General features: G+C 72.9%; 94 protein-coding genes (2 of these 94 only partly in view). 29 read left to right on the forward strand and 65 right to left on the reverse strand.

What is annotated here, in order from left to right; genetic code table 11:
• From glnA to ANAE109_RS22600, 4 genes are all read left to right on the forward strand, one after another.
• Positions 1–13: the 3' portion of a type I glutamate--ammonia ligase gene (gene glnA, locus ANAE109_RS22585; protein WP_012099228.1), read on the forward strand. 1,412 nt of this gene lie to the left of the window's left edge; the window shows 13 of its 1,425 coding nt (coding positions 1,413–1,425); its start codon lies off the left edge, out of view; it ends in the stop codon at positions 11–13.
• A 151-nt stretch (positions 14–164) separates the two neighbouring features.
• The gene (locus ANAE109_RS22590; protein WP_012099229.1) at positions 165–1,415 is read left to right on the forward strand and encodes an MFS transporter; all 1,251 of its coding nucleotides are present in this window, start codon (positions 165–167) and stop codon (positions 1,413–1,415) included.
• A gap of 90 nt (positions 1,416–1,505) precedes the next feature.
• Complete coding sequence (locus ANAE109_RS22595; RefSeq protein WP_012099230.1) at positions 1,506–2,624, forward strand: DUF2332 family protein; 1,119 nt, start codon at positions 1,506–1,508, stop codon at positions 2,622–2,624.
• 315 nt (positions 2,625–2,939) lie between these two features.
• A complete protein-coding gene (locus ANAE109_RS22600; RefSeq protein ID WP_012099231.1) occupies positions 2,940–3,836 on the forward strand; it encodes a sulfate adenylyltransferase in 897 nt (298 codons plus the stop codon).
• 54 nt (positions 3,837–3,890) lie between these two features.
• Here the strand turns inward: ANAE109_RS22600 and ANAE109_RS22605 are convergent, their stop codons facing one another.
• Complete coding sequence (locus tag ANAE109_RS22605) at positions 3,891–4,637, reverse strand: SDR family oxidoreductase (RefSeq protein ID WP_012099232.1); 747 nt, start codon at positions 4,635–4,637, stop codon at positions 3,891–3,893.
• A gap of 41 nt (positions 4,638–4,678) precedes the next feature.
• On the opposite strand from ANAE109_RS22605, the gene ANAE109_RS25445 reads away from it, so the two are divergent.
• Together ANAE109_RS25445 and ANAE109_RS22615 are read left to right on the forward strand one after the other, a co-directional pair.
• On the forward strand, positions 4,679–4,867 hold the full coding sequence (locus ANAE109_RS25445; RefSeq protein WP_041448640.1) for a hypothetical protein: 189 nt from the start codon (positions 4,679–4,681) through the stop codon (positions 4,865–4,867).
• Positions 4,868–4,953: 86 nt separating this feature from the next.
• Positions 4,954–6,249 (forward strand): MFS transporter, encoded by a 1,296-nt coding sequence (locus ANAE109_RS22615; RefSeq protein WP_012099233.1) that lies wholly within the window; start codon positions 4,954–4,956, stop codon positions 6,247–6,249.
• Between the two features lie 131 nt (positions 6,250–6,380).
• On the opposite strand, the gene ANAE109_RS25130 is transcribed toward ANAE109_RS22615, so the two are convergent.
• The gene (locus ANAE109_RS25130; RefSeq protein ID WP_143828046.1) at positions 6,381–6,734 is read right to left on the reverse strand and encodes a hypothetical protein; all 354 of its coding nucleotides are present in this window, start codon (positions 6,732–6,734) and stop codon (positions 6,381–6,383) included.
• 732 nt (positions 6,735–7,466) lie between these two features.
• On the reverse strand, positions 7,467–7,832 hold the full coding sequence (locus tag ANAE109_RS22620; RefSeq protein WP_012099235.1) for a nuclear transport factor 2 family protein: 366 nt from the start codon (positions 7,830–7,832) through the stop codon (positions 7,467–7,469).
• 375 nt (positions 7,833–8,207) lie between these two features.
• On the opposite strand from ANAE109_RS22620, the gene ANAE109_RS22625 reads away from it, so the two are divergent.
• On the forward strand, positions 8,208–8,915 hold the full coding sequence (locus tag ANAE109_RS22625; protein WP_012099236.1) for a sigma factor-like helix-turn-helix DNA-binding protein: 708 nt from the start codon (positions 8,208–8,210) through the stop codon (positions 8,913–8,915).
• A gap of 178 nt (positions 8,916–9,093) precedes the next feature.
• On the opposite strand, the gene ANAE109_RS22630 is transcribed toward ANAE109_RS22625, so the two are convergent.
• Complete coding sequence (locus tag ANAE109_RS22630; RefSeq protein WP_041448641.1) at positions 9,094–10,371, reverse strand: hypothetical protein; 1,278 nt, start codon at positions 10,369–10,371, stop codon at positions 9,094–9,096.
• A 212-nt stretch (positions 10,372–10,583) separates the two neighbouring features.
• Here ANAE109_RS22630 and ANAE109_RS22635 point away from each other — a divergent pair, with 212 nt between their 5' ends.
• On the forward strand, positions 10,584–11,612 hold the full coding sequence (locus tag ANAE109_RS22635; protein ID WP_012099238.1) for a sulfate ABC transporter substrate-binding protein: 1,029 nt from the start codon (positions 10,584–10,586) through the stop codon (positions 11,610–11,612).
• A 27-nt stretch (positions 11,613–11,639) separates the two neighbouring features.
• Positions 11,640–12,797, forward strand: a complete 1,158-nt coding sequence (locus ANAE109_RS22640; protein WP_012099239.1) for a porin — start codon at positions 11,640–11,642, stop codon at positions 12,795–12,797.
• 47 nt (positions 12,798–12,844) lie between these two features.
• Here ANAE109_RS22640 and ANAE109_RS22645 read toward each other — a convergent pair whose 3' ends face one another.
• From ANAE109_RS22645 to ANAE109_RS22665, 5 genes are read right to left on the reverse strand one after another with little or no spacing between them, the layout of a single operon-like run.
• On the reverse strand, positions 12,845–13,561 hold the full coding sequence (locus ANAE109_RS22645) for an ABC transporter ATP-binding protein (RefSeq protein WP_012099240.1): 717 nt from the start codon (positions 13,559–13,561) through the stop codon (positions 12,845–12,847).
• On the reverse strand, positions 13,558–14,334 hold the full coding sequence (locus tag ANAE109_RS22650; RefSeq protein ID WP_083777038.1) for an ABC transporter ATP-binding protein: 777 nt from the start codon (positions 14,332–14,334) through the stop codon (positions 13,558–13,560). Before ANAE109_RS22650 ends, ANAE109_RS22645 begins: the two co-directional genes overlap by 4 nt.
• A gap of 35 nt (positions 14,335–14,369) precedes the next feature.
• Complete coding sequence (locus tag ANAE109_RS22655; protein ID WP_012099242.1) at positions 14,370–15,449, reverse strand: branched-chain amino acid ABC transporter permease; 1,080 nt, start codon at positions 15,447–15,449, stop codon at positions 14,370–14,372.
• Complete coding sequence (locus tag ANAE109_RS22660; protein WP_012099243.1) at positions 15,449–16,378, reverse strand: branched-chain amino acid ABC transporter permease; 930 nt, start codon at positions 16,376–16,378, stop codon at positions 15,449–15,451. Before ANAE109_RS22660 ends, ANAE109_RS22655 begins: the two co-directional genes overlap by 1 nt.
• A gap of 17 nt (positions 16,379–16,395) precedes the next feature.
• On the reverse strand, positions 16,396–17,604 hold the full coding sequence (locus ANAE109_RS22665; protein ID WP_012099244.1) for an ABC transporter substrate-binding protein: 1,209 nt from the start codon (positions 17,602–17,604) through the stop codon (positions 16,396–16,398).
• Positions 17,605–17,722: 118 nt separating this feature from the next.
• Between ANAE109_RS22665 and ANAE109_RS22670 the strand changes: the two genes are divergently transcribed.
• Positions 17,723–19,051: a response regulator gene (locus tag ANAE109_RS22670; protein WP_012099245.1), complete on the forward strand. Its 1,329-nt coding sequence runs from the start codon at positions 17,723–17,725 to the stop codon at positions 19,049–19,051.
• Positions 19,052–19,187: 136 nt separating this feature from the next.
• Entirely contained in the window at positions 19,188–20,294 is a 1,107-nt protein-coding gene (locus ANAE109_RS22675) for an alpha/beta hydrolase family protein (RefSeq protein ID WP_012099246.1), read from the forward strand.
• 59 nt (positions 20,295–20,353) lie between these two features.
• Here ANAE109_RS22675 and nagZ read toward each other — a convergent pair whose 3' ends face one another.
• From nagZ to ANAE109_RS22705, 6 genes are all read right to left on the reverse strand, one after another.
• On the reverse strand, positions 20,354–21,451 hold the full coding sequence (gene nagZ / locus ANAE109_RS22680) for a beta-N-acetylhexosaminidase (protein ID WP_012099247.1): 1,098 nt from the start codon (positions 21,449–21,451) through the stop codon (positions 20,354–20,356).
• A 55-nt stretch (positions 21,452–21,506) separates the two neighbouring features.
• A complete protein-coding gene (locus tag ANAE109_RS22685; protein ID WP_012099248.1) occupies positions 21,507–23,669 on the reverse strand; it encodes a BatA domain-containing protein in 2,163 nt (720 codons plus the stop codon).
• On the reverse strand, positions 23,666–24,571 hold the full coding sequence (locus ANAE109_RS22690) for a DUF58 domain-containing protein (protein ID WP_041448642.1): 906 nt from the start codon (positions 24,569–24,571) through the stop codon (positions 23,666–23,668). Before ANAE109_RS22690 ends, ANAE109_RS22685 begins: the two co-directional genes overlap by 4 nt.
• Positions 24,572–24,733: 162 nt before the next feature.
• Complete coding sequence (locus ANAE109_RS22695; protein WP_012099250.1) at positions 24,734–25,750, reverse strand: MoxR family ATPase; 1,017 nt, start codon at positions 25,748–25,750, stop codon at positions 24,734–24,736.
• 109 nt (positions 25,751–25,859) lie between these two features.
• The gene (locus ANAE109_RS22700) at positions 25,860–27,521 is read right to left on the reverse strand and encodes a tetratricopeptide repeat protein (RefSeq protein ID WP_012099251.1); all 1,662 of its coding nucleotides are present in this window, start codon (positions 27,519–27,521) and stop codon (positions 25,860–25,862) included.
• On the reverse strand, positions 27,518–30,805 hold the full coding sequence (locus tag ANAE109_RS22705; protein WP_012099252.1) for a DUF4175 family protein: 3,288 nt from the start codon (positions 30,803–30,805) through the stop codon (positions 27,518–27,520). The genes ANAE109_RS22700 and ANAE109_RS22705 overlap by 4 nt, the downstream gene beginning before the upstream one ends.
• Positions 30,806–30,994: 189 nt before the next feature.
• On the opposite strand from ANAE109_RS22705, the gene ANAE109_RS22710 reads away from it, so the two are divergent.
• The 3 genes from ANAE109_RS22710 to ANAE109_RS22720 are packed head-to-tail and all read left to right on the forward strand — an operon-like array spanning position 30,995 to position 32,534.
• Positions 30,995–31,612, forward strand: coding sequence for a sigma-70 family RNA polymerase sigma factor (locus ANAE109_RS22710; protein WP_012099253.1), 618 nt, complete (start codon positions 30,995–30,997; stop codon positions 31,610–31,612).
• Positions 31,609–32,073 carry a zf-HC2 domain-containing protein gene (locus tag ANAE109_RS22715; RefSeq protein WP_012099254.1) on the forward strand — a complete coding sequence of 155 codons (465 nt, stop codon included), beginning with the start codon at positions 31,609–31,611 and terminating at the stop codon, positions 32,071–32,073. Before ANAE109_RS22710 ends, ANAE109_RS22715 begins: the two co-directional genes overlap by 4 nt.
• On the forward strand, positions 32,070–32,534 hold the full coding sequence (locus tag ANAE109_RS22720) for a hypothetical protein (RefSeq protein ID WP_012099255.1): 465 nt from the start codon (positions 32,070–32,072) through the stop codon (positions 32,532–32,534). The genes ANAE109_RS22715 and ANAE109_RS22720 overlap by 4 nt, the downstream gene beginning before the upstream one ends.
• A 13-nt stretch (positions 32,535–32,547) precedes the next feature.
• Here ANAE109_RS22720 and ANAE109_RS22725 read toward each other — a convergent pair whose 3' ends face one another.
• From ANAE109_RS22725 to ANAE109_RS22755, 7 genes are all read right to left on the reverse strand, one after another.
• Positions 32,548–34,797: a polysaccharide biosynthesis tyrosine autokinase gene (locus ANAE109_RS22725; protein WP_012099256.1), complete on the reverse strand. Its 2,250-nt coding sequence runs from the start codon at positions 34,795–34,797 to the stop codon at positions 32,548–32,550.
• 4 nt (positions 34,798–34,801) lie between these two features.
• Positions 34,802–35,926, reverse strand: coding sequence for a polysaccharide export protein (locus ANAE109_RS22730; RefSeq protein WP_012099257.1), 1,125 nt, complete (start codon positions 35,924–35,926; stop codon positions 34,802–34,804).
• Positions 35,923–36,369 (reverse strand): low molecular weight protein-tyrosine-phosphatase, encoded by a 447-nt coding sequence (locus ANAE109_RS22735; protein ID WP_012099258.1) that lies wholly within the window; start codon positions 36,367–36,369, stop codon positions 35,923–35,925. Before ANAE109_RS22735 ends, ANAE109_RS22730 begins: the two co-directional genes overlap by 4 nt.
• A 175-nt stretch (positions 36,370–36,544) precedes the next feature.
• Complete coding sequence (locus ANAE109_RS22740) at positions 36,545–38,290, reverse strand: ABC transporter ATP-binding protein (RefSeq protein ID WP_012099259.1); 1,746 nt, start codon at positions 38,288–38,290, stop codon at positions 36,545–36,547.
• Positions 38,291–38,419: 129 nt separating this feature from the next.
• Complete coding sequence (locus ANAE109_RS22745; protein ID WP_012099260.1) at positions 38,420–40,243, reverse strand: nitrite/sulfite reductase; 1,824 nt, start codon at positions 40,241–40,243, stop codon at positions 38,420–38,422.
• 168 nt (positions 40,244–40,411) lie between these two features.
• Positions 40,412–41,902, reverse strand: a complete 1,491-nt coding sequence (locus ANAE109_RS22750) for a glycosyltransferase family 4 protein (RefSeq protein ID WP_012099261.1) — start codon at positions 41,900–41,902, stop codon at positions 40,412–40,414.
• Positions 41,903–42,235: 333 nt separating this feature from the next.
• On the reverse strand, positions 42,236–43,486 hold the full coding sequence (locus ANAE109_RS22755) for a glycosyltransferase family 4 protein (RefSeq protein ID WP_041448644.1): 1,251 nt from the start codon (positions 43,484–43,486) through the stop codon (positions 42,236–42,238).
• A 111-nt stretch (positions 43,487–43,597) separates the two neighbouring features.
• Between ANAE109_RS22755 and ANAE109_RS22760 the strand changes: the two genes are divergently transcribed.
• Positions 43,598–44,800: a glycosyltransferase family 4 protein gene (locus tag ANAE109_RS22760; RefSeq protein WP_012099263.1), complete on the forward strand. Its 1,203-nt coding sequence runs from the start codon at positions 43,598–43,600 to the stop codon at positions 44,798–44,800.
• A 6-nt stretch (positions 44,801–44,806) separates the two neighbouring features.
• Here ANAE109_RS22760 and ANAE109_RS22765 read toward each other — a convergent pair whose 3' ends face one another.
• The 3 genes from ANAE109_RS22765 to ANAE109_RS24510 form a co-directional block, all read right to left on the reverse strand.
• The gene (locus ANAE109_RS22765; RefSeq protein ID WP_158305928.1) at positions 44,807–45,886 is read right to left on the reverse strand and encodes a glycosyltransferase family 4 protein; all 1,080 of its coding nucleotides are present in this window, start codon (positions 45,884–45,886) and stop codon (positions 44,807–44,809) included.
• 50 nt (positions 45,887–45,936) lie between these two features.
• Positions 45,937–47,097 (reverse strand): O-antigen ligase family protein, encoded by a 1,161-nt coding sequence (locus ANAE109_RS26245; protein WP_369730622.1) that lies wholly within the window; start codon positions 47,095–47,097, stop codon positions 45,937–45,939.
• A 139-nt stretch (positions 47,098–47,236) separates the two neighbouring features.
• Complete coding sequence (locus ANAE109_RS24510) at positions 47,237–48,598, reverse strand: lipopolysaccharide biosynthesis protein (RefSeq protein WP_012099266.1); 1,362 nt, start codon at positions 48,596–48,598, stop codon at positions 47,237–47,239.
• A gap of 1,178 nt (positions 48,599–49,776) precedes the next feature.
• On the opposite strand from ANAE109_RS24510, the gene ANAE109_RS22775 reads away from it, so the two are divergent.
• The 3 genes from ANAE109_RS22775 to ANAE109_RS22785 all read left to right on the forward strand — a co-directional run bounded on the left by ANAE109_RS22775 (position 49,777) and on the right by ANAE109_RS22785 (position 53,534).
• Complete coding sequence (locus tag ANAE109_RS22775; RefSeq protein ID WP_012099268.1) at positions 49,777–50,721, forward strand: GDP-L-fucose synthase; 945 nt, start codon at positions 49,777–49,779, stop codon at positions 50,719–50,721.
• Positions 50,718–51,740: a GDP-mannose 4,6-dehydratase gene (gene gmd / locus ANAE109_RS22780; RefSeq protein ID WP_012099269.1), complete on the forward strand. Its 1,023-nt coding sequence runs from the start codon at positions 50,718–50,720 to the stop codon at positions 51,738–51,740. The genes ANAE109_RS22775 and gmd overlap by 4 nt, the downstream gene beginning before the upstream one ends.
• Positions 51,741–51,830: 90 nt before the next feature.
• Positions 51,831–53,534, forward strand: coding sequence for an HNH endonuclease (locus ANAE109_RS22785; protein ID WP_012099270.1), 1,704 nt, complete (start codon positions 51,831–51,833; stop codon positions 53,532–53,534).
• A 71-nt stretch (positions 53,535–53,605) separates the two neighbouring features.
• Here ANAE109_RS22785 and rfbB read toward each other — a convergent pair whose 3' ends face one another.
• On the reverse strand, positions 53,606–54,616 hold the full coding sequence (rfbB, locus tag ANAE109_RS22790; RefSeq protein WP_012099271.1) for a dTDP-glucose 4,6-dehydratase: 1,011 nt from the start codon (positions 54,614–54,616) through the stop codon (positions 53,606–53,608).
• A 176-nt stretch (positions 54,617–54,792) separates the two neighbouring features.
• Between rfbB and ANAE109_RS22795 the strand changes: the two genes are divergently transcribed.
• Entirely contained in the window at positions 54,793–56,352 is a 1,560-nt protein-coding gene (locus ANAE109_RS22795; protein WP_012099272.1) for a glycosyltransferase, read from the forward strand.
• Positions 56,353–56,438: 86 nt separating this feature from the next.
• Here the strand turns inward: ANAE109_RS22795 and ANAE109_RS22800 are convergent, their stop codons facing one another.
• Positions 56,439–57,695, reverse strand: a complete 1,257-nt coding sequence (locus tag ANAE109_RS22800) for a hypothetical protein (protein ID WP_012099273.1) — start codon at positions 57,693–57,695, stop codon at positions 56,439–56,441.
• Between the two features lie 100 nt (positions 57,696–57,795).
• Between ANAE109_RS22800 and ANAE109_RS22805 the strand changes: the two genes are divergently transcribed.
• Together ANAE109_RS22805 and ANAE109_RS22810 are read left to right on the forward strand one after the other, a co-directional pair.
• Complete coding sequence (locus tag ANAE109_RS22805) at positions 57,796–58,719, forward strand: nucleotidyltransferase family protein (protein WP_041448647.1); 924 nt, start codon at positions 57,796–57,798, stop codon at positions 58,717–58,719.
• Positions 58,720–58,816: 97 nt separating this feature from the next.
• Positions 58,817–60,133 (forward strand): UDP-glucose/GDP-mannose dehydrogenase family protein, encoded by a 1,317-nt coding sequence (locus ANAE109_RS22810; RefSeq protein WP_012099275.1) that lies wholly within the window; start codon positions 58,817–58,819, stop codon positions 60,131–60,133.
• Between the two features lie 6 nt (positions 60,134–60,139).
• Here ANAE109_RS22810 and ANAE109_RS22815 read toward each other — a convergent pair whose 3' ends face one another.
• Both ANAE109_RS22815 and ANAE109_RS22820 read right to left on the reverse strand, forming a co-directional pair.
• Positions 60,140–61,120, reverse strand: a complete 981-nt coding sequence (locus ANAE109_RS22815; protein WP_041448648.1) for a glycosyltransferase — start codon at positions 61,118–61,120, stop codon at positions 60,140–60,142.
• Between the two features lie 26 nt (positions 61,121–61,146).
• The gene (locus ANAE109_RS22820; RefSeq protein WP_158305930.1) at positions 61,147–61,800 is read right to left on the reverse strand and encodes a class I SAM-dependent methyltransferase; all 654 of its coding nucleotides are present in this window, start codon (positions 61,798–61,800) and stop codon (positions 61,147–61,149) included.
• A 402-nt stretch (positions 61,801–62,202) separates the two neighbouring features.
• On the opposite strand from ANAE109_RS22820, the gene ANAE109_RS22825 reads away from it, so the two are divergent.
• Positions 62,203–63,642: a glucosyltransferase domain-containing protein gene (locus ANAE109_RS22825; protein ID WP_012099278.1), complete on the forward strand. Its 1,440-nt coding sequence runs from the start codon at positions 62,203–62,205 to the stop codon at positions 63,640–63,642.
• Positions 63,643–63,670: 28 nt separating this feature from the next.
• Here ANAE109_RS22825 and ANAE109_RS22830 read toward each other — a convergent pair whose 3' ends face one another.
• The 5 genes from ANAE109_RS22830 to ANAE109_RS22850 all read right to left on the reverse strand — a co-directional run bounded on the left by ANAE109_RS22830 (position 63,671) and on the right by ANAE109_RS22850 (position 68,896).
• A complete protein-coding gene (locus ANAE109_RS22830; RefSeq protein ID WP_012099279.1) occupies positions 63,671–64,366 on the reverse strand; it encodes an LON peptidase substrate-binding domain-containing protein in 696 nt (231 codons plus the stop codon).
• Positions 64,367–64,385: 19 nt separating this feature from the next.
• Positions 64,386–66,836, reverse strand: a complete 2,451-nt coding sequence (locus ANAE109_RS22835) for a sodium-translocating pyrophosphatase (protein WP_012099280.1) — start codon at positions 66,834–66,836, stop codon at positions 64,386–64,388.
• A 251-nt stretch (positions 66,837–67,087) separates the two neighbouring features.
• Positions 67,088–67,672 carry a biopolymer transporter ExbD gene (locus ANAE109_RS22840; RefSeq protein ID WP_012099281.1) on the reverse strand — a complete coding sequence of 195 codons (585 nt, stop codon included), beginning with the start codon at positions 67,670–67,672 and terminating at the stop codon, positions 67,088–67,090.
• Between the two features lie 6 nt (positions 67,673–67,678).
• Positions 67,679–68,173 carry a biopolymer transporter ExbD gene (locus tag ANAE109_RS22845; RefSeq protein ID WP_012099282.1) on the reverse strand — a complete coding sequence of 165 codons (495 nt, stop codon included), beginning with the start codon at positions 68,171–68,173 and terminating at the stop codon, positions 67,679–67,681.
• Between the two features lie 42 nt (positions 68,174–68,215).
• Positions 68,216–68,896 (reverse strand): MotA/TolQ/ExbB proton channel family protein, encoded by a 681-nt coding sequence (locus ANAE109_RS22850; RefSeq protein ID WP_012099283.1) that lies wholly within the window; start codon positions 68,894–68,896, stop codon positions 68,216–68,218.
• Positions 68,897–69,221: 325 nt separating this feature from the next.
• Between ANAE109_RS22850 and ANAE109_RS22855 the strand changes: the two genes are divergently transcribed.
• A complete protein-coding gene (locus tag ANAE109_RS22855) occupies positions 69,222–70,883 on the forward strand; it encodes a hypothetical protein (RefSeq protein WP_041448649.1) in 1,662 nt (553 codons plus the stop codon).
• A gap of 4 nt (positions 70,884–70,887) precedes the next feature.
• On the opposite strand, the gene ANAE109_RS22860 is transcribed toward ANAE109_RS22855, so the two are convergent.
• The 21 genes from ANAE109_RS22860 to ANAE109_RS22960 all read right to left on the reverse strand — a co-directional run bounded on the left by ANAE109_RS22860 (position 70,888) and on the right by ANAE109_RS22960 (position 96,367).
• The gene (locus tag ANAE109_RS22860) at positions 70,888–72,750 is read right to left on the reverse strand and encodes an ATP-binding protein (RefSeq protein ID WP_041448650.1); all 1,863 of its coding nucleotides are present in this window, start codon (positions 72,748–72,750) and stop codon (positions 70,888–70,890) included.
• A 184-nt stretch (positions 72,751–72,934) separates the two neighbouring features.
• The gene (larC, locus tag ANAE109_RS22865) at positions 72,935–74,155 is read right to left on the reverse strand and encodes a nickel pincer cofactor biosynthesis protein LarC (protein ID WP_012099286.1); all 1,221 of its coding nucleotides are present in this window, start codon (positions 74,153–74,155) and stop codon (positions 72,935–72,937) included.
• Between the two features lie 12 nt (positions 74,156–74,167).
• The gene (larB, locus tag ANAE109_RS22870) at positions 74,168–74,911 is read right to left on the reverse strand and encodes a nickel pincer cofactor biosynthesis protein LarB (RefSeq protein ID WP_012099287.1); all 744 of its coding nucleotides are present in this window, start codon (positions 74,909–74,911) and stop codon (positions 74,168–74,170) included.
• Positions 74,912–74,920: 9 nt separating this feature from the next.
• On the reverse strand, positions 74,921–75,544 hold the full coding sequence (locus tag ANAE109_RS22875; protein ID WP_012099288.1) for a chemotaxis protein CheC: 624 nt from the start codon (positions 75,542–75,544) through the stop codon (positions 74,921–74,923).
• Entirely contained in the window at positions 75,541–77,529 is a 1,989-nt protein-coding gene (locus ANAE109_RS22880; RefSeq protein ID WP_012099289.1) for a chemotaxis protein CheA, read from the reverse strand. The genes ANAE109_RS22875 and ANAE109_RS22880 overlap by 4 nt, the downstream gene beginning before the upstream one ends.
• Positions 77,530–77,552: 23 nt before the next feature.
• Positions 77,553–77,921 (reverse strand): response regulator, encoded by a 369-nt coding sequence (locus tag ANAE109_RS22885; protein ID WP_012099290.1) that lies wholly within the window; start codon positions 77,919–77,921, stop codon positions 77,553–77,555.
• Between the two features lie 42 nt (positions 77,922–77,963).
• Entirely contained in the window at positions 77,964–78,377 is a 414-nt protein-coding gene (locus ANAE109_RS22890) for a chemotaxis protein CheW (RefSeq protein WP_012099291.1), read from the reverse strand.
• 8 nt (positions 78,378–78,385) lie between these two features.
• Positions 78,386–79,774, reverse strand: a complete 1,389-nt coding sequence (locus tag ANAE109_RS22895; protein WP_012099292.1) for a methyl-accepting chemotaxis protein — start codon at positions 79,772–79,774, stop codon at positions 78,386–78,388.
• Between the two features lie 72 nt (positions 79,775–79,846).
• Positions 79,847–80,824, reverse strand: a complete 978-nt coding sequence (gene thiL / locus ANAE109_RS22900; RefSeq protein WP_012099293.1) for a thiamine-phosphate kinase — start codon at positions 80,822–80,824, stop codon at positions 79,847–79,849.
• A gap of 5 nt (positions 80,825–80,829) precedes the next feature.
• Complete coding sequence (locus ANAE109_RS22905) at positions 80,830–82,224, reverse strand: cell wall metabolism sensor histidine kinase WalK (protein WP_012099294.1); 1,395 nt, start codon at positions 82,222–82,224, stop codon at positions 80,830–80,832.
• Complete coding sequence (locus ANAE109_RS22910; RefSeq protein WP_041448651.1) at positions 82,221–82,910, reverse strand: ATP/GTP-binding protein; 690 nt, start codon at positions 82,908–82,910, stop codon at positions 82,221–82,223. The genes ANAE109_RS22905 and ANAE109_RS22910 overlap by 4 nt, the downstream gene beginning before the upstream one ends.
• Positions 82,911–83,049: 139 nt before the next feature.
• Positions 83,050–84,981 carry an ATP-dependent DNA helicase gene (locus tag ANAE109_RS22915; protein WP_049768675.1) on the reverse strand — a complete coding sequence of 644 codons (1,932 nt, stop codon included), beginning with the start codon at positions 84,979–84,981 and terminating at the stop codon, positions 83,050–83,052.
• 101 nt (positions 84,982–85,082) lie between these two features.
• Complete coding sequence (locus ANAE109_RS22920) at positions 85,083–85,478, reverse strand: hypothetical protein (protein WP_012099297.1); 396 nt, start codon at positions 85,476–85,478, stop codon at positions 85,083–85,085.
• A 128-nt stretch (positions 85,479–85,606) separates the two neighbouring features.
• The gene (locus ANAE109_RS22925; RefSeq protein ID WP_012099298.1) at positions 85,607–86,575 is read right to left on the reverse strand and encodes a site-2 protease family protein; all 969 of its coding nucleotides are present in this window, start codon (positions 86,573–86,575) and stop codon (positions 85,607–85,609) included.
• Positions 86,576–86,663: 88 nt separating this feature from the next.
• Positions 86,664–88,460 carry a tetratricopeptide repeat protein gene (locus tag ANAE109_RS22930; protein WP_012099299.1) on the reverse strand — a complete coding sequence of 599 codons (1,797 nt, stop codon included), beginning with the start codon at positions 88,458–88,460 and terminating at the stop codon, positions 86,664–86,666.
• Between the two features lies 1 nt (position 88,461).
• Positions 88,462–90,528 (reverse strand): penicillin-binding protein activator, encoded by a 2,067-nt coding sequence (locus ANAE109_RS22935; protein ID WP_012099300.1) that lies wholly within the window; start codon positions 90,526–90,528, stop codon positions 88,462–88,464.
• Positions 90,529–90,662: 134 nt separating this feature from the next.
• On the reverse strand, positions 90,663–91,793 hold the full coding sequence (gene dnaJ / locus ANAE109_RS22940) for a molecular chaperone DnaJ (RefSeq protein WP_012099301.1): 1,131 nt from the start codon (positions 91,791–91,793) through the stop codon (positions 90,663–90,665).
• 126 nt (positions 91,794–91,919) lie between these two features.
• On the reverse strand, positions 91,920–93,746 hold the full coding sequence (dnaK, locus tag ANAE109_RS22945; RefSeq protein WP_012099302.1) for a molecular chaperone DnaK: 1,827 nt from the start codon (positions 93,744–93,746) through the stop codon (positions 91,920–91,922).
• A 3-nt stretch (positions 93,747–93,749) separates the two neighbouring features.
• Entirely contained in the window at positions 93,750–94,424 is a 675-nt protein-coding gene (locus tag ANAE109_RS22950) for a nucleotide exchange factor GrpE (RefSeq protein WP_012099303.1), read from the reverse strand.
• A gap of 159 nt (positions 94,425–94,583) precedes the next feature.
• A complete protein-coding gene (hrcA, locus tag ANAE109_RS22955; protein ID WP_012099304.1) occupies positions 94,584–95,648 on the reverse strand; it encodes a heat-inducible transcriptional repressor HrcA in 1,065 nt (354 codons plus the stop codon).
• Between the two features lie 8 nt (positions 95,649–95,656).
• The gene (locus ANAE109_RS22960) at positions 95,657–96,367 is read right to left on the reverse strand and encodes a tetratricopeptide repeat protein (protein WP_012099305.1); all 711 of its coding nucleotides are present in this window, start codon (positions 96,365–96,367) and stop codon (positions 95,657–95,659) included.
• 332 nt (positions 96,368–96,699) lie between these two features.
• On the opposite strand from ANAE109_RS22960, the gene mfd reads away from it, so the two are divergent.
• The 6 genes from mfd (at position 96,700) to ANAE109_RS22990 (ending at position 105,501) form a co-directional block, all read left to right on the forward strand.
• The gene (mfd, locus tag ANAE109_RS22965; protein ID WP_012099306.1) at positions 96,700–100,389 is read left to right on the forward strand and encodes a transcription-repair coupling factor; all 3,690 of its coding nucleotides are present in this window, start codon (positions 96,700–96,702) and stop codon (positions 100,387–100,389) included.
• A gap of 178 nt (positions 100,390–100,567) precedes the next feature.
• The gene (locus ANAE109_RS22970) at positions 100,568–101,587 is read left to right on the forward strand and encodes a peptidyl-prolyl cis-trans isomerase (RefSeq protein WP_012099307.1); all 1,020 of its coding nucleotides are present in this window, start codon (positions 100,568–100,570) and stop codon (positions 101,585–101,587) included.
• A 2-nt stretch (positions 101,588–101,589) separates the two neighbouring features.
• On the forward strand, positions 101,590–102,543 hold the full coding sequence (locus ANAE109_RS22975; RefSeq protein ID WP_012099308.1) for a peptidyl-prolyl cis-trans isomerase: 954 nt from the start codon (positions 101,590–101,592) through the stop codon (positions 102,541–102,543).
• Positions 102,540–103,511 carry a peptidylprolyl isomerase gene (locus tag ANAE109_RS22980; protein ID WP_012099309.1) on the forward strand — a complete coding sequence of 324 codons (972 nt, stop codon included), beginning with the start codon at positions 102,540–102,542 and terminating at the stop codon, positions 103,509–103,511. Before ANAE109_RS22975 ends, ANAE109_RS22980 begins: the two co-directional genes overlap by 4 nt.
• Positions 103,508–104,626: a 4-hydroxythreonine-4-phosphate dehydrogenase PdxA gene (gene pdxA / locus ANAE109_RS22985; RefSeq protein WP_012099310.1), complete on the forward strand. Its 1,119-nt coding sequence runs from the start codon at positions 103,508–103,510 to the stop codon at positions 104,624–104,626. The genes ANAE109_RS22980 and pdxA overlap by 4 nt, the downstream gene beginning before the upstream one ends.
• Positions 104,627–104,730: 104 nt before the next feature.
• On the forward strand, positions 104,731–105,501 hold the full coding sequence (locus ANAE109_RS22990) for a phosphatase PAP2 family protein (RefSeq protein ID WP_012099311.1): 771 nt from the start codon (positions 104,731–104,733) through the stop codon (positions 105,499–105,501).
• A 6-nt stretch (positions 105,502–105,507) separates the two neighbouring features.
• Here ANAE109_RS22990 and ychF read toward each other — a convergent pair whose 3' ends face one another.
• The 10 genes from ychF to gyrA form a co-directional block, all read right to left on the reverse strand.
• The gene (gene ychF / locus ANAE109_RS22995) at positions 105,508–106,620 is read right to left on the reverse strand and encodes a redox-regulated ATPase YchF (protein WP_012099312.1); all 1,113 of its coding nucleotides are present in this window, start codon (positions 106,618–106,620) and stop codon (positions 105,508–105,510) included.
• An 84-nt stretch (positions 106,621–106,704) separates the two neighbouring features.
• Complete coding sequence (atpF, locus tag ANAE109_RS23000; protein ID WP_012099313.1) at positions 106,705–107,232, reverse strand: F0F1 ATP synthase subunit B; 528 nt, start codon at positions 107,230–107,232, stop codon at positions 106,705–106,707.
• 45 nt (positions 107,233–107,277) lie between these two features.
• Positions 107,278–107,508: an ATP synthase F0 subunit C gene (atpE, locus tag ANAE109_RS23005; protein WP_041449597.1), complete on the reverse strand. Its 231-nt coding sequence runs from the start codon at positions 107,506–107,508 to the stop codon at positions 107,278–107,280.
• A gap of 81 nt (positions 107,509–107,589) precedes the next feature.
• Positions 107,590–108,810, reverse strand: a complete 1,221-nt coding sequence (locus ANAE109_RS23010) for a F0F1 ATP synthase subunit A (protein WP_012099315.1) — start codon at positions 108,808–108,810, stop codon at positions 107,590–107,592.
• Positions 108,807–109,175 (reverse strand): hypothetical protein, encoded by a 369-nt coding sequence (locus tag ANAE109_RS23015; protein ID WP_012099316.1) that lies wholly within the window; start codon positions 109,173–109,175, stop codon positions 108,807–108,809. The genes ANAE109_RS23010 and ANAE109_RS23015 overlap by 4 nt, the downstream gene beginning before the upstream one ends.
• The gene (locus tag ANAE109_RS23020; protein WP_041448652.1) at positions 109,172–109,444 is read right to left on the reverse strand and encodes an AtpZ/AtpI family protein; all 273 of its coding nucleotides are present in this window, start codon (positions 109,442–109,444) and stop codon (positions 109,172–109,174) included. The genes ANAE109_RS23015 and ANAE109_RS23020 overlap by 4 nt, the downstream gene beginning before the upstream one ends.
• 111 nt (positions 109,445–109,555) lie before the next feature.
• Positions 109,556–110,725, reverse strand: coding sequence for an aminotransferase class V-fold PLP-dependent enzyme (locus tag ANAE109_RS23025; protein ID WP_012099318.1), 1,170 nt, complete (start codon positions 110,723–110,725; stop codon positions 109,556–109,558).
• A 3-nt stretch (positions 110,726–110,728) separates the two neighbouring features.
• Positions 110,729–112,018 (reverse strand): glutamate-1-semialdehyde 2,1-aminomutase, encoded by a 1,290-nt coding sequence (gene hemL, locus ANAE109_RS23030; protein WP_012099319.1) that lies wholly within the window; start codon positions 112,016–112,018, stop codon positions 110,729–110,731.
• Positions 112,019–112,037: 19 nt separating this feature from the next.
• Positions 112,038–112,877 (reverse strand): lipopolysaccharide assembly protein LapB, encoded by an 840-nt coding sequence (locus ANAE109_RS23035; protein WP_012099320.1) that lies wholly within the window; start codon positions 112,875–112,877, stop codon positions 112,038–112,040.
• Positions 112,874–115,343: the 3' portion of a DNA gyrase subunit A gene (gene gyrA / locus ANAE109_RS23040; protein WP_012099321.1), read on the reverse strand. Its footprint extends 206 nt past the window's final position; 2,470 of the gene's 2,676 nt are visible here — the last part of the coding sequence; its start codon lies beyond the right edge, outside the window; it ends in the stop codon at positions 112,874–112,876. The genes ANAE109_RS23035 and gyrA overlap by 4 nt, the downstream gene beginning before the upstream one ends.

Genomic DNA, 115,343 nt, shown 5'->3' on the forward strand with positions numbered 1-115,343 from the left:
CTTCGACATTTAGTCGCGAGCGCAGCAGCGCTGAACCGAGAGACGGCCGCCCGCGAGGGCGGCCGTTCTCGTCTGGAGGGCCCGCGGCACCGATCGATCCGCTCGCCCTGAGCCCGTCGAAGGGCGAGCGGGCCGTGGGCGACCTCTGGTAAAGCTCGCCCGGCTTGCGCCCGCTCCGCGAGACGTTCTCCGCCGCCGTCGGCGGCCTCCCCCCGACGTTCTGGACGCTGTTCGCCGGGATGCTCGTGAACCGGCTCGCGACCTTCGTCCCCATCTTCCTCGGCCTCTACCTCGTCGGCGAGCGCGGGCTCGCGCCGGACGCGGCGGGGCGGATCGTGTCGCTCTTCGGGGTGGGCGTCCTCGTCGCCGGTCCCCTCGGCGGCACCCTCGCCGACGCCATCGGCCGGCGGGCCACGATGCTCCTCTCGCTCGGGCTGGGGGCGGTCGTGGTCGGCACGATCGCGTTCCTGCGCGCGCCGTGGCTCCTCGGCCTGTTCGCGTTCCTCGCCGCGCTCACGAGCGAGCTCTACCGGCCGGCCATGAACGCGGCGATCGCGGACCTCGTGCCCCCCGCCGACCGCGTGCGCGCCTACGGCCTCGTGTACTGGGCGGTGAACCTCGGGTGGAGCATCAGCCTCTCGGTGGCGGGGCTCGTCGCCGAGCGGGGCTTCGCGCTGCTGTTCCTGGCCGACGCCGCGACCTGCGCGATCTTCGCGCTCATCGTCTTCCTGCGCGTGCCGGAGACCAGGCCCCCCGGGACCCAGGCCCACTCGCCGCTCGCGGGGATGTCCCTCGCCCTCCGCGACGGCCCGCTCGTCGTGTTCCTGCTCTTGCACCTCGCCGGCCTCGTGGTGTTCCTCCAGTTCCAGCTCGCCGCGCCGCTCGACATGGGCGCCCACGGGCTCGGCCCCAGGGTCTTCTCGACGCTGATGGCGCTGAACGGGCTCGGCGTGGTCGTGCTCCAGCCGCTCCTCGGCCCCGCGCTGCAGCGGCGCGACGGCGCGCACCTGCTCGCGCTCTGCGCGCTCCTGTTCGGGCTCGGCTTCGGCGTGAACGCGGCGGTGGACGCGCCGCTCGGCGCCGCGCTCGGCCCGCTCACCGTGTACGCGGCGGGCATGCTGCTCTGGACCGTCGGCGAGGTGGTCGGCTTCCCCGCGGCGAACGCGGTCGTGGCCAACCTCGCGCCGGTGGCGCTGCGCGGGCGGTACCAGGGGGCGTTCTCCATGGCGTGGGGCCTCGCCTTCGCGACGGCGCCGCTCCTCGGCGGCGAGGTGCTCACCCGGCTCGGCGCGCGGTCCCTGTGGCTGCTCTGCCTCGCGCTCGGGAGCGCGGTGGCGCTCGGCCACCTCGCCGTCGCCCCCGCGCGCCGCCGCCGCCTCGCGACCGTCCAGGCGCCCGCCCCACCACCGCCCTGACGAACCCTCGGGACCTCTCCCGCGCGCTGCCCTCCTCCGGGGAGGCGGCAGGCGACGACCGTCCGCAGCATGGGTGTCGGGGAGGCGCGGATGACCGAGCCACGGAGCGGGGTCGACGGGCTGTTCGAGGAGCTCGCGCTGCAGCGCGCGCGGCTCGCCACCCGCTCACCGCCGTACGAGCGCGCTCTGGCGCTCCTCCCGCAGGTGCTCCGCGGGGCGCCCGGGCGCTTCCTCGACGCGGCGTGGGCGCGGCGCATCTTCCACGCGCCGTGGGACCGGCCGCTGCTGCTGCTCGCCGCGCTCCGCTACGAGGCGATGCGCGAGGGCGAGGCGCACCCGCTGTTCCACGGCTTCGCCGCCCGCCCGCCGCGCGCCGAGGCGGTCACCGCCGGCGCCCTGCGCGCCGCGCTCGACGGCAAGCGCGAGGCGCTCTTCGACGCGCTCGCGCAGCGGAGCCTGCAGACCAACGACACGTCGCGCGCGGTCGCCTGGCTGTGGCCCGCGGCGCTCGCCGGCCTCTCCCACGGCGCTCGCCCGGTCGCGCTCGTCGACGTCGGCGCGAGCGCGGGGCTGAACCTGATCGCGGACCTCCTGCCCGCCACCTGGACCGACGAGCGGGGCGAGCCCCTCGAGGTGGCGAGGGGGATCGGAGCCGTGACTCGGCTCGGGCTCGATCCCGCGCCCCTCGACGCGTCCGAGCAGGAGGACGCGGACTGGATCCGCGCGTGCGTATGGCCGGAGGACGTCGAGCGGCTGGAGCGACTCGAGCTGGCCCTCGCGACCTACCGGCAGGCGCAGACGCGCCCGGACGCGCCGGTGCTCTCCCCGGTGGCCGCGGCCGCGGTGCCGGCGCGCCTGGACGTGCTCTCCGCCGCCGAGCGCGGCGCGGTGGTGCTCGTCTACCAGACGGTGGTGCGCGACTACCTGCCGCCCGTCGAGCGGACGGAGTACGAGGCCGGGATGCGCAACTGGCTCGCGACGCAGCCGCCGGGGCAGGCGCTCTGGGTGGAGCTGGAGTCGGCCGGCGAGGAGGCGCGGCTCGAGGACGGCGCCGCCATCGTCGCGCACGCGCGCGCGCCGGGCGGCGCCGTGAGGGACCTCGAGCTGGCGCGCTGCGGCTTCCACCCGACCCGGATCGCGCGGCGGCCGGAGGCGGTCGCCGCGCTCGCGTCGCTGATGGCGCGCGAGCGCACCGCGGCGCACCCGTGACCGACCGCCGCCTGGTCGCCGGCCCACCGCGGTGGTGAGCGGCTCCGTCCCGGGGGACCATTGACGCGTGCAGGGCGGCGTGCCTAGCATCGGCGTCGATGTCACGACCCGACAGCTCGCAGACCCTCGGCGCGGCGGAGTACGCGCCCTGCATGTGTCGCCTGCCGGGCGCGTTCGCCCGCGGCTAGCTGCGCCCGGCCACGCGGGGAGGCTCTCCTCTCCGCTGCTCCTCCCCCGAAACCCTACGACCCGGCGGACGGCCTGCGCCGTCCCGGTGCCGTGCCGCGGCGGCGCTCTCAGCATTGGAGCTGCGCGATGACCCGCCTTCCCGAACCTCATGCAGGTGTGCTGGTCGATCTTCACGTCCACGCCGATCGCGCCGCGGAGCTGCGCGATCGAGCCGCTCGCCTCCCGCGGATCTCGCTGGACGCGCGCGAAGCCGCGGACCTCGACCTCCTCGCCTCCGGCGCCGCGAGCCCGCTGTCCGGGTTCATGGGGGTGCACGACTACCGGAGCGTCCTCGACCGGCTTCGGCTGGCGAACGGCACGCCGTGGCCCATCCCGGTCACGCTCGCCGTGACCATCGAGCAGATGGCGGGGGCCCTGCGCCACGGGGCTGCGGCGCTGGGGGATGCGCGCGGCCGGCTGCGCGCCGTGCTCGACGTCACGGACGCGTTCGTGCGCGATCCGCGCGAGGAGGCGCGCGCGCTGTACGGCACGGACGATCCCGACCACGTGGGCGTCGCGAAGCTGCTGTCGCGGCCCACCGGGACCCTCGGCGGAAGGATCACCGCCCTCCGCCCGAGCGCGCCGCTCGGAGGCGCCGCGCTCGGGCCGCGCGACGTGCGGTCGCTCGCACGCCGGGAGCGGTGGACGGCGATCGCCGCGCTGGCGACCGTGGACGGGGCGTCGTGCCTCGAACCGAGCGGCGGCGCGGCTCCGGCGCTGCTGCCCATCCTCCCCGTGGCCGTCCGGCACGCGGCCGGGCGCGACGCGTTCCTGCTGGCGATCGTGCTGAAGAACTACGGCGCGCGGGAGGTCCTGTTCGAGCACGACCGAGCGGACTGGCTCGAGGTCTCTCCGGAGCTCTTGCCCCAGGATCTCGGGATCACTCCGACCTGGGTGCGCTGCCCTGCTCCTCGAGCGGTGCAGCACCGGCGCACGACGGCGTCGCGGCGGGACTCGGCGGAGCCCCATCCTCCCGAGGCGTGACGTGCGCGTACGGGGTGGGGCGGCCCCGCCCGCGCGGGAGGGAGCCCCATCGCCTCACATCGAGAGGCCCCCGTCCACGTCCACGCAGCGCCCGTCGAAGTAGTCGCACTCGACGATGAAGCGGAGCGCCCTCCACACGTCCTCCGGCACGCCGATGCGGCCGACCGGGATCATCGCCACGAGCGCGTCGCGCGCCTTCTGGTTCATGCCCTGCGTCATGGGCGTCTCGATCATGCCTGGGGCGATGGCGGCCACGCGGATCCCGAAGGGCGCGAGCTCGCGCGCCCAGGTGACCGTGTTCGCCGCGAGCGCCGCCTTGGCGGCGACGTAGTTCGACTGGCCGCGGTTCCCGTGGCGCGCGATGGAGGACATGTTGACGATGACGCCCGGCCTCGTGCCGGCGCGGGCCATCGCCGCCGCCACCTCGCGCACCATGAGCGTCGCGCCGGTGAGGTTCACTCCGATGACCGCGTCCCAGTCGGCGCGCGGCAGCGTGCTGATCTCGCCGGTGGCGCGGTCGCGCCTCACGAGCAGGCCGTCGCGGATGATGCCGGCGTTGTTCACGAGCCCGTTGAGCCCGCCCATCGCCTGCGCCGCCCAGGCGACGAACGCCTGCACGTCGCGCTCGTCGGAGACGTCGAGGCGGCGACGGTGGACGCCCGCCGGCAGCTCCGCGAGCCCCGGCTCGTCCACGTCGCCCGCCGCCACCGCGGCGCCCGTCTCGGCGAGCCGGCGCGCGAAGTGGGCGCCCATCCCGCGGGCGGCGCCGGTGACGATCACCTTCAGGTCACTGAGTTCCATGGATCCTCCTTCATCGCTGACGACGATGACGTCGTGGTCGAGTGGCGGTCGAGGTCGAGGTCGAGGTCGGGGTCGGGGTCGAGGTCGGGGTCGAGGTCGGGGTCGAGGTCGGGGTCGAGGTCGGGGTCGGGGTCGGGGTCGAGGGCGAGGTCGGGGTCGAGGTCGGGGTCGGGGTCGGGGTCGTAGTCGCCGTCGCGGTCGCCCGTCCGCGTGCCGCTGCCCTCGTTTGACGCCGCCCCGCCCGGCCGGTTATGCGCGTGCCCGACATGGACCCGACGACAGGCTGTCAGCGCGCCGCCGCCGGAGGCCAGGGCACATGAGGGTCCCTCCGGACCGCGTCGCCTGGTGGCGCGAGCCGACGCGGCCGCAGTGGAACTCGTTCCTCGCCGCCTGGCTCGGCTGGGTGCTCGACGGCTTCGACTTCACCATCTTCCTGCTCGCGATGCGCGACATCGCGAAGGAGTTCGGCGTCACCTACGTCGCGACCGCGGGGAGCATCACCCTCACGCTCCTCACGCGCCTCGCGGGCGGCCTCGCCGCCGGCGCGCTCGCCGATCGCGTGGGGCGCAAGCTCCCGCTCATGATCTCCATCGTCTGGTTCGCCGCCTGCGACGGCGCGGTGGCGTTCGCGCCGTCGTTCGGGTGGGTGCTCGTGCTGCGCACGCTGTTCGGCTTCGGCATGGGCGCGGAGTGGACCGCCGGCGCGACGCTCGCGATGGAGAGCTGGCCCGCGCGCAGCCGCGGCATCGCCTCCGGCGTGCTCCAGGGGAGCTGGGGGCTCGGCTACATCCTCGCCGGCGTCGCGTACGCGTGGGTGGTGCCCGCGTTCGGCTGGCGGCCGCTGTTCCTCCTCGCGGCGCTCCCCGCGCTGCTCGTCATTCCCATTCGCCTGTTCGTCCCGGAGAGCGCCGAGTGGCGCGCCGCGCGGGAGCGCCCACGTCCGACCCTCGCGGAGCTCCGGCGCGAGAGGGTGCTCGCGCGGATCGGCTGGGCGAGCGCGCTGTGGGGGATGACCTTCTCGATCTACTACGGCCTGACGGGCCTCTGGCCTTCGCTGCTCCAGGGGGAGCTGGGACGCACGCCCGGCGAGGTGGCCGGGCTCGTCACGCTCTTCAACGTGGGGATGATGGCCGGCGCGATCGCCTGCGGGTGGCTCGCGGGCCGCGCCGGCGTGGTGCCCGCCCTCGCCGTGCCGAGCGTGCTGCTCCTGCCGATCTTGCCGCTCTACGTGGGCGCGGCGCCGCCGCTGCTGTGGGCCGGCGCCCTCCTCGCCGGCGTGCTCGGCGCGGGCACCTCCGGCGTCACCCCGATGCTCTTCACGCTGCTCTTCCCCGCCCACGTGCGCGGCCGCGCGATGGGGGTCGTCTACCACGTGGGCGCGCTCATCGCCGCTGCCACCCCGACGCTCGTGGCGGCGCTGCACGAGCATGCGGGCCTGCCGCTCTCGCGCGCCATTGCCGGCGTCGTCGCCACCGCCGTCGCGCTCACGCTCGCGGTGCTCTTCCTGCGGCCGCGCGGGGTGCTGCCCGACGCCGCGCGGCTCCGGTCCGGCGCGAAGCCGAGCTCAGCGCTCGGGTCGGACGGGCTCGGAGACGGCGGCGGTCGGAAGTGAGCGGATCTCGCGAGCGCCTCTGGACCGTCACCTCCTGTGATGTGGGACCCGCGCAGGCGTCGACAGGTCTCCGGTTTCACCTCGCGAGGGCCGCGACGCGTTCGAGCATGGGTCGTGCCTCCGGATTCGTGTCAATGCGCTCGGGCGGAACTCGATTCAGTAGCTCGCGGATGATGCATGAGCCCTGGCACGGACGCACCTACCGCGCCGACGGCGAAGTCCAGTCCGGCTCGCGACCACGAGAACGATTCGCCTTTGGCATTCGAGGCAACCGCTCCAATAACCGCACTCGTAAGACCGCCAACGATCATCGCTGCGGGAATCACCAACGGCGCGGCAGCTCCGGCGACCGGGATAAGCATCGCCACCACTACATCCAGACCCACACTTACCGCGAACTGTGCGGCCCCCTCGGCGAGTGAGATCTTCGTGATCGGATCTTCCAGCAGGGACGAAATACCAAACTGCCCGACTCCCGGCAGCATCCCGATTCCTATGTCGGTCAGAACACTTCCAAGTCCCCGCGCTAACAATCCCACACAAGTGGACTCGGCAAGCCGAGGTGTGATCTACGGCTTGGATGAGCAAGCGTCCGTCGAGGCGCCGGGTCGTGTTCCCCGGCGAGGCGGACCGAGCTGGGCTCGGGAACGTGGCGAGAAGAGCAAGGGCTTCTTCGCGCATGTGACGCTCGCGGTATCCGCGGACGGCAAGCGGATGCCACTCGGAGTGCTTGGGTGTGAGCTGTGGACGCGCAAGGGCGAGAGGAGCGCGACGGGGCGCGAGTCACTTCGCTGGGGCCGCGGGGTCGAAGCGGCGAGCGTCCAGGTTGGCGGGCCGGGCAAGCTCATCCACGTCGCCGACCGCGAGGCGGATGTCTACGCACTCCTCGATCGGATGAGCCCATCGACACCGGAGCGGAGATCGCGCGAATCATCGAGGGCTATCGGTCATGACGAACAGGAAGCTACCCCCGAGGGCGACCGCGCGAGACGTGCTCGACGCGATCGCCACCCTCGGCGTCCATCTCAAGAGTAACAGTGACCCCGGCTGGAGAGGCCTCAGCCGAGGCTGGAAGCGGCTCCTGGACTTCGAAGCCGCTTACCAGGCCATGAAGGGAGCCGGACTTGTGATCAATCGTTAGGGGCGAGCGCGGGGGAGAGGGAGGACCGGGCGTGGCCGGCCGCCCTCGCCCCGCTGAACGCCAGGGGAGGGAAAGCTCACCGCTTCGCGGGTGCGAAGGGGCGCGGATCGAAGTAAACCTGCATCTCGGCGATGAGCCCGTCCCGGAACGTGATGAGCGCCGCGGCGTGCTGCACGCCGATGGGCTCCGGGGCCTCGACGTCGTACGCCAGCATCACCTGCTCTCCGGCCGCGAATTTCGCGCGAACGGTGAGGCCGTTCAGCGTGGCCGAGAAGCGGCTCGCCGCCTCGGCGAGCGCCGCCTTGCCGGTCATCTGCGCGACCGGCGTGCTGTAGCGCACCTCCGGGTGGAGGTAACGCGCGATTTCGTCCGGATCTTTCCGGTCGTAGCCGCGGAGGTACGCGACCGCAGCGGCCAGGTTCTGCTCGGGTGTGGTGATCATCTCTCTCTCCTGAGGGTTGTGGGCCGCCGCTGGGGGGGAGTCACATTCCCCGTCGCGTCGGCGCCTCTGTCCGTCTCCGGCATGACGGAGCTCGATGCGGAGACGTGACCGGCGGGCGCGTCAGGCCTCCGGACGGGCTATCCTCGTCACATCGAGTCGCGCTCGTCCGTCACCCAGCCACAAGAGGAGCGATGATGGACGCGAGCGACGCGCTGGCCGGACGGTTCGAGGAGAGCCGCAGCCGCCTGCGGGCGGTGGCTTACAGGATGCTCGGTTCGCTGAGCGAGGCGGACGACGCCGTGCAGGAGGCCTGGGTCCGACTCAAGCCGCTCCGGCCCGGGAGGGATCGACAACCTCGAGGGATGGCTCACCACCGTGGTGGCGCGCGTCTGCCTGGACATGCTGCGCTCGCGGGCGTCACGGCGGGAGGAGCCGGTGGGCGTGCGCGTGCCCGAGCCGATCGTGAGCGGCGAAGGTGGTCTCGACCCGGAGCAGGAAGCTCTCCTGGCCGGCTCGGTCGGGCTCGCCTTGCTCGTGGTGCTGGATACGCTGGCCCCCGCCGAGCGGCTCGCGTTCGTGCTGCACGACATGTTCGCCATGCCTTTCGAGGAGATCGCTCCGATCGTGGGGCGCTCGCCGGCCGCCGCGAGGCAGCTCGCGAGCCGCGCCCGCCGCCGGGTCCAGGGCGCACCGACAGCTCCGGACACGGACCTCTCCCGACAGCGGGAGTTGGTCGATGCCTTCTTGTCCGCCGCCCGCGGAGGCGACTTCGAGGCGCTCCTGGCGGTGCTCGATCCCGATGTAGTCCTCCGGGTCGAGCTCGGAGCCGCAGGTGCCGGTGGGTCGAGGGAGTTCCGCGGCCCGAGGGCCGCGGCCACGGAGGCTATACAGGGCGCGGCGAGGGCCGCGCGCATCCAGCGCGCACTCGTCAACGGCGCGGCTGGGCTCGTCTCCTTCGACGCGGCCGGCCGGCCCTTCGCCGTGCTGGGCTTCACCATCGCCCGCGGCCGGATCGTCGAGATCGACGTGCTCGCGGACCCGGTGCGGGTGGCGAGGATCGATCTCGGAGCGTTCCGCGACTGATCACGGAGACGTCGGCGGCGGTCCCTCGGTTCGTCCGACGCGATGAACGCCAACGGGGGGAGAGAGGGCGTCGGCTCCCGCCGAACGTCTGCTGAAGACGACGCTACTTATGGCCCTCCCTGCGGCCCCGCGTCCGGACCTCGCCCGGACTCGGTACCAGCCGCCCTAACGCGGCCCTTCAGCGCAGCGCCCCCGGCCACCACCGCCACGTGCACGCGCCGGGCTCTCCGGCCGCCTCGTGCACGATGGTGCCGTCCGGACCGATCCAGGGCGAGCGTGGCGCGCGCCAGGGGAAGGGCGTGCACACCGCGGCGCCGGGGAGCTGGATGGTCCCGCAGGCGCTGCCGTCCGCCGCGACGAGCTCGAGCGATTGGGAGCAGGTGCCGTCGGCGGCGGGCTCGCTGCGGGCGAGCGCGTAGGCGCGGCCGCCGAGCACGCGGTGGAGCGCGGCCCCGTCGCGCGCCGCGAGCCACGCCGGGACCGGACCGCCGGCGAGCGCGCCCGCCTCGAAGCGGCGCACCCACGCGCCCGCGCCGTCCTGAAGGGCGAGGCTCCCGTCGAGGAGCGGGACGAGCGTGCCGGGCTCGGCGACGCCGGCGTCGAACGGCGGCCCCAGGGGCGCCCCGTCGGCGTCGAACCAGCGCGCGGCCACCGCGCCGGGCGCGCACGGCGTCACGCCCGACCAGAGCACGAGGACGCGACCCGCGCCGTCGGCGCCGATGGCGAGGCCGGCGGAGGAGCGGAGCACCGCCGCGTCCGCCTCGCGACGGGAGGACTCCACCGTCCAGAAGGCGCGCAGCGCACCGCTCGCGTCGAAGCGCGCCGCCCAGATCCCGCTCTCGCCCGCGGCGTCCCCGGGGCCGGACGAGACCACCAGCGCGCCGCCGCCGCCGTCGGGCGCGACCGCGTACGGCCCCTGGTAGCCGGCGCGCTGCTGGAGGAGCGCGAACCCGTCGGGCCAGGGATCGGCGGAGACCGGGGTCGTGCGGCCGTCGGCCGTGAACGTCGCGGCGCCGGAGGCGTGGCGATAGGCGAGGAACCCTGCCGACCCGCCGACCACTGCGCCCCCGCCGTAGAGCTTCGCCGGCTCCGCCGCGTACCAGGCCTGCGTGCCGTCCGCGTTCCAGACCGCGAAGGAGCCGGTGGCGTAGCTCGGTCCGTAGAGGAGCCCGGCCGCGACCGCGCCCGTGCCGTCCGCCGCGGCGACGGTGCAGGCTGCCCCCGCGCCGAACGCAGGCAGGCTGGCGGTGACCGCGGGCGGGAGCGCCGGGAGCGCGAGGTCCGCGCACGAGCCGCTCGCCGGAGACGGCGGTGGGAGCTCGGGACGCGTGGCGCAGGAGAGCCGCGTCACGTCCGTCTCCGCGACCTCGCCGAAGTCGCCGCCCGGGGCGTCCTTCGCGCCCGGGTTCCCGCACGCCATGAGCGCGGCCCCGACCACCAGCACGAGCACCCTCATCCGTCCTCCGGCGCGTAACCTACGTGCGGTGGGTCGGCCAGGCGACGCCCGTCCGGCGCCTCCCTCGGGAGGCTGGACGCCCCGCGCGGCACCCACCCGCGCGCCCGTCTCGCTCCCGAACCGCCGTCCGCTTGACCGGACGATCCGCCGTTATCTAGGATGTCCGTTATAACGGATGCTCGGCCGCTTGGGCCGGCAGGAGAGGACACGTCATGAAGGCAAGCCGGTGGAAGGTCCTTGGGCTCGCGGCGCTGGTGGCCGTCGCATTCGCGGGCGGCGGCGAGACGGCGCGGGCGGTGGAGGGAGGCGAGGCGAAGCTGCTCAACGTGTCGTACGACCCCACGCGCGAGCTCTACGACGACGTCAACCAGGCGTTCGCGGCGCGCTGGAAGGCGAAGACCGGTCAGGCCGTCACCGTGCGGCAGTCCCACGGGGGCTCCGGCAAGCAGGCGCGGGCGGTGATCGACGGGCTCGAGGCGGACGTGGTCACGCTCGCCCTCGCCTACGACGTGGACGCGATCGCCGCGCGCGGGCTGCTCCCCGCCGACTGGCAGAAGCGGCTGCCGGAGCGCGCGGCGCCGTACACCTCGACCATCGTGTTCCTCGTGCGCAAGGGGAACCCCAAGGGCCTGCGCGACTGGGACGACCTCGTGAAACCCGGGGTCCAGGTCATCACCCCCAACCCGAAGACGTCCGGCGGCGCGCGCTGGAACTACCTCGCGGCCTGGGCGCACGCCCTCGAGAAGGGCGGCGGCGACGAGGCCAAGGCGCGCGAGTTCGTGACGGCCCTGTTCCGGAACGTCCCGGTGCTCGACTCCGGCGCTCGGGGCTCCACGACCACCTTCGTCGAGCGCGGCCTCGGCGACGTCCTGCTCGCCTGGGAGAACGAGGCGTTCCTGGCGATCGAGCAGCTCGGCAAGGGTCGGTTCGAGATCGTCGCGCCGCGCACCAGCATCCTCGCGGAGCCGCCCGTGGCGGTGGTCGAGAAGAACGCGGACCGGCACGGCACGCGCGCCCTCGCCCAGGCGTACCTCGAGTTCCTCTACACGCCGGAGGGCCAGGAGCTCGTCGCGAAGCACTTCTACCGCCCGCGCGACCGCGCCGTCGCGGCCCGCCACGCCGGCCGCTTCCCCGCCATGCGCCTCGTGACGATCGACGCGTTCGGCGGCTGGCAGAAGGCGCAGGCCGCCCACTTCGCGGACGGCGGCGTCTTCGACCAGATCTACGCGCCCGGCCGCTGAGCGCGCTCGCTTCTCCAGGAGACGATCATGACCCTTCGCCCCTCGATCGCCGTTCTCGCCGCCCTGCTCGCCGCCGCCCCCGCGGCGGCCCAGGATCGCCCGACCGTCGCGGTTCCCCAGGATCCCCCCGCACCGTCGGTGGTCCAGGCTCCAACCGGCGCCGCCGCGGCGCAGGACCGCCACCTCCCCACGTTCTACGGGGTCCTCAACGTCCAGGCCTCCCGCCTCGACGCCCCGGCCGCCGGCGCGAACACCTCCACCGTCGAGCTCCGGCGCGCCCGCTTCGGCGTGCGCGGAGAGGTGACCTCGCACGTCGGCTACTCGCTGCTCTTCGAGGCCGCCGACGTGGCCGTGAAGGACGCTTACGTCGCGCTGAAGAAGCTCCCTTGGCTCCCCGGCGTCGAGCTGCGCGCCGGGCAGTGGAAGACGCCCTTCGGCTACGAGCAGCCGGAGAGCGACACGAAGCTGCTGTGGGTGACGAGCTCGTACGTCGTCGCCTCGCTGGCGCGCTCGACCACCACCTCGAGCCTCACCGCCAGCGGCGACGCGCGAGACCTCGGGCTCGGCGTCAACGGTAAGTGGAGGGTCGCTGGCGGGGTCGGCGCGGAGCTCGCCGCGACCGTGGCGAACGGCGCGGGGCCGAGCCGGCGCGACGACCTCGACCAGAAGAACCTCTGGGCGCGCTCCGGCCTGTCGCTCGAGCTCGGCCGGACGACCGCGCGGGCCGGCGGCTCGTACGGCTACGGGCGCCAGCTCGCGGGCCTCGGCGCGAACGGGCGGTTCGACGGCCAGGACTCCGTCGACGACACCTCGTTCCGCTTCACGACGTACGGCGGCGACGTCACGCTCGACACCCCCTTCTTCTTCGCGGCGGCGGAGCTCATCCAGTCGGAGCGCGACGTCTTCGACGCCGCCACGGGCGCGCGCTCGGACGTGCTCGCGCGCGGCTGGTACGCCGGCCTGTACGGCAAGACGCCCTGGAACGTCGGCCCGGTGCTGCGCGCCGAGCGGTTCGATCGCAACCGCGCCACCGCGGGCGACGGGAACGAGCGCTACACGGTCGGCGCGTACGTGGACGTCCTGCCCATCAACGCCCGACTCATCGCGAACTTCGAGCGGGACGCGTCACAGGCGAACGTGCGGACCGGCGATCGGGCGATCCTCTTCGGCCAGGTGATCTTCTGATCGTGGGGCGGGGGTGGACCCGGGCCCCGGCGCGCTCGCGCCGGGGCCTACTCGCCCAGGTACGCCCGCCGCACCTCGGGCGAGGCGAGCAGCTCCTTGCCGGTGCCGGTCATGGCGATCGCGCCGGTCTCGAGGACGTAGGCGCGGTGGGCGAGCTGGAGCGCCTTGTGGGCGTTCTGCTCGACGAGCAGGAGCGCCACGCCGCTCTCGTTCACCTCGCGCAGCACGGCGAAGATCTTCTCCACCACCTGCGGGGCGAGGCCGAGGGACGGCTCGTCGAGGAGCAGGAGCTTCGGGCGGCTCATGATCGCGCGGGCCACGGCCAGCATCTGCTGCTCGCCGCCGGAGAGCGTGCCCGCCACCTGCCCGCGCCGCTCGAGGAGGATGGGGAAGAGCGAGAAGGCGCGCTCCGCGTCCTTGGCGATGCCGTCGCGGTCGCGGCGCAGGTAGGCGCCGAGCTCCAGGTTCTCGCCCACCGTGAGGTTCAGGAAGATGCCGCGCCCCTCCGGCGCGTGGGCCATGCCGCGGGCGACGAGCTGGTGCGAGGCGAGCCGCGTCACGTCCTCGCCCAGGAAGCGCACCGCGCCGCGGGCCGGGCGCAGCATGCGCGAGATGGCGCGCAGGGTGGTGGTCTTGCCCGCGCCGTTCGCGCCGATGAGGGCGACCACCGCGCCCTCCGGCACCTCCAGCGAGACGCCGCGCAAGGCCTCGATGCCGCCGTAGCTCACGGCGAGGTCCCGCACCTCCAGGATCGCCCCGCTCACGGCTTCGCCTCCGCGGGCACCGCGATGTGCTTCTCCTCGAGGTACGCGTCGCCGAGGTACGCCTCGATGACCTTCGGGTTCCGGCGGATCTGCTCGGGTGGGCCCTCCGCGATGGTGACGCCGTGGTCGAGGACGAGGACCCGCTCCGAGACCCCCATCACGAGCCGCATGTCGTGCTCGATGACGAGCACCGCGATGCCGAAGCGATCGCGGATGGAGCGGATGAGCTGCATGAGGCCGGTCTTCTCCGCGGCGTTCATCCCGGCCGCGGGCTCGTCGAGGCAGAGCACCTTCGGGCCGGTGGCCAGCGCGCGGGCGATCTCGAGCCGGCGCTGCTCGCCGTAGGGCAGGTTGCGCGCCACCTCGTCGCGCCGGTGCGCGAGCCCCATCACCGCGAGGTACTCCTCCGCCCGCGCGAGGATGCGGCCCTCCTCCAGGCGGTGCGAGCCGGTGAGGAACAGCGCGTCGAAGAAGCCGGCCTGGGCGGTGGCGTGGCAGGCGACGCGCACGTTGTCGAGGGCGGTGAGCTCCCGGAAGAGCCGGATGTTCTGGAAGGTGCGGGCGACGCCCAGGGCGCAGATCGCGTGCGGGCGCTTCCCGTTCACGCGCACGCCGCCGACGCGCACCTCCCCCTCGCTCGGCGCGTACACGCCGGTGATGGCGTTGAAGGCGGTGGTCTTGCCCGCGCCGTTCGGCCCGATGAGCCCGACGAGCTCGCCCGGGGCCATGGCCAGGTTGAAGTCGGAGAGCGCCTTGAGCCCCCCGAAGCGCATGGTGACCCTCACCGCCTCGAGCGGGTTCGCGGCGGTCACGCGGTGCCTCCTGGCTCGCCGCGATCGTCGCGCGTCTCGGTCGGCGCGGCCCCTTGCGTGCCCGCGAGGGCCCCGCGGAACGGCTTCGGCCGCGGCAGGCGCCGGAAGAGCGGCAGGTCCCACAGCTCGCGCGTGCCGAAGATGCCCTGCGGGCGGAGCAGCATGAGCACGATGAGGAGGAGCGCGTAGCCCACCATGCGGTACTGCTGGATGTCGCGCAGCCGCTCGAGGAGCCAGGTGAGCACCGCCGCCGAGAGGATGGAGCCGGTCACCGAGCCGAGCCCCCCGAGCACCACGAAGGCGACCACCTCGATCGAGCGGATGAAGGTGAAGCTCCGCGGCGTGGCGAGCTGGAGCACGTGCACGATGAGGCCGCCCGCGAGCCCCGCGTAGGCGGCGGCGATGACGAAGGCCCGCACCTTGTAGCCGGTGGTGTCGACGCCCATGGCCTCGGCCGCGACCTCGTCCTCGCGGATGGCGAAGAGCGCCCGGCCCTGCGAGGAGAGCGCGAGGCGGCGCGCCATCACCACCGTCGCGATGACGCCCGCGCCCACCCAGGTGAGGTTGGTGAGCCGGGGCAGGCCGGAGAGGCCGGTGGCCTGACCGAGGAACCGCATGTTCTCGATGACGGAGCGGATGATCTCGCCGAACCCCAGCGTCACGATGGCGAGGTAGTCGCCGCGCAGGCGCAGCGACGGCATCCCGACGAGGACGCCCGCGATCGCGGCGGTGAGCATCCCCGCCGAGAGCGCGAGGGCGAAGAAGACCTGGTCGGAGAGCCAGCCGGGCAGGAACGCCAGCTGCACGTCCGAGAGCGCGAGGGTGATCTTCGCGGCGGTGTACGCCCCCACGGCCATGAAGCCGGCGTGGCCCAGCGAGAACTGGCCGGTGAAGCCGTTCACGACGTTGAGCGAGACCGCCAGGATCACGTTCACGCCGATGGAGATGAGGAGGAAGCTCAGGTCGTCGCGCCCCTGGGCGGCGAGGAACGCCTGGAGCGCGAACACGATGGGCAGCCCGACGAGGAACGGGGCCACCGAGCGCAGGAAGGCGCGCAGCCGGGGGATGCCCGCCATCAGACCTTCTCCACGCGCGCCCGTCCGAAGATCCCCTCGGGCCGGAGGAGCAGCACGAGGATGAGGACCGCGAAGGCGATGGCGTCGCGGTACGAGGACGAGGTGTAGCCGGAGACGAACTCCTCGGCGAGGCCGAGGACGAGCCCGCCGACCATCGCCCCGGGCACGCTGCCGATCCCGCCCAGCACCGCCGCCACGAAGGCCTTGAGCCCGGGCATGAGGCCGAAGAGCGGATCGATGCGCGGCCGCGGCACCGCGTTCAGGATCCCCGCCGCCGCGGCGAGCGCGCTGCCGAGCGCGAACGTCCAGGCGATGACCCGGTTCACCGGGATGCCCATGAGCCCGGCCACCTGCGGGTCGAACGAGACGGCGCGCATGGCCGTGCCGAACCGCGTCCGGTACACGATGAACTGCAGGGCGAGCATGAGCCCCACCGCCACGAGGAGCCCGATGACGTCGTAGTTGGAGATCGCCACCCCGGCGAGCTCGATCTCGCTCCGCTCCACGAGCGCCGGGAAGAAGCGCGGCGTCGGCCCGGGCGGGAACTCGATGGGCAGGAACCCGAAGGGCTGCAGCTGGAAGCCGTACTCGAGGAGGAAGGAGACGCCGATGGCGGTGATGAGCGAGGTGAGCCGCGCGCGGTGCCGCAGCGGCCGGTAGGCGAGCCGCTCGATGACCACGCCGAGCAGCGCGCAGATCGCCATCGCGCCCAGGGTCACGAACACCGCCTTCATGAGCGTCGGCTCGTCGCCGACGTCGAGGGCGTTGCCGAGGTAGTAGCCGGCGAAGGCGCCCACCATGTAGACGTCGCCGTGGGCGAAGTTGATGAGCTTCAGCACCCCGTACACCATCGTGTAGCCCAGCGCGATGAGGGCGTAGATGGTTCCGAGCGAGAGGCCGTTGACGAGGTGCTGGAGGAGCTCGGTCACGCGGAGCTCGGGCGGCGCTACTTCGCCGCCTGCTTCTCGTCGGGCGCGATGGTCGCCACGTAGTGGCCGGCGCCGTTCTCGATCTTGAGCACCACCGCCGGCTTCACCGCGTTGTGGTCGGCGTCGATGCTGATGATCCCGGTGACGCCCGGGTAGTCCCTCGTCGCCTCGAGCGCCAGGCGGATGGCGTCGCCGGAGAGGTCCTTCGCGCGGCCCATGGCGTCCGCGGCGATGCGCGCGGCGTCGTACCCCTGCGCCGCGAGGCCGTCGGGCACCTGCCCGTAGCGCTCCTTGTAGCTCTTGACGAACTCCTGGATGCGCGGCGACGGGTCCTCGTGCGAGTAGTGGTTCGAGAAGTAGGAGCCCTCGAGGGCCTTGCCGCCGATCTCGTAGAGCTTCGCCGAGTCCCACCCGTCGCCGCCCATGAGCGGCGCCTTGATGCCGAGCTCGCGCGCCTGGCGCGCGATGAGCGCCACGTCGGTGTAGTAGCCGGGGACGTAGATCGCCTGCGGGGCGCGGGCCTTGAGGGCGGTGAGCTGGGCCTTGAAGTCCTGGTCGCCCGCCTTGTAGCTCTCGTCGTCCACGATCTTCCCGCCGAGCTCCTCGAACTTGGCGAGGAAGTAGTCGGCGAGCCCCACCGAGTAGTCGTTCCCCACGTCGCGCAGCACGGCCACCCGGTCGAGCTTGAGCTGCTCGCGCGCGAACTTGGCCATCACCGTCCCCTGGAACGGGTCGATGAAGCAGACGCGGAAGACGTACTTGCGGGTGCGCGCGCCGTCCTTCGTGACCTTGGGGTTCGTGGAGGAGGGCGAGATCATGGGCGTGCCGTTCGCGTCGGCGATGGGCGCCATCGCGAGCGAGCGCGTCGAGGCCACCTCGCCCAGCAGCACGGTGACGCGATCCTGCACCACGAGGCGGGTCGCGGCCTGCGCGGACTCCTCGGGCTTGCCCTGGTTGTCGTACGTCTTCACCTCGATCTTCTTGCCCTGCACGCCGCCCTTGGCGTTCACCTCGTCCACCGCGAGGCGAATGCCCTTGTCGGTCGAGTCGCCGAAGGTGGCCTCGGAGCCGGTGAGCGAGGCGACGTGGCCGAAGACGATCCGCTCGGCGGCCGCGGCGCCGCCCCGGCCGGCCTGCGCGGCGGGCTCGGCGGTCTGCTTCTTCTCGCACGCGACGAGCGGCGCGAGGGCGACGGCGAGGACGAGGAGCGCACGGGGGGAGCGCATCGGGGCCTCCGGGATCGCGGGGTCGAGGTTTCGATTGAGTTAACACGCTGGTAGGGCCTGCGGCCACAAATGCGCACGCGTTGATCGCACGCCCCCCCGCCGGTATCGTGCCCGGACCGTGCGGCCGAAGATTCTCCTCGTCGACGACAACGCCGAGCTGCTGTCCCTGCTGGCCCGCCTCATGGAAGCGGAGGGGTGGACCCCCGTCTCCGCCGGCAAGGGCCACACGGCCATCCGCAAGATCGCGGAGGAGAAGCCCGCCGCGGCCGTGGTCGACATCCTCCTGCCCGACATGATGGGCTACGACGTCGCGCACGCGCTGCGGAACGCGAAGGTGCCCTTCGTGTTCATGACCGGCGTGTTCAAGGGCGGCCGCGCGTCCACGGACGCCCGCTCGCAGCACGGCGCCGCGGCCTACTTCGAGAAGCCGTTCGAGGCCCGGCTGCTGGTCCAGGCGCTCCGCACGCTCGTGCCGGCCTCGACCCCGGCCCCGGCGCGCGCGCCGCCTCCGCCGCCGCCCTCGCAGGCGAGCGACTTCGACGTGGAGGTCGCGGTCGAGGCCGACGAGCCCCTCGAGCCGATGGAGCTCACCGGCAAGGTGGTCCTCACCGAGGACGGCAAGGTCTCGGCGGTGCTGCGCGGCGAGAAGGTCACCGCCGCGCCGGTCGGCGCCCCCGGGCGAACGCCGCCCCGCCCGCCGCCCGTGCCCGCGCGGCGGGCCGAGCCCCGCCCCCCACCCGACCTGTCGCGCACCGAGGGGAAGCTCGCGGACAACCTCCCCGACCTCATCACCGCGTTCCACCTCGCGCAGCAGACCGGCGAGCTGACCGTGCAGAAGGGCAAGGTCAAGAAGACCCTCTACTTCGAGAAGGGGCGTCCCTGCTTCGCCATCTCGAACCTGGTCACGGACCGGTTCGGGCCGTTCCTCGTGCGCGTCGGCAAGATCACCACCGCGCAGCTCGAGGAGTGCCAGGCCGAGGCGGACCGCACCGGACGTCGCGCGGGCGACATCCTCGTCGAGCTGAAGCTGCTCAAGGACACCGAGAAGCTCTACTACGTCGCCCAGCAGGTGAAGGCGATCGTCTACTCGGCGTTCGGCTGGGAGGAGGGCGAGTACCGGATGCACTTCGCCGATCGCGCGGCGCAGGAGGCGATCAAGATCGATCTCCATCCGGCGAACCTCATCGTGCGCGGCGTGAAGAAGCTCTACAAGCCGGAGCGGCTCTACCGGCTGCTCTCGCCCGAGGAACGGCTCATCCCGAGCCCGCAGCCGGCGTACGGGCTGCACGAGGTGGAGCTCGAGCGCTGGGAGGCGGAGATCCTCCCCAAGGTCGACGGCACCCGCACCGTCGCCGAGCTCGTCCACCTCTCGCAGCGGCCCGAGCACGTGGTGTACGGGTTCTTGTACGCGATGGTGGCGCTGAAGCTCCTCGACCGGACCGCCTGACGGCCGCCTCGCCCGGACGCCCGCTCGCCAGCCGGGTCTCCCACGATTACAGCCACCGCGACCCAGCGCCCGCTCCGCCGCCCGAGGGGGCGCGCCTCGTGGCGCTGCTGCCTATCGTTTTTGCGGAGCGCGGCGAATGCACTTCTTGGATCTCTTCATCGGCGTCGCCATCCGCGGTCAGCGCTTCTTCGAGGACGGCTGGGGCGATCGCGCGATCTGCGACGCCACGGATCCCGAGGCGCTCCTGCGGCGACGGGCGAGGCCCATCGAGGTCCGTCTCGGTCCGGGCCGGCGGGCCCACTGCGGCGTGCTCCACGACGGCATCTTCGAGAGCCCCGAGGAGCGCCTGCCCGCCTGCGCGCGCAGGGCGCGCATCCAGCTGCTCCTGCCGAAGGGACCGGTGCGCGGCGTGTACGTCCACCTCGCCGCCTCGGGCGACCAGGGGTTCGGGCTGCGGCTGCGGTTCGCGGAGCCGCTGCTCGCGAGCGGGGTCGGCGCCGTGGTGCTCGAGAACGCCTACTACGGCGGGCGGCGCCCGGAGCGACAGCGCGCGCACGCGCTCCGCTCGGTGTCGGACATGCACCTCATGGCGGCCGCCACCCTGCTCGAGGGCCGCGCCCTGCTGCGCTGGCTCCGGGACGAGCTCGGCGTCGGGCTCGTCGGAGTCACCGGCTACAGCATGGGCGGCCAGCTCGCGGCGATGGTCGGCGCGGCGATGTCGTTCCCGGTCGCGGTGGTGCCGATCGCGCCCGCGTGCTCGCCGGACTCGGTCCTGCGCCAGGGGGTGCTCCGTCACGTCCCGTCCTGGCCGAAGCTCGCGGCGGAGGGCGAGGACGAGGCGGCCGTGCGCGAGGTGCTCCTCGGCCGCGCCTCCCGGTTCTCCGTGACCTGCCTGCCCGCGCCGGTCTATCCGGAGGCGGCCATCGTGGTGGGCACCGAGCGCGACGGCTTCGTGCCCCCCTCGGACATGCGGCGCATCGCGGAGTACTGGGGCGCCGAGCTGCGCTGGCTGCCGGCGGGCCACGTGAGCGCGCTGCTCCGCCACCGCGAGGCGATGCGGCAGGCCATGCTGGACGCGCTCGAGCGGCTCGAGGCCGCGCCGCTCCCGCGCCGCCGCGCTCGGCGCGAGCCGGGCGACTCCGCGAGGGAGACCCCCCCGGCCGTCCTCGGACGGCGCGAGCGGCCGCGCGGCGCGGCCATGCGGCACCGCCGGGCCGTGGCCCGGCGCCCCACGCGGCGCTGAGCGCCTCCAGCCCCGCTCGTGCTGAGCCTGTCGAAGCACGTGCGGGAATTGGACCGTCGCTACGCGACCGTCGGATCGTTCCCCGTGGTGATCCGCGGGATGCGCGCGGCGGTGGCGAGGTGCGCGCGCGAGCGGAGCCGGGCGCGGAGCTCGCGCGGATCGGGGGCGGGCCCGGCGTAGGAGAGGAGCCGCGCGACGCGCGCCCGGGCCTCCTCCAGCCGCGCGCGCGGGATGCGGCCGTCCTCGACCGCCGCGCGCACCAGGTCGATGGCGCGGTGCTGCAGGGCGGTGGTGTGGCAGACGAGGATGGCGTCCACGCCGGCCGTGACCGCGCCGGGCGCGGCCTCCTCCAGCGGGAAGTGCTCGGCGACGGCCTTCATCTCGAGGTCGTCGGAGATCGCGCAGCCCTGGAAGCCCACGCGCTCGCGCAGGAGCCGCATCACCTCGGGTGAGAGCGTCGCCGGCCGGCGCGGGTCGAGCGCCTCGAACACCACGTGCGCGGTCATCATCGAGGCCACGCCCGCGCGCGCGAGCGCCCGGAACGGCAGCAGCTCCACCTCCTCGAGCCGCGCGAGCGGGTGGGGCAGGCGCGGCAGGTCCTTGTGCGAGTCCTGGCTCGTGTCGCCGTGGCCGGGGAAGTGCTTCGCGCAGGCGGCGACGCCCTCGGACTGCAGCCCCGCCGCGAGCGCGGCGCCGAGGCGCGCCACGGTCTCGGGGTCGCGCGAGAAGGCGCGATCGCCGATGACCGGATTCGCCGGGTTCGTGTCCACGTCCACGATGGGCGCGTAGTCCTGGTCCACGCCGACCGCGCGCAGCTCGCGGCCCAGCAGCGCGCCCACCTCGCGCGCGAGCCCCTCGTCCCCCGCGTCCCCCACCGCCCGCATCGGCGGCAGCTCGGTGAACCCCTGCGGCTCGCGCAGGCGGGCCACCCGGCCGCCCTCCTGATCGATGGAGACGAGGAGGGGGCGGCCCGCCGCGCCCTTCAGGGCGGCGACGAGCTCCGCCACCTGCTCCGCGCTCTCCACGTTGCGCCCGAACAGGATGACGCCGTACACGCCGCGCCGGATCAGCTCCAGCACCTCCGGGGACGGGGTCTTGCCGTGGAAGCCGACGCAGAACAGGCCGGCGACGTCGCGATCGAGCGTGGAGACGGGCACCGCGCCATCCTAGCCACGGCGGGGCCGCGGGCAAGATGCCCCGGCACGGGCCCCCTCACCTGCCGCTGATGAGCAGCCCCTCCAGGAAGAACGCGCCGAGGGCGAGGGCGAGGAGGATGGACCAGAGCGGGATGGCCCGGCCCCCGCCGGCGGCCTGCGCGTCCCCCTCCACCTTCGCGTGCTTGGCGCCGCCGAAGTACGCGGTCAGCTCGGCCGGCTCGACGCGCCGGGTGTCGGACTCGCGCGGATCCGGTGAGACCGAGAACGCGAGGCGCGGCTCGACGCGCGGCTCGCCTCTGCCCTGCGCCTGCACCTTCACCTGCCACAGGCCAGGCTCGCCCGGCGTGAGCACGAGCCCCCCGCGCTCGCCCTCGCGCAGCCCCATCCGCTCGAGCTCCGCCTCGCCGCGCTCGCGGCCGTCCGGACCCACGAGCGCGACGAGCCGCTCGCCGGGCTCCGGCCGGATCGTCCGCTGCGCTCCGACCGCGAGCGCCGGCTCGCGCCGCTCCTCCAGCCCGCCCGCCAGGAAGCCGGCGAACCGCTGCATCGCGGGGAGGAAGCTCGTGCGGATCGGCCAGTCGGTCCAGTCGCGGTCGGCGCTGGAGGTGAAGAGCAGGACCCGCCCCCGGCCGCGCCGTCCCTCCACCAGCGCGGGCGAGCCGTCGTCGAAGCTCGCGAGCACGCGCGGCGGCGCGCCCTTCGGCCCCGGCTTCGCGAGCACGTAGCGGAAGGTGCGCGTGCCGAGGAGGCCCTCGCGCGCCTCGCCCTGGAAGACCGACAGCGCCGGGTGATCCCAGGCCACGTCCGCGAAGCGCGCCGCCCTCGACGCCCCCTCGGCGGGCTGGGCGGCGGTCTTCACGACGTGGAGCGGCATCGGGAGGAGCTTCGCCAGCTCGCGGTCGTAGGCCTCGGGATCGACCTGGTCGCCGAGCGCGACGAAGAGGCCGCCGCCGTTCTCCACGAAGCGCTCGAGCTCCGCCGCCTTCGGGCCGACGCCCCGCACGTTGAGGAGGAACACCACGTCGTACTTCGAGAGGTCCTCGGCGGGGAACGCGTCGGCGTCCACGAGCTTCGGCCGGACCGGCGACGCGGGCGAGGCGAGCGCCGACTCCACGAAGTAGGCCTCGTCGCGGTAGCGCACCGGCGAGGGCGCGCCGTCCACCACGAGCGCCCGCACCTCGCGCGGCACGACGAGCGTCACGGCGCGCGCGTCGTCGAGGGGGAGCGGATCCTCGGGCAGCGCGACCTGGAGCACCGCCGGCCCCCCCTGCGGGAAGGCGTGGGAGAGCCCCTTGCGGACGGTGCCGCCGGCGGGGAGATCGACGAAGGCGCGGATGGCGACCTTGGCGGCCGGCCCGGCGCCGGCCGAGAGCTGGAGCGGCACGTCCTTCCGCGCCGCGCCCTCCGCGCTCGACACCACCGCGGTGACCCGGTAGCCGCGCGGGCCGGCGGCGGGATCCGGCTCCGCGTCGAGGCCGACCACCGCCAGGTTCGGCAGCGCCGCGCCGCGCGCGGCGTCCTGGACCGTCACCTCGGGGAGGACGCGCCCCTCCGGCCCCTCGAGGGCGGGCGGCGGCGCGTCGAGCCTCCAGGCGCTGGCCGCGAGGTCGGTCGCCACCACCACGTGCTTGCCCAGCCCGGCCTGCGCCTCGGCGCTCGCCAGGGCGCGCACCGCCGCCCCCACGCAGGCGCTGAGGTCGGAGTGGCCCGCCCAGGCCTCGGCGCGCTCGAGCGCGGTGCGCACCGCGGCGCGGTCGAACCCGGGCGGCTCCGCGACGGGGGTGCCGCCGCCGCAGACGATCGCGGTGGCGGGCTCGTCGGGCCCGAGCGCCGCGAGGGCGCCGAGCGCGTCGGCGCGGGCGCGCTCGAACAGCGCGCGGCCGTCGAGCCGGTAGCGCATGGAGCCCGAGGCGTCGAGCACGATCGCGGTCGCCTTCGGCCCCTCGGCCACCGCGGCGATCGCCTCGCCGGGCCGCTCGGCGCGCGGCCGCGCGATGGCGAGGGCGGCGGCGGCGAGCAGCAGCGTACGCGCGGTGAAGAGGAGCACCTTGCGGATGCGCAGGCGGCGCTGCGTCTCGCGGCGCGCGCGGAGGATGAAGTCGATGGCCGGGAACGGCGTCGGCCGCGGGCGGCGGCGGAAGAACAGGTGGATCGCGAGCGGGATGGCCGCCGCGAGCAGCCCCCAGAGCAGCGCGGGGTTCAGGAAGCCGAAGCTCATGCGGCGCTGCGCTCGCGGCGGGCGAGGAACGGGAGCAGCACCTCGTCGAGGGGACGGTCGGTGCGGCAGAGGACGTAGTCCACGTCGGCCTCCGCGGCGGTCCGGCGCGTCTCCTCGAGCCAGCGCTGCATCACCTCGAGGTAGCCCTTGCGCACGTCGCGGCCGTGCGCCTCGACCTGGCGCTCGTCCTCCATGGAGAGGAACAGCGTCGGGTCGTCGAAGGGGAACTCCAGCTCGGCGGGATCGAGCACGTGGAAGATGGTCACCTCGTGCTTGCGCCGCCCGAGCTGGGCGAGCTTCTTCACGATCCGGTCGTCGCGGTCGAAGAGGTCCGAGAAGACGATCACCGACGAGCGGCGCGGCGCGTGCTCGATGACCCAGTCCACCCCGGCGCCGAGCCGCGTCTCCCCCTCCGGCCGCGCCGCCTCGAGCGCCTCCACCACCGGCCCGAGGTGGCTCGCCGAGGCCCGCGGCGGGATGGCGCCCGCGACGTGCCCCTGGACGACCACCAGCCCGGCCGCGTCCTGCTGGCGCACGAGCAGGTACCCGAGCGACGCCGCGAGCGCGCTCGCGTACTCGAGCTTGCTGAGCCGCTCCGGCGCGCCGCGGTAGCCCATCGAGCCGGAGGCGTCCACCACCAGGTAGGCGCGGAGGTTCGTCTCCTGCTCGAAGCGCTTCACGTAGTACTTGTCGAATTTCCCGTACGCCTTCCAGTCGATGTGCCGGATCTCGTCACCCGGCGTGTACTCCTTGTGCTCGGCGAACTCCACCGACTGCCCGTGGTGCGGCGACTTGTGGAGCCCGGTCAGGATCCCCTCCGTCACCGCGCGCACGCGCAGCTTCAGCGTGCCGAGCTTGGCGAGGACCGCGGGGTCGAGGAGGGGGCGCTTGGGGTCAGGCATCGGTGTCGTTTCCGCCTCGCTCACTCTTCCCCCGAGCTCGTCGAGGGGTCAGGGTGAGCGGATTCTCGCCGGTGCTCGTCGTCCGGCTCGCGATGTCGTGGCAGGACTCGCTTTCCCCGCTCGTGCTGAGCCTGTCGAAGCACGAGCGGAACTCGGGCCCCCTCACCCCTTCACCCTCTCCACCAACCTCCCGACGATCTCCCCGCTCGTCACGCCCTCGCTCTCGGCGCGGAAGTTCGTGATCACGCGGTGCACGAGGACGTTCCTCGCGAGGGCGCGGACGTCCTCGACGCTGGCGGCCATGCGGCCGTCGAGGATGGCGCGGCTCTTCGCGCCGAGGACGAGGTACTGGCTCGCGCGCGGGCCGGCGCCCCAGGAGACGTTCTCCTTCACGAAGTCCTGCGCGCCGGGCTCGCCCGGGCGCGTGGCGCGGACGAGGTCCACCGCGTACTTGATGACGTGGTCGGCGGCCGGGACGCGCAGCACGAGGTCCTGCAGCTCGCGGATCTTGTGGGGCGAGAGGATGCGGCGGAGCGGCGGGCGCTGCGCGATCGTGGTGGAGCGCACGATCTCGAGCTCCTCCTGCGCGGTCGGGTAGGTCACCGAGACGTAGAACATGAACCGATCGAGCTGCGCCTCCGGCAAGGGGTAGGTGCCCTCCTGCTCGATGGGGTTCTGCGTGGCGAACACCAGGAACGGCAGGTCGAGCGGGTAGGTCTCGCCGCCGGCGGTGACGCGGTACTCCTGCATGGCCTGGAGGAGCGCCGCCTGTGTCTTGGGCGGCGTGCGGTTGATCTCGTCGGCGAGGAGCAGGTTCGCGAAGATCGGCCCGCGCACGAAGCGGAAGGTGCGCCGCCCGGTGGTGTGGTCCTCCTCCAGCACGTCCGTGCCCGTGATGTCGGAGGGCATGAGATCCGGCGTGAACTGGATCCGGTTGAAGGAGAGGTCGAGGACGTCGGCGACCGTCGAGATGAGCAGCGTCTTCGCGAGGCCGGGCACGCCCACGAACAGGCAGTGCCCGCGCGCGAAGAGCGCGACGAGCAGCGAGTCCACGACCTCCTTCTGGCCGACGATGCGCTTCTCGATCTCGCCGAGCAGCAGCCGCCGGGCGTCGTGCAGCTCGCGGACGGCCTGGAGGTCGGACTCGGGGGTGGGCGGTGCGTCGGTGTCGGTGATCATGTCCCCATCCAGAATCGTGCTTCGACAGGCTCAGCACGAGCGGTCAACGACCGCGCGGATCCGCTCACCCTGAGCCTGGCGAAGGGTGAGCCTCTCGGACCCGAGCGGTTCACGGCGTCTCCCCCGCGAGTATCCGCGCAAACCGCTCCTCCCGCGACGCGCCGCCCGGGTCGCCGGTCGCGGCGAGCGCCTTGGCGAGCCCGGCGTGGATCTCGGGGTCGAAGGGATCCTGGCGGTTCGCGACGAGCAGGTGCTCGCGCGCGCCCGCGAAGTCTTCGCGGCCGAGGAGGATGCGGGCGAGCCGCACGTGGAGGGCGGCGTAGTCGGGGCTCCAGCCGATCGCCTCCCTCAGGACGCGCTCGGCCTCGGCGTTCGCGCCGGACATCATCGCCGCGAGCGCGTACTGGTTCGAGAGGATCGGGATCCGCGCCCCGACCCGCTGCACCGCCTTGCCGTACTCGATCCGCGCCGCCGTCCACTTGCCGCGCGTGCGCATGATCTCGCCGAGCCGCGCGAACCCGCGGGCGCGCTCGTCCGGGATCTCCGCCCACTCCGCCCACTGGCCCGCCTGCCTGGGGTCGTCGCGGAAGCGGAGCTTCGCGAGCGCGTGATCGCCGCCGCGTGGCAGCGGGCGGGCCGACATGTGGCGCCGCCACTCCGCCAGAAAGCGCGGGAAGGGGGCGCCGAGCGCGCGCGCCACGGCGGCCTCGGTCTCCGCCCCCTCGCCGAGGAGGTCGAGGACGCGCGGCACCACCGCCGCGCCCTTCCGCTGCACCAGGTACTCGATGGCGAGCGCCACCTGCGCGTAGGCGAGGGCGGCGCGCTCCTGCGAGGGCAGCTTGGCCAGCGACGGGTGCATCTCCTCGAAGGTGACGAGCGTGTTCGTCTGCACGGCGTCGCGCACGAGCGCCGCGGCGACCGGCGAGATGGGCTCGCCCCCGCCGCGCCAGTCGTCCTCGAACCACTTGGCGAGCCCCTCCTGCAGCCAGATGGGCGCGCGGTTCCGCGACTTCAGCGTGAGGACGTGGTGCGTGTACTCGTGCGCCGCGGTGTCGAGCCAGTCGTAGCCCTTGAGCAGCGCCTTGGGCGACAGGAGCATGAGCTTGTTGAACTTGCAGACCGCCACCGTGCCCGAGGTGCGGATCTCCTCCTCGGTCAGGGTGGAGACCTTCGCGAGCTCCTTCACGTCGCTCACGATCTCGACGGAGAGCCGGTCCTCCGGCGTGAAGGCGAGGCTCCGCGCGAGGGTCGCCCGCTGCTTCTCGAGCGCGTCCACGAGGTACGGCACGAGCACCTCGTCCTTGCCCTTCGGATGCGAGACGACGAAGTGCTCGGCCTCGAAGCGCGCGTCGTCCTTCGTGACCTCGAGCGCCGCCTTCGCGAGCGCGAGGTAGCCGGCGGGATCCCCGAGGCCGGAGGACTCGATGAGCGGCACCGCCTCGCCGTAGCGCTGCTCGTAGAAGCGCAGGATCCCGGCGGCGAGCCGGACCGCCGGCTCCTCGGGGTCGTCGGCGAGGAGCGGCTCGAGGATGGCGCGCGCGCCCCGCACGTCCTCGTCGGCGAGCGTGCGGAGGGCGGCGGAGATCTGGTCGGGCAGCTCGCCCTTCGGCCGCGGCACGCGCGTGGGCGGGGCGTGCGGGGTGACGTTCTGGCGGGTACCCCCGGCCCGCTCGCCCTGAGCCTGTCGAAGGGCGAGCGGCTCGCGCGGAGCCGTCTCGGCGGAGGCGGGCACCGCGAGCACCAGCGCGAGCGCGAGCGCCACCCGGATCACTTGACCAGCTCCTCGTAGTAGCGCTGCACCTCGCCCCGGTAGCGCTCCGGCGCGCCCTGCCTCATCGCGTCGAGCAGGTCCTTGCGGAACTCCTCCGGCACCTTGTAGGCCTCCGCGCCCGGGATCTTCACCTTCTCGCGCGACGCCTCGCGGCCGTCCCCCATCTCCTCGCCGCCGCCCTGCTCGCCGAACGGGAACGGGAAGCCCATGCCGCTCCCGCCGCCCTTGCCCTGGTTCTTCGCCGCCTCCTCGAGCCCCTTCTGGAAGCGCGAGAGGGCGTCCAGCGCGAGCTGCTGCTCGCCGTGGCCGCGCTGCGGGTTGCGGTTGCCGAGCTCCGTCGCCGCCTCGCCCATGTGGCCGCGCGACTCGCCGAGCTGGCCCTGCGCGTCCGGCGGGAAGATGGGCGCCTGCTGCATGAGCTCGGCGAGCTTCTGCTGGAGCCCCTGCGCCTGCTTCTCGAGCGCGCCCTGCTTCTCCGACAGCTCGCCGAGCCGCTGCTGCGCCTCGGGCGGCAGCACCGTGCGCGGGTCGGGGAACAGCTTCGACAGGGCGTCGCGGATCTCCCGCGCCTTCGGCACCGCCTCCTCCACCGCCCGGTGCGCGTCGGCGACCCGCCCCGGGTCGCGCTTCATCATCGAGGGGGTCTGCTGCGAGAGCGCCGCGTCCTCCTCCAGGTAGCGCGAGAGCCGCTCCACCGACGGCGCCGCCCGCTGCGAGGTCTCCCAGGCGGCCCCCATCTCCTTCATCCCGAGGGCGCGCTCGAGGTCGGCGAGCGCCTCGCGCGACTGCTCGTACTCCACCTCGGAGCGGTAGGAGATGCCGGGCTGCGCCCGGTCCACGTCGCGGCGCGCCTCGCCGGCGAGCTTCTCGAGCCGCTCCACCTCCTGCTCGGAGGCCTTGGTCCGGTCCTGCAGCCGCTTGCGATACTCCTGGCGCACCTGCTCCGTCTCGGTGGCCGTGCGCTCCTGCTCGGCCTTCACCTTCTCGAGCTGATCCTTGAAGGCGAGCATCTCCTTCATGAGCGCCTGCGCCTTCTCGTCGGGCAGGCCGGCGGTGCGCTGCAGGCCGGCGAGCATCTGGTCCATGGACGAGGCCATCTCGTCGAGCGCCTTCATGGCCGCCTCGACGTCGCCCTTGGCGAGCAGCTCCTCGACCCGATCGAGCCCGCCCATGAGGTCCTTCGAGCGCTGCATCTCGGCGAGGGCCTCGGCGTTCATGTGCTCGTCGTTGAAGCCCTTCGAGAGCTCCGCCATCTGCGAGAGCAGGTCGCGCACGCGCTCCTTCATGCGGCCGATCTCCGCGAGGAGCTCCTGCTTCGCCGCGTCGCTCGGGGAGGCGCGGTACTTCTCGAGGAGCGAGGCGAGCTCGCGGCGGCGGCTGGCGAGGTCCTTGGCGAGCCGCACGAGGTCCTCGGCGCGCCGCTTGTCGAGGAGCTGCTCGAGGTAGAGGACGCCCTTCTCCAGCTCCTGGTCGAGGTTCGCGTCGAGCGCGGCCATCCCGCGGAGCAGCCCGGCGTCGGGCCGGATGCGCACGCGGATCGCCTGCGCCACCGAGGCGCGCGGGCCGGCGAGGCGCCCCTCGGCGCCGCGGATGGCGCCGGCCACGTTCTGGAGCGCGGCGGCGATCTCCTTCGGGCCGGCGCGGTCGCGCCGGATCTCGCGCGCCGCCTCCCGCATCCGCTCGTGCAGGTGGCGGGTGCGGACGTCGAGCTGCTGCACCGCCGCGAGCCGCTCGGCCGTGGTGATCGCGCCCGCCGAGAAGGTCTCCAGCCGGTCCCCGAGGACGCCGACCAGCTCCTCGAACACCTGGCGCGCCTTCTCGAGCACCTGCCGGCGGTGCTCCGCCTCGGAGTAGACCTTCAGCGTGTGCGCCTCGGTCCGGGTCTTCTTCGGGCCGGAGACGGTGTCCGTGTCGAGCACCTCGACCCAGTAGGTGAGCCGGTCGCCCTCGCGGAGCTTCTCCGCGGCGACGTCGAGCTCGTGGACGCCGCCGTCGCGGCGGAGCCCCTGCGGCCTGCGGAGCACGCGGCGCTGCTCCTCGCCCCCCGCGCGCTTCACGACCAGCGCGGCCTCGGACAGGCCGAAGTCGTCCTCCGCCTGCCACTCGATCCCGACGCGCGCGTCCGCGTCCGCCTCGAGCTCGCGCTCGGGGGCGGTGATGCGCACCTCCGGGAAGGCGTCGGCCTCGACCACGATCGGGATGGGCGGGCCCTCGGCCACCTCCTTCTTGCCGTCGAGGTAGCGGAAGCGGTAGCTGCCGCCGTCGGTGACGAGCAGGCGGCCGCGCAGGTCGCGCTGGCCGCTCACCGAGAGCGCGTAGCGCTTCACGGGGCTGCCGCGCTCCCTCGACTCGGCGCCGCCGCTGGCGGCGCTACGCTCGGGATGAGCGGGCGGGGTGGGTCCGGCCTCCTCTCGTCGATTCCCTTCGTCCCGAGCGTAGGGCCCGGTCCCGCCCTGCTCGCCCCGCGCGTCCGGGACCGGAGTCGAGGGATGAGCCTGGGTCACCGCCGGATCGACCTCGAGCTCGACCACGAGCTCCGCCTGCTTCACGTCGCGGTCCGCGCGCGTCTCCAGGGTCACCTCGGTGCCCTTGGGCGCGCGGATCTCGCCGCCGGTCCCCGAGAGCGTGCGCGGCTCCCGCTTCATGTACGCCGGGTACTGGAAGGTGAGCTGGATGTCGCCGGTGATCGGGTCTGCGGCGGGCGCGGGCGTGCCGGGCGGATCGCCGAGCAGCACGCGTCCGTAAGCGCGGACGAGCGGGGCTCCGGCGAGCAGGAAGGCGGCGGCGTGGACGGCGAGCACGGCGAGGAGGGCGAGCACCCCGCGGCGCGCCCAGCGATCGGGGACGGCGGCGGCGAGGTCCAGCTCGCGCGCCCGCGCGGCGGTCCGCGCGAGGTGCTCGTCCACGAGGGCCACCGAGTAACGCCCGCTCGCCTGGATGGCGTCTCGCTCGCGAGCGAGCTCGACCGAGGAGACGAGATCGGAGCGGAGCGCGGGCGCGTCGTGCGCGACCGTGCGCGCCGCCGCCTCCGGCGACCACGCGCTGCGGAGGAGCGCGCGCACCGCCAGCACGGCGGCGGAGACGACGGCGGTGCACGCCGCGGCGAGCACCACCGGGCGCAGCCCGGCGCGCACGCCCAGGAACGCCGCCGCCAGCGCGCCCGCGAGCACCACGCCGAGGCCCGCCGCGAGCCCGAAGCCGAGCGCGGCGAGCAGCACCACCCGGATCCGCCTGCGCCGCGCCCCGTCGAGGACGCGCGCGATCTCACCGTAAGCGACCGTCATCGGCCCTTTCGACCGTTCCCGCCCGACCCCAGCGGCTCATGGAGGATAACGCGGGGAGGTCCGAGGTGCCCCGACGGCGTCATCGGAGGGGTCGCGCCCACACGCGTCCGTTTGCGGGGCGTGCCGCGCCGGGTGTGCTACTTTCCGCCGTCCCAGTTGAATTTCCTTCAAGGAGCAGCCGTCCGACCGATGGTAGCCGACGACCTCGCGCTGGTCTCCAAGGCCCAGGCCGGCGACCCCGACGCGTTCCGCGCGCTGGTCGTCCGCTACCAGAGGAAGGTGTACGCCTTGGCGCTCGGCATCGTGAAAGACGGGGATCTCGCCTGGGACGTCGCCCAGGAGGCGTTCGTGCGGGTCCACGGGCACCTGGGCTCTTTCGAGGGCAAGTCGTCGTTCTCGACCTGGGTCTTCCGCATCGCCACCCACCTGTCGATCGACGCGGTCCGGCGCGAGCGGAGCGCGCAGAAGGACGACGTGGACGAGGTGCGCGAGGTCGATCTGTCCGAGGCCGGCGAGGGGATCCTCGCCACCTCGCTCGGCAACGACCCCGCCGAGAACGCGCTCCGCCGCGAGATGGCGGAGAAGATCCACGCCGCGCTCGCGACCTTGCCGGAGAAGCACCGCACCATCCTCGTGCTGCGCGAGGTGGAGGGGCTCTCCTACGAGGAGCTCGCCGAGCGGCTCGGGATCCACAAGGGGACGGTGATGAGCCGCCTCTTCCACGCGCGAAAGAAGATGCAGGCCGCCCTGCGCGACTACGCGGAGCGCCCGGAAGTGGAAGCCGAGGACGAGGAGTCCGCGCCATGAAGGACTGCGTCCGCTACGCCCCGATGCTCGGCGCCCGCGAGGGCGATCTCTCCCCCGAGGAGCAGCGCGCGCTCGACGCGCACCTCCAGGCCTGCCCCGCCTGCCGCGCCCTCGCCGCCGACCTGGCCGCGCTCGACGGGCTCGTGGGCGAGTCGCTCATGGCGCGCGCGAACGCCCGCGACTTCGCGCCCTTCGTGGACGGGGTGATGGCGCGCGTGGGCGTGCAGGGATCCGCGCCCGCACGCCGGCACGGGTTCCTGGGGTGGTTCCGCGCGCACCCGCGCGCCGCGCTCGCCTCGCTGGTGCCGGTTCTGGCGGCGGTCGCTCTCGTCGTGTACGTTCGCATCGAAGGCGACGACGGCCAGATCGCGCTCTTCGAGATGGCGACCGAGGGCGAGGTGACCATGGTGCTGCAGACGTCCGACGGCCCCGTGGTGCTGCTCGGCGAGGAGCATTCGTGAGCCGCCGCCCAGGAGGCCTGGTGACCCGCACGTTCTTCGCCGCGACGCTCTGCCTTCTCGCCGCGCTCGCGTCCGTGTTGCCGGCCGCCGCCCGCGCCGAGGTCCCGGTCGCGGTCCGCGTCATCAAGGGCTCGCGCCAGGGCCCGCCCAAGATCGATCCGCGCCTCGACGACCTGCGCCGGCAGCTCTCGCCGCTCGCGTACGTCCGCTGGGAGCAGGTGAGCGAGAAGCGCCTCGACCTCGACCGCGGCCGCACCGAGTTCGTCGAGCTGCCCGACGGCGACACCGCCGCGCTCACGCTGCAGGAGCGGCACGGCGACACCGTCACCTTCGAGGTGGCGCTCACCTCGCGGAACACGCAGTCGCGGCTGACCGTGCAGAAGGGCCAGCGCATCGTGCACCAGGTGACCGGGGAGAAGAAGGGCTCGGCCCTCTTCCTCACCGTGAACGCGTGGCCGTAGCGGAAGCTCCGGCCTACCCGTACCGATACTGGTAGTGATACCCGTTCCGCCGCCCCAGGCCGCGGTCGAGGTGCACGCCGTTCAGCACGAGGCCGTGCACGCGCACCCCGCCGCGGGCGAACGCGCGGAGGGAGGCCGCGATCTCGCGGAGCGGGTGCTCGCCGGCGCGCAGCACGAGCAGGTTCACGCTGGCGTGACGCCCGATGACGGCGGCGTCGGTCACCGCCAGGATGGGCGGCGTGTCGAGGAGCACGAGCTCGAAGCGGCCGGCCAGCTCCTGGAGGAGGCGCGCGAAGCGCTCGCTGGAGAGGAGCTCGGCGGGGTTCGGCGGGATGGTGCCGGTCGGCAGGAAGCGCACGTTGTTCGACGAGGTCGGGCGGATCGCCTCGTCCAGGGAGACGTGGCCGCCGATGACGTCGGAGAGGCCGCGCGCGCGGTCGGTGCCGTAGTACTCGTGCAGGTGGCCGCGGCGGAGGTCGGCGTCCACCACCACCACCTGCTTGCCGGCCTCGCCGAGCAGGTGGGCGAGGTTCGCCGAGACGAACGACTTGCCCACCCCCGGCGCCGGGCCGGAGAGCGAGACGATCCCGCTCGAGGCCTCGAAGAGCGCGAACTGCAGGCTGGTGCGCAGGCTGCGCAGGCTCTCGACGGCGAGGTCCTTGGGATCGACGTCGGCGAGGATCGGGACGGGGACGCGCTCGCGGCGCGCGCGCCGGTCGGCCTCCACCTGCCGCTCGCTGAACGGGACGCTGGCGTGCACGCCGATGCCGGTGGCGCGCTCGAGCGCCTCCGGATCCTCCACGCCCTGATCGAAGGCGCGGCGCGCGAAGGCGAGCCCCACGCCGCCCGCGAGCCCGAGGAAGAGGGCCAGGGCGAGCACCCGGGCGCGCTTCGGCGCGACCGGCTCCACCGGGACGATGGCGGCGTCGAGGATGCGGACGTTGCCGATCGTCCCCTCCTTCACGACCTTCAGCTCCTGGGCCTTGTTGAGGAGCATGAGGTACAGCTCGTTCGCGACCTTCACGTCGCGCATGCGCCGCGCCGACTCCATCTCGGCCTCGGGCAGCTTCTTGAGCCGCTCGTCCAGCGTGGCGCGCTCGGACTCGAGGCGGCGGACCTTCTGGCCGAGGGCGACCAGGGCCGGGTGCGTCTCGGTGAACTTCAGCCGCAGGGCGGCGTACTCGACCTGGACCTCGGAGAGCGCCTTCTCGATCTCCACCGCGCGCGTGACCGCCGCCTGCGTCTCGAGCGAGACGTCCACGCCTCCCTTGCGGGAGCGGTAGCTCTCGTACTCGGTCTCCGCCGCGTCGAGGTTGCCGCGCAGCTCGGGGAGCTGCCCCTCGAGGAAGGCGAGCGTCTTCTCGGCCTCGGCGCTCCTCCGCTCCACGTTGCGGCGCACGTACGCGCGGGAGAGCGAGTCCAGGATCGCGGCCACCTGCACCGGATCGTCCCCCTCCAGCGCGAGCTGGAGGATGCCCGTCTTCTTGCCCTTCTCCGAGATGCGCAGCTGCTCCTGCAGGTCGGCGATCGCCGCGTCGCGGCGCAGCCGGGCGACGCCGAACTCCGTGCCCGGCCGGGCGACGAGCGCGGCGACGAAGGCGCCGGCGCCGTTCCCCGAGGCGGCCTTCCCGACCTCGCCCTCGAGGAGCGTCTCGCCGTCCGGACCGCGGAGCGCGTAGCGGCCGCCCTCGCCGGCGACGAGGGTGAGCGGCTCGCCGTAGAGCCGCTCCGGCAGGTCGAGCCGGTCGAGCTTCAGCTGCTCGCCGCCCCAGCCGAACGACGACAGCCCGAGGAACGCCCCCGCGACGCCGTCCTCCGCGTCGTGGCGGCGGGCGAGGAAGCCGCCGAGGAGCGGGAAGCGGCTGGGCCGCGCGACGAGGTCGAGCCTCAGGCCGTCCACGGCGTCGCCCAGGATCGCGCGGGAGCGGAGGATCTCGATCTCGGCCTCGGCGGGCGTCGAGTCGCCGAACGCCGCGGTGAGATCGCCGAGGAGCCCCGTCCCCGCCTTCTGATCCTCGACCTGCACGAGCACGTCGGAGCGGAAGACGGGCGTGGCGAGGAGCGCGTAGGCGCCGCCGAGCGCCGCCGCGGCGACGACCGCCGCCGCGATGAGCTTGCGGGCCCCGACGAGCACGTCGAGGTACTCGCTCAGCGACGGCTCGTCGTCTCCCGGCTCCGGCGCCGAGAAGAGCTCGTCTGGAGCGCGCGTCTTCGGGGATGCGCCCGGGAGGACCTCGAGCGCCACGTCTCCTCGCTTCGACATTCGACTAGTTCCCTATGACCACGTCTCTGCTGCGGTCGAAGGCGTCCACGCCGTACCAGAGGGTCTGGAGCGTGGGCAGGACCTGCGTGATGATGCGGTTCCAGTTGGTGAGGCCGTACGGCGCCACGTAGACGACGTCCTGCGGCTCGAGCTGGAAGTGCGTCGCGAGCAGCATCGCGTCCGCGCTCGACGCGTCGAGGCGGTAGACCCGCGGCGTCTCGTAGCGTCCGCGGAACACGAAGATGTCGCTCGGGTTCGAGGTGGTCGGGTCGAAGCCCTCCGAGTCCCCGATGGCCTCAGCGAGGCTCATCCGCCCGCGGGCCATGACCTTGGACGACGGCCGCTGGACCTCGCCGAGCACGAAGACCTTGTTCTCCTCGCGCGACGGGACGTGCACCACGTCGCCGTCCTGGAGGAGCCAGTTCTGCGAGCGATCCCCCTCGTCGTAGAAGGCCTGCAGGTCGAGGCGATAGGTGCGGCCCGCGCGAGTGAGGACCACGCCGCGCGTCCACGCGTTCGGGGTGAGCCCCTCCGCGGCGCCGATCGCGTCCTGCACGCGGAGCGGCACGTCGGTGATGGGGAGGGTCGAGGGCCGCATCACCTCGCCCGTCACCTCGATGCGCTGCCCGCGGAACGCCGCGATGCGCACGTCGAGCTGCGGGTTCTCGATCACCCGGCGCAGCCGGTCGGCGATGAGGGTGCGGACCTCGGGGAGCGTCTTGCCCGCGACCTCGATCACGCCCACGTGCGGGTAGAACATGGTCCCGTCCGCCTGCACCGCGTTGCCGAAGGTCTCGGCGGCGCGGAACTCGCCGGCGGGGATGGTGAGCTCGGGGTGATCCCAGACGATGACCGACAGCACGTCGTAGGGGGCGATGCGGTACTGCCAGCTCGCGGCCTGCTCGGCGAGGGGATCCTTCGGCCGCGCCGTCGCCGCCTTGCTCCGCGCCTCCGCCTCGTCCAGCAGGACCTTCGACGTGATCTGCACGATCGCGATGGGCTGCTCGGCCGTGCCGCGCGCCTCGAGCTGCCGCTGCTTGAACTGCAGGCCCGGGGCGACGGACGAGCAGGCGGTGAGGAGCCCGGCGAGCGCGAGGACACCCGCGTTGACGTGGGTCGGCGCGCTCACGACGCCCTCCAGAACGCCCGGTCGAAATCCTCGAGCCCTCGGTCGATGAGGGCGAGCGCCTGCTCGAAGGCGGCGCGGGGCTGGCGATAGGGATCCGGCACGTCGAACCCTCCGAACTTGCCGATGCGGTGGACACGCCCGCGCGACGAGGGCGCGAGCGCCTCTATCTGCTTCTGGTGACCGGACTCCATCACGAGGACGAGGTCCGCCGCAGCGAGGATCTCGGGGGTGAGCTGGCGGGCCCGGTGTCCCGAAAGGTCCAGCCCGCGCTCCTTCATGAGGTCGACCGCGATGGGATCCGCGCCCCGCCCCACCAGCGCACCGAGCCCCGCCGACTCCACGTTGCCCCGCCCGCGCGCCGCGAACCTCGCGCGCAGGAGCGCCTCCGCCATGGGGCTCCGGCAGATGTTGCCCACGCACACGATGAGGACCCGGTCGAGCATCTCTTCACTTGGCGGCAAGGCGGGCGTCGTTTCCGCGCGAGCCGTGCTCGCGGGCAGCGTATCTCCGCTCGTCCTGAGCCTGTCGAAGGACGAGCGGGACCGCTGCGGCCGCCCGTCTACCCGTCCGGTACCCCCCGGACTGGACGTGCAGGGTACCGGCCCCGCGCCCCGCCGTCTACCCCGCCCGGAGCTGCCGCTCCACGAGCCGCTGGTAGAGCCCGCCCCGCGCCACCAGCTCGCGGTGCGGCCCCGATTCCACGATGATTCCGCCCTCGATGACCACCACGCGATCGGCGCTCGCGACGGTCGAGAGCCGGTGGGCGATGATCACGGTCGTCCGCCCGGTCATCAGGCGGGCGAGCGCATCCTTCACCAGCGCCTCGGACTCGGAGTCGAGCGCGCTCGTGGCCTCGTCGAGGAGCAGGATGCGGGGGTCCTTGAGGACCGCGCGCGCGATGGCGAGCCGCTGGCGCTGCCCACCGGAGAGCTGCTGTCCGCGCTCGCCCACGCGCGTCGCGTAGCCCTCCGGGAACCCCCGCACGAAGATGTCGGCGTGAGCCGCGCGGCAGGCCGCGACCACCTCCTCGTGCGTCGCGTCCGGCCGGCCGTAGCGCACGTTCTCCTCGACGGAGGCGGAGAAGAGCGTCGGCTCCTGCGGGACGACGCCGATCTGCGCCCGCAGCCAGGTGGGATCGAGGGTGCGGAGGTCGTGGCCGTCGAGCGTGATGCGGCCGGCGACGGGGTCGTAGAGCCGGCCGAGGAGCGCCGCCATGGTGGACTTGCCCGAGCCGGAGGGACCGACGAGCGCGACCACCTCGCCCGGCGCGATGTGCAGGTCGATCCCGCCCAGCACCTCGACGTCGGGGCGCGCCGGGTAGGAGAAGCGCACGCGGTCGAAGGCGATCCGCCCCTCGCAGCGCGCCGGCCGCAGCCCGCCCGCGACCGGCATCGCCGGCACGCGGTCCATGAGCGCGAACACCCGCTCCGCCGCGCCGATCCCCTTCATCGCCTCCGCCCAGAGGTCGGCGAGGCTGCCCAGGCTCATGGCGATGAGGAGGGTGTAGACGAGGAACGCGGTGAGCGCGCCGGCGGTGAGGTCTCCGCGCGCCACGAGCTTGCCGCCGTAGCCGAGCACCGCGGCGATGGCGAGGTACACGCCCGCCGAGGCGCCGCCCATGAACAGCGAGCCCGCCCGCGCCCGGCGCCGGGCCGCGTCGTAGGAGGCGGCGATGGCGGCGTCGTAGCGGCCGCGCTCGGCCGGCTCGGCGTTGAAGGCGCGCACCGTGCGCATCGAGGAGAGCGACTCCTCGGCGACGTGCGAGGCGTCGGCGAGCGCGTCCTGGTAGCGGCGCGCGAGCGCTCGGACCTTGCGGCCGTAGATCACCGACCCCACCGCGATGGGCGGGACGACGAGCAGCATCACCACCGTGAGGCGCGGGGAGGTGACGAAGAGGAGCGCGATGCCGCCGAGCGCGGTGATGACGTGGCGGAACACCATCGACACGTTCGCCGCGACGAGGCTCTGGATGGTCGCGGAGTCGGTGCCGAGCCGGGAGATGAGCTCGCCCGTGCGCGACGAGTCGAAGAAGCCGATCTCCTGGTCGAGGAGGCTCCGGTAGAGCCGCTCCCGCACTCGCCGCACCCCGCGCTCGCCCGCGAGCGAGAAGAGGAGGTGCCGCCCCGCCACCGCGAGCCCCTGCACGATGGCGATGACCGCCAGCACCCCCGCCGCGCGCGTGACCGCCCGCGGGTCCTCGCCGGCGATGGCCCCGTCCACGATGAGCCGGATGCCCTGCGGGTACACGAGAGACAGCGCCGCGCCCGCGACGAGCAAGACGGTTCCGACGGAGAGCGCCGGCAGCTCCTCCTTGAGGAGCCCGCCCAGGCGGCGGACGACTGAGGTGCGGGGCTGGTCGGGCATCGGGTCCGGGAGTCTTAACTCGTCCGCTCGCCCGAAGCCTGTCGAAGGGCGGGCGGACCGACGGGCACACTCCCGTTCGTCCTGAACGTCGGCCGCGCGCAGCGCGGCCAGAGTCGAAGGACGAACGGCTCAGCTCGCGCACTCCCCCTGGCTCGTCTCCGGCCGAAACGCGGCGTCCTCTCCCAGATCCACCGTGTCCTCCGCCCGGAGCGTGGCTGCGTCGAGCTCGGCGAGGTCCGCGAGCGCCGCGCGCGCCCGGGCCGGCTCGACCCGCGCGAAGAACGCGGGCGCGTCCTCGCCCTCCGCGCGCTCCGCCCGATAGAGCGCCGCCAGCCGCTCGAGCGCCTCGGGCACGCGCCGGGCCGGGATCTTCGCGGCGAGCCGACCGAACCGCGCGCCGCCGGAGGACACGCCGCCGCCGAGGAGCACGAAGTACTGGGGCACCGCCCTGCCGTCCACCTTGCGCGCGCTCCCCTGGAAGCCGATCGTCGCGACGTGGTGCTGACCGCAGCCGTTGGGGCACCCGCTGACCTTCAGCTCCGCCCCCGGCAGCGCCGCGGCGAGCTCGGGCCGCTCGCGCAGGTGCGCCTCGAGCAGCCGCCCCAGCCCGCGCGACTGGGTCACCGCGAGCTTGCAGCTCTCCGCGCCCGGGCAGCTCGTCACGTGGTCGGCGGTCCCCGCGCCGGCGCGCCCGAGACCGGCCGCCGCGAGCCGCGCGTGCAGCGCCGGCACGTCACCCTCGCGCACCCAGCGCAGCACCGCGTCCTGCTCGCGCGTGAGCCGGACCGCCCCGTCGCCGTACGCGAGGGCCAGGGCGCCGAGGACGCGGAGCTGCGCGGCGGTCGCGTCACCGAGCGGCAGGACGACCTCGACCGCCACGAACCCGGGCTGTCGCTGCCGCCGCACGTTCGTGCGCGTGAACGCGGCGAGCGCCGCCGGTGCGGGAGCGAGGTCGGGCGCGACGGCCGGCACGATGCCCGGGCCGCGAGGCACCTGCGCCCGCACCCGCGCCGCGATCTCCTCGGGCGACGGCGCCGTCGGGCGGTCGTGCCCGGGTGCGCCCTCCACGGGCGGCCGCTCCGGATCGAACGGCAGGCGCGGCGCGCCCTCCGCCTCGACGCGCGCCCGCTCCGCCTCGACCTCCGCGCGGAAGCCCTCGAAGCCGAGCTTCCGCACGAGGAACTTCATGCGGTTCGCGTGGCGATGGACGCGATCGCCGAGCCGGTGGAACACGCGGAGGATCGCCTCCGCGAGCGCGAGCACGTCGCCCGCCGGGAGGTGCTCCACCAGCACCTCCGCCGAGACCGGGACGGTCGAGGTCCCACCGCCCGCGCGGACGAGGAAGCCCTTCTGCCCGTCCGACCCGAGCCGCGCGTACAGGCCGATGTCGTGGATCGCGCCCGCGGCGTGATCCTCGGCGCAGCCCTCGAAGGCGATCTTGAACTTGCGCGGCAGCGAGGACGAGAGCGGATGGCGCAGCAGGTGGCGCGTGAGCGCCTCGGCGTAGGGGGACACGTCGAACGGCTCGTCGGCGGCGACCCCGGCGAGCGGGCACGCGGTCACGTTCCGCACGGAGTTCCCGCACGCCTCCCGGGTCGTGAGCCCCGCCTCCGCCAGCCGGCGCAGCGCGGCCTCCGCGCCGTGCGCGGTGACGAAGTGGAGCTGGACGTTCTGGCGGGTCGTCACGTGGCCGAAGCCGCGGCTGTGGTGCTCGGCGACCTCGGCGAGCGCCTCGAGCTGGGCGGCGGAGAGGAGGCCCTGCGGGATCTTCACCCGCTGCATGTGCACGCCGTCCTGACGCTGGCCGTAGGTGCCGTGCAGGAGGCGAAGCTGGCGCCACCCCTCCGCGGAGAGCTCGCCCCGCTCGAAGCGCCCGAGGGCCTCGAGGTAGGCGTCGAGATCGCCCTGCTCGGCGAACGAGCGGTGGCGGGTGGACGTGGCGGCGTCGCTCATCGGCTCTCCTCGGCCGGCGCGCCCCTCGCGCGCGGATGGTCGTCCGTCATAACGGACGGCCCCGCGCGCGCCCTGGAAAATGTCGATGGATCGGGCTGACGTGCTGGGTGCCGTGTCAGCCAAACGGCTCCGCTCGCCCTGAGCCTGTCGAAGGGCGAGCGAGCAGGCTCAGCGCCGCAGCCCCACCACCCGCCGGAGCCCCTCGACCGGCGTCAACCTCGCCGGCCTGTCGATCCGCTCCAGCGCGTCCGCCACGTGCTCGCAGAGGAGCTCGACGGCGATCTCGGTGTCCCGGTCGATGAAGGCCCGCCCGTCGTCCCAGCCCAGCTCGAGGTGCGTGTCGCCCGGCCGCTCCGGCAGGAGCCCGTACCGCGCGCGGAACAGGTCGAGCCCCGCGTCGTCGAAGCCCGCCGAGTACGCGTCAGCGTTCGCCGCGTCGCCCGGGAGGTGCAGCGCGATGGCCCGCGCCTCGAGCACGGTCGCGGCGAGCCGCAGCGAGTCCCACACCTCCCCGAGCCCGCTCGCCTCGCGCAGCCGCGCGCCCAGGCGGCGAATCGACGCGCGCACCTCGAGGTTCCTGCGCCGGTCCTCCAGCATCCGCTGCGTGTCCGAGAGGTTCACCTGGACGAAGCCCAGCCGCCGCAGCGCCAGGTAGGCGACCGCCGCGAGCGCGAGGAGGAACAGGATGGCCTGCGACGCCGTGCTGTACGCGACGGAGATGGCCACCGCGCCGAGCACGGCGCAGGCCCCGTAGATGACGAGCACCGTCTGCTTGTGGCTGAGGCCGAGGTCGAGCAGCCGGTGGTGGATGTGCCCGCGGTCGGCCGAGAAGAGCGGCGCCCCGCGCGCGGCCCGGCGGGCCATGGCGAGGAGCGTGTCGGCGATGGGGACGCCGAGGGCGATGATGGGGACGAGGAGCGCGACGGCGCTCGAGGACTCGCGGTTCGTCTGGATGGCGGTGGTGGCGAGGACGAAGCCGAGGAACATCGACCCCGTGTCGCCCATGAAGATGGTCGCCGGGTTGAAGTTGTAGAAGAGGAACCCCAGCACCGCGCCCGCCAGCGCCGCGGTGAAGAGCACCATGAGCGGCTCGCCGCCCCGGAGCGCGACCACGCAGGTGGTGGTGACGGCGATGAGCGCAACTCCGCCCGCGAGCCCGTCGAGGCCGTCGATGAGGTTGAGCGCGTTGATGACGCCGGCGATCCAGAGGAGCGTGAACGGGAGCCCGAGCATGCCGAGCTGGATGTCCGGGCCGAACGGGTTCGCGATGACGTCGATGCGGTAACCGAGCCAGTACATGAGCCCGGCGACGCCGAACTGGACCGCGAACTTGGTCTTGGCGTTCGCGCCCTTGAGGTCGTCCAGGACACCGAGCGCCGCGATGGCGAGCCCGCCCGCGAAGAGCCCGAAGGCGCGCCGGGGCATGGCGTAGAACTGGCCACCCACGCCGCTGTTCACGAAGAGCAGCGCGACGAGCGGCGCGAAGAAGGCGAGGACGATGGCGATCCCGCCGAGGCGGGGGATGGGCTTGCCGTGGACCTTGCGCGAGGTGAGGGCGTGATCGAGCGCACCCATCCGGTGGGCGAGGGTGCGGACGAACGGCGTGAGGACCGCGCCGGTGACGGTCGCGGCGACGAAGGCGACGGCGGCCGTCGTCATGCGTGCCTCGAACGTTCGCCGGTGCGCGCGGACGCGCAGCCCGCGCGGCGTTGACTGTCGTCAATCATCTCGTGTTGGCCCCCCGGCCACTTCGTGATCGCCGGCCGGTGCGACTGCACCGGCGGTGCGAGGGGTCTTCTAGCACGGGGTCGGACACGCGGCCAGACTGGGGTCCGGGGGACTCCGTAGGGAAGCGAGCCGCGGTGAACGCGGCGAGTTCCGTTCAGCCGCGAGATCGCGAGGGTTCTGGGGCGAGATCGAAACGCGTGGCGAGCGAGGGCGTCATGCGGATGCGGGACAGAGATCTCGCAGGCCGGGTCCTGACCGCGCCCTCTAGGCGATCGCAGCCCCCACGACATCCGGCTCCGCGCACAGCTCGTCGAGGAGGCCCTTGAAGCGAGCCGTGGCGACGCGGCGCGTGTAATGCGTCTCGAGCGCCGCGCGGGCCCGCGCGCCCGACGCCGCCCGCGCGCCCGACGCCGCCCGCGCGTCGGGCGCGTCCGCCAGCTCGCGGACCGCGCCGGCGAGCCCGTCGGCATCCCCGTTCCGCAGGACGCGTCCGCAATCGTGCCGGACGATGGTCCGGGCGACCTCGCTTCGCTCCGGCCCGACGAACAGCGCCGGCCGCCCCACGGCCATGACCCCGTAAAGCTTCGAGGGTTCGATGAGCCCCTCGATCTCGGGTGAGAGGCCGATGAGGTGGATATCGCCCGCGGACAGCGACTCCGACAGGCGCTCGCGAGGCTGATACGGCGCGAGCCGCACGTTGGGCAGCTCCCGCGCGGCGGCCTCGACCTCCGCTTTCTTCGCGCCGTCGCCGATGAAGACGAAGGCCACGTCGGCTCGGTCCCGCAGCAGGCGCGCCGCGTCCAGCAGCGTCCCGATGTCGTGCGCCCGGCCCATGTTGCCGGAGTACATCACGACCGTCCGCGCCCCCCTCGCCAGCTCCTCCCGAAGTCCGTTGTTCGCGTGCTCCACCGGACGGACGGCTTCACCGTCGGCCCAGTTCGGGATCACGGTGACGCGCTCCGGGTCGGCGCCAGCGGCGACGCAGCGCTCGCCCATGACCTCGCCCAGCGCCACCACGCGGTCCGACCGCCGCATGACCGCGCGGGAGGTCGCGGCCATCATGCGGGTCATCGGCGAGCGCGGCCCGAGCGCACCGAACGCGACGGCCACCTCCGGATATAGGTCCTGGACCCAGTAGAGGAGCCGGCTCCGCTTCGGCCCCTTGAGCGCCGCGGCGGCCGCTGCGATGAGCGGCGGGGTGGTCATCGCGATGACGACGTCGTGCCGCGGCAGCCGCGCCAGCGCCGCGCCCGCCGTGGCGTAGAAGCTCGCGTAGTCGATGCCCCGGTGCAGCAGCGTGCGCTTCCCGAGCGAGGTCGCGGAGGCGCGGACGATCTGGACGCCGCGGTGCTCGTCGCGAGCCGAGAGCTGCTGGCCGCCGAGGTAGCTCCCGCGGCCTGCGAGCGCGGTGACCTCGATGCCGGAGGAGACCAGGTCCTCGGCGAGGTCGGTGGCGATCTGCGAGGTGGCGGAGTGGTCTGGGTGGAAAAACTGGTTGAGGAGCAGCACGCGCACCGGCGCAACTATCCACAAACGTCGGACACCCGCAACCCGCGGGCAGGTGGTCTTGAGCGGACCGACCGCGGGCCGATATGCTGCGCGCCCTCACCAGCGGTCCGAGGCCCGATGCCTTCCCAGATCACGACAGCCACGCCGCTCGACACGGCGTCGGACTCACATTGCGACGTTCGGCCACCGCGACGCGGGCACGTGTTGGCCGTCGGTGCGCTGCCGCCGCCGGTCACGGGGCTCTCGACAGCTTTTCAGCTGTTCTGCGAAGGGATGCCGTCGCGAGGATGGCAGCTTTCGACCCTGGACATCTCCGATAGATCCGGCGATCGAAGGAACGCGTCCTTCACCTGGCGGCGGGCGCTCGACGTACTCCGCATCATCGCGCAAGCCTGGTGGCGGGTTCGCCGCGCTGATGTGCTGTACATCACGATCACGCACTCCACGGTGGGATTTCTGCGCGATGCGCTCCTGATCCTCGGCGCGCGCCTGTTCCGCGTGCCCGTCGTGGTGCACCACCATGGTGGTGCCTTTCACCAGTTCTACGAGACCGCACCGCGCTGGCTACGCCCCGTCATCCGGCTGGCGCTGAACCACACCCGGTTCATCATCGCGCTGGGCGAGTCGCTGCGGCACGAGTTCTCGATGGTGAGCGACGCCGAAGCCCGCGTGCGTGTCGTGCCGAACACCTGCACGACGCCCGCGATCGCGCCGCGGCCGCCGCCCGCAGGGACTCTTCGCGTGCTGTACCTGTCGAACCTGATGGTCGAGAAGGGCTACCTCGACGTTCTCGATGCCGCAGCCCTCGTCGGACAGCGACTTCCTGGCTGGAACGTGGAGTTCCACTTCGCGGGCAAGTTCCATCTCGGCGGGGATGCATTTCGAACGACGGAGGAGATGGAAGACAACTTCCGACATCGCGCGTCCCAGATTGGTGGGGCCACGAAGGTTGTGCTCCACGGCGTCGTTGGTGGGGAGGAAAAGGCGGAGCTACTTCGTCGAGCCGATGTCTTTGTCCTGCCAACGTACTATCGGGACGAAGGCCAGCCGATCTCGATCATTGAAGCGCTGACCTCGGCGCTGCCAGTCGTCGTGACCGCGCACCGCGGAATTCCAGAGCTTCTCCCGGACGACATGGGCCTGCTGGTGGTCCCGTCTCACGATGGCGCGGCGATCGCCGACCGCCTCGCAACGCTCGCGTCGCAGCCACGATTCTACACCCACATGTCGCGTGCGGCGTCGCGTCGCTCGCGAGACTTCTCGCTCGACTCCCACCTTGGTGCGCTCGACCGGCTGCATGCGGAAGCTGCGCGGCGCTGAAGTGCGTCAACGCGCACGCGCCGCGAGTGCGAGCTCTGCAGCCTTCAGGAAATCTGCGGCGTACCGCCGGGTGTCCAAGCGAGAGACGAGCTCACGGCCATTCGCCCCATACCGTGCTCTCAGCGCGGGGTCGCCAAGCATCTTTCTCAGCTGAGCCGCGAGATCATCGACGCTGTTTGCGTCGAACGCGAGGCCTGTGTCCTTCCCGATGACGAGGTCGGCCGTTGCGCCCGCCTGGCGGCTCGCGATCACCGGAAGACCTGAGGCCATTGCCTCGTTCAGGACCAAGCCCCACACCTCGACGAGAGAGGGCATCACGAACACATCCGCCGCGGCGTAGATGCCCGGCAGCTCAGCGTACTTTCGATGGCCGAAGAACCGAGTCCTTCCTGGGAGGACCTCGCTCGCGAGCCTTTCGTACTTTTCGCGGTCGGGTCCGTTCCCGACGACCCAGAGGTGCGCGCTGGAGGACGCGCGGCCCAAAGCGCGGATGAGGACCTCAAGCCCCTTCCGTTCGATGAGCTGACCGGAGAACAGAACAATCTGCTCGTCGCCGATACGGTGTTCGTTTCGCGCGGTATCCCGTGCGGTGCCGTTGGCGAACACCGAGCTCTCCACCGCATTCGAACCGACCACAATCCGGCCTCTCAATGCCCCGAGCTCGACGAGGTACTCCGCTGCCATTGACCCGTACGACAGGTAGGCGTCTGCCGCGCGGACGAATCGCTCCTTCAACCAGCGGACGGGGCCACGCTGTGTGCGCCCGCTCAGACCATGGCTCCCCGACCAGAGAACGACCGGTAGGCGCATGAGCTTCGCTGCTGCGAGCGCCAGCCAGTAGCTCGGATTGTCGTAACCGGCAACCGCGACCACAGTTGCACGGTGGTTACGGATCGCTTTCGCCATTCCCACGTTGACGTGAAGTGCCCAATCACGGCGAGCCAGGAACAGGTGCTTGCCGGGCAGGATGCAACACGCAACGTCCGCTCGCGCTACGTCCCAGGAACGATTAGCCTCTGATGATGCAAGAAACGCGATCTTAAAGTCATCCCCGAGCAGGCGATGAACCTCCTGATACACCGGCATTCGGTACGGCGTAGGAATATTTGTGACAAGAAGTACTCGGGGTCCGGACTTCATGCGTGCCACCCACGCGTCTCCCATATCGGAGGACCGCGTCGCGCGGGACACCTCGCCGTGCTCATCGCAACCAGGGCCAGCAAGAACAAGAGGCTTCCGGTGTTTCCCATGCTGAACATCATGATCTCTGCGCCCGACTCGACTATTCCGGCAGCCACAAGTGGCAGATGCCGCATTGCGCTCCGGCGTCTCCTGGCCAGTGCGAGCGCCAGCATCCCCATCAACGGCACGGTACCCAATAGGCCCACCTCGGCCAAGTTGGCGAGCATACCATTATGCGCACTTGTCACTCCTGTAGCGGCTTCGATCAGCGCCCCGTGGCGACCCGGACCAACACCGAGAAGAGGATTCGGTAACCAGAGCTCGTTAACGACATACGACCACGTTTCGTAGCGGTACGTCCCCGACTGCACGGAGCGGTGCTCATCGTCGAGCATGTACAACTGCGTGACACTTTGACGGACTCGGTCGCCAGCGGGAGCGCACACCAGCACGAGCGATAGGACAACCACCGCCGCGGCAAGTGACGTCCCCAGACGCCTTGCCCTTCTTGCGTGGAGCCACACATGAACACAGAGTCCTGCTAGAAACGAAAGCGAAGCCGTTCTCGACTTAGTCGCGAAGATTACGACAAGGCACGCAACGAGCAGCGCCGCCACAAGAGAGCACACTCGCAGTCGCCGCGGGTCGAGATACGCCAATAAGCCGACCGCGGTCACGGCAGCAATGAAACCGACTCCGTTCGTGTTCAGAAACAAAGAGATACGGTACGAGGGATCGAACACAGCGCTCGGGTCAACCTGCGCCGCGTGCACGAAGACGAATAGTACGCCTGACGCGATTAGGCCGGCCTGGAGCTTCATCGCTCCACCTCGCCTCACGGCAGCGGCAAGCACCGAAAAGGCTGGCAGCAGCAGCACGTATCTGGCAATGGCCGCCATCGACGAGCCCGACCAGACGCCTGATGCAACGGCCGCAGCAGCGTGACAGGCAAGGAGCCTACCGGACCATGAGGCGGCCCACTGGGTAACAGCGCTTGCGGATCGCTGAACGAGAGCGACCCCGAGCACCGCAAGCGCAAGTCCCGTCGCCTGATAGGCGGGAGCGCCCTCCTTTCCGGCAAGAAGTGAAAAGCTCGATAGCCCGCCCCACGCCATCCCGATGACGAGATAGGCCCAGCCACGACGGCGGGCCCCTTGCGAAAGCGCCGCCTCCTCGAGTGGGTGCGTCCCTTGGGCACGGCCGGTGCTGCTGGGGAACACGGCGTGCTTGGCGCAATACCGAGTTCGGTTCACCTCAAGCCGCTCCGTTTACTGCCCCGTCGCCCGACCGCGTAGACTTGCCTGTGAGTGACCGCCATTCTTCGCGGGCGGCAAAGAGGAATCCATACGACAGTGGAACGAAGTTCCAACACCTCATCTGTAGCGAGGGCGCGATTCGGAAACTGGCCCACGCAAGCGCTATTCCACGACCCAACAGAAGAGCGCTCGCCAGCCCTACTATTCCAAACGCTGACGTCAGCGGAATGGCCGCGGCGGCCATCGCTGCACTCGCCAACACTTCGGATTCGATCGTTTCGCGAGTGCGGCGTGCTGCTCGACCAGCAACTTGCAGCACGAGTGTACCCGCGCTTGCTATGGTTCCTAGTGCCGCAATGATCGAGGGCCACACCGCGGCCGCAAACTCCTCGCCGTACAGAGCGGGGACGAGAACGGGCGTGAACAACATCGTCAGCCCCGCGACGCCCGCGGTGACTACCACAGCCCGCACGTACGCGGCATAAACTGCGGGGGACGAGCCACTCTCGTGCTTAGCCACGTTCGCGAGAAGCTTTTGCGAGACCGCCTGTGAGACAAACGGCATCACGCTCACAAGCGCAGCGACGACTTGCCAGTGGCCGATACTCGTCTGAGTTAGCGTCCAGTTCGCGAGAACTCGATCCTGGGATGACGAAAGGACGAATGCCGTGCGTGCTCCCTGAATCGAACCAGCTTCGCGGACATGGCCCGCGATCTCGTCCCTGCCGGGCCACGCCTTGGTCACTCTCAGTTTGGGTGCAGCACAGGCGATCAATGGGATTAGCCGTGCCGCCACGGTAAGCCACATGACAGCAGTGACGGTGGCGACGTCCAGCACGAGCAGAGTCGCGAGTGATGCTCCGTACAGCAATACATTGCCCACTCTAATCAGTGCCACCGCGCGATATCTTTGTCGCCCCAGCAAGAAGCCCAGCGGGACAGATGACAGCAGCGAGCATGGCACGAACAGCAACGCCACACGCGCAAGCGTGAGGAGCCCCTGCTGCGACTCCCTCAGAAGCAGCGGCATAACAATCCAGCCAATGGCGCCGGCCACGATCGATCCAGCGATCGCGACAAATAGCCCGCTGCCCGCTGAGAGTGCTCCTCGGTCCGGGTCCCGAGCCGTGCGAATCGCAACGGATTCCATGATGGGAGCATCCAGGAGGCTAGTCAGAGCCGAAGGCCAGAACAGTACAACCGCAAGATCCCCTCGGCCTGATGGCCCAAGAGCCCTGGCAGTAATCACGCCTGTAATGAACCCCAGGGCGACAGTCGCCAGATTCGCCAACATCAATGCGGCGGTGTCGCTGCGCCAGATGTTTGGGAGGCTCGCTCTCAGCGCGTGTGCGCGCACCATCGTTCCTACGCTGATCTCAACAGAGGGAACGTAGACTCGGACGCGATAAGGGAAGCTAACGCGTTCCTGTCCAAGAAGAACACTTTTTCGTGCTCATAGCCGAAGTGGAGCATGTGGCAGTTCTGCAACGTTCCGAGGATCGCCGCGCTCTCGCGACTGCGGCGCCATCGGACGGTCTTCCTGCACTTTCGCGCGAGGCGTCCCCAAACAGTCCGGATCGGCTTCTCAAGCCCTACTCGGTGTCTCTCATACATCCATACGACATGCCACGGCCCCGGGAGAAGGAAACACCGACCCGCTTGAACCTCGTACACATTCAAGCGGTTTTCTTCATTAAGGTCAGTGTCGAGCGTTATTAACGCAGACCATCGTTCCGCGACGTCTCGCGGCCGAAACAACAGCACCCCCGAACTCACGTGCAGCTTTGGGTTAGGTACCGATCGATTGAAACCTCGCGCGACAAGATCGTCGTAGTAGTACTCGGCCCAGAGCGGGAACAGTCGACGCCGCTCCTCGTGCCCCACGGTTTGCACTGCCGCGAATCCTCCGGCCGGAATCTGCGACTCGTACGCACTGAGGCACGGAGCAGCTGGATTGATGGCGATGTCGCTGTCGACATATGCGACCAGGTCATAGTCGCTGAAAGCTTCGGGCAACTGAAGCTTGTACAAGTAGCAGCACCACCCGAGGCCGGGCTTGTCTGAACGCGAATGCGCCCTGACGAATGGTTCCGGAATCGATCGAACGACATGCAGATCCCACCCATGGCGACGCGCCCACGCCTCCCTCAGCGGGAGGAGGTGCTCGTACTCCCGCTCGAAGCGCGCTCCGATTGCCATCGTCACTAGAGCTTTGCGCATCACAAATCGGACCTCTTGAATTCCGCTTTCGCGTTTACCGTTCGTGCCCGCGAGTGGCCGCACTCTCGCATGCGGGTGCGCGTCGTGGAAGTGCGGGAGTTCGTTCGACCTGGCCAGCGGGGGGCTGGCCTGGCGTGGTACTTCTACCCGAGCCTCAGTTGTCGCCCGCCCGCCCGGTGGAGTTCAGACCACATACCGATTCCCCCCCAAGGACGGCGAGTGTAGAAGGATGCAGATACCGGAGTCGAGAGGCCCACGACGCGTCGCTGGGCTCCGCATTGACCTTGTGCGCCTCGCGCGCGTAACTTCGGCCGCCCCATGCACTGGTCGAATGAAAACGTCCTCGTCACCGGCGGCGCCGGCTTCCTCGGCAGCTTCGTGGTCGAGGAGCTCCGCCGCCGCGGCGCCCAGGATATCTTCGTCCCCCGTTCGCGGGACTACGACCTCGTGCGGATGGAGGATGTTCGCCGGCTGTACGAGGACGCGAAGCCGACGCTGGTCATCCACCTCGCCGCGCGGGTGGGCGGCATCGGGGCGAACCGGGACAACCCGGGGAAGTTCTTCTACGACAACCTCATGATGGGCGTTCAGCTCATCGAGGTGGGCCGGCAGGTCGGCCTGAAGAAGCTCGTGGCCCTCGGCACCATCTGCGCCTACCCCAAGTTCTGCCCGGTGCCGTTCCGGGAAGAGGACATCTGGAACGGCTACCCGGAGGAGACGAACGCGCCCTACGGCCTCGCCAAGAAGATGCTGCTCGTGCAGAGCCAGGCCTACCGGCAGCAGTACGGCTTCAACTCCTCGGTCCTGTTCCCGGTCAACCTCTACGGCCCGCGGGACAACTTCGACCTGCACACCTCGCACGTGATCCCGGCGCTCATCCGCAAGTGCGTCGAGGCGCGGGAGCGGGGGGACGAGAAGATCGAGGTGTGGGGGACCGGCGCGGCCTCGCGCGAGTTCCTCCACGTGCGCGACGCCGCCGAGGGCATCGTCGCGGCGGCCGAGAAGTACGACAAGTCTGACCCGGTGAACCTGGGGGCGGGGTTCGAGATCAAGATCCGCGACCTCGTGCCCTTGGTCGCTCGGCTGTGCCGCTTCGAGGGACAGCTCGTGTGGGATGCCTCCAAGCCCGACGGGCAGCCGCGGCGCATGCTAGACACCTCCCGCGCGGAGCGCGAGTTCGGGTGGAAGGCCCGCATTCCGTTCGAGGACGGGCTGCGCGAGACGGTGGAGTGGTTCGAGCAGAACCGGGAGAAGGCTCAGTGAAGAAGGCGCTCATCACCGGCATCACCGGCCAGGACGGCAGCTATCTCGCGGAGCTGCTCCTCGAGAAGGGCTACGAGGTCCACGGCATCATCCGCCGCTCGTCCTCCTTCAACACCACGCGCATCGATCACATCTACGAGGACCCGCAGGAACCGAATCGTCGCCTGTTCCTGCACTACGGCGACCTCAACGACTCCTCGTCGCTGAACCTGCTCCTCAAGCAGCTCCGCCCCGACGAGATCTACAACCTCGGCGCGCAGAGCCACGTGAAGGTCTCGTTCGACATCCCCGAGTACACGGGCGAGGTGACCGGGCTCGGCGCCTGCCGGCTCCTCGAAGCGGTGCGCGAGCTGGGGATCACCGAGACGCGCATCTACCAGGCGTCGTCCTCGGAGATGTTCGGCGCCTCGCCGCCGCCGCAGAACGAGAAGACCCCGTTCTACCCGCGCAGCCCCTACGGCTGCGCCAAGGTCTACGCCTACTGGATCGGCGTGAACTACCGCGAGGCGTACAAGCTCCACGTCTCGAACGGCATCCTCTTCAACCACGAGTCCGAGCGCCGCGGCGAGACGTTCGTCACCCGCAAGGTCACGCGCGCCGCCTCGCGCATCAAGCTCGGCCTGCAGAAGAAGCTCTACCTCGGCAACCTCGAGGCCCGCCGCGACTGGGGCTACGCGAAGGACTACGTCGAGGCCATGTGGCTCATGCTCCAGCACTCGGAGGGCGACGACTTCGTCATCGGCACGGGCGAGTCGCACTCCGTGCGCGAGCTGTGCGAGGCGGCCTTCGGCCACGTCGGCCTCGACTACCGCGAGTTCGTCGAGATCGACCCGCGCTACCACCGGCCCACCGAGGTGGACTTCCTCCTCGCCGATCCGTCCAAGGCCGAGAAGAAGCTGGGCTGGAAGCCGCGCACCACGTTCAAGGAGCTCATCCGGCTCATGATGGTGTCGGACCTCGACCTCGCTGCCCGCGAGCAGCGCGCGGGGGCGGGGCCGGCGGTGTCGCGGCACGGGTGAACCGGCTGAAGTGATCGTCCACGGCGCCAGGCCCTCTGGCCTCGTCCCGCACATCCGTTCAGTGTCAGGGTCGCGTGCTACGCCTGGTCCGTGGACACGCGCGCCTTCGGCATCCAGCTCTCCCCCCCGGCGAGGCCCTCCGCGGCCGCGCTGGAGGACCTCGGGCGCGAGGCGTGGGTCCTCGAGCCGCCGATGCCGCACGAACGGAAGGGCATCCTCCGCGACGAGGCGGCGCTCCTCCTCGACCGGCTCCTCACCAGCGTCGCGCGCGGGCACGGCGCGCTCGACGTCTCGATCGGCCGAGGACTGGCAGCGCTGGAGGTGGGCGACCGCGCGCTCCGGCTCGGCTACTCGGGCACCGGCGACTACGCCCGCGAGCGGCTGGGCATCGCGGCGAGCACCGCGCAGAAGCTGGCCCGGCTCGCGCGGCAGCTGCGAGACCGGCCGCTCCTCGCCCAGGCGGTCCGTCTCGGCGAGGTGAGCGCGCGCAAGGCGGAGACCATCGCACCGGTGGCGCGCGGCGACGTCGAGGCGGCGTGGGTCGAACGGGCCAGGAAGGAGACGGTCCGGACGCTCGCGGCCGCGGTGCGGGCGGAGCGCGACCCGGGACCCGCGCTTGGACAGGCTCAGGGCGAGCGGACTGCGGAACCTCTCCTCTCCGACGACGAGCCCTGGGAGCGCGTGTGTGTCGACATGACGCCGGAGGGCCGCGCCCGGCTCGACGAGGCGATGGCGCTCGCAGGGGAGACCCTCGGCGCGACGTCGCCGAGGTGGGAGCGGCTCGAGGCCATCTGTGCGGAGTTCCTCGGCGCGCATCCGGTCGAGGGACCGTCCGACGCGAGCGACGACGCCGGCGTCTTGCGCGGTCCGGTGGCCGACCGGGTCGAGGCGATCCGTGCCTGGCTCGAGCAGGAGTTCGCTCCGTGGACGTTCCTCGCGACGATTCCGCTCTGCGAGGCGGAGGTGAGTCCGGAGCTGGAGGAGGACGCGCCGGACCTGGAGCGGCTCGACGCCGAGCTTCGCCGCCTCGCGGCGATGCGCGACCGCTGGGACGAGCTCCTCGGCCACCTCGGCCTGCTCGTCAGCACGCTCGCGCTGTGGAGGGACATGAAGTTCCAGTCCTTCGCGCACTACTGCCAGGAGCGGCTGGGCATGGGCGCCCGGACCGTGCAGCAACGCGTCGCCCTGGAGCGAAGGCTGTACGAGCTGCCGCCGCTCCGCGAGGCGATGCGCGCGGGGCGCGTCTCCTACGAGAAGGCGCGGATCGTCGCCGAGCAGGCCGACGACAAGACCGTCGAGGAGTGGCTCCGCCGGGCGGAGGGAACCACCTGCATCGCGCTGCGGCGCGAGAGCGAGACGGAGCGTGAAGTGCAGATGTGCGCGCGGGGAGAGCTGGACCTGCGCATGCCCCGCCGGGTCGCCTCGCTGCTGGAGGCGGCCGTCCGCGCCGCGCGCGCGGCGTCCGACCGCTGGCTCAAGGCGGGAGAGTGCCTCGAGCGGGTGGCGGAGCACTTCCTCGAGACCTGGAAGGATGCGCCCGCGGAGCGAAGCACGCCGCAGAGACGCGCGATGGCGCGCGACGGCGAGCTCTGCCAGGTGCCGGGCTGCAGCAGGGCGGCGGTCCACGCGCATCACGTCGTCTATCGCTCGCGCGGCGGCAGCGACGACCCCGCGAACCTCACCTCCCTCTGCGCGGTCCATCACCTCCGCGGCGTGCACCGCGGGTACCTGCGTGTTCGGGGCCAGGCGCCGGACCGGCTGAGCTGGACCGTCAGCGTGCTCCGCTCGCGCTGAGCCCGTCGAAGGGGCGAGCGGGAGGAAACCCGGTCAGCGGGCCCGCCCCCTCGCCACTCACGCGACGCGCACTAGCCGGCTCCGTACTGCTTCTCGTAGTACGCGAGGTACTCGCCGGAGATGATCCGCTCCCACCACGGCCGGCGCTCCACGTACCAGCGCACCGTCGCCGCGAGCGCCTCCTCGAACCGGTGGCGCGGCGCCCAGCCGAGCACCGTCCGCGCCTTGGTCGAGTCGATGGCGTAGCGACGGTCGTGCCCCGGCCGGTCGGCCACGTGCTGGATGAGCGACTCGGGCTTCCCGACGAGCCGCAGCACCTGCTTCACGACGTCGAGGTTGTGCCGCTCGCTCGACGCGCCCAGGTTGTAGACCTGCCCGCTCTCGCCCTTCTCCAGCGCGGCGAGGAGCCCGCGGCAGTGATCCTCCACGTGGATCCAGTCGCGCACGTGCAGGCCGTCGCCGTACACCGGCAGCGGCAGGTCCCGCAGCGCGTTGGCGATCGCGAGCGGGATGAGCTTCTCCGGGAACTGGTAGGGGCCGTAGTTGTTCGAGCAGCGCGTGACCACCACCGGCAGCTCGAACGTGCGCGCGTAGGCGAGCGCGAGCAGGTCGCTCGAGGCCTTCGAGGCGGAGTACGGCGAGGAGGGGTCGAGCGGCGTCTCCTCCGTGAACAGGCCGCTCGGGCCGAGGGAGCCGTACACCTCGTCGGTGGAGACGTGGACGAAGCGCCTCACCCCGAGCTCGCGCGCCGCCTCGAGCAGCACCTGCGTGCCGCGCACGTTCGTCTCGATGAACACGGGCGGCGACAGGATCGAGCGATCGACGTGGCTCTCGGCGGCGAGGTGCAGCACCGCGTCGATCCTCTCCGTCTCGAGCACGTCGGCGACGAGCTCGCCGTTGCAGATGTCCCCCCGCACGAAGCGGTAGCGCGCGTGCCCGTCGAGCTCCGCCAGGTTCTCGGCGTTCCCGGCGTAGGTGAGGGCGTCGAGGTTGACGACGCGCCACCCCGGCCGCTCGACGAGCAGGAGGCGGACGAGGTTCGCGCCGATGAACCCGGAGCCGCCGGTGACGAGGACGTTCACTTCGATGCTCCAGTCAGGCCGTCTCGCCGTGTGGACGTGGCGTGTCGGCGCGGACCATACCTCTCGGCAGATCTCCCAGCCAGGCACGCTCGCCCGGCCGGTCTCGCGGCAGCGCCCCGGGCCGCCCGCTCGCTCGTTCCGGGGCCAGGCTGGGTCTGGTACAACCGGGCTCCGCCATGACGTCCCTATCGGTCCTCGTCCCCGTCTACAACGAGCAGCACCTCGTCGCGGCCTCCCTCGAGCGGCTCCGGGTCCTCGAGACCTCGCCGCACCTCGAGCGCGTGCAGGTGGTCGTCGTGAACGACTGCTCCAAGGACGGCACCAGCGGCGTGCTGCGGGCGTTCGCGGCGGAGCGGGGGATCGCGTGGCAGGAGGACGGCCCGCTCGCCGACGGCGTGCGGCTCCGCGGCCACGGGCGGACCGGCAAGATCGAGTGGGCCTTCCTCGAGCACGTCGTGAACGGCGGGAAGGGCGCCGCGATCCGCACGGCCCTCGCCGAGGCCGACGGCGAGATCTCGGTCATCCACGACGCCGACCTCGAGTACCACCCGAAGGACCTCGTCCGCATCGTGAAGGTCTTCGTGGAGGAGCAGGCCGACGCGGTGTTCGGCTCGCGCTTCGCGGGCGGCGAGGCGCGGCGCGCGCTCCTCTTCCGGCACGAGCTCGGCAACCGGCTCCTCACGTTCCTCACCAACTGGGTGACGAACGTGAACCTGACGGACATGGAGACCTGCTACAAGGCCGTCCGCACCGACCTGCTCAAGTCGATCCCGCTGCGCTCCAACGACTTCCGCATGGAGCCCGAGCTCACCATCAAGCTCGCGAAGCGCGAGGCGCGCATCTTCGAGGTGCCCATCAGCTACTCGGGGCGCACCTACCAGGAAGGCAAGAAGATCAACTGGCGCGACGGCCTCAAGGCGCTCTGGGCCATCCTGCGCTTCTGGCTCTCCGACGAGATCTACGCGAAGGACGCGTTCGGCTCGCAGATCCTGGGGCGGCTGGCGCGCGCGCCGCGCTTCAACGCCTGGATGGCGGACGTCATCCGGCCGTACTGCGGCCAGAAGGTGCTCGAGATCGGGAGCGGCACCGGGAACCTCACGCGGCGGCTCATCCCGCGCGGCCACTACGTCGCCTCGGACGTCAACCCGCTCTACCTCCAGACGCTGCGCAGCCTCACCGCCGACCGGCCCTACCTCGACGTCACCCTCACGGACGTCACCGAGGGCCGCTCCTTCCCGCGCGTCGAGGGCGGGTTCGACACCGTCGTGTGCCTCAACGTGATCGAGCACGTGGACGACGACCGGGGCTCGCTCGAGAACATCCGCGCGGTGCTCGCCGAGCGGGGCCGCGCCATCGTCCTCGTGCCGCAGGGTCCGGAGCTGCTCGGCACCCTCGACGAGATCCTCGGCCATCGGCGGCGCTACACCGAGGCCTCGCTGCGCGTGCTGGCCGTGGAGAGCGGGTTCGAGGTGAAGGAGCTCCTCCACTTCAACCGCGTCGGCAGCTTCGCCTGGTGGCTGAACGGCAAGATCCTGCGGCGCCGGTCGTTCGGGCTCCTCCAGATCAAGGCGCTGAACCTGCTCACGCCCGTCTTCCGGCTGGTGGACCGCGTCCTGCCGTTCCCGGCGCTGTCGCTCATCGCGGTCCTCGAGCCCGCCCGCGCCGGCGGCGCCGCCCAGCCCGAGTTCCCGCAGGAGGCGCTCGAGCCGGTGCCGCCCTCGCTCGAGGTGGGGTGACGCGGTCGCGTCCGCTCCTAGGAGGGGCAGCGTAAAGAATCCCCGCTCGTGCTGAGCCTGTCGAGCACGAGCGGGGACTCGGACGTCTACCGGTTCGCCCCCGGCGCCGTCGGATAGGGCGGGCTCGCCCCCCGCAGCCCGTTCTGCGACGTCTGCCGCAGGAACGCGCCGATGCCCCGGTAGCTGTGGAGCTTGTTCGCGTGCGCGACCACCTCCACGTCCGCGCCCTCGAGGAGCGCGCGCGCCACCATGGCCTCGCCGAGGTCACCCACCGCGTGCAGGTCGCCGCCGCAGTACGGGCAGGACTCGGCGGACTCGACGTTCGACCCGATGGCCCGGCAGTTGTCACAGGTCCAGCCGGTCCCCTCGAAGCACTCCTCGATGACGAGCTTGTGGACCCGCCCCTGGTTCAGCGCCTCGACCACGTCGTTGGGACCGAGCACGCCGAGGCCGCCGCGCAGCGCGTGGCCGACCACCTGCTCGATGGCGTGGTGCTCGTCCTGCTTCTCGCGCTCGGCGATGGCCTGGGCGGCCCCCTTCACCACCCCGTCGCGCCGCGCGCCGTCGCCCGACTCCCACTCGCGCGGCCGCGGCAGGCGCGCCACCACCCGCTCCCGCACCCGCTCCGGCAGCTCGCGCTCGAAGGCGGCCGCGGTGCCGTTCGTGCCCACCAGCACGAGGAAGCAGTGCGGGTTCTGGTCGAAGAACGCGGTCACCTCGCCGGCGGCGGCGCGGCGGTTCTTCTGGATGAAGCCCTCCTGGCGCCGGTCGTTCTTGTCCTGCCGCTCGTAGTAGCGCCCGGAGTGGCCGGCGGTGCCGGCGTTGAAGTTGTCCTTGTCACGGCGCGGGACGAAGCCGCGCAGGTTCGCCTCGATGGCCAGCTCGCCGAGCGAGACGTGGTAGATGTCCGCGCCCTCCTGGCTGGGCGCGACGACGATGGCCGGGGCGAAGTCGTCCTTCAGCCGCGCGAGCTGGAGGAGGTGGGGGATGGCGTCGGTGGTGAGCTCGTTCTGGAACGACCTCCGGAAGAAGAACGGGCGCCACAGCCCGAGCGCCTCGTTCGCGAACAGCGCGAGCCCGTTCATGTCGGCCTCGTACTCCTGGCTGAGCAGCCCCGCCACGTGCTCGTGGATCCGCTTCAGCGTCCTCTCGAGTCCCTCGCGTCCGGGCGTGCCCGGCGGATAGTGGGCCAGCGTCTGGCGTACGCGCTCCTGCACGAACAGCCGCACGCGATCGCGCTGCTGCTCGTCCCCCCAGCGGATGTCGAGATACAGGCTGACGATGGGCTCGCTGCCGCTGCGTAGGCGGGCGAGCTCGGAGAGCGTTCCGTCGAGCTCGATCATTCGGCTCCTCCTTGTGACTACAACGTGGACATGGCCGCGCCCGCGGCGCGCGTCGAGGCACGCTCGGGCCTCCGTTGCTCCCCGGCGCCGGACGGGTTAGATGGCGGCCGTGGCCCTGCTCGACGCCCTGCGCGCGCTCACCTCCTTCTCGCCGCCGAAGACCCTCCCGGACGCGGATCCTGCGCTGCTCGCCGACGTGCTGGAGGCCCACGGCCTCGCCCCGCTCGCGTCCTACCAGCTCGAGACGACCCGGCTCGGCGCGGCGGTGCCGCAGGCGCTGCGCGAGCGCCTGCTCACCAGCTACCAGGGCGTCGTCAACGACAACGTCCTCAAGCTCGTGACCCTCCGGAACGTGCTGCGCGAGGCGCCCGACGTGCCGGTGGTGCTGCTCGGCGGCGCCGCCTACGTCGACTGGCTCTATCCGCACATGGCGTTTCGGCCGGTGGGCGAGCTGCGCGTCGCCATCCGCCCCGAGGACCGGCGCCGGCTGGAGGGGGCGGCAGGGGCGCTCGCGGTGGAGCGCACCGACCACGACGGCCGGACGGCCGTGCTGAGCGACGGCCGGATCGCCATCGGCGTGCAGGACGCGCTCTGGCCGGGCGGCCCGGCCGAGGGACCGCTCTTCGAGCGCGGCCGGCCGTACCGGGCGTTCGGTCCGTGCGCCGCGCGCCCCTCGTCCGAGGACGCCCTCCTCGCCACGCTCGCGGAGCAGGCGGGCATGGGGATGCTCGCCCCGCTCGTCACGTTCGTCGACCTGCGCGAGCTGCTCCGCCTGCCGCTCGACGCCGAGTACGTGCTCTCGCGCGCCGCCTCGCTGCACCTCTCCCGCGCCCTGCACGGCGCGACCCTGCTCGCGGCGCACTTCTTCCCCGAGGTGGCCGACGCCGCCGCGCGGCTGCGGCCCGCGCTCGGCCTCGCCGAGCGCGTGGCGGTCGAGCGCGTGGTGGACGCCGCGAAGGACCCGGCCCGGCTGAGACACCTGCGCGGCGCCGACGCTGCGGCGAGGCTCGTCGTCGCGCCGTAGCGCGTCGCTCCAGCGCCCTCGCCGCAGGCTCGCAGCGCCGCTCGTCGGACGGCCTCCCCGTGCTAATCTCCCGCCGTTTTCCGCACGGGGGACGTCCATGCGCATCGCCGTCGTCGGCACGGGCTACGTCGGGCTCGTCACCGGCACCTGCTTCGCCGAGACCGGTCACACCGTCGCCTGCCTGGACGTGGACGCGCGCAAGATCGAGACGCTGCGCGCCGGGGGGATCCCCATCTACGAGCCCGGCCTGGAGGAGCTCGTCCGGCGCAACGCCAAGGAGCGGCGGCTCACCTTCACCACCTCCTACGCCGAGGCCCTGGAGGGCGCCGAGGTGGCGTTCATCGCCGTCGGCACGCCGCCGGGCGAGAACGGGGAGGCGGACCTCCAGTACGTGCTCGCCGCCGCCGAGGAGATCGGGCGGAACCTCACCCGCTCCTGCGTGGTGGTGGACAAGAGCACCGTGCCGGTGGGGAGCGCCGAGAAGGTGGCCGAGGTGCTGGGCCGCGTCTCGAAGCACCCCTTCGACGTGGTCTCGAACCCCGAGTTCCTCAAGGAAGGCGCCGCCATCGAGGACTTCATGCGGCCCGACCGCGTGGTCGTGGGCGTCGCCTCCGAGCGCGGCCGCGCCGTCATGGCCGAGCTGTACGCGCCCTTCGTCCGCGCCGAGCAGCCGGTGCTCTTCATGGACCTGCGCTCCGCCGAGCTCACCAAGTACGCCGCCAACGCCATGCTCGCGACGCGCATCTCGTTCATGAACGAGATGGCCGCGCTCTGCGAGCGGCTCGGCGCCGACGTGGACCAGGTGCGCCGCGGCATCGGCTCCGACAAGCGCATCGGCCACCCGTTCCTCTTCCCCGGCGTGGGCTTCGGCGGCTCCTGCTTCCCCAAGGACGTGCGCGCCGTCATGACCATGGCCCGCCACGTGGGCCTCGACTTCGACCTGCTCCGCTCCGTCGAGCGCGTGAACGAGCGGCAGAAGCGCTGGCTCGTGGAGAAGGCCACCAAGCACTTCGGCTCGCTCGGCGGCAAGACCATCGCGGTGTGGGGCCTCGCCTTCAAGCCCAAGACCGACGACATGCGCGAGGCGCCGTCGATCAGCGTCGTCGAGGGGCTCCTCGGCGGCGGCGCGAAGGTGCGCGCCTACGACCCGGTCGCCTCCGGCGTGGCCGCGCGCCTCTTCGACGGCCGCGGCGTGGTCCTCGCCGACGACCCCTACGCCGCGGCGGAGGGCGCCGACGCGCTCCTGCTCGTCACCGAGTGGAACGAGTTCCGCCAGCCCGACGTGGCGCGGCTCAAGAAGACCATGCGCAACCAGGTGCTCCTCGACGGCCGGAACATCTGGGACGCGGCGAAGCTCCGCGCGGCGGGGTTCACGTACTACGGGGTGGGGCGGAACGCGGCGGACGCGACCTGACGCGAGCTACGCGGAGCCCGCGCTTCCGCGCCGCGCGGGGTCCGACGCGCTGCGCGAGTATGCGCCGTTTCGCTCCCTCTTCAGCACGAACTTCGGGAGCGCCGCCCGGAACGTGTTCCTGAGCAGGTACTCGCCAAGGATGCCGAGTGAGAACGACTGCAGCCCCGAGAAGATCGAAAGGGCGATCATCATGCTCGACCAGCCGGGAACGGTACGCCCGGTAGCGCTGCCCCACAGGACGAAGGCGGACAGTCCGGCCGCGAAGAGGATGGAGACCAGGCCGACCGCCATCGAGAGCCGCAACGGGACGTCCGAGTAGCGGACCAGCCCTCCCAGCGCGAGCGACCACATTTTCCGCGAAGTGAAACGCGACTCGCGCCGCGCGAAGCGCTGGTCGTACGGCACCACGGTCCCTCCGGGTGCGAGCCAGGCGGCGAAGACGCGGGTCGAACCGCAACCCGGCAGGAAGTCGCGAACCTGACGGAGGAGGTCGCCGTCCCAGAGCTTGAAGTCCGCCATGCCCGGCGCGATCTGCAGGCCGGACAGCGTGCGCATCGTGCGGTAATAGCCGGCGCTCGTGGCTCGCTTCCAGGCCGTGAGCGCGGCATTCGGGCGCCGCGCCGTGTGAACGATGGAATCCCCCGCAAGCCAGCAGTCGACGAGCCTGGGCACGATCTCGATCGGATGCTCGCCGTCGGCGTCCATCGTGATCGCGAAGTCCCCATCGCGACTCGCCTCGACGAGGCCGGCCACCAACGCGGCTTGGTGGCCGAAGTTCCGCGCCAGCGAGAGGAGCCGTAGGTCCACGCCAGGGGGCTGCGGCTCCCGAGCGAGGCGCTCGACGGTCTCGCCCGTCGCGTCGAGCGAGCCGTCGTCGACGATCAGTATCGTGAACGCGCCGCCGTGCTCCGCGGCGAGGCGGCTCATCGCAGACGCGAGCTCTCGGACGAAGGCAGTGATTCCGGCCTCCTCGTTGAAGGCCGGCACGACGACGTACCCTCGAAATTGCTCCCTCACGCCTGCCCCCGTGTGGCGATGACGAGCTGAATGTCCCACAGGTTCAGGTACAGCGGGAAGGTCCAGGGCAGGTTCCAGCCATCCGCTCGCTGACGCGGGTCCATGCCGAGTGCGCGCGCATATTCGAGCAAAGGACGGTAGTAGCCGAACGAAGCGTGATGACGGACGGTGAAGCCTCTCGAGGCGAGGTAATGCTCGAGCGAGCGGCGCGTCGGGTAGTTCAGGTGCGTGGGAGGGTGGAACTGACGCCAGCGCGTTCCACGGATCTTCGCGACGAAGCTGCTCGCATCGACCGTGGACAGGGCGACCGTCACGTCGGGAGACGCGTGGGCGAGGACGGCGTCGAGCTCCCGGGCGGGATGCGGGAGGTGTTCCCACACGTCCCAGGCAACCACCACGGTCGGCTCGAGCGATGCAATCGCCGCACTCGCTCCCGGGTCCGAGGGCGACAGCACCTCGAGTCCGCGTCGGGTGGCGATCTCCCGGCAGTACGCCGACGGCTCTATGCCCAGGTGGCACGTCACGCCTGCGGCGCGCGCGACGCGCAGGAACTCCCCGGTGGCGCACCCGATCTCGAGCAAGCGCATGTCCTCCGGACGTCGCCCGCTGCGCCGGGCGAGGAGCTCCAGCTTGCGCGTGAAGTTGCGCACGTGCGACGCGTGCGCAGCGTCGTACGCACCGTACTCCTCCCCATTGAAGTATGCCTCGCCGTACAGGGACTCGGGGTCGAGCCCCGGCGCCGGGGTGAACGACCACCCGCCGCAGGCATCGCACCGATCAAGCCCTGGAGCGCCGTGTACCGGAGAGCGCGTCGCCAGCGAGGCGCAGTTGTCGCAAGGCGCTTTGGTTGTGTCCGCCATTCCGGACCCCGTGAGGTGGACCGGCACGCCTCGCCGGAAGTGAAGTGGCTCTTATCGCCCGGCGTTCCCCCGTGTCAATTCGACCGTCCTCCCGCGGCCGTGTTCGTTGCCACGTTCCTGGAGTCACGGGCATAATCGGGGCGCCGCGCGACCAATCGGTCGCGGGCCTTCCTCCCCCGAAGCCGAGGCGGCATGTCCCTCATTCGCCTGCGCGTCCCCGCGGTCCTCGCGCTGCTCGTCGCCACTTGCTACGCGAGCGTCCTCGCGACCTACGGATTCGCCGACGACTTCACGGTGCTCGAGGCCGCCGTGCTGCGGCTGGCCAGCGTGAAGCACGAGGTCATCGCTGGGGGACGCCCGACGTTTGCCTTCATCCTGGACGCCAGCTTCCGGTGGGCAGGGACTGTCGAGCGGCTCGCCTGGCTCCGCGCGGCGGGGGTGTCCGGCATCGCGATGCTCGCGTGCCTCGTGTACCTCCAGCTCATACGGCGCGGCTGGTCGCGACTCGAGGCGTTTAGTATCGCGCTCGCCATCGTCGCCATGCCAGCGTTTCGCCTCGTCGCGTTCTGGGCCACGGGTGCCGCCTTCCCCTTCGCCGCCGTACTGGGAGCGCTGTCCTTTCTCCTTGCCGAACGCGCCACCCTCAGCGAGGGCTCGCGCCGCGCCGCCGCGTTTGCCGGCGCGTACCTGCTCCTCGTGCTCGCCCTATCGATCTACCAACCGGCGGCGATGTTCTTCTGCGCCATGGCGGCGATCGCCTTCTTCAGTCCACAGCCGCGAACGTCGCTGCGACTGCTCCTCGGCGCCGGAGCCGTCTTCGCAGCCGGAGCGCTGACGGCGCTCGCCCTCGCCCGGGTGGGCTCGGCGATCTTTCCGGTGCTCCCCGCGTCGCGGACCACTCTCTCCCTCGATGTCCCCGCCAAGTTGCTCTGGTTCGTGCGCGGCGCCCTCGTGGACGTGTTCCATTACTGGGCTCCCGGCCACGTTCCCAAGTTGGCCCTGACCGTGGGGCTCGTCGTCGCTGGGGGCTGTGCGGCGTACCTCGCCCGGGAGCGTCGCTCGGTCGTCCTCGGTCTTGGCGTCGCCTCCTGCCTGCTCATCGCGAGCTACGCCCCCAACCTGGCTGCGGCGGAGAGCTGGAGTGCCTACCGGACCCAGATCGCCCTCGGCTCCGTCGCTGTCCTCCTCGCGGCGGTGGCGATCAAGGGGTACGCGTCGTTGATCCCGGGCCGGTGCGCTACCGCGGTCGCGCGCGGGACCCTCGCCCTCCTCGCGGCCTGCTCGCTCCTCGCGGCAGCGCGATACACCCACGTCACGCTCGTGGGGCCCGCGGCGACCGAATTGCGCTGGCTCAAGGCCGAGCTCGCTCCCGAGCGTGTCGCAGGACACGATGGAGTGCGCGTGATCGCAGCGCACTGGTACGACCACATTGCCCCGGAGGTTCACTACGACGAGATCGGAATTCCTTCGCTCGCACGGGCCTGGTCAGCCCGGGGCTTTGCAGCATCCGTGCTCCGCGAAGCGGGGCGTTCCGACATCGTCGTCGACGCGGTGGAACCCGATCCCGAGCCCACGCCTGCGCCCGCCGGCACCCTCGTCATCGACGGACGGATGATTCGCGCGCTGCGCTGAGGAGAACGGCGGGACGGTTCCGAGGGCGCTACACCCGCGGGTTCTTCCCCCTCGACAGCACCAGCACGACGCCCGCGACCTCCTCGACCACGTACTCGAGGCGGCGGGCCACGTCGAGCTCCTCCAGCACCTTCTGGCGGGACTCGGGGTCCGAGACCACCGCGGCGCCGACCAGGTCCACGACGGCGGACGCGTCGGTCATCTGCGCCACCGCCTCGGCGAGCTGCGGCGCGCCCGATTCGCTGGGGAGGCGGGTGGAGAGCTCGTAGACGAGCTGGCGGAGCGCCTCGAGCTGCGAGGCGAGCGCGGCGGCGCCGGCCGGCGGCCAGCGCTCCTCGAGGATCTCCGCCCTCCACTCGCGGTACATGGCGCCCGGGGGGAGCTCCTCGACGAGCCGCACGCGGGCCAGCCCGCGCACGATGATGTCGTAGCGGCCGTCGGGGTACTCCTGCTCCGACTCGATGAACCCGGCGCCGCAGATCGGCTTGAGCGGCGGCCGGAGCTGCTGCGCGTCCGCCTTGTGGAGCAGGGCGGGGACGGCGACCACGCGATCCCCCGCGAGCGCGTCCTTCACGAGCGCCTTGTAGCGCGGCTCGAAGATGTGAAACGGCGTGGGCGTCCCGGGGAGGACGGCCACGCCGTAGAGGGGGAACACCTTGAGGCCGGCGGCGCTCGCGCGCGCGAGCGCCGCCCACTTCCCCTGCGGAGCGATGCGCTCCGCCATCGCTACCGGACCGCCATCGTCAGTGCGCCGCCGGGCTGACGGTCTCGCCCGCCGCCTTCGCGCCCACCTGGATGCGCATCCCGTAGAAGGAGCGGTAGACGAAGAACAGCGCCACGGCGAGGAACACGGTCGCCAGGGAGATGCGCGTCCCGAGCTCCATCTTGATCGCGAGCTCGACGGCGAGCAGGCCGAAGAGCGTCGTGAACTTGATGATCGGGTTCATCGCCACCGAGGAGGTGTCCTTGAACGGGTCGCCGACGGTGTCGCCGACCACGGTCGCGTCGTGCAGCGCGGTGCCCTTCGCCTTCAGCTCCACCTCGACGACCTTCTTCGCGTTGTCCCAGGCGCCACCGGCGTTCGCCATGAAGATCGCCTGGAACAGGCCGAAGATCGCGATGGAGATGAGGTAGCCGATGAAGAAGAACTCGTCGGCGAAGGAGAAGGACAGCGTCGCGAAGAACACGACGAGGAAGATGTTGAACATGCCCTTCTGCGCGTAGACCGTGCAGATCTCGACGACCTTCTTCGAGTCCTCGACGGAGGCCTTCTCGACGCCCTCGAGCTTGATGTTGGCCTTGATGAACTCGACCGCGCGGTACGCGCCGGTGGAGACGGCCTGGGTGGAGGCGCCGGTGAACCAGTAGATGACGCTGCCGCCCATGATGAGCCCGAGCAGGAAGAGCGGGTTCAGGATGGAGAGCTGCTGGAGGTTCTCGGTGAGGCCGCTCGTGAGCGCCACGATGATCGAGAAGATCATGGTGGTGGCGCCGACGACCGCGGTGCCGATGAGCACCGGCTTGGCGGTCGCCTTGAAGGTGTTGCCGGCGCCGTCGTTCTCCTCGAGGAAGTGCTTGGCCTTGTCGAAGTTCGGCTCGAACCCGAAGTCCTTCTTCACCTCGGCGTGGACGTTCGGGACGTTCTCGATGAGGGACAGCTCGTAGACGGACTGGGCGTTGTCGGTCACCGGGCCGTAGGAGTCGACCGCGATGGTGACCGGGCCCATGCCGAGGAAGCCGAAGGCGATGAGGCCGAACGCGAACACCGCCGGCGCCATCATGAGGCCGCCGTTCGCGACGTCGAAGCCCGCGGTGGTGGAGACGCCCCAGCCGGCCGCCATGAGGGCGATGATGACGAGCCCCATCCAGAAGGCGGAGAAGTTGCCCGCGGTGAGGCCGGCGAGGACGTTCAGGGACGCCCCGCCCTCGCGGGAGGCGGTGACGACCTCGCGCACGTGGCCGGAGGTGGTCGAGGTGAAGACCTTCACGATCTCGGGGATGATCGCGCCGGCGAGCGTGCCGCAGGTGATGATGGTCGAGAGCTTCCACCACATCGACCCGTCGCCGAGGTCGGCGATGAGCAGGTACGAGACGACGTAGGTGAGGACGACCGAGACGACCGAGGTGAGCCACACGAGCGCCGTGAGCGGCGCCTCGAAGTTCATGGCCGCGGCGGCGCCGTAGCGGGCCTTCGCCATCGCCTCGTTGATCCAGTAGGACACGACCGACGCGATGACCATCATGATGCGCATCGCGAAGATCCACACGAGCAGCTTCACCTGCACCGCCGGGTCCGAGATGGCGAGCAGGATGAACGTGATGAGCGCGACGCCCGTCACGCCGTAGGTCTCGAAGCCGTCCGCGGAGGGGCCCACCGAGTCGCCCGCGTTGTCGCCGGTGCAGTCGGCGATGACGCCGGGGTTGCGCGCGTCGTCCTCCTTGATCTTGAAGACGATCTTCATCAGGTCCGAGCCGATGTCGGCGATCTTGGTGAAGATGCCGCCGGCGATGCGGAGCGCGGACGCGCCGAGCGACTCGCCGATGGCGAAGCCGATGAAGCACGGCCCGGCGAGGTCGCCGGGGACGAAGAGGAGGATGAACAGCATGATGAGCAGCTCGACGCTGATGAGCATCGTGCCGATCGACATGCCGGCCTTGAGCGGGATGGCGTAGGTCGGGAACGGCTTGCCGCCGAGCGAGGCGAACGCGGCGCGGCTGTTCGCGAACGTGTTCACGCGGATGCCGAACCAGGCGACGCCGGTCGAGCCGAGGATGCCGACGAGCGAGAACAGGAGGATGATCGCCACCCGGCCCATCCCCATCCCCTGCTGCCCCTCGGGGCCGGTGGTGAGGAAGCCGAAGTAGGCGACCATGATCACCGCGATGAAGCCCCACAGGATCGCGATGAACTTGCCCTGGGTGACGAGGTAGGTCTTCGCGGTCTCGTAGATGAGCTCGGAGATCTCCCGCATCGACCGGTGCACGGGGAGGCCCTTGAGCTGCCGCGCGGCGACGAGGCCGAAGGCGAGCCCGAGGGCGCATACGACGAGGCCGAAGAGGAGGAGCGAGTGCCCCGTCACGCCGCCGAGGAAGGTCTCGGAGCCGAGATCCGGCAGGACGAGGTTCGCCTCGCCCCCGCCGTGGTGCGGCGCGGCGGCGACGGCGAGACGTGAAAACAGGTGAGAGATGTTCATGGTCCGGAGTTCCGAATCTTCGGATATTGTTTGGAATATCCGTTGGTTGCGCGACAGTACGCCGCGGCGGAAGCCGGATACTACCGGCCCGTCGCGCTTTTTGGCAAGCGTTCGGCCATGTTCCGGCGGGCGGGCGACGCGCGCGGCGGCGCGGCCGCGGACGCGAGCGAGCGGGCGCTCGCCGCGGGCAGACCGCGATCGCGCACCGACGCGCTTCGCTCGGCGGGGCCGGGGGGCGCAGCCCCCGTGGATCAGATGCCGGGCGTCGGCGTGCCGCTCGGCGCGGCGGCGATGGTGCCGACGTCGAGGGCGGCGAAGTTCACGTTGAAGTAGCCCGCCACGCCGCACGAGTACATGACGCGCTTCACGATGCGGAAGGGCACGCCCTTGTCGGCCTGGATGTTCACCACTCCGTCCCACTTCTTGTCGGGATCCGACTGGTGGATGAACTCCCAGCGCTTCTTCTCGTCGCGCAGCCGCTCCTCGAGCGCGGGGATGTTGAGGTACCCCGAGTCCGAGTCGAGCTCGCGGATGTCCGCGACCTTCACGCCCGTCACGACCACCTGGTCGGCGCTCACGGCCACCACCGGCGCGACCTCGATCATCTGGCCGTGCCGCGCGTCGGGCAGCTTGATGTCCTTCTGCATGTACAGCACCTCGCCGGTGGCGCTGAAGCTCTGCAGGAGGAAGATGACGAGCATCACGAACATGTCGACCATCGGCACGACGTTCAGCTCGGTGTTCGTGGGCTTGTGCGCCCTCGACATCTTGCCGCCGAGGATCTTCGACTTCTCGAAGCGCGGCGAGGGTCGCTTGCCTGGGGTGACGATGGGCATGGCGCGCTAGACCCCGGTGACGGCCACGGAGACGAGCCCCGCGCCGACGCACGTGTCGATGACCTGCACGAGATCGCCGTAGGGGACGGTGTCCTCGGCGGAGAGGGTGACCGCGGCGGCGTCCGGATGGCTGCTCTTCAGCTGCTTGAGGCGCTCGCCCAGCCCGGCGAGGTCGAACCTCACCGCGCCGTCCGCGCCGCGCCCCAGGTTCGGGATGTCGATCGCCAGCCCGGCGGAGGTGGAGAGGTTGAAGCCGCGCTCGCCCATCGCGAGGGTCACGAGGAGCTGCTTCTGCGCGTCGGTCTGCTCGATCTCCGGCGCGCCGGTGCCGAGCTGCTGCACCTGGAGGCGGGAGATCTGGGTCCACACCGCGGTGTAGAGGAGGAACGTGATGCAGCAGGCGAGCAGGTCGATCGCCGGGACGACGTTGATCGTCGCGTCGAGCGATTTCTTCCGCTTCTTTCCGCCGCCGCCCTGCTCGGGCATTGCGCCGCCGCCCATCGGCTACCTCCTCTCGCCTCGTGTGGGGGAACTGAGAGCGGGCTACTCGTCGTCCCCGGCGGACACCGTCGCGGGCATCTTCATCTTGTCCTTGTTCGCGACGATGAGGTTCAGGACGGCGACCGAGGTCTCGTTGATCTCGTCGATCATGTGCTGCGTGCGGCCCTGCAGCACCGAGTAGGCGACGAGCGCCGGGATGGCGGTGAGGAGGCCGAAGGCGGTGCAGTTCATGGCCTCGGAGATGGAGTCGGCGAGGATGGTCGCCTTGTCGGCGGGGTTCGCGTTCGCGACCGCGCCGAACGCGCCGATGAGGCCGACGATGGTGCCGAGGAGGCCGAGCAGGGTGGCCACGTTGCCGAGCATGGCGAGGTAGCCGGTGCGCGCCTCGATCTTGGGCGACTCGCGCAGGGTCGCCTCGTCCATGGCGGCCTGCACGTCCTGCTCGCCCTTCGGCACGTTGATGAGGCCGGCCTTGATGACGCTCGTGAGCGGCGTCTTCTTCTGCGAGGCCGTGAAGCTGATGGCCTTGTCGAGGTCGCCCGCGTAGATGTGCTTCTTGAGACCGCGGAGGAACGCGTCCTTGTCGACGTTCGCCTTGAAGTAGAGGGCGATGATGCGGTCGACGACGAGCCCCACCACGAAGATCAGCGACACGAGGATGGGGTGCATCATCCAGCCACCCTCGTGGTAGTGCTTCGCAAGCGCTCCGAACATGTCGCCCATCTGGAAGGGTCCTCCGGACCTTGGGGCGCGCGAAATCCGCGGGAATTGCCGCACGCTCGCCCGAGTGCTCGATCCCCTATCACGGGGTTTTCAGAGGCGTCAATTCGACGGCGTGCGCACTCCGCGCACCTTTCCACCTTGTCGCAGCGCGCCCCCTTCGCCCGAGGAGACGCGCTCACGTCCGGCCGAGACGGTGCATCCGCCTCGCTCGCCCGGCAATTGCCCGCGAGGCGACCAGCGTCGTAGGCTCTCGGCCTCCGCGCGCCGGAGCGGCAGGCCGGTCGGCGTCGCCCGGCGCCGCGCTCCGTCCGGGCGGTCGCCGGGCATGCCGAACGAGATCACCTTCGCCCCCTATCGCCTCGCGCCGGGCGCGCTGCCCGAGGAGGCGGCGCGCGCCGCCGCCGCCATCGCGGCGGAGCCGCTCGTCGCCGCGCCGCCGCTGCCCGCGGGGCTCGTGAACCGCGCCCTCGCCGACGTGCCGGTGGGCCACGCCGCGCCCTCCGAGGCCTGCCGCGCCGCCGACGGCAGCGTCGCGGGCATGGGCGGCACCCCGCGCGCCTGCCTCTCGTCCGAGCGCCAGCGCGCTCGCGTCGGCGAGGCGGTCCGCGCCGCGCTCTCCGCCGGGTTCGCCGGCGTGTGCCTCGACCGCCCCGACGCGCCGCTCGCGCTCGGCCTGCTCGGCGCCGGCTTCTGCACCGACTGCCAGCGCGCCTTCACTCGCCACCTCGTGCGCGAGTACGGCGATCACTTCCAGCCGGTGGACTTCCTCGCCCTCGCGCGCGCCGCGGTGGCCGACGCCTCCGGCGCGCTCTCCTTCCAGCGCCTCCCCTTCGGCCGCGACTTCTGGCGCGCGCGGAACGAGGCGCTCGAGCGGGCGGTCGCCGACTACGCGCGGAGCGCCCGGGACGCGGCCCGCGCCGCCGCCCGCTCGTTCGACGTGGTCGTCCAGTTCGAGGCGGTCGGTCCGGCGCAGCTGCGCGCCGCGCGCCACGCCGACGCGGGCATCTTCCCCGCCGCGCTCGCGCCCGGGGCGACGGGGCTCGGGCTGTTCCGGCTCCTGCGCGCGTCCATGGGGCGCCGCCACGCCGCGATCGTCCCGCAGGCAGCGACGCCGCCCGCCGCCCACGCCCGCCTCGCCGCCGTGGCGGCGAGCTGCGGCCTCGACCTCTCGGGCCTCGAGCCGTCCGGCGTGCCGGGCGGGGAGACGGCGAAGGTCCGCCAGCTCGCTCGCCAGCTCGCCGGCGCGGGCCGCTCGCCGATCTCCACCACCCCGATCGCCGAGTGCGCCATCCTCTACTCCGCCGAGGCGGACCTCTGGACCGGCGGCCGCCACCGCGCCGCCGTGGAGCGCGCCGCCGAGGCGCTGGCCCAGCTCCACGTGCAGGCCCCCGTGGTGCTGCGCCCGTCCGAGGCCCCGCCGGAGGCGGCCCTCGTCCTCGCCGACGCCGTCGGGCTGACGCCGCTCGAGGTGAAGGAGATCCGCCGGCGGCTGGAGGCGGGCGGCGGCGTGCTCGCGTTCGGGGAGCCGGCCGGCGCGGACGAGGTGGGCCGGCCCGGGACGACCTTCCTGCCCGGCGGCAAGCCCGGCGGCGTCCGCGTCGGGCAGGGCACCCTCGCCACGCTCGCGCCGCTCGCGCCCGAGAAGGGCAGCGCCGCCGCGCCGGACCCTGCGCTGCTCGAGCGCGCCGTCGCGGCGCTCCTCGGCAAGGGCCGGCGGGCCGCGTCGGTCGTGTCGCGCCAGCCGCTGCTCGTGGTGCTCGACCGGAACGCGGAGGCCGTGCACGCGCACCTCGTCACCCTCGGCCCCGACCGCGCCCAGGGCGCCACCCTCTTCCTCGGGCTGCACGTCGCCGGCGAGGCGCGCCGCGCTCGCTTCGTGTCGGCCGACGGCGCCGACCTGCGCATCCCCATGAACCCGTCGGGCTACTCGCTCTCCACCGTGCTCCCCGCCTTCCAGGGCTACGCGGTGCTGAGCCTCGCGGTGTAGGTCCCTATTCCGCTCGGGCGGGCGGATGGATGGGCAGGCGAACGGTCACGGTCGTGCCGCGCCCCTCGGCGCTCTCCAGCGAGACGGTCCCGCCGTGGCGCTCGACGATGCCCTGCACGATCGGGAGCCCGAGGCCGATCCCCACCCCGGGCCGGGTGGTGAAGAAGGGCTCGAACGCGCGCGCCGCCACCGCGGGCGGCATGCCGCTGCCGTCGTCCCGCACCTCGACCTTCACCGCGTCGCCCTCCTGCGCGAGCACGAGCGACACGCGGCCGCCCTCGCCGACGGCCTGCGCGGCGTTGCGGAGCAGGTTCACGAAGACGTGCACGAGGCTCGGCCGGTTCCCCTCCACGGTCGGCGCCGGCGCGAAGCGCCGCTCGAGCACCGCGCTCGGCTCCTTGAGCGCCGGCTTCGCGAGCCGGGCCGCCTCCTCCAGCACCGAGGCGAGCTCCAGCGGCTCGGTGCGGGCGCCGGACGGCTTCGCGTAGGTCACGAGGTCGCGCGCGAGCCGCTGGATGCGCTGCCCGCCCTCGCGGATGGCGCGCAGCTTCTCCACGTCCGCCGGATCGTGGCCCGCGTTCTGGAGCTTCTCCACGAGCACGTCCGAGTACATGTTCACCGCGGTGAGCGGGTTGTTGAGCTCGTGGACGACGCCGGCGACGAGCCGGCCGATGCCGGCGAGCCGCTCCGCGTGCTCCGCCGCCGCCTGCAGCGAGCGCACGAGGGTGAGGTCCTGGCCGATGGCGATGACCCCCTCCACGTCGCCCGCGGCGCCGTAGATCGGCGCGGTGTTCACCGCGATGCGCGCCTCGCGCCCGGCGCCGGCGAGGAGCCGGGTCTCGAACCCGTTCACCGCCTCGCCCCCGAAGCCGCGCGCGAGGACGTCCTCCAGCGGCGCGTGCTCGCCGGACGGCACCCGCACGGCGAGCTCCCGCCCGAGCGCCTCGTCGCGCGCGACGCCGGTGAGCCGCGAGAGCGCGGCGTTCCAGACGATCACCTCGCGGGCCCGGCTCACCACGAAGATGAGCGCGTTGGCGTGCTCGATGAGGTCCTCGAGGTAGGTCTTGAGGTAGGTGAGCTCCTCGACGGAGCGCAGGTTCCGCACGCCGAGCGCGGCGTGGTTCGCCACCTGGTAGAGCAGCGTCGCGTCCGAGAGCGGATCGCCCGGGCCGCCGCGCGGGTACTCGAGGTTGACGATGCCGAAGAGCTGGCCGGCCACCGCGAGCGGCACCGCCGTCGCGTCGTCGCAGCCGTCGAAGAGCGGCTCGTCGCGCTCCACCACCTGCACGCCCCCGAGCTCCAGCGCCGCGCGGGAGAGGCCGGTGCGCTCGACCGCGATCGCCTTGAGCGCGAGCCGGCCGCGCGCGAGGGGGCGGAGGCGGCCGCGCGCGTACAGCGTGGTGAGCGCGAAGGTCTTCGGGTCGAGGAGCCGGATGCAGAAGGAGCGCGCCGGGAAGAGCACCTCGAGCGCGCGGGCCACCGCGGCGGTGATCTGGTCCTCGGTGCGCGCCTCCGCGAGCTCGCGCGAGAGGGCGAGCAGGGCGCGCGACGGGGCGGTGTCCTCGTCGGGCAGGGCGAGGGTGAGCGCGGCGCAGCCGAGCACGGCCGCGGAACCGGGCGCGAGGGCGGACGAGAGGTCCACCCTCGCCGGGACCCCCGCCACGGCCGTGCGGTAGCTGCGGAGCGCGCCGGGCTCGGGCATCGGCAGCTCGCCGCCGGCCGGCGGGAGGAGCTCGCGGAGGAGGGCGCCGCGCAGCTCGCCGGCGTCTCGCCCGAGCGCGCGCGCGAAGGCCTCGTTCGCGAGCACCACCACCCCGTCGGCGATCACCGCCGACGGCGCTGGCGCGGTGCGGAACACCTCGCTCATGACGGCCTCGGCCGCGGGCGGCGCGCGGCGCGGCGCCGGCCTCCGCCGCGGCGCGGCCGGCTTCCGGCCCGGCGCCGCGCGGGTGGAGCTCGCCCGCGGTCGTCCCGACTCTTTGCGTGCCAAGTGTCGCCCCCGGACTCGACTGTAGCACGCGCCGCCCGGCCGGCCAGGCGGGCGGCGCGGGTCACTCCCCGCCGCGGCGCGCCCGATGTGCGGCGATGGCGGCGGTCATCACCTCCCGCACCGCGACCCCGCGCTCGCGCGCGCGGGCGAGGCAGTCGTCGTACTCCGGGTGCGCGCCGACCTCGCGCCCCCCGTCGCGCGCGACCTTGACGCGCACCGGGCCGTAGGGCGTCTCGACCTCCTCGAGCGTGCGCTCGAGCGCGTCGCGCGCCACCGCGTGGCGGCGGACGCCGAGGGTGGTGGTCTCCGCGAAGAGGGCGGCGGTGACCGCCGCGCGGCGCGCCTCCTCGCACAGCGCGCCGAGGAGCACGCCGGGGCGCCCCTTCTTCATGGTGAGCGGGGCCGCCCACGCGTCGAGCGCGCCCGCCTCGAGCGCCGCCTCGATCGCGCGCGCGACGAGCTGCCCCGGGCAGTCGTCGAGGTTCGCCTCCAGCACCCACAGCTCCCCGGCCCCCTCGCCCTCGGCCGCCCCGCGCGCCGGGCCGCCCTCGGGACCCCCTTCGCCCGCGTCGGCGAGCGTCATGCGCAGCACGTTCGGCCGGTCGGGCCAGGTCACGGTGCCGACGCCGTAGCCGATCCGGCGCGGGACGAAGGGCGGCAGCGCGCGGACCTCGGCGAGCTCGGCGAGGATCGCCGCGCCGGTGGGGGTCACCGCCTCGCCGGGCGGGCCGCCCGGCCTCACCGGCTTGCCGGCGAGGAGCTCCAGCACGGCGGGGGGCGGGATGGGCACCGGCCCGTGCGCGGTGCGGGCGATCCCGCGGCCGAGCTCCGGCGGCGCCGAGATCACGCGGGGCCAGCCGAGCAGGTCGAGCACCACCGCGGCGCCGCACACGTCCACGATGGAGTCCACCGCCCCCACCTCGTGGAAGTGCACCTCCTCCACCGGGACGCCGTGGACCTTGGCCTCCGCGCGGCCGATGCGCTCGAAGAGCGCGCGGGCGGTGGCCCTCACGCGCGGCGCGAGCCCGCTCGCGTCGAGCAGCGCCAGGATGTCCCGGAGCGAGCGCGCCGGGGGCTCCTCGCCCTCGACCACCACGTCGACGTGGGTGCCCATGATCGCCGACGCGCTCCGGCGCTGCACCTCGAGCCGCCACCCCGGCACGCCGAGGGAGCGCAGGGCCGCCTCGAGGCGCGCCCGGTCCACGCCGAGGTCCAGGGCGGCCGCGAGGAACATGTCGCCGGCGATGCCGCCGATGGGTTCGAGGACGAGCAGGGGCTGCATGGCACCGCTCCGTTACTCTCGGGCGACGAGGCCCGCAACGAACGCCGCGCCGAAGCCGTTGTCGATGTTCACCACCGTCACGTTGGGCGCGCACGAGTTCAGCATGGTCAGCAGCGGCGCGATCCCGCCCAGCGAGGCGCCGTAGCCGACCGAGGTGGGCACGCCGATCACCGGCCGGCCCACGAGCCCGCCCACCACCGAGGGGAGCGCGCCCTCCATGCCCGCCACCACGATGACCGCCCGCGCCCGCTCGAGGTCGCCGCGGCGGGCGAGCAGGCGGTGCAGCCCGGCCACGCCCACGTCGTAGATGCGGATCGCCTCGACGCCCATCACGTCGAGCGTGACCGCCGCCTCCTCGCACACCGGGATGTCGCTCGTGCCGGCGCAGCAGACCGCGACCGGCCCGCGCGCGGGCAGGTCCATCCGCCCCTTGCGCAGCGTGCGCGACACCGGATCGTAGGTCGCGCCCTTCACCGCCCGGCGCGCCGCGGCGGCCTTGTCCGGCGCGAGGCGCGTCACGAGCAGCGGGCCCCGCGCGGCGAGCTGCTTCGCGATGGCGGCCACCTGGGCGGCCGTCTTGGACTCCGCGAGCACCACCTCGGGCATGCCGACGCGCAGGGCGCGGTGCGTGTCGAGGGTGGCCACGTCGCCGAGGCGCTCGAACGGCGCGTGCTTCATGTCCGCGACCGCGTCGTCCACGGTGGTGTCGCCCTTGCGGACGCCGTCGAGGAGCCGGCGCAGCTTGCGTTCGTCCATCCGGGGTGTCTAGCGCAGATCGAGGTGCGAGAGGAGCCTCGCGATCCGGTCCGGCTCCGGCATGACCAGGATGAGCCCCTCGAGGGCCGCTCGGCCGCCCTCGGCGGCGAGCGTGAAGCGCGTGGCGAGCGCCACCGACCCGGCGTGGGCCACGAGCCGCTCCACGCAGGCGCGCCCGCTGCCGCGCGCGAAGCTCGGCACGGAGAGCATCAGCTTCTCGCCGACCAGGGTGCCGATGGCCGAGACGAAGGCGCTCCCCACGATGTTGCCGGACTCCATGAGCGCGCTCTCGGCCATGCCTCCCCACTGCGCGCCGCCCGATTGGACCTCCGGCGCGGAGGCCGGGGGAAAGCCGAGCAGCGCCGCGAGCCCCTCCGCGTCGGCCTCGGGGAGCGCGAGGAGGAGATCGCCGGTGAGCGGCCCCTCGAGCTTGACGCCCACCGCCACGAGGTCCTGGCCGAGCCCGCCGAGGAACGCCGCGATGGCGCCCTCCTCCGCGCCGACCCACGCCTCGGGCACGTCCATCTCGATGCGCCGCCCCGCGAGCTTGCCGAGGGCGGTGATCGCCTGCCCGCAGCCGATGGTGGCGAGCTCCTGCAGGGCGTCGAGGTCTCGCGCGCCGAAGGCCGTCATGGTGCGAGGAGCCTCGGCACGTCCAGGATGAACACCGGCCGCCCGTTGCCGAGCACCGTCACGGCCGACAGGCCGGGCACGAGCTCGAGCGGCTCCCCGAGCGGCTTCAGCACCGCCTCGTGCTGGCCGAGGAGGGCGTCCGCGGCGAGCCCGACGCGGCCCGCCTCGCCGCCCTCGACGATCACCACCGCGCGCTCGTCGCCGGGGGCGCCGGGGAACCCCAGCAGCCGGGTGAGCTCGTGCACCGGGACGAGCGCGTCCTCGTGGCGGAGCACCGGGGTGCCCTGGCTCCGCTCCAGGCGGGAGAGGGACACCTGGGCGGCCCCGTGCACCTTGGCGATCGGGACCCCGAGCACCTCCTCGCCCACCCGCACGAGCAGGACCGGCTGCACCGCCACGGTGAGCGGCAGGCGGAAGGTGACCCGCGAGCCCTTGCCCGGGGTGGAGTCGAGCTCGAGCGCGCCGCCCACGCCCTCCACCGTGCGCTTCACCGCGTCGAGCCCCACCCCGCGGCCGGACACGTCGGTGACGGTCTCGGCGGTGGAGACGCCCGGCAGGCAGGCGAGGAGGAGCGCCTCGCGATCGGAGAGCTGCCCGGCCTCCTCGGCCCGCAGGGCGCCGCGCGCGACGGCGGCGGCGCGGAGCTTCTCCGGGTCCATGCCCTTGCCGTCGTCGGCGATCTCCACGATCACCCGGTCGCGCTCGCGCCGGGCGGTGACGGAGATCGTGCCGGCGGCGGGCTTGCCGGCGAGGAGCCGCAGGTGCGGCGCCTCGAGGCCGTGGTCGACCGCGTTGCGCAGCACGTGCAGGAGCGGGTCGGAGAGCTCCTCGAGGATCGCGCGGTCGAGCTCGATCTCGGCGCCGCGGATCTCCACCTCGACCTGCTTGCCCAGCTTGCGCGCCACGTCGCGCGCCGCGCGCGGGAGCCCCTCGGTGACGAGCGCGAGCGGCGTCATGCGCACGGTCATCACCTTGTCGTGCAGGTCCTTCACGATGGCGTGGAGCCGGTCCACGCCCTCGTCGAGCGCGGCGCGCGAGCCCTCCGGGAGCGCCCGCCCGAGCTCGCGGATGCGCGCGGTGGCGAGGATGAGCTCGCCCACCGTGTCGAGGAAGCCGTCCAGGATCTCGGTGCGCACGCGCACGGTGCGGCTCGCCTCGGCGGCCCCGGCCTCGCGCGCGGCCGGCGGCGGCACGGGGGCGCGCTCCGCCTCCACCTCGCGCAGGACGACGCCGGCGAGGTCGGAGATCTGCGCGAGCGCGCGCTCCAGCGCCTGCAGCGTCTCGGCGGTCTCGAGCTGCACCTCCAGCCGCTTGCCGGGGATGCGGCCGGCGCGCAGCTCCTCCACGGACGGCCGCGCCTGGGCGACCGCGCCGAGCCCGCCGAGCTTCTTCACCACGAGGAAGGCGCGCACGGCGGGCACCGGGCAGCTCCCGGCGATCTCCACCTCCACCTGCACGCGGCGGGTCCCCCCGGCGCGCGGTCGATGGGTGAGCGACGAGCCGTCGGGCCCCGGTTCCGCGGGTGGCTCGCCCGCGCCGCGCGGCGGGGGGGACCTCGCGACGGCGGGCGAGGGCGGAGGGGAGGCGCCCTCCCGGCGGCGGCGGGCCGCCTCGGCGACCCGGGCGACGAGCGCCTCGTCGGCCTCGGGGCGCGCGCCCTTCGCCGCCTCCTGCACCATCGCCTGCAGCGCGTCGCCGGCGGAGAGCAGGAGGTCCACCGCGGCGGGATCGAGCCGGGCGGGATCGGCGCGGAACACCGCCACGAGGTCCTCGACCCCGTGGGCGAGGGCGGCGATGCCGTCGAGCTGCATCGACGCGCTCATCCCCTTCACGCTGTGGGCGCGGCGGAAGAGGCCGTCCACGAGCTCCTTGCGCCCGTCCTGCCCGACCTGCTCGAGGCGCACGAGCTCGCGCCCGAAGGCGGCGAGGTGCTCGCCCGCCTCGCTCACGAACAGCCCGAGGTATCTCTGGAGATCGAGCGCCACGGCACCCCGACCGGGCAGGGCGCCTAGGCGTCGCCGAGGACCTTCTTCACGACGGAGAGCACGTCCTCCGACTTGAACGGCTTCACGATGAAGTCGCTCGCGCCGGCCTCGATGGCCTCCATGACGAGGGACTCCTGGCCGAGCGCGCTGCACATGACGATGACGGCCTTGCCGTCGTTCTTCACGATCTCGCGGGTCGCCTCGATGCCGCTCTTGAAGGGCATCACGATGTCCATCGTGGTGAGGTCGGGCTTCAGCTCCCGGTACTTCTCCACCGCCTCGAGCCCGTTCGCGGCCTCGCCGACGACCTCGAAGCCGGAGCCCGAGAAGATGTCCTTGATCATGTTCCGCATGAAGATCGCGTCGTCGACGATCAGGACTCGCTTCGCCATCGGCCGTCCTCTCCCCCGAAGGTGTCTCGGGAACGTATCACATCACCTTCCGCCGAACAGCCGCACCGCCTCGTCGGCGAGGGCCTCGGCGCGCAGCACGGTCACCGCCCCCGCGCGCGCCGCGGCCACGCCGCGGACGAGCCCGTCGCCCCCCTCCGGCTGCGCCAGCGGCTCGACGCCGACCACGCCGCCGATGAGGAGCCCGAGGGCGCGGCGGGCGTGGTCGAGGACGATCACGTGCCCGGCGGCCGGCAGGAGCGGCTGCGCCGCGAGCCCCACCAGCGGGGCGAGGTCCACCACCGCCACCACCCGGCCGCGCAGGTTCATGACGCCGCGCACCGCCTCCGAGGTCCGCGGCACGCGCGCGAAGGGCGGCTGCGGCGGCACCACCTCCCGCACCGCCTCGAGCGGGAGCGCGAACCGCTCGGCGGCGAGCCGGAAGACCACGTGGCGCAAGCTCGCTCCTAGCCCAGCCGGAAGCGCGAGACGACCGCCTGCAGCTCGAGCGAGAGGTTCGTGAGCTCCTGGGCCGCCCCCGCCATCTGCGCCACGGCGGCCGTCTGCTCGGCGGTCACCTTGCGCACCTGCTCGGTCTGGCTCGCGTTCGAGGAGGCGACGTCGGAGATGTGGTCCATCGCCTGGACCATGTCGGCCGAGCCCTCCAGCTGATCGCGCGCGGCCTGGGAGATGACCCGCACCTTGTCCGCCCCGGTGGCGGCGATCTTCGCGATGTCCGCTAGGGTGCGGATGATCGCGTTCAGGTCCTCGCGGCCGTCGCCCAGCTCGGCGACCGACTCCTTCATGGTCTCGACCACCTTGCCCGCGCGGCCGGAGATGTCGGTGGCGAGCGCGGAGATCTGCTCGGCGGAGCGGCCGGCGGACTCGGCCAGCTTGCGCACCTCCTCGGCGACCACGGCGAAGCCGCGGCCGTACTCGCCGGCGCGGGCCGCCTCGATGGTGGCGTTCAGGGCGAGCAGGTTGGTCTGGTTCGCCACCTGGGTGATCGCCTCGACGATCTTGGAGATCTCCTTCGTGCGCTCGCCGAACGCGAACACCTGCTCGCTCGCCGCCTCGATGCGGGCGAACACCTTCTTCACCTTCTCGCCGGCGAGCCGCGCCGCCTCGCCGCCGGCGGCGGCCGACTGGCTGGTCTCGGCGGACGCCCGGGCCGCCTCCTCGGCGCTGCGCGCGGTCGCCTCGATGGAGCCGGCGATCTCGCCGATGACCTTGGAGGTCCGCTCCACCAGCTCCGACTGCTGGCCGGCACCCGCCGCGATCTTCTCCATGGAGGAGGCGACCTCGTCGGTCGAGGCGTTCACCTCCTCGGCGCTCTGCTGCAGCTCGTTCGCCGAGTCGGCCACCGACTGCGCGGTCCGCTGGATGCGCGAGACGAGGTCGCGCAGGTTCTCCTGCATGGTGCAGATGGCGGAGGTGAGCTCGTCGATCTCGTCGTGGAGGGCGCGCTGCTCCTCCGAGACCACCGCCTTCGACAGGTCGCCCCGGCTGATCTCCACGGCGCTCGCCCGCAGCCGCGTGAGCCTCGACACCCGCGCCACCGCGAGGGTGAGGACCACGCCGAGCAGCAGGGTGAGGGCGAGCACGGCCAGCCCCGCCACCACCGGGCTCTGGATGCGCTCGCGGATCTCGGGCACCGCGAAGAGCAGCACCGCGCCCACCACGAGGTAGCTGAAGAGGATCTTCCGCTCGAGGGAGACCGAGCGCCCCGCGGCCGCCGGCGCGACCCGCGGGGCCGCCTCGGCCGCGCGACCGCGCACCGCCACGAGGTGCGGCGCGTCCTGCCAGCGCGCGCTCGGGCGGGTGGAGAGTCGTTCGTCTCGGCCAGCTCGCGGCAAGGGGGACCCCTGGGGTGGCGGCCCCCGGACCGGGCAGGGCGCGCGGTGATCCTAGACGCCGCCTGCGGCAAGTCAAAGCGCGGAGGGTGCGCGGAGGTGGTCGTGCCCGCGCGCGGCGACCGCGACGGCCGCGCCGGTGGGCCCGACCACGCGCACGCCCCGCCCGCGCACGAAGCGCCCGATCACGGTGAGCGGCGTGCGAGCCTTCGCCGCCGCGGCCTGCGCGGCGGGGAGGAGCGAGGGCGCGATCGCCAGGAGGAGCTCGTAGTCCTCCCCCCCGGAGAGCGCGGCGTCCCGCGCCGCCGCGCCGCCGCGGGAGAGGCGCCTCGCCGCGGCGGAGAGCGGCAGGTCGGCCACGCCGATGCGCGCGCCCACGCCGGACGCCTCGCACAGGTGGGAGAGGTCCTGCACGAGGCCGTCCGACACGTCGATGGCGGCGCGCGCCACGCTCGCGAGGGCCCGGCCGGCGGCGAGGCGCGGGGTGGGGCGGCGCTGGCGGCGCGCCAGCGCAGCGGGCGCGCCGGGGACCCGGCCGAGCGCGGCGTCGCCCAGGGTGCCGGTGACGAGCACGAGATCGCCCGGGCGCGCCCCGGCGCGGAGCAGGGCCCGTCCGTGCGGCACCGCCCCGACGGCGGTGACGGTCACCGACAGCTCGGCCGCGCGGGTGACGTTGCCGCCCGCGACGGCGATGCCGTGACGCCGCGCGCAGGCGCCGAGGCCGCGGCCGAGGCGCACGAGCTCCGCGGCGCGCGCGCCGGGCGGCACCCCCAGGCACACGAGCGCCCAGAGCGGCCGGGCGCCCATGGCGGCGAGGTCGGAGAGGTTCACCGCGAGCGCCTTCCAGCCCACGTCCTCGGGCGTGAACGCGCGGTCGAAGTGGACCCCCGCCACCACCGCGTCGGCCGTGGCGACGAGCTCCTCGCCGGCGGGCGGGGCGAGCACCGCCGCGTCGTCGCCGGGGCCGACGCGCACGCCCTCGCCGCGGACCGGCAGGGCCTGCGTGAAGCGCCGGATGAGCTCGAACTCGCCGGGCGGCGACCTGCGGGACATGCGGGTCAGAAGACGCGCCCGACGGCCGGCATGGGGATCACCGGGGTGTAGGCGGGGACGAGGCTCGGGCGGAGCGGCAGGATCACGGTGAACGTGGTGCCGACGCCCGGGATCGAGCGGACGCCCACCTCGCCGCCGTGCGCCTCGACGAAGCTCTTCACGATGGCGAGGCCCAGGCCGGCGCCGCCGTACTCGCGCGTGGAGGAGCCGTCCACCTGGTAGAAGACGTCGAACACCTTGCCGAGGTGCTCCTCGCCGATGCCGATGCCGGTGTCGGCCACGTGGATGGCGAGCCGGTCGCCCGGGAGCGCCTCGGCGGACACGGCGATGGTCCCGCCCGCGGGGGTGAACTTCACCGCGTTCGAGCAGAGGTTCACGAGGCACTGGCGCAGCTTGTCGCGATCGGCCTGCACCCGGGGCATCGCGCCCGCGTCGCAGGCGACCTTGAGCCCCTTCTTGCGCGCGAGCGGGAGCACCGTGGCGATCGCGTCGCGCATGATCTGGGTCGCGTCCACGTCGGAGAGGACGAGCCGCACGCGCCCGGCCTCGATCTTGGAGATGTCGAGGATGGAGGTGATGAGCTGGAGGAGGTTCTCGCCCTTCTCCATGATGATGCCCAGGTACTCGCGCTGCTCGGCGGTGAGCGGCCCGCCCAGCCCCTCGAGCATCATCTCCGAGTAGCCGATGACGCTCGTGAGCGGGGTGCGCAGCTCGTGGCTCATGGTGGCGAGGAAGTTGGACTTGAGCCGGTCGAGCTCCTTCAGCTTCGCGTAGCTGTCCTCGAGCTCCCGGTTCTTCTCCTGCAGCTCCCGGTAGCTCTCCTGCACCGCCTCGATGTGCAGCTTCGCGGCGATGAGGTTCTTGTGGCCGGTGAAGACCATCACGTCGAGGAGATCCATGAAGTGCTTCAGGATCTTCTCGGCGGTGGACACCGGCACGCGCCGGATCTTCTCCAGGTAGCCCTGGGCGAGCTTCGCGTCGAAGTCCGGCGCGATGTCCCGCAGCGCCGCCGGCAGCTCGGCGAGGTCCTCCGGCACGAAGGGACCGAACACCACGCGGCCGAGGAGGTCGCCCTCGTAGAGGATGGGCTGCACCACGTAGCGGCAGCCGGAGAAGCACTGCACGGTGCGCGGGACCGGCTCCTCCGGGAGCGGATCGCTCTTCACCTTGCCGACGGTGGCGATGCACCCCTCGCGCCCCGCCGCCTTGGTCCAGATGTAGCCGCAGAAGTCGGCGTTCCCGACCCGCACGTCCACGAGCTTGTTGCCCGCCTCGTCGAAGACCTTGATGCCGATGCGGTACAGCTCGGAGAACGAGTGGCACACGTCCCCGAAGGACCGCAGATCGAGCAGGTCCCCGAGCGGCAGCCGCTGCTGCAGGAAGGACGGCGGCACCGTCATCGCGCCGGCGCCTCCGCGAGCCTCGACCCGCGCACGTCCACGTGCGCGAAGATCTGGCCGAGGAACTCGCGCTCCGAGACCTGCCAGCCGGACTCGAGGCCGAAGCGGCGGTCCAGGGCGCGGTAGGTGAGCTGGAGCAGCGCGTGCAGGGTCTCGAGCACGCCCTCGCCGCGGATGGCCACCGCCGGCACGATGCGCGGCTGGATCACGCGCAGCAGATCGCCGAGCTCGCCGTCGCCGCGCGCGTCCTCGAGGTCGCGCTTGTTCATCTGGACGACGATGGGCAGGGTGCGGTAGTCGAGCCCGTTCGCCTCCAGGTTCTTCAGCATGTTGTTCCAGTAGGCGAGCGTCGGCGCGGCCTCGCTGCGGCGCGAGTCGGCCACGAACACCACCGCGTCCGTGCCCTGGAGCACGATGCGGCGGGTGGACTCGTGCATCACCTGGCCCGGCACCGTGTAGAGCTTCAGCTTCACCTTCACGCCCGCGCGCGTGCGGAAGAACACGGGCATCATGTCGAAGAACAGGGTCCGGTCGTCCTTCGTGTCGAGCGTCATGAGGCGCCCGCGGACCTTGGGATCGATCTTCTGGAAGAGCGACTGGAGATTGGTCGTCTTCCCGGACAGCGCCGGGCCGTAATAGACGACCTTCACGGCGATCTCGCGGGTGTCGGCGTTGAACTGGGCCATGTCGGTCGCTCGGGGCGGGTGCGTTCGCCAGCGGTTACTGTACCCGATCAGCGCCCCCGGATCGCAGAGGGCCCCGCCGCGGCCGGACGCCCGCTCGGACGGGGAGTCGGTGCTCCCTCGACGCACATCGGGGCGGGGCTCACGCGCCGTGCAAGGCGCCGCCGGCCCCGCGATCCCACCAGCTGCGGGCCTCGGCCACGCTCCGCAGCACGGGGCAGCGCGGCAGGGTCGCGAGGAAGGCGCGGCCGTAGCCCTTCGTGACGAGCCGGCGGTCGAGGATCGCGACGAGCCCGCGGTCCCCCCGCGTGCGCACCAGCCGGCCGAAGCCCTGCCGCAGCGCGAGCGCCGCGGCGGGGACCTGCAGCTCGGAGAACCCGTCCCTCCCCTCCGCCTCGAGCGCCCGCAGGCGGGCCGCCACCACCGGGTCCCCGGGCGGCGCGAACGGGAGGCGGTCGATGACCACGAGCGAGAGCGCGTCGCCGGGCACGTCCACCCCCTCCCAGAAGCTCGCGGTCGCGAACAGCACCGAGGGCTCCGCGCGGAACGCCTCGAGGAGGCGGGCCTTGGGGCGCTCGCCCTGGAGCAGCACCTGATAGGGCAGGTCGCGCAGCGCGCCGTGGAGCGCGTGCATGTTGCGGTTCGAGGTGCAGAGCACGAAGGCGCGCCCGCCCGTCACCTCCGCGAGCGCACGGATCGTCCCGGCGGCCGCGTCGAGGAAGCCGGGCGCGTTCGGCTCGGGGACCGTGGGGGGCGTCACGATGGCCGCCTGCCGCGGGAAGTCGAACGGGCCGGGGAAGCGCGCCTCGTCCACGTCGAACTCGGGCGCGAGGCCCACCTGCCGCCTGAAGTAGTCGAAGCGGCCCTGCGCGGCGAGGGTGGCGCTCGTGAAGATCACGGTGTCCGTGCGCCGGTAGAGCCGCGCCTGCAGCTCCTCCGCGACGTCGATGGGCGCCGCCCGCAGGAACACCCCGCGGCCGCGCACCTCGGCGAAGTACACGCGCGACGGCTCCTTCATCGCCGTCACCGCCGCGAGCTCCACCCTGAGCTCCCCGGCGCGCCGCGCGATCTGGGCGAGCGGCGGCGCCTCGGCGTCGGCGAGCAGCTCGCGCAGCGCCTCGAGCGCCGCGTCCAGCCGCGCCTGGTCGCGCTCGCAGGGCTCGAGCACCTCGCTGGTGAGCGGCGCCCGCACGCTCTCGTCCTCCTCCCGCCGCCGCGGCCCTCGCCCGCGCCCGCCGGCGCGCGCGCCCCAGCCGCGCGCCGCGCCCGCGCCGCTCGCGTGCAGCCCGTCGGCGAGCGCCTGGAAGAACCGCTCGCCGGCGCGGCGCAGCTCGCCGGTCGCCTCGCGCATCATCGAGGCCAGGTCCGGGCGATCCCCCACCGCGCGCAGCGCGTCGCGGCCGAGCTCCTCCACGCGGTACGACGAGATCTGCAGGCCGAAGTACTCGGTGGCGACCTCCTCGATCGCGTGCGCCTCGTCGAACACCACCACGTCGTACTCGGGCAGGATCTCCACCCCCGCGCGGCTCGTGCGCATGGCGAGGTCCGCGAAGAAGAGGTGGTGGTTCACGAGCAGCACGTCCGACTGCCCGGCGAGCGCGCGCGCCCGGGTGACGAAGCAGTCCTCGTACCGCTCGCACTCGCGCCCCGCGCACGTCTCGGCGGTGGCCGACAGGTCCTTCCAGGTGTGGAACTGGTCGGGGAGGTCGATCTCGCTGCGGTCGCCGGTCTCGGTGGCGCGCGCCCAGGCCTCGATGCGCGGCCACAGCGCGGCCTCCTCGCGCGCCGCGAACGTCGGCGCGCGCGCGAACTCCGCCCCGCGCGCGAGGCAGAAGTAGTTGGAGCGCCCCTTGAGGTAGGCGGCGGCGAACTCGACGCCGCAGCGCTCGCGCAGCAGCGGGATGTCCTTCCCCCAGATCTGCTCCTGCAGGGTCTTCGTGGCGGTGGAGACGATCACCCGCCGGCCGGAGAGCGCCGCCGGCACGAGGTAGGCGAGGGTCTTGCCGGTGCCGGTGCCGGCCTCGGCCACGAGGTAGCGACGCTCGCTCATCGCGCGCTCCACGGCGCGCGCCATCTCGAGCTGGTCGGCGCGGTGCTCGTAGCCGGGGAGGGCGGCGGCGATGCGGCCGCCCGGGCCGAGGACGTCCTCGACGGAAGGCGTGGCGGTTGCGGGGATCAGGAGCGGGCTCCGAGGGTTCCGGCGAGGAGGAGGAAGGCGGCGAGGGCGACGAGCGCCGCGGCGAGGGCGACGAGCGCGCGGCGCAGGCCCGCCGCGCGGGCCGGGGCGGGCGCGCCGCTGCGCGGCAGCTGGGCGAAGCCCTGCGCCGTCGCGCGGCGGATCACCTCGTCGCGCCAGCGCCCGGCCAGGGCGTCGCCCGGCCGCGCGAGGGCGGCGTCGCGGTAGCGGCGGCCGGCGACGGCGAGCCCCTCGAGGTCGTGGAACCGCGAGAGGTAGCCGGCGTGCGCCGCGTCGTCCTCCCAGGCCGCGAGCACGCTCGCCCAGGCGTCGGCCTCGCCCTGGGTCTCGGCCGGATCCGGCGCCGGCGCGGGGAGCTGTGCGGACGAGGTCATGAGCGCCGGGAGTCTAGCCGATCCCCCTCGCCCGGCCGAAGGCGCCCCCGCCGAGGCGAGCGAGCGCCGGCAGGAAGGCCTCGGGCTACGGCCTGCGGGCCACGGGGCAGCGCCACCGGCGCCGACCGCTAGAAGGAGACCGGCACCGGCACGAAGGTGGCGAGGAACAGCAGGAGCGACACGATCGCCACCACCCTGCGCCCCGGCCCGAGCGGCTCCTCCGTGAGCGCGGCCGGATGTCCGAGGCCCACCACGAAGCGGGTGAGGAACCACCAGACGAGCCAGCTCCAGGAGAAGAAGATCCCCGCGAGCAGCAGGCCGGTGCTCGTGACGTGCGAGGCGAGCAGCGCGCGCCGCCGCCCGAGGAGCGCGTAGAGCACGTGCCCGCCGTCGAGCTGGCCGGCGGGCACGAGGTTCAGGGCGGTGACGAGCAGGCCCAGCGAGGCGGCGACCGCCACGGGGTGCAGCACCACGTCCGTCCCGGGCGCGAGCTCGCCGAAGACCAGCCGCTGCGCGGCCCAGGTGAGGAGGCTGTTGCCGAAGTGGATCGCCTGGCCGGCGTCGGCGGCCGGCGGCCGGCCCGAGAGCCAGGCCATGAAGACGCCGAACGGCGAGCTCGGCGAGGTCGCCGCCGGGACCGCGTGGATCTGCGAGTGCGCGAGCCCCCACACGAGCAGCGGGAGCGCCACCGCGAGCCCGGCGAGCGGGCCCGAGGCGCCGATGTCCAGGATGGCCCGGCGCGAGGGGATCGCCGAGCGCATGCGGATGATGGCGCCGAGCGTGCCCACGCCGAACGGCACCGGGATGAAGTACGGCAGGGTCGTGTCCACGCGCGCCCGGCGGGCGAGGACGTAGTGGCCCATCTCGTGGACGAAGAGGATCCCGACGAGCGACAGCGCGAACGGCAGGCCCTCGAGGAGCACGGCCGGCGCGCGCCCGACGAGCGCGAAGAGCTCCCCGAACGTCTGCAACCCGGCCGCGGCGGGCGAGAAGAGCATGCCGGCCCAGACCGTGGTGGCGAGCGTCGCGACGAAGAGCGCGATGTTCGCGACCGGCAGGCGGGCTCGCGGCCGCGGGCGCACTAGGACGTCGTCCATCCTCGGACAACCTAGTCGCGCGCGGCGGAGCGGGCACGGGCGAGCGGGCGCCCGCCCCGTCCCGGGCCCTCCGCGCCGTGCAGCGCGCTCAGCGGGCCTCGGGGACGCCGCTCTCGGCGAGGAGCCGCTCCACCTCGGCGTCCCACGGGGAGAGCGCGAGCGCGCTCGCGAGCTCGGCCCGGGCGCGGTCCGCCTGGCCCATGCGCGCGAGCACCATCACGAACGCGGTGCACGTGCCGAAGTGACCGCGCGACTGCCCGCACGCGACCCGCACCACCTCGGCGGCCTCCGGCAGCCGTCCGGCGAGCGCGAGCGCGGAGCCCAGCCAGTAGCGGTGCTCCGCGCTGTTCGGGTGCGCGCGCACCACGGGCTCGAGCACGGCGATGGCGTCGTCGAACCGGCCCGCCTGGATGAGCAGCTCCCCGAGGTCGCGCTGGAAGAACGGATCGGTCCTGACCTGCTCGGCGGCGCCCGCGGCGGCGAGCCCCTCCGCGAACCGGCGCGAGTGCACGAGCAGGATCGCCTCCGCGCGCAGCCGGTCCGCCGGGTCGCGCAGCCGCGCGGCCGCGCCGGCCAGCACGGCCCGCGCCTCCGGGACACGGCCGCGGGCGCCCAGCTCGTCCGCGAGCCGCAGCGCGGCCACGCGGCTCTGCGGCGCGCCGCGGGCCGCCGCCTCCCAGTACGCGAGATCGTCCCGGAAGGCCGTCGAGCGGAGCGCGGACGCCGCGGCGAGCGCGAGCGCGAGGACCCCCGACGCCGCGAGGGCGGCGCTCCGCCTCGGGCCGGACGCGAGGCGCGCGAGCGCGGCGGCGGCGAGCGCCACCGGGCCCATCAGGGCGACGTACTGGAGGTGGCTCGCCACCGGCGCGAGGCGCAGGTAGGCCATGTCCACGAGGCCGAGCACGGGCAGCACCATGAGGGCGTGGTAGCCGAGCGCGAAGGAGACGGGGCGGAGCGGCCCCCGGCGCCCCCACGCCAGCACCCCGGCGGCGGCGAGCACGATCGCGAGCGGGGCCCAGAAGAGCGGCTCCGCGCTCCCCACCGGCCACGGGGCCGCCACGAGCGGGATGTCGACGGGCACGAGCGCCGTCCGCAGGTAGGAGAGCAGCGCCCACGCCGCGCCGCCCACCCGCTCCTCGAGGCCGCGGGGCAGCCGCGCGCCCGCCAGCGACCGCACCTGCTGGAACCAGACCGTCACCGCGCCGAGCGCGAGGGAGAGCGCGAAGAACGGGGCCGTCTCCACGAGGTCGCGCCGCTCGAGGCGCCCGCGCTGCCAGAGCGCGATCCCGAGCAGCACGACCGGGAGCATCACGGTCGAGGTCTTGGCCAGCAGCGCGAGCAGGAACGTCGCCAGCGCGGCGACGTACCAGCCCGTCCTCCGGGACGCCCGGTGGCGGAGCCACACCAGCACCGCGCCTGCGAAGAGCGCGCCGGAGAGCACGTTCTTGCGCTCCGAGATCCACGCCACCGACTCGACCGTGGCCGGGTGGACGGCGAAGAGGAGGCCCGCGAGCCAGGCCCCGGGGACGGCGAGGCGCCGGAGCACGCGCCACAGGAGCGTCGCCGTGGCGGCGTGCAGCGCCACGTTGAGGAGCCGGTAGCCGAGCGGCCCGGTGCCCCACGCGCGCCAGTCGAGCCAGAGCGTCGTGTAGGTGAGCGGCCAGAAGTCCACCGGCTCGGTGGTGAGCCAGATGCGCCAGAGCGGACCGCGGAGCAGCGCGCTGTCCTCGATGAGCCCGTGATCGTCGAACACGAAGCCGCCGCCCAGCGACGGCAGCACCGCGATCGCCGCGGCGAGGAAGATGACCGCGGCGGGCGCGAGCGCCTTCAGGGTTCGCGCCGCCTCGCTCGACGCGGGCGCCTCCTGGAGGGCGGCGGGGCGCACCCTACATCCCGCCCGCGCCCGGCGCGGCCAGCTCCTCGGGCTTCATCTCGCGCAGGCCGCTCGAGTCCACGGTCAGGAAGAAGAGCTCGCGGACGGGGGTGCGGTCCGGTCCCATCGACAGCTCGCCGGTCGCCCCGCTGAACCCGCGCACCCCGGCGAGCCCGTCGCGCAGGGCCGCCCGCGTCTGGGCGCGGTCGCGCTCCATCACCTGGCGCGCCATCCCGGCCGCGTCGTAGGCGGACGCCTCGAGGATGGTGGGCGTGTGGCCGGGGTGCTTCTGCTGGAAGCGCTCCACGAAGCGCCGCGTGCCCGCGCGCGCGGAGCCGGCGAAGAACCCGTCCACGTAGATGGCGCAGCGGAGGTGGCGGCCCGCGCCGCCGGGCGCCTGATCGAACAGGCTGGGGTCGCCGCTCCAGCCGTTCGCCCCGAGGAGCTGCACGGGGCGGAGGTCGGGCCGGCCGGTGAGCTTCTTGAGCTTCTCGAGCGCGTCGGGCTCGCAGGTCTGCGTCACCACGTCCTCGACCGCCAGCGCGGGCGCGATGAGCTTCACGTTGCGCGCGAAGTCGGGGATGAAGATCGCGTCGAAGTCGGTGACGGGCGCGAGCCGCTCGCGGGCCTTCTCGAGCGCCTTGCGGCGCCGGAAGGGATCCTTCTCCTTGTCGGCGATCTCCCGCGCCTGCTCCTGCCAGTCGCGCCGGTCCTCGAGGTAGAGCTTGCCCACCATGCTCTTCACGAGCGGCGTGAAGGTGGTCCGGTCCGCCGCGTAGGTCTCGGCGGCGCGCACCTCGCCGCCGCGCGCCTCGAGCTCGTCCCAGAACGCGTTCGCGAGCTCCACCCCGTAGGTCATCGAGGGGTAGAGGATCGCGAAGCGCCGCATCCCCCGCTTGCCCATGGCGAGGCCGAGGAGCGCGTCGGCCTGCTCGCTCGCGGTGAGCATGTTCTGGAACACGTGGGGGCCCGCCTCGGTGATCCCCTCCTGCTTGGAGAGCGAGACGAACGGGACCTGCAGCTCCTCCGCGGCGGCCGCGGCGCGCTCCCCCTCCGCGTTCGTCACCCCGCCCACCACCGCGATGGCGCCCTCCTCGAGGACCAGGGCCTCGAGCGCGGCCGCGGCGCCGTCCGGCTCCCCGCGCGTGTCGCGCACCGCCAGCTTCACGGCGGAGCCCTCCAGGGCGAGCGAGACGCCCTGCAGGATCGCCTCGCCCCAGCGCTTGTAGTTGCCGGAGAGCGGGACGGCGACGCCGAGCACGTTCGGGCGCACGTAGGTGAGCCGCGAGATGCGCTCGACGAGCCGCTTCGCCTCGTCCGCGTAGCGCCCGTGGGGCCAGCGCAGGAACACCTCGCGCGCCGCCTGCTCGGCCTTCGCGTAGTCGCGCAGGTGGAGGTGGATGCGCGCGGCCTTCATCGCGAGCGGCTCCTGGATCGCCGCGTCCGCGGGGAGCGCCCGGCGCAGGGCGTCGGCGTCCTCGAGGCCGAGGGCGTCCACCGCCTCGACGGCGCGGGCGAGGGTCCGCTCGCGCGCGGCGCCCTGCTGCCCCTCCGCCAGCGTCGCGAGCCAGCGCACCGCCTCGGCCTCCTCTCCTGCCGCGAGGGCGGCCTCGGCCGCCCGGGCGGCGGCGTCGGGCCGCGCCTCGGAGGGGAGCTTCTCGTAGAGCGTGGCGAGGCTCGCGAGCCCGTCGCGGGTCCGGCCGAGCTCGATGTCCGAGAGGGCGAGGAGGTACTTCGCCTCGACCGCCCGGGCGTGGAGCGGGTGCTCGGCGAGCAGCGTGCGGAGGTCCTCCGCCGCGCGCGCCGGCTCCCCGCCCGCGCGGCGCAGCTCCGCCGCCTCGTGCAGCGCCTCCCCTCCGGCGGGAACGCCGCGGTAGCGCTTCGCGAACGCCTCGAGCCGCTCCGCCGCCTGCGCGGGCGGCAGCCCCTTCGCCTCGGCGCGCACGCCGTCGAGCTCGCGGCGGGCGAGGTCGTCCGCATCCTGGACCGACATCTCCTGGCCGTTCACCACCACCCGCTTCGGGCAGCCGGCGAGGGACAGCAGGAGGAACGCGAGGACCTTCCGGGCGGTGACGCGCATGGGTGCTCCGATCTACTGCGGAACCCGCAGGCAGGGAACGAATTCCGCCGGAAGGCTACGGGCTTCAGGCTCCAGGCCTCGGGAACGGCGCGGCTTGCGCCTCTCCTGGAGCCCGTGGCCTGTAGCGTGCGCCTTTACCCCTTCGCGTCCCGGATCAGATCCCCGACCTTCTGCCAGAAGCTGCGGGCGTGCGGGTTCGTCTCCTCACCGGAGAGCGCCGCGAAGCGCTCGAGCAGCTCGCGCTGCTCCTTCGTGAGGTGCGTCGGGGTCTCGACGGCGACGCGGACGTGCTGGTCGCCGCGGCCGCCGCCGGAGAGCGCCGGGATGCCCTTGCCCTTCACCCGGAACACCTTTCCGCTCTGCGTCCCCGCCGGGATCTTCAGCTTGGCCGGGCCGTCGAGGGTGGGCACGTCGATGGTCGCGCCGAGCGCCGCCTGCGAGATGGAGATGGGCATCTCGCAGAGGACCTCGGTGTCCTCGCGCGTGAAGATCGGATGCTCGCGCACCTGCAGCACGACGTACAGGTCGCCCGCGCTGCCGCCCGGGATGGGCGGAGGCTCGCCCTCGCCCGAGAGCTTGAGCCGCGTCCCGGTGTCCACGCCCGGCGGGACCTTCACCTCGACGGTGGCCTCCTCGCGCAGCGCGCCCTGGCCGGCGCAGGTCGGACACTTGTCCACGATGACGCGGCCCGCGCCCTGGCAGTGGTGGCAGGTCCGGGCGATCGAGAAGAAGCCCTGGGTGAGGCGCACCTCGCCCGAGCCGCCGCAGGTGGGGCAGGTCTTGGGGCCGGTGCCCGGCTTCGCGCCGGAGCCCCGGCAGGTCTCGCACGCCTTCGGCCGGGGGATGGTGATGCGCGCCACCGTGCCGAACGCCGCCTCCTCGAAGGAGATCTCGAGGTGGTAGCGGAGGTCCGAGCCGCGCGTGCGCTGGCGCTGGCGCCGTCCGCCGCCGCCGCCGAACATCTCGCCGAAGATGTCGCCGAAGATGTCGTTGATGGTGGCCGCGCCGCCGAACGGGAAGCCGTCGCCGCCGGGGAACCCGCCGCCGCCCGCGTGCCCGAAGCGGTCGTAGCGGGCCCGCTTGTCCGGGTCCGACAGCACCTCGTAGGCCTCGGACGCCTCCTTGAACCTGTCCTCGGCCTTCTTGTCGCCCGGGTTCTTGTCCGGGTGGAACTGGTGGGCGAGCTTGCGGTAGGCGGTCTTGATCGCCGTCTCGTCCGCGGCGCGCTCGACGCCAAGGACCTCGTAGTAATCTCGCTTTTGCACGTGCTTTCAGGCCCTTCCGCGGCCGGGCGGCCGCGCCGGCGGCAATATAACGCACGCGGAGGGGCTGACAATTCGCGCCGTCCGGCCCGGACGGCGGCGCCGGCCGCGGGTGCCCAACGGCGGCGGCTACGTCCCGCCGCCCTGCTGCGCGTAGATGGCGTCGGCGATCCGGTAGGCGCTGCCCTCCAGGCGGGTGAGCGCTTCCTTGATCGCCCCGCCGTCGGAGCCCTGCAGCACGCCCTTCAGCAGCTCGAGGTCGGCGCGGATCTCGGCGAGGTCGTCCGCGGCGAGCGCGCTCGCGTACTCCTCGAGGCTCTTCTCGGTCGTGTAGACGAGCCCCTCGGCGTTGTTCTTGAGATCGGCGAGCTCCTTCTTCGCGGCGTCGTCGGCGCGGTTCGCCTCCGCGTCGCGGATCATCCGCTGGATCTCCGCCTCCGTGAGGCCGGAGGAGCCGGTGATCCGGATCTGCTGCTGCTTGCCGGTGCCGAGGTCCTTCGCGGAGACGTGCACGATCCCGTTCGCGTCGATGTCGAAGGTGACCTCGATCTGCGGCACGCCGCGGGGCGCGGGCGGGATGCCGACGAGCTCGAAGCGCCCCAGGGTCTTGTCGTCCGCGGCCATGCCGCGCTCGCCCTGCAGCACGTGGACGGACACGAGCGGCTGGTTGTCCACCGCCGTCGAGAACACCTGCGACTTCTTGCAGGGGACGGTGGTGTTCTTCTCGATGATCTTGGTGAAGACGCCGCCCGCGGTCTCGACGCCCAGCGAGAGGGGCGTCACGTCGAGGAGCAGGACGTCCTTCACCTCGCCCTTCAGCACGCCGCCCTGGATCGCCGCGCCCACCGCGACGACCTCGTCCGGGTTCACGCCCTTGTGCGGCTCCCTGCCGAAGAAGCGCTTCACCACCTCCTGCACCTTCGGCATGCGGGTCATGCCGCCGACCAGGATGACGGTGTCGATCTGCTGCACCGAGACGCCCGCGTCCTCGAGGGCGGTGCGGCACGGCTCCAGCGTCCGCTCGATCAGGTCGCCGCACAGCTCCTCGAGCGTGGCGCGGTCGATGGTCTCGGCGAGGTGCTTGGGGCCGGTGGCGTCGGCGGTGATGAACGGGAGGTTCACCTCCGTCTCGATCGCGCTGGAGAGCTCGTGCTTGGCGCGCTCCGCGGCCTCCTTGAGCCGCTGGAGCGCCATGCGGTCGCGGGTGAGGTCGACGCCGGTCTGCTCGCGGAAGCGCCGCGCCATCCAGTCGATGAGCCGCTGGTCGAAGTCCTCGCCGCCGAGGAACGTGTCGCCGTTCGTCGCCTTCACCTCGAACACGCCGAGGTTGAGCTCGAGGACCGTGATGTCGAAGGTGCCGCCCCCGAGGTCGTACACCGCGACGCGCTCGGTCGCGCCCGCCTTCTGCTTGTCGATGCCGTAGGCGAGGGCCGCCGCGGTCGGCTCGTTGATGATGCGGAGGACGTTCAGCCCGGCGATGCGCCCCGCGTCCTTGGTCGCCTGGCGCTGGGCGTCGTTGAAGTAGGCGGGGCAGGTGACGATCGCCTCGGAGACGGGCTCGCCGAGGTAGTCCTCCGCGGTCTGCTTCATCTTGGCGAGGACCATCGCCGAGATCTCGGCCGGCGAGTGCGGCTTGCCGGCGGCCTCCACCCAGGCGTCGCCGTTCTCGGCCGCCGCGATGCGGTACGGCACGAGCCCGACGGAGCGCCTCACCTCCGCGTCGTCGAACTTGCGCCCGATGAGCCGCTTCACGCCGTGGACGGTGGCCTCGGGGTTGGTGATGGCCTGGCGCTTCGCGATCTGCCCGACGAGCCGCTCGCCGCCCTCGGTGAAGGCCACCATGGACGGGGTGGTGCGCGAGCCCTCGCTGTTCGGGATGACGACGGCGTCGCCCCCCTCCATCACCGAGACGCAGGAGTTCGTGGTGCCGAGGTCGATGCCGATGACCTTCCCCATCGCTCAGCCCTCGCTCCTTCGGTCCGGCCCCGCCGCGACGGCGACCCCCACCATCGCCGGGCGGACGAGCCGGCCGTGCAGCTTGAAGCCGCGCGCGTGCTCGAGGACCACCGTGCCGGGAGGCTGCGCGTCGGTCGGGACCTGCAGGAGCGCCTCGTGCGCCACCGGGTCGAAGCGCGCGCCCATCGCGCTGAAGGCGCTGACGCCGTGCTTCGCGAGCGCCTGCTCCAGGCTGGCGCGGACGAGCCGCACGCCGTCGGCCACCGCGTCGCCGGCGGGCGCGGCCGCGAGCGCGCGGTCGAGCCCGTCCACCACCGGGAGGAGATCCTTCACCACCTGCTCGTTCCCGAAGCGCTGCACCTCCTCGCGCTCCCTCGCCGCCCGCTTCTTGAAGTTCTCGAGGTCGGCGGCGGCGCGCAGGAGCCGCTCGTGCTCCTCGCGGAGCTTCTCGAGCACCTCCCGTCCCTTCGCCTGCGAGAGCTCGAGCTGGGCGCGGAGCTGCGCGACCTCGGCGGCGTCGGCCGGCGCGGCGGGCTCGCCCTCCAGCTCCACCTCGCTCGAGGCCTCCTCGCGCGCGGCCGCGCCGCGGGAGATCCGCTCGACGGAGCGGAGGGCCTCCTCGACCGCGTCGAGGGGGATCTCCGCCCGGAAGGCACCTTTGTCCTGGCTGTCGGCCATGGGGGTCGCGATCGTGTGACGGGGGGACGCGGGGCGGCGCGGCGGCGCGCCCCCGCTCGCGCGCTCCGCGGCCCGCCATCATTGCATGGCGCGAGCGGGCGGAACAAGGTTCGGGCGCGGCGACGGCGGCGCCGCGCCCGCGGGTGTGCGCGGCTTCCGCTATCCGTCCGACAGGGCGGTCAGCGCGCGCGAGATGTGGCGAGCGGTCAGATCCACGAGCGGTATGACGCGCGCGTAGTTCATGCGCGTCGGCCCCACCACCGCGAGCGTGCCGAGCACGTGGTCGCCCCGCCCGTAGGGCGCCGCCACCACCGACACGTCGGGCACCGCCGCGAACTCGCTCTCGGCGCCGATGAAGATCTGCACCTCCTGCGAGGTGAGCACGCGGTCGAGCACGCGCAGGATGCGATCCTTCTCGGCGAACGCCCTGAGCAGCGCCCGCGCCTTGCGCACGTTCGCGAACTCGGGCGCGTCGAGGAAGCTCTCCTCGCCGTCGACGAGCACGCGCTCCTCGCCCGGCCCGTCGAAGGTCTGCTCGGCCAGGCTGAGCGCCTTCTGCAGGAGCTCGTGCAGCGCGCTCTGGTCGGCGCGCATGTCCTGGAGGATCTGCTCGCGCACCGCCCCGAGCGTCTCGGCGGCGTGCGAGAGCGCGTGGATCTTCTCGTTCAGGTAGTTGGCCGCGCGCTCGAGGTCCGCCGCGGGCATGGGGAACTCGAGCTGCACGAGCTTGTTCGTGACGATGCCCGCCTCGGAGACGAACACCGCGAGCACGCGGTTCTCGCGCAGCCGCACGAACTCCACCTGCCGGACCGGATCCACGCGCGGGCGCGGGGTGGTGACCACGCCCGCGTGGTGGGACAGCGAGTGGAGCAGGTCGGCGGTGCCCTCCAGCAGGCGCCCCACGTCGCTCGCCGCCTGGGCGAGCCGCTCGATGCGGTCGCGGTCCTGCGGCGAGGGCGGCCGCACCTTGAGGAGCGAGTCCACGTAGAGCCGGTAGCCGCGCTCGGTGGGGATCCGCCCCGAGGAGGCGTGGGGCTTCTCGAGGAAGCCGAGCGCCTCGAGATCGCTCATCACCGAGCGGACCGTCGCCGGCGAGCACTCGAGCTCGTGGCGCGCGAGGAGCGGCTGGCTCGCCACCGGCTCACCGGTGTGGATGTAGTCCTGCACGAGCGCGCGGAGGACCTCGCGCTCCCGTCTGTCCAGCTCACCGCCAGGGCCCGGCATCGTGTCGCCTACTCGCCGACGAGGTGCCTCTCCGCCGCCGCCGCCAGCGACGCGAAGCGGCTGCCGGAGAGCTCCCGCCAGCGCGTCCCCGCGAGCGCCCGATCGCCAGCCGCCTCGGCGACGAGGGCCTCGAGGTGCACGCGCTCCTCGGGAAATACGTAAGCGAACGCTGCGCGCGCCGCACCCCCGTCGTCGAGGCGCAGCGCCTCGGCGAGGGCGCTCGCCGCCTGCTCGCGCTCGCCGCGCCCGTCGGCGAGCAGCGCGAGCGCGTACCACGGCTCGGGACGCGCGGGCTCGATCGCCCGGGCGGTCTCGAGGTACGCCCGGGCGGCCGACAGGTAGCCCTCGGCGGCGTAGAGCTCGCCCAGGTTCACGAGGGCGGCCTGCTGCTCCCGCGCCGTCCCGCTCGCCACCACCTCGTCGAGCAGCCGCCGCGCGGCGTCCGCGTGCCCCTCGAGCAGGTAGCTCACCGCGAGGTCGTTCAGCGCGGCGAGGCGATCGGGATCCTGGGCCAGCGCCGCCTCGAACGTCGCGCGTGCGCCCGCGAGGTCGCCCGCCCGGAGGCGCTCCGAGCCCGCGCCCGGCGGGCTGGCGAGCGTCGCGAGCATGGGGGCCGCGTCGTCGCCGGCGGCCGGACGTGCGTCCGCTCCCCCGCACGCAGCGAGGACGAGCGACGCAAGCGCCGCGGCGATGGAGGAGCGGGAGATCGGGTGCCGCACGAGGGCCTCGGCAAGCGTTCCTGGGCCGCTCCGAGTGTAGCGGTGCCCCAGAGACCGATCAAGGAAGCAGGTGGCGCAGCGGGCGCGGCGTCCACCCGGGGGTTAGGATCTGGCCGAGGCGCCGGGCGCGGCGAGGATCGGCGCGGGCGCACCCTCGAAGTCGCGAACGCTCCCCCCGGGGGCGAGCGACTCCGGCGGCGCGGGCGCGGCGAAGAACGTCCGTTGAGCCCGGCGCCTCGTTTCCCTTACATCGGCCGCAGCAGGGTGCGCGCGAATCGCGGCGCGCGCCCGGGCGGCGTCACAAGTAAGATGCCGCCCCCGAGCCGAACGCCGTGAGCACCCCCCGACCTGCCGCAGAGGAAGCCGCCCCGACCGCCCCGCGCGCCCGAGTGAGCCGCGCGCTCGAGACCGACCGCCGCGCCGACGTGGTCGGCCTCCTCGGCGCCGCGCGCGGCCTCCTCGCGCGGGACCTGCTCGCCCCGGGCCCGGCGCGGGCCCGCTCCCTGCTCGCCGTGGCCCCCGACGAGGACGACGCCGAGGCGCTCGCCCGGGATCTCGCCTTCTTCCTCGGCCCGGACGCGGTGCTGCGCCTCCCCGCCGACGCCGTGCTCCCCTACGACGATCTCTCGCCCGACCGCGGGGTCGAGATGGAGCGGCTCTCCGCGCTCGCGCGGCTCCATTTGGCCCCCGACGGCGCCAAGGCGATCGTGGTCTCCGCCCGGGCGCTCGCGAGGCGGATGGTGCCGCGGCGGGTGTTCGAGGCGGGCGCGGACCTGCTCGGCAAGGGGGTGAGCGTCGAGCGCGAGGCGCTCGCGGCGAAGCTCGTGCTGCTCGGCTTCACCCGCACCCCGCTCGTCGAGGACCCGGGCACCTTCGCGGTGCGCGGCGGGATCGTGGATCTGTGGAGCCCCGCCGATCCCGCGCCGGTGCGGCTCGAGTTCTTCGGCGACGAGATCGAGAGCTGCCGCGCCTTCGACCCGCAGTCGCAGCGGAGCGAGGGCGAGGTGGCGGAGGTGCTGCTCTGCCCGGCGCGCGAGGCGCTCTTCTCGGAGGAGGGGAAGGAGGCGGCGAAGGCGGCGGTGCGCGACGCGGCCGAGCGGGTGAACCGCCCGACCTCGCGGGTGCGCGAGGTGCTCGACGCCATCGACGCGGGCACCCCCTTCTTCGGCCTGGAGGCGCTCCTCCCCGGCTTCCATCCGGGCGGGCTCGGGACCCTGTTCGACTACCTGCCGCCCGGCACCGCGGCGTACGTGGACGACGCCTCCGGCGTGGAGGAGGCGCTCTTGGAGCTCGACGCGGAGCTCGCCCGCGAGCACGAGGCGGCGGTGCGGCGCGAGGAGCTCGCGCTGCCCCCGGCGGCCCACTTCCTCCCCGCCGCCGAGGCGCTCGCGCGCCTCGCGGAGCGCCCCGTCGTCCGGCGCCACGGCGTGTGGCTCGGCACCGCCGAGCCCATCCGCTTCTCGCTCGGCGACACCCACGCCCTGCGGGGCGAGATCGAGGCGGCCCACGGCGACGAGGGCGCGCTCGCGCCGCTCACCCGGCGGCTCGACGACTGGCGTCGCCGCGGGGTCGCGGCGGTGGTGGCCTGCGGGTCGGCCTCGACCGTGGACCGGCTCCGCCGCCTGCTCGAGGACCGGCGCCAGGCGGTGCGCGTGCACCCGGGCCAGCCCGGCGACGCGCGGGCCATCTACGATCCCGCCATCCACGCCCACGTCTTCACCGGCGAGATCTCGGCGGGGTTCGTGGACGGCGAGGGCGGGCTCGCGGTCGTCGCCGACGAGGAGATCTTCGGCCGGCGCGTCCGCAAGAAGGCGCGCCGCACCAAGGAGGAGAACGCGTTCGCGGCGGCGTTCCGCGACCTGAACGAGGGCGATCTCGTCGTGCACGTCGAGCACGGCATCGCGCGCTACCTCGGCCTCACCAAGATGCAGATCCGGGGCGTGGAGGGCGACTTCCTCGTCCTCGCGTACGACGGCGCGGACCGGCTGTACCTGCCGGTCGCGAAGCTGCGCCAGGTCCAGAAGTTCACCGGCGCCGCGCCGGAGTCGGTGCGGCTCGATCGGCTCGGCGGCCAGTCCTTCGCGCTGCGCAAGGCGCGGGTGAAGGAGCAGCTCCTCAAGATGGCCGCGGAGCTGCTCGACATCTACGCCGCGCGCGCCGCCCACCCCGGCCACGCGTTCGGGGAGCCGGACGAGATCTTCCGCGAGTTCGAGGCGGAGTTCCCCTGGGAGGAGACGCCCGACCAGGCCAAGGCCATCGCCGACGTGCTCCGGGACATGCGCAAGCAGCGCGGCGGGCCCGCCGCGGCGGCGCCGATGGATCGATTGGTCTGCGGCGACGTCGGCTACGGCAAGACCGAGGTGGCCATGCGCGCCGCGATGCTGGCGGTGCTCTCCAGGAAGCAGGTGGCGGTGCTCGTGCCCACCACCGTGCTCGCCTCCCAGCACGAGCGCACCTTCCGCGAGCGCTTCAAGGGCTACCCCGTCCGCATCGAGGCGATCTCGCGGATGAAGAGCGCCGAGGAGGTGAAGCAGGTCCTGAAGGACGTCGCCGCCGGGAAGGTGGACGTCGTCGTCGGCACCCACCGGCTCCTCGCCGCGGACGTGTCCTTCAAGGAGCTCGGGCTCGTGGTGGTGGACGAGGAGCAGCGCTTCGGCGTCGCCCACAAGGAGCGCCTGAAGAAGCTGCGCAGGCTCGTGGACGTGCTCACCCTCACCGCCACGCCCATCCCGCGCACCCTGCACATGAGCCTCGCCGGCGTGCGCGACCTCTCCATCATCGCCACGCCCCCCGAGGACCGGCGCGCCATCCGCACCTTCGTCATGAAGTTCGACCCGCAGGTGGTCCGCGAGTCGATCGAGACGGAGCTGAAGCGCGGCGGGCAGGTCTACTTCGTCCACAACCGCGTCCGCTCCATCGCGGCCATGCAGAAGTTCCTCGCCGACATCGTGCCGTCGGCGCGGGTGGGCGTCGCGCACGGGCAGATGGCCGAGGGGAAGCTCGAGGAGGTGATGAGCCGCTTCGTCCGCAAGGAGCTCGACGTGCTGCTCGCCACGAGCATCATCGAGAGCGGCCTCGACATCCCGAGCGCGAACACCATCATCGTGAACCGCGCCGACCACTTCGGGCTCGCGCAGCTCTACCAGATCCGGGGCCGGGTGGGCCGCAGCCGCGAGCGCGCCTACGCGTACCTGCTCGTCCCCGCCCGCAGGCCCGTGACGAAGGACGCGCAGAAGCGGCTGGAGGTGCTGCAGCGCTTCAGCGAGCTCGGGGCGGGCTTCAAGATCGCGAGCCACGACCTGGAGATCCGCGGCGCGGGCAACCTGCTCGGCAAGGACCAGTCCGGCCAGATCGAGGCGGTGGGGTTCGAGCTGTACTCCGAGCTCCTCGACGAGGCGGTGCGCGAGCTCAAGGGCGAGCCGCCGCGGGAGGACATCGACCCCGACGTGCAGCTCCCCGTCCCGGCGTTCATCCCCGACCCCTACATGCCGGACGTCCACCAGCGCCTCTACTTCTACAAGCGGCTGGCGCAGGCCACGACCGACGAGGAGCTCGACGAGGTCCGGGCCGAGATCGTGGACCGCTGCGGCGATCCGCCCGAGGAGCTCGACGCGCTCTGCGACGTGATGGCCGTGAAGGTGCGGCTGCGCGCCCTGCGCATCCGCGCGCTGGAGGCCGGCCCCGGCCGGCTCGTGCTCACCCTCGGCGAGGGCGCCGCCCTCGACCCCTTCCTCCTCGCGAAGCACGTCACCGCCTCGAGCGGCGCGCTGCGGCTCACCCCCGACATGAAGCTCGTCGCGGCGCTCGGCGGCGCCCGGCCCGCGGCCCCCAAGGCCGCGCCGCCGAAGGGCGCGAAGGGGCCGAAGGGGAAGGCCGCGGGCCGGCCCGCGCTGCCGCCCGTGCGCGCCGCCGCCGTCGGCCTGGTGCCCTCGCCGGCGATGGAGCTGAGCACCGGCCGCGAGCTGCTCGGGGCCGCCCGGGAGCTCCTCGCCGGCCTCGCGCGCTGCGCCCGCCCCGAGTAGCCGAGCGCCCTCCGGACGTCCCGCCCTGGAGGGGGTCTGCGATCCTTGATCGCCCCGTCGTTCCGTGCTCTTTTCAGCCGCTCGAAGCCAGCGCTCGGCCCCCCGTAGGGGAAGAACGGAGCGTGGTCCGGCGTTGGCCTACCGGCTTTCCTGCACGTCTTCCCGAAGGAGCACTCGCATGCAGCGCCGTCTCATCGTCACCGGCCTCTGCGCGCTCGCCGTCGCCTGCGGGCCGAAGAAGGACGAGAAGAAGTCCGGCCCGGTGGTCGCCCAGGGCAACGGGGTGACCATCACCGCCGACGAGTTCAAGGCTCGCCTCGACGAGCAGTCTCCCTTCATCCGCGCGCGCTACACCACGCTGGAGCGCAAGAAGGAGTTCCTCGACAACCTGGTCCGGTTCGAGGTGCTCGCGCGCGAGGCCGAGAAGCGCGGGCTCGCGGACGATCCCGACGTGCAGATGACGCTGAAGAAGATCATGGTCCAGAAGCTCGTCCAGAAGAACTTCCAGGACCTGGAGGGCGCGAAGAACCTGCCCGAGCCGGAGCTCCAGAAGTACTACGACGATCACAAGTCGGACTACTTCCGCCCGAAGCGCGTGCGCCTCGCCGCGGTGATCTGGAACGCGCCCGCCGGCTCGCCGGAGCGGGCGAAGAAGCTCGCCCAGGCGAAGGCCGCCCTCGCCAAGATCAAGGCCGAGGAGAAGAAGAACGCGCTCGCCTTCAACCAGGCGGTGGCGCAGTACTCCGAGGACGCGGCCACCAAGAGCGCCGGCGGCGACCTCCAGTTCAAGTCGCACGAGGAGCTCAGCCAGGCGTTCTCGAAGGAGCTCGCCGACGCCGCGTTCGCGCTGCAGGCCGGCCAGACCTCCGGCGTGATCGAGACGCCCAAGGGCCTCTACCTCCTCAAGCTCACCGCGCAGCAGGAGGAGCTGAACCGCTCCTTCGACCAGGTGAAGACGCAGATCGCGAACAAGCTCTACCGCGAGCGGAAGACCAAGGAGTTCGACGAGTGGCTGAAGCGCCTCAAGGACGAGGCCAAGATCTCCGTCGACGAGAAGGCGCTCGAGGCCATCGAGGTCTCCGCCGCCGCCGCGCCCGCCGGCATGCCGGGCGCGCCCGGCGGCATGGGCGGCCACGGCGCGATGCCCGGCGCCGCGCCCCCGCGGGCGACCCCCGCCCCTCCGGCTCCCGCCAAGTAGGCGTGCCCGGCAGGCTCCTCATCCCGCTCGCCCTCCTCGGCGCCGTCGCCGGGGCGGGCTGCGGCCGGTGCGGCGGCGAGACGAAGGGCTCGCCGCCCGCGCCGCCGGCGGTGGCGCTCGTGAACGGCGAGCCCATCGGCGCCGACGTGCTCGCGCGCGAGCTGCGCGAGGCGAGCGCGGGCGACGCGCGCGGCGACGGCGGGGACGTCCTCCGCCGGCGCCTCCTCGACGAGCTCGTGGATCGGACGCTGCTGCTCCAGGAGGCACGCGCGCGCTCCATCGTCGTGGGCCAGGATCAGGTCGAGCGCGCCTTCCTGCGCGTGCGCGCCGAGTATCCCGGCACGCACTTCGACGACCTGCTCGCCCAGCAGCGGCTCAGCCAGGCCGACCTGAAGGCGCGCCTCGCGGACCAGCTCACCGTCGAGCGGCTCTTCGAGGAGCAGGTCTACCCCCAGGTGCAGGTCTCCGACGCCGAGATCCAGCGCTACTTCGCCGACCACGCCGCGGAGTTCGAGGAGCCTGAGAAGGTGCACGTGCTCCAGGTGGTCGTCGCGAGCAAGGAGGAGGCGCTCGCGGTGCGCGAGAAGCTCCGCCGCAACCCGCAGACGTTCGCGGAGGTCGCCCGCAAGTCGTCGATCGCCCCGGAGGGGAAGGGGGGCGGGGACCTCGGCTACATCGGGCGCGGCTCCGGCTTCCCCGAGGTGTTCGACGTCACCTTCACGCTGCCGCTCAACCGCGTGAGCGACGTCACCCCGTCGCCGTACGGCTTCCACATCTTCAAGGTGGTCGACCGGCGCGCCGCGCAGCGGCGCACCCTCGAGCAGGCGCGCGGCGACATCGCGGCGAAGCTCGCCCGGGAGAAGCGCGCCCAGGTCCAGCAGGATTACGTGAAGGGCCTGCGCGAGCGCGCCCGCATCGAAGTCGACGAGAAGGCCGTCGCCGGAGTGACCCCTTGATCGCTGCCCTCCCCCTGCTCGCCCTCCTCGCCGCCGCCCCGGCGGACAAGCCCCCGATCGTCGACCGCGTCGCGGCGCTGGTGAACGGCGAGGTCGTCACCCTCTCCGAGCTCGCCGAGCGCGCCGGCCCGGCGCTCCTCAAGGCCGAGCAGCTCCCCGCCGGCGCAGAGCGAGAGTCGGCCCAGACCGCGGCGCTGAAGCGGGCCTTCGACGACGTGGTGGCCGAGCGCCTGCTGCAGTCCAAGGCGGCCGAGCTGCAGCTCGAGGCCACCGAGGCGCAGGTCGACGAGGCGGTGGAGGACATCAAGCGGCGCAACGGCTTCGACGACGCCGCCCTCGAGCGCGCGCTGAAGGAGCAGGGCATCGATCGCGCCACCTTCCGCGCCAACGTGAAGCGCGAGTACGACGCCTTCCTGGTGCTGCAGTACCAGGTGCGCTCCAAGGTGAAGGTGTCGGACGACGACCTGCGCAACTACTACCAGTCCCACCCGCAGGAGTTCGGCGGCGAGGACGAGGTGAAGGTCCGCCACATCTTCCTGCCGATGCCGGAGGGCGCCACGAAGGCGCAGCAGGCGAAGGTGGAGGACCAGATGAACCGCGTCCTGCAGCGGCTCAAGACCGGCGAGGACTTCGCCGCCGTCGCCCGCGAGGTGTCGAAGGGCCCCTCCGCGGCCGAGGGCGGCGACCTCGGGTGGCTCCGGCGCGGCACCATCGACAAGGCGCTCGAGGACACCGCCTTCGCCCTCCAGGCCGGCCAGCTCTCGCAGCCGGTGCGAGCGGGCCCGGGCCTCCACCTCTTCAAGGTGGAGGAGCGGCGGGTCGCCGGGGAGAAGTCGTTCGAGGACGCGAAGGAGGAGATCCGCGCCCACCTCGTCGACCAGCAGGCGGGCACCTACCGGCAGCAGCTCATCGCCGAGCTGCGCCGCGACGCCCTCATCGAGGCGAAGCTCCCCGAGCTGGCGCAGTGACCGGGCGGCGCCGCAGGGACGTGCGCGTCGCGGCGCCCCGCGCCACCTCCACCCCCCGCGCGCCGGCTCGCCGCGCCGTCCCGAGGGCGCGGGCCGGGCGCGCCTCCCCGCCCGTCCTGCCGCGCATCGCCGTCAGCCTGGGCGACCCGTCGGGCGTCGGCGCCGAGGTGACCGCGAAGGCGCTCGCCGCCCTCGCCGGCCAGCTCGTCCCGTACGTCTTCGGCGACGCCCGCGTGCTCGCCCGCGAGCTCGCCGGCAGCGGCCTCCCCTGCGTCCTCGCCGGCGCGCCCCTCCCTCCGGAGGGCGCGCTCGTCGCGGTCACCCGGCTGCCCGCCGGCGCGGTGCGCCCCGGCCGCCCCGATCCGCGCGCCGGGGCGGCGCAGCTCGCGGCGCTCGAGGCCGCCTTCGAGGCGATCCGGCGCGGCGACGCCGACGCGCTCACCACCGCGCCCGTGTCGAAGGCCCAGGTCGCGCGCGCGCTCCCAGGCTTCGTCGGCCACACCGAGTGGCTCGAGGCGCGCTGCGGCGTCGGCCGCTCGGTGATGATGCTCGCGGGCGAGAAGCTGAAGGTGGCGCTCGTCACGAACCACGTGGCCTTCTGGAAGCTGCGGCGCGCGCTCACGCCCGAGCGCATCGCCGAGACGCTCGCCCTCACCCACCGCGCCCTGCGCGAGGACCTCGGCCTCGCCCGCCCGCGCCTCGCCCTCGCCGCCCTGAATCCTCACGCGGGCGAGGAGGGCGCCTTCGGCGCCGAGGAGACCACCCTCCTCGCCGGCGCGCTCTCCCGCGCGGCGCGCGCCGGCGCCCGCGCGCAGGGCCCGTTCCCCGCCGACTCGGTGTTCTTCCGCGCCGCCCTGGGCGAGTTCGACGCGGTGGTGGCGCTCTACCACGACCAGGGGCTCATCCCGGTGAAGCTCCTCGACGCGGTGTGCGCCGACCCGGCGGTGAACGTGACGCTCGGGCTCCCCATCGTGCGGACGAGCCCGGACCACGGCGTCGCCTACGACATCGCCGGGCACGGCGTCGCGAACCCGGCGTCCATGATCGCCGCGCTGAAGCTCGCCGCGCGCATCGCCGCCGTGCGCGCGCAGGCGCCGCGACGCTGGCGGCGCTGAGGCGCCGAGGGGCGGCCGTGTGGGCGGCGGCCGGTTGACCGCCCACTCGGCGGGCGTGCGAGCGTGGCGCCTGTCCGGGTCGTGCAGCGCCCGGGCACCGCCCGATGACCCGCGCCCTCGCCCGAGCCTCCCTCGTCGCCGCCTTCCTCGCGGCCCCGGGCGCGGTCACGGCCCAGGCGGCGGACGACCTGCGCGTGGACCTCGTGGCGAGCGCCGCGGTGCTCGCGGGAGCGGCCGCCCTCGGGGGCGCCGATCCCGTCGCGCCTCCCGGGAGCTGCCTCATCTGCGGGGCGGGCGCGCTGGATCGCGACGTCCGCGCGATGCTCCGGCTGCCGGCGCCGGGCGCCGCGGGGGGCGCCCGCCGCGCCTCCGACGCGCTCGCTTACGCGGTGTTCCCTGCGGGCGCCGTCACCCTCTCCGCCGTCGCCGCGCTCCACGAGCGCGCCCCCATCCGCCTCCTCGAGGACGCGCTCGTCGTGGGCGAGGCGGCGATCGTCGCCGCGCACGTGAACGCCGTCGCGAAGGGGCTGTTCGCCCGGCCGCGCCCGACCGACGACGCGACGACCGGGCGCAGCTTCTACTCCGCCCACACCTCGCGGGCGTTCTCGCTCGCCGTCGCCGCGGCGACCGTCTCGACGCTGCGCCGCCGCCCGGCGGCGCCCTGGGTGTGGCTCGTCGGCCTCGGGCTCGCCGGTGGCGTCGGCTACCTGCGCGTCGCGAGCGACGCGCACTGGGCCACGGACGTGCTCGCCGGGGCGGCGGCCGGGAGCGCCATCGGCTTCGCGGTCCCCTGGCTCGTGCACCGGCGGGCAGGACGGTCGACGAGCCTCGTCGCGGTCTCCCCCGCGCCGGGCGGCCTCGCGATCGTGTTTTGAGCGCAGCTACACATTGAACCTGAAGTGCATCACGTCGCCGTCCTGGACGACGTACTCCTTGCCCTCGATGCGCAGCTTGCCCTTCTCGCGGCAGGCGGCCTCGGTCTTCAGCTCGAGGAGGTCCTCGATGCGGATCACCTCCGCCTTGATGAAGCCCTTCTCGAAGTCGGAGTGGATGACGCCCGCCGCCTGCGGCGCGTGGGCCCCCTGCTTCACGGTCCAGGCGCGGCACTCGTCCTCGCCGGCGGTGAAGTAGGTGATGAGCCCGAGCAGCCGGTAGCCGGCGTGGACCAGCCGGTCGAGGCCCGGCTCCTCGAGCCCGAGCGAGGCGAGGTACTCGGCGCGCTCCTCCGCCGCGAGGGCGGCGAGCTCGGACTCCACCTTGCCGGAGATCTCGACCATGCCGGCGCCCTCCGCCTCGGCCATCGCCTTCACCGCCTGGATGCTCGGGTCGCTGGCCTCCTTGCCGAGCTGCGACTCGTGCACGTTGGCGATGTACAGCACCGGCTTCGAGGTGAGGAGGAACAGATCCGCGAGCAGGGCGCGATCGTCGTCGGAGAGCTTCTGCGCGCGGACCGGCGTGCCCGCCTCGAGCCCGGCCTTGGCCCGGTCGAGGGCGGCGAGCTCCGCCTTGGCGAGCTCGCCCGGCTTCCCCGGCGCCTTCGCGTTCTTCATGGCCCGCTCGCGGCGCTTCTCGACCGAGTCGAGGTCCTTCAGCATGAGCTCGGTCTCGACGACGTCCTTGTCGCCGCGCGGATCGACCTTGCCGGCCACGTGCACGACGTCGGGGTCCTCGAAGCAGCGCAGCACGTGGGCGATGGCGTCCACCTGGCGGATGTTGCCGAGGAACTGGTTGCCGAGCCCCTCGCCCTTGGAGGCGCCGGCGACGAGGCCGGCGATGTCCACGAACTCGAGGGTGGTGGGGGTGGTCTTCTTCGGCTTGAAGAGGGCGGCCAGCCGCTCGAGCCGGCGGTCGGGGACCGGGACCACCCCCACGTTCGGCTCGATGGTGCAGAACGGGTAGTTGGCCGCGGCGGCCTGGGCGGCGCCGAGCAGCGCGTTGAAGAGGGTGGACTTCCCCACGTTGGGGAGGCCGACGATGCCGATCGAGAGACCCATGCGCCCTGTGTTTCTAGCCCGCGGAAAATGGAAACGCTCCGGCGGACGCGGGGCCCGCCGGAGCGCAAGACCGGTCCGGCCGCGCTAGGCGGCGCGGTTCGCCGGGAGCTGCGCGATGTAGTCCTCGACGAGCTTGCGCTGCGAGGCGTCGTCGAGGTTCGCCTTCACGAGGCGGGAGGCCGCGTCGATGGCGAGGTCCGCGACGACCGCGCGGAGCTCCGACATCGCCTTCGTCTTCTCCTCCTCGATCTGCTTGCGGGCGGTGGCGACGAGATCGTCCGCCTCCTTGCGGGCGCGGGCGGTCAGCTCCTGCCGCATCGCCTCCACCTCCTGCTGGTTGCGCCGCGCGAGCTCGGCGGCCTCACGCGCCGCCTTGCCGAGCAGGGCCTTCTGCTCGGCGAGGAGCCGCTCCGCCTCCGTGCGCTCCCGCTTCGCGGAGTCGATCGCCTCGCGGATGGTGCGCTCCCGCTCGGCGAGCATCTTGACGATCGGGCCCCAGGCGAACTTCCCGAGGACGAAGAGCAGCACGAGGAACGTGATGCCGGTCCAGAGGGTGAGGCCGGGGTTGATGTCGGTGATTCCGCCGGCGGCGAGGACGGGGAAGGAGACCATCTCGAGCTCCCTTTCGACGTTGGGGCTCCGCGTTCCGCGGAGCTGCTACGCCTTGATGGCGAGGAGGAGGGTCACGACGATCGCGAAGAGCGTCGCGCCCTCGATGAGGGCGGCGGCGATGATCATCGAGGTGCGGATGTCGCCGGCGACGGTGGGCTGGCGGGCCGAGCCCTCCATGGCGGCGGCGGCGAGCTTGCCGATGCCGAGGCCGGCGCCGAGGACGGCGAGGCCGGCGCCGATGCCGGCCGAGAGGAACGCGAGAGCGGTAGAGGTCATGCCTTCCATCTTCCTTCTCCAGGTGGAGCGTGTGGCGGGCTTACCGGGCCGCCGTTTCACCGTGGCGCGTGCTGCGCTCGACTACCCATGGCCGGGGGACGCCCCCGCCACGTGAGAACCGTGAGAGCCGTGCGCCCCGCCCGTGGCGGCCGCGCCGTGCCCGTGCTCCTCGTGCTCGTCCTCGTGGCCGTGGTGCGCCACGACGGAGCCGATGAACAGCGAGGAGAGCATGGTGAAGATGTAGGCCTGCACGAAGGCCACGAAGAGCTCGAGCATGTAGATGGAGAGCGCCATCGGGACGGAGGCGATCGCGATCCACTGCGAGTTCAGCGCGAAGATGAGGCCGAGCAGGGCCAGGATGACGAAGTGGCCCGCCACCATGTTGGCGAAGAGACGGACGGTGAGGGCGAAGGGCTTCGTGAACAGGCCGAGGAACTCGACCGGGATCATGATGAACCACAGCGGCCAGAGCGACTTCGGCACGCCGCCCGTCATGTGCGCGAAGTACCCGCCCACCCCCACCGCCCTGATCTGCGCGTACTGGGTGATGAGGAAGGTGAACACCGCCATCATCACCGTCACCGAGATGTTCGCGGTGGCGGTGGCGGCGAAGGGCACGAGGCCGAAGAGGTTCAGGAAGAGGATGAAGAAGAAGGCGGAGACGAGGTACGGCACGAAGCGGTCCGCGTCCTTCTCGCCGATGTTCTTCACCGCGATCTCGTTGCGCACGAACTGCACGAGCATCTCGATGAAGTTGTAGAGGCCGCGCGGGACGAGGCTCTTCTTGCGGACCGCCGCGAACACGACGAGGAGGAGGATCGCCGAGGCGATCCACATCATCACCACGTGCTTCGTGGGGGTCATGTCGACCTTGCCGAAGACGAGCGGGCCGCTCACGTTCCGCTCCACCGCGTGGCCGTGGGCGTCGATCTCGCTGACGTGCTCGGTGCCGAAGACGTCGCGCAGGTCGACGTGGCAGGCCCACGAGAGGCCGCCGCAGAAGCCGGGGAGCTCCAGCACGTAGCCGTCGGCCACGTGGTGCATCATCACCGCGCCGAGGCTCTCGTCGTGGCCGGCCTCCGCGCCCGCCGCGCCGTGCTGCGCCGGGTCCTCGTGCGCGGCGGCGCCGTGCTCGGCGGCCGCGCCGTGCGGGTCGGTGGCGGCCCCGGCCGCGTCGCGCGCGCCGTGCCCCTCGGCCGGGGTGGCGACCTCGGGCGCGGGGGCGCCGTGCTCGCCGGCGTGACCAGCGGCCTGCGCGAGGGACAGCGAGAGGGCGAGGGTGACGAGGCTGGCGGCGGTCATGCGGTCGGTCCCGTTCCGCGGCTGAGGGTGTGAACGAACGCGCCTTCCACGGCGACGAAGGCGAAGTAGGAGGCGAAGAAGGCGGCGACGAACGCGACGACGCTCTCGCCGGCGCTGACCACGAAGTACACGCCGAGCGCGACGAGGAGGATGCGGACGAGGAAGGTGACCGTCATCACCGCCAGGGCCGCCTGGACCGGCCGGCGCCCGCCGCGGGCGAAGCGGCTCATCGCCAGGATCGAGCCGAGCGCGGTGACCCCCGAGATCGCGGCGCCGAGCAGCGCCCCGCGCCGGTGCGAGCCGGTGGCGAGGGCGCCGAGCACGAAGGCGACGGCGATGGCCGCGGTGGTGAGCTGGTACTTCACGATCCGTTCCTCTTCCTCGACGACCCCAGCACCTGCTTGAAGAAGCTGATGAACCCGCCCGCCATCCCGAGCACCGCGCCGAGGATGGTGAACCAGGGCACCTCGGTGCCCACCTTCCGGTCGACCCAGATGCCGACGGCGGTGAAGACCCCCACCGCCGCGACCAGGGTGGTGGAGGCGCCCATGTACGGCGCCGCCTTGCGGTATCCCTGAGCGAGGCTGGAGAGGCCCTTGTCCTCGCTCGACTCGCGATCGCCGGGACCCGCCAAGAAGCCTCCGCGCCGGCCCTTCGAAACGGGGAATCGCCGGGCATTCCGGGCTCTTCCGCGTGGCGAAGGGCACGCCCGTATAGCAGGCGCGCCCAGGTACGTCAATGGACCTCACACCCCCACGGGACCGCCCCCGCCCCGGCCCCCCGGCGCCAGCGCGGCGACGAGCCGTTCGACGTCCTCCAGGCCGCTGTAAAGGTGCGGCGACACTCGGATCCGATCGCCGCGGAGGGCGACCCAGACCTTCGCCGCGCGGAGGCGCTCGAAGGCCGCCTGGGTGGCGGCCGCCGTCTGGGCCCGGAGGCACAGGAGGTGGCTGCGCGCCCCCGGCTCGAGCGGGCTCGCCGGGGAGAAGCCCGCCGGCAGCCGCTCGAGGAGGCGATCGCCGAGCGCGCGGGCGTGCGCCTGGACCACCGCGGGCGTCGCCTCGAGGAGCAGGCGCAGCGACTCGGCGAGGGGGAGCAGGTTGAAGAAGGCGGCGGTCTCGTGCGCGTCGTAGCGCTGGGCGCCGGGGAAGAGCTCGATGTGCTCGGGGAGGTGGTTGAAGTCCTCCGCTCCCCGCACGGACCACCAGTTCACGTCACCCACCGCCAGCCGGTCCAGCACCTGCGGCGAGAACAACCCGAGCCCGCAGCCGTACGGGCCGAGCAGGAACTTGTAGGCGGAGGCGGCGTAGACGTCGACGCCGGAGCCGCCGAAGTCGAACGGCAGCGCGCCCGCGGCCTGGCTCCCGTCCACCACCGTGACGGCGCCGAAGCGCCGCGCCGCCTCGACCACCGGGCCCGGCTCGATGCGGCCGCCGTGCAGGTAGGACACGTGGGCGAACGCGACCACGCGCGTGCGCGGCCCCACCGCCTCGGCGAGCCGCTCGGCCGACACCGCGCCGGTCGGGTGGTCCGGCTCCACGACGCGCACGGCGACGCCGCGGCGGGCGAGCCAGCGCCAGGGCAGCTCGTTCGAGGGGAACTCGTGGCGCGCGAGGACGATCTCGTCCCCCTCGCCCAGCTCGAGCCCGCGGGCGACCACGTTCACCACCTGGCCCGCGCCGGTGACGAGCGCGACCGACTCCTCCCGGGCGCCCAGGAGGCGGGCCGCCAGCGCGCGCACCTCGGCCACCGCCGACACGTAGGTCGGCGTGCCGATGCGCCAGGGACGCTCCTTCAGCGCGAGGGCCTCCCGGCCGGCGCGCGACGCCGCGAGCGGGATGGGACCCTGGCTCGCGGCGTCGAGGTAGGCGACGCCCTCGAACGGCGCGAAGCGCTCCGCCCAGCCTGGCCCCATCCGCTAGACCTTCGCGGCCTCGGCGAAGGCGGCCTCGCTGGCGTGCAGCGTCTGCTCCACGTCGCCCTCGGAGTGCGCGGTCGAGAGGAAGGCCGCCTCGAACTGCGAGGGCGGCAGGTAGGCCCCGCCCTCCAGCATGCGGTGGAAGAAGGCGCCGAAGCGCTTCGTGGACGCGGCGCGCGCGCTCGCCGCGTCGAACACGGGCTGCTCGGCGAAGAACACGGTGAGCATCGAGCCGACCCGGTTCACCTGCACCGGCACCTTCGCCGCCGCCGCGCGCTCGCGGAGCCCGTCGGCGAGCTTCGCCGAGAGGCGCTCCAGCTTCTCGTAGGCCGCGCCGGTCATGAGCCGAAGCGTGGCGTGCCCGGCGGCCATGGCCATCGGGTTCCCGGAGAGCGTTCCCGCCTGGTAGATGGGGCCCGCCGGCGCGACCCTGTCCATCACGTCGGCGCGCCCGCCGAAGGCCCCCACCGGCAGCCCGCCGCCGATGACCTTGCCGAAGGTGACGAGGTCGGGCCGCACGCCGAAGAGCCCGCACGCGCCGCCGGAGGAGACGCGGAAGCCGGTCATCACCTCGTCCACGATGAAGAGCGCGCCGTGCTTGCGGCACAGCGCGAGCAGCCCCTGGAGGTAGCCGTCCTTGGGGACGAGCACGCCCATGTTGCCCACCACCGGCTCGATGATGACGCAGGCGATGCTCCCGCCGCGCTCGGCGAAGAGCCGCTCCACCGCGGCGAGGTCGTTGTAGGGGAGCGTGAGGGTGTGCTTGGCGAGATCTGCCGGGACCCCCGGCGAGTCGGGCAGGCCCAGCGTCTCCACCCCGGAGCCGGCCTTCACGAGGAGCGGATCCCCCGCCCCGTGGTAGCAGCCCTCGAACTTGAGGATGTCGTCACGACTCGTGAACCCGCGCGCGACGCGGATGGCGGCGGTGGTCGCCTCGGTGCCCGAGGAGCAGAAGCGCATCTTCTCGATCCAGGGCATCCGCTCGCGCACCAGCTCGGCGAGGGTGATCTCGCGCGGCGACGGCGCGCCGAAGGAGGCCCCCTCCTTCATGGCGTCCTGCACCTCGCGCATCACCTCGGGGTGGGCGTGCCCGACGATCATCGGGCCCCAGGAGAGCACGTAGTCGACGTAGTCGTTGCCGTCCACGTCGAACAGGTGGCTGCCCTTGCCGCGGGCGATGAAGCGGGGCGTCCCGCCGACCCCGCGGAACGCGCGCACGGGCGAGTTCACGCCGCCCGGGAACAGGGTCTGCGCCTTGGCGAACAGCTTCTCCGACAGCTCGGTCTTCATGGCCTCTCCTGAGAGTCCTCTAGCGGAAGGCGGCGGCGCGATCGCCGGGCAGCGTCGCCGGCCTCGCCCGCGCGCGACGCCCCGTGACCGCCTCGATGTTGGTCCGGATCGCGTCGGGGTTCGGGTGGATGGGGAGCGCCTGGGCGTACAGCTCGAGGGCGCGGTCGAAGCGGCCCGCCTGCGCGTGGATCAGGGCCTGGCCCTCGAGGGCGCGCGCCACCAGCTCCGGGCGCGGCCTGCGATCGATGAGCGCCTGGAACGCGGACAGCGCCGAGTCGTCGCGCTTCTCGAGCGACCACGCCTGGGCGGCGAGGAGCTGCGCCTCGTCGGCGAGCGCGTGATCCGGCCACTTCTCCCGCAGGATGCGCGCCTCGGTGCGGGCCTGCGACCAGTTGCCGAGCTCGAGGTAGGCGCGCGCCACCTCGAGCTGGTAGCGCGGGGCCTCGGGCGCGTCCGAGGCGGCGACGTCCGCGTACTGCGCGATGGCGGCGAGCGGGTCGCGGAAGCGCTCCCGGTAGATGTCGCCGATCTGGACGCGCGCCTCGCGCGCCTCCTTGCCGCCGGGGTAGAGCGCCACGATGCGCCGGTAGTACGAGATCGCGCCGGTGTAGTCGCCCAGCTCGAGGTACGAGACGTCGCCCGCGAACTTGAGCGCCTTCCAGCGCACCGCCGCCTCGTCCGCCGGCAGCGGCGCGTCGCCCAGCTCCGCCAGCACGCCCTTGTAGCCGGCGAGCGCGCCCTTCGCGTCGCCCGCGTGGCGCCGGCCGTTGGCCTCCTCGAGCCGGCTCGCCGGCGAGGAGCAGGCGAGCGCGAGCGCGAGCGCCGCGGCGGCCGCGAGCGCGGTCGGCCGACGGCTCACGCCTCCGCCTCCGGCTCCCCGCCTCCAGGCTCCTCGCCCTCCGCCGGCTCCACCCCTGCGGCCGCCTCGGCGGCCTCCGCCTCCGGCGTGGTCTCGGCGACGCGCGCCACGCCCACCACCTCCTCCTCCTTCGACTCGAGGGTGATGAGCCGGACGCCCTGGGTGTTCCGCCCGATGACGCTGATGCCCTTCGCCGGCATGCGGATGAGCATGCCGCCGTTGGTGATGAGCATCACCTCCTCGACGTCGGACACCAGCGCCGCCGCCACCACCGGCCCGTTCCGCTCGGTGGTCTTGATGGTGATGATGCCCTTCCCCCCGCGGCTCTGGACCCGGTACTCGGCGAGCTCCGTGCGCTTGCCGTAGCCGTTGCGGGTGACCGTGAGGATGGTGGGCGCGGGCTCGCCCTGCGGCGGCGCGGCGGGGATGGTCTCCGCCGACACCACCGCGTCGCCCGGCTCGAGCGTGATGCCCTTCACGCCGTAGGCGGTGCGCCCCATCGCGCGGACGTCCGACTCCTCGAAGCGGATGGCCATCCCCTGCGCGGTGGAGAGGAGCACGTGGCTCTTGCCGTCGATGAGGCGCGCGGCGATGAGCTCGTCGGCCTCCTCGATCCCGAGCGCGATGATGCCGGCCGCGCGCGGCCGGGAGAACTGCTCGAGCCGGGTCTTCTTGATGAGGCCGCGGCGGGTGGCCATGAAGACGTACTGCCCGCCCTCGCCGGGAGCGGCCGGCTCGACGGGCTCGGCGCCCTCCGCGCCAGCGGCGGCCTCGGCCTCCTCGACGATGCCGGCGGGCTCGGGCAGGCGGCGCACCGGCAGGATCGCCGCCACCTTCTCGCCCTGCGAGAGCTGGACGAGGTTCACGATGGGCTTGCCGCGCGCGGCCCGGCCGGCGGGCGGGATCTCGTGGACCTTGAGCCAGTAGACCTTCCCCTTGTCGGAGAAGACGAGCAGGTAGCTGTGGGTCGAGGCGACGAAGATCGACTCGAGGAAGTCCTCGTCCCGCGTCGCCGCGCCGGTCTTGCCGCGCCCGCCGCGGCGCTGCGCGCGGTAGAGCGACACCGGGTTCCGCTTCACGTAGCCGGCGTGGGAGACGGTGACGACCATCTCCTCCTCGGCGATGAGGTCCTCGGTGGAGTAGTCGGTCGCCTCGCCCAGGATCTCCGTGCGCCGCTCGTCGGCGAAGAGCTGCTTCACCTCCCGCAGCTCCCCGGCGATCACCTCCATGAGGACCTTCTCGGAGGCCAGGATCTCCTTCAGCCGGAGGATGATCTTCTGCACCTCCGCCAGCTCGTCCAGGATCTTCTGGCGCTCGAGGCCGGTGAGGCGCTGGAGCTGCATCTCCAGGATGGCCTTGGCCTGCAGCTCCGAGAGGGCGAAGCGCGTGATGAGCCCGTCGCGCGCGGCGTCCCGATCCGGCGCCTTGCGGATGAGCTCGATGATCTCGTCGAGGTGATCGAGGGCGATCTGCAGCCCGAGCAGGATGTGCTCCCGCTCGCGCGCCTTGCGCAGCTCGAAGCGCGTGCGGCGGGTGACGACGTCGCGCCGGTGGGCGACGAAGCGCTCGAGCAGCTCCTTCAGGTTCAGGATGCGCGGCTGCCCGCCGTCGATGGCGAGCAGCGTCACCCCGAAGCCGGTCTGCATCTGCGTGTGCGCGTACAGGTTGTTCAGCACCACCTGCGCCACCGCGTCCCGCTTCAGCTCGATGACGACGCGCATGCCCTCGCGCGAGGACTCGTCGCGCAGATCGCTGATCCCCTCGAGCCGCTTCTCCCGCACCAGATCGGCGATGTGCTCGACGAGCTTCGCCTTGTTCACCTGGTACGGGATCTCGGTGACGACGATCGACTCGCGCTCGGTCTTGGGGTGGACCTCGATGGAGGCGCGCGCGCGCACCTGGATCGTGCCGCGCCCCTTCTCGTAGGCGGCGCGGATCCCGTCGCGCCCCTGGATGATGCCCGCGGTCGGGAAGTCCGGACCGGGGATGAAGCGCATCAGCTCGGGGATCGTGACCTTGGGGTTCTCGATGAGGTGCTCCACCGCGTCGAGCACCTCGCCCATGTTGTGGGGCGGGATGTTCGTCGCCATCCCCACGGCGATGCCGGCCGAGCCGTTGACGAGCAGGTTCGGGAAGCGGGTGGGCAGGACCAGCGGCTCGACGGTGGAGTCGTCGAAGTTCGGGCCCCAGTCGACGGTCTCCTTGTCGATGTCGGCGAGGAGGAAGTCGGCGAGCCGCTCGAGGCGGGACTCGGTGTAGCGGTAGGCCGCGGCGGGATCGCCGTCGACCGAGCCGAAGTTGCCCTGGCCGTCGATGAGCGGGTAGCGCAGGTTCCAGTCCTGCGCGAGGCGCACGAGCGCGTCGTAGACCGAGGCGTCGCCGTGCGGGTGGTACTTCTTCAGCACCTCGCCCACCACGCCGGCGCACTTGGAGTAACGCTTGTTGTGGTGCAGCCCCTCCGTGTGC

Source organism: Anaeromyxobacter sp. Fw109-5, assembly GCF_000017505.1.
Taxonomy (GTDB): domain Bacteria; phylum Myxococcota; class Myxococcia; order Myxococcales; family Anaeromyxobacteraceae; genus Anaeromyxobacter.

Coding starts and splice junctions, on each gene's coding strand:
- ANAE109_RS22595 (WP_012099230.1), top strand. CDS start 1,506: ATGACCGAGCCACGGAGCGGGGTCGACGGGCTGTTCGAGGAGCTCGCG.
- ANAE109_RS22600 (WP_012099231.1), top strand. CDS start 2,940: ATGACCCGCCTTCCCGAACCTCATGCAGGTGTGCTGGTCGATCTTCAC.
- ANAE109_RS22605 (WP_012099232.1), bottom strand. CDS start 4,637: ATGGAACTCAGTGACCTGAAGGTGATCGTCACCGGCGCCGCCCGCGGG.
- ANAE109_RS22615 (WP_012099233.1), top strand. CDS start 4,954: ATGAGGGTCCCTCCGGACCGCGTCGCCTGGTGGCGCGAGCCGACGCGG.
- ANAE109_RS25130 (WP_143828046.1), bottom strand. CDS start 6,734: ATGCTGCCGGGAGTCGGGCAGTTTGGTATTTCGTCCCTGCTGGAAGAT.
- ANAE109_RS22620 (WP_012099235.1), bottom strand. CDS start 7,832: ATGATCACCACACCCGAGCAGAACCTGGCCGCTGCGGTCGCGTACCTC.
- ANAE109_RS22630 (WP_041448641.1), bottom strand. CDS start 10,371: ATGAGGGTGCTCGTGCTGGTGGTCGGGGCCGCGCTCATGGCGTGCGGG.
- ANAE109_RS22635 (WP_012099238.1), top strand. CDS start 10,584: ATGAAGGCAAGCCGGTGGAAGGTCCTTGGGCTCGCGGCGCTGGTGGCC.
- ANAE109_RS22640 (WP_012099239.1), top strand. CDS start 11,640: ATGACCCTTCGCCCCTCGATCGCCGTTCTCGCCGCCCTGCTCGCCGCC.
- ANAE109_RS22650 (WP_083777038.1), bottom strand. CDS start 14,334: ATGCGCTTCGGGGGGCTCAAGGCGCTCTCCGACTTCAACCTGGCCATG.
- ANAE109_RS22655 (WP_012099242.1), bottom strand. CDS start 15,449: ATGGCGGGCATCCCCCGGCTGCGCGCCTTCCTGCGCTCGGTGGCCCCG.
- ANAE109_RS22665 (WP_012099244.1), bottom strand. CDS start 17,604: ATGCGCTCCCCCCGTGCGCTCCTCGTCCTCGCCGTCGCCCTCGCGCCG.
- ANAE109_RS22675 (WP_012099246.1), top strand. CDS start 19,188: ATGCACTTCTTGGATCTCTTCATCGGCGTCGCCATCCGCGGTCAGCGC.
- ANAE109_RS22685 (WP_012099248.1), bottom strand. CDS start 23,669: ATGAGCTTCGGCTTCCTGAACCCCGCGCTGCTCTGGGGGCTGCTCGCG.
- ANAE109_RS22690 (WP_041448642.1), bottom strand. CDS start 24,571: ATGCCTGACCCCAAGCGCCCCCTCCTCGACCCCGCGGTCCTCGCCAAG.
- ANAE109_RS22695 (WP_012099250.1), bottom strand. CDS start 25,750: ATGATCACCGACACCGACGCACCGCCCACCCCCGAGTCCGACCTCCAG.
- ANAE109_RS22705 (WP_012099252.1), bottom strand. CDS start 30,805: ATGACGGTCGCTTACGGTGAGATCGCGCGCGTCCTCGACGGGGCGCGG.
- ANAE109_RS22710 (WP_012099253.1), top strand. CDS start 30,995: ATGGTAGCCGACGACCTCGCGCTGGTCTCCAAGGCCCAGGCCGGCGAC.
- ANAE109_RS22715 (WP_012099254.1), top strand. CDS start 31,609: ATGAAGGACTGCGTCCGCTACGCCCCGATGCTCGGCGCCCGCGAGGGC.
- ANAE109_RS22725 (WP_012099256.1), bottom strand. CDS start 34,797: ATGTCGAAGCGAGGAGACGTGGCGCTCGAGGTCCTCCCGGGCGCATCC.
- ANAE109_RS22735 (WP_012099258.1), bottom strand. CDS start 36,369: ATGCTCGACCGGGTCCTCATCGTGTGCGTGGGCAACATCTGCCGGAGC.
- ANAE109_RS22740 (WP_012099259.1), bottom strand. CDS start 38,290: ATGCCCGACCAGCCCCGCACCTCAGTCGTCCGCCGCCTGGGCGGGCTC.
- ANAE109_RS22745 (WP_012099260.1), bottom strand. CDS start 40,243: ATGAGCGACGCCGCCACGTCCACCCGCCACCGCTCGTTCGCCGAGCAG.
- ANAE109_RS22750 (WP_012099261.1), bottom strand. CDS start 41,902: ATGACGACGGCCGCCGTCGCCTTCGTCGCCGCGACCGTCACCGGCGCG.
- ANAE109_RS22760 (WP_012099263.1), top strand. CDS start 43,598: ATGCCTTCCCAGATCACGACAGCCACGCCGCTCGACACGGCGTCGGAC.
- ANAE109_RS22765 (WP_158305928.1), bottom strand. CDS start 45,886: ATGCCGGTGTATCAGGAGGTTCATCGCCTGCTCGGGGATGACTTTAAG.
- ANAE109_RS26245 (WP_369730622.1), bottom strand. CDS start 47,097: ATGGCGTGGGGCGGGCTATCGAGCTTTTCACTTCTTGCCGGAAAGGAG.
- ANAE109_RS24510 (WP_012099266.1), bottom strand. CDS start 48,598: ATGGTGCGCGCACACGCGCTGAGAGCGAGCCTCCCAAACATCTGGCGC.
- ANAE109_RS22775 (WP_012099268.1), top strand. CDS start 49,777: ATGCACTGGTCGAATGAAAACGTCCTCGTCACCGGCGGCGCCGGCTTC.
- ANAE109_RS22795 (WP_012099272.1), top strand. CDS start 54,793: ATGACGTCCCTATCGGTCCTCGTCCCCGTCTACAACGAGCAGCACCTC.
- ANAE109_RS22800 (WP_012099273.1), bottom strand. CDS start 57,695: ATGATCGAGCTCGACGGAACGCTCTCCGAGCTCGCCCGCCTACGCAGC.
- ANAE109_RS22805 (WP_041448647.1), top strand. CDS start 57,796: ATGGCGGCCGTGGCCCTGCTCGACGCCCTGCGCGCGCTCACCTCCTTC.
- ANAE109_RS22810 (WP_012099275.1), top strand. CDS start 58,817: ATGCGCATCGCCGTCGTCGGCACGGGCTACGTCGGGCTCGTCACCGGC.
- ANAE109_RS22825 (WP_012099278.1), top strand. CDS start 62,203: ATGTCCCTCATTCGCCTGCGCGTCCCCGCGGTCCTCGCGCTGCTCGTC.
- ANAE109_RS22830 (WP_012099279.1), bottom strand. CDS start 64,366: ATGGCGGAGCGCATCGCTCCGCAGGGGAAGTGGGCGGCGCTCGCGCGC.
- ANAE109_RS22835 (WP_012099280.1), bottom strand. CDS start 66,836: ATGAACATCTCTCACCTGTTTTCACGTCTCGCCGTCGCCGCCGCGCCG.
- ANAE109_RS22840 (WP_012099281.1), bottom strand. CDS start 67,672: ATGCCCATCGTCACCCCAGGCAAGCGACCCTCGCCGCGCTTCGAGAAG.
- ANAE109_RS22845 (WP_012099282.1), bottom strand. CDS start 68,173: ATGGGCGGCGGCGCAATGCCCGAGCAGGGCGGCGGCGGAAAGAAGCGG.
- ANAE109_RS22850 (WP_012099283.1), bottom strand. CDS start 68,896: ATGGGCGACATGTTCGGAGCGCTTGCGAAGCACTACCACGAGGGTGGC.
- ANAE109_RS22855 (WP_041448649.1), top strand. CDS start 69,222: ATGCCGAACGAGATCACCTTCGCCCCCTATCGCCTCGCGCCGGGCGCG.
- ANAE109_RS22860 (WP_041448650.1), bottom strand. CDS start 72,750: ATGAGCGAGGTGTTCCGCACCGCGCCAGCGCCGTCGGCGGTGATCGCC.
- larC (WP_012099286.1), bottom strand. CDS start 74,155: ATGCAGCCCCTGCTCGTCCTCGAACCCATCGGCGGCATCGCCGGCGAC.
- larB (WP_012099287.1), bottom strand. CDS start 74,911: ATGGACGAACGCAAGCTGCGCCGGCTCCTCGACGGCGTCCGCAAGGGC.
- ANAE109_RS22875 (WP_012099288.1), bottom strand. CDS start 75,544: ATGACGGCCTTCGGCGCGCGAGACCTCGACGCCCTGCAGGAGCTCGCC.
- ANAE109_RS22885 (WP_012099290.1), bottom strand. CDS start 77,921: ATGGCGAAGCGAGTCCTGATCGTCGACGACGCGATCTTCATGCGGAAC.
- thiL (WP_012099293.1), bottom strand. CDS start 80,824: ATGTCCCGCAGGTCGCCGCCCGGCGAGTTCGAGCTCATCCGGCGCTTC.
- ANAE109_RS22905 (WP_012099294.1), bottom strand. CDS start 82,224: ATGACGGTGCCGCCGTCCTTCCTGCAGCAGCGGCTGCCGCTCGGGGAC.
- ANAE109_RS22910 (WP_041448651.1), bottom strand. CDS start 82,910: ATGGCCCAGTTCAACGCCGACACCCGCGAGATCGCCGTGAAGGTCGTC.
- ANAE109_RS22915 (WP_049768675.1), bottom strand. CDS start 84,981: ATGGCGCGCGCCGTGGAGCGCGCGATGAGCGAGCGTCGCTACCTCGTG.
- ANAE109_RS22920 (WP_012099297.1), bottom strand. CDS start 85,478: ATGACCTCGTCCGCACAGCTCCCCGCGCCGGCGCCGGATCCGGCCGAG.
- ANAE109_RS22925 (WP_012099298.1), bottom strand. CDS start 86,575: ATGGACGACGTCCTAGTGCGCCCGCGGCCGCGAGCCCGCCTGCCGGTC.
- ANAE109_RS22935 (WP_012099300.1), bottom strand. CDS start 90,528: ATGCGCGTCACCGCCCGGAAGGTCCTCGCGTTCCTCCTGCTGTCCCTC.
- dnaK (WP_012099302.1), bottom strand. CDS start 93,746: ATGGGGAAGGTCATCGGCATCGACCTCGGCACCACGAACTCCTGCGTC.
- ANAE109_RS22950 (WP_012099303.1), bottom strand. CDS start 94,424: ATGGCCGACAGCCAGGACAAAGGTGCCTTCCGGGCGGAGATCCCCCTC.
- hrcA (WP_012099304.1), bottom strand. CDS start 95,648: ATGCCGGGCCCTGGCGGTGAGCTGGACAGACGGGAGCGCGAGGTCCTC.
- ANAE109_RS22970 (WP_012099307.1), top strand. CDS start 100,568: ATGCAGCGCCGTCTCATCGTCACCGGCCTCTGCGCGCTCGCCGTCGCC.
- ANAE109_RS22990 (WP_012099311.1), top strand. CDS start 104,731: ATGACCCGCGCCCTCGCCCGAGCCTCCCTCGTCGCCGCCTTCCTCGCG.
- ychF (WP_012099312.1), bottom strand. CDS start 106,620: ATGGGTCTCTCGATCGGCATCGTCGGCCTCCCCAACGTGGGGAAGTCC.
- atpF (WP_012099313.1), bottom strand. CDS start 107,232: ATGGTCTCCTTCCCCGTCCTCGCCGCCGGCGGAATCACCGACATCAAC.
- atpE (WP_041449597.1), bottom strand. CDS start 107,508: ATGACCTCTACCGCTCTCGCGTTCCTCTCGGCCGGCATCGGCGCCGGC.
- ANAE109_RS23010 (WP_012099315.1), bottom strand. CDS start 108,810: ATGACCGCCGCCAGCCTCGTCACCCTCGCCCTCTCGCTGTCCCTCGCG.
- ANAE109_RS23025 (WP_012099318.1), bottom strand. CDS start 110,725: ATGGGGCCAGGCTGGGCGGAGCGCTTCGCGCCGTTCGAGGGCGTCGCC.
- hemL (WP_012099319.1), bottom strand. CDS start 112,018: ATGAAGACCGAGCTGTCGGAGAAGCTGTTCGCCAAGGCGCAGACCCTG.